Raw genomic sequence first — 115,343 nt, 5'->3', positions numbered from 1 at the left:
TCTTGGGTGCGCACCATGCGTCGTTTGTTTTATTGCGGCGAGTGGTTAGAAAGCCATAGCATGCATATTCATTTTTTAGCACTGCCCGATTTTTTAGGTTTCAAATCAGCGCCCGAAATGGCAAAAGTCCATCCAGAAGAAGTACGCCGAGGTATGCGTCTTCAAGCATTTGGTAATGATTTAATTAAACTATTGGGTGGTCGCTCTGTTCATCCTGTTGGGGCTTGCGTGGGTGGATTTTATAAGGCACCCTCCTTTTCGGAAATAAATTTACTATTAGAAAATGCAAAAGCAAGAATTGAAGACTGTGAAGCATTAATTTGCTGGCTTGCTAAGCTTACCTTGCCAAATAATTCGCACGATTTTACTTATGTTTCATTGTATCATCCTACTGAATACCCTTTTAACGAAGGCAGTTTGGTATCAAATCATGGATTAAATATTAGCATTGATGAGTTCGATGCCTACTTCAAAGAAAGCCAAGTTCCCTACTCCAATGCCTTACATTGTTTATTGCAAAATAAACCTTATTTAGTGGGACCACTAGCACGAGTCAATAATTGTTTTGGTCACTTGCCAATACCCATACATCTATTGTTACAAAATTTAAAAATTAATTTCCCTTCTCATAATATGTACCAAAGTATCATTGCCAGGGCTGTTGAAATTTATTACTGTGTTTTAGAATCCATTCGTATTTTGGAACGGTATGAAATGCCCCAAGACTCTTCCCCTCAGGAAATCAAACCGCGTTCCGGGATAGGCATTGGGTGTACGGAAGCACCACGAGGTATTTTATGGCAGCATTATCAATTTGATAAAAAAGGCCATGTTAAAACAGCCCGCATTGTCCCGCCTACCAGCCAAAACCAAGCGCGCATTGAGGAAGATCTCGCTATTTCCTTAGATCAATTAGGTTTGGATAAAGATGAAAATTCGTTACGCTCTTACAGCGAAATGATTATACGAAATTATGATCCCTGCATTTCTTGTTCCACACATTTTTTAAAAATTAAAGTGAGCCGAGAGTGAATCTGATAAAAGTTTTAGGTATTGGCTCCCCTTTTGGGGATGATCAGGCTGGGTGGAAAGTAATAGAAATCTTAAAGCAGCAAATCGTCTTACCTTCCAAGGTCGCCCCATATGTGATGATAGAAAGTCACGATCGTCCAGGAATTCGTCTGCTTGAATTAATAAATAATGCTCACACGGTCTTTCTCATTGACGCAATAAAATCAAATAATGTAATAGGAACGATACATCGGTTTAATAAGGATGATATTTTGGAGCCAGCGAATCAATTCTCAACTCACGGCATAGGCGTTTGGCAAGCGCTTCAGTTAGCCAGTGCCCTCAATACCTTGCCCAACAATATTATTTTATATGGAATTGAAATAGATGCTATTGTTTTAGACTCTACTCTTTCTCCATGCGTCCAAAGTGCAGTTGAACAACTTGCTGGGCAATTAAAAAAAGAATTAATCAATTGGAGCAATTCGACACAGCAATGAAGTAGCTGAGACTGCCATTCAAAATGGCAGATGTCCTGATAGGTGGTGCGATAATGAAATGAACTCGACATAACGATTTAAGCTTGGTATATCAATCATATAGCTTCTAAATTTTGCTATAATAACCTAGGTGAAACACTGAAAAAGGAAAAGCAGGCCATGGAAAATGCAGAATCAGTCAATCGTTACAAAATTGATGTAATGGATGCAATATATAATCGAAGAGCTGTCCGTAATTTTTTACCTCAAAAAGTCGACTCAGAGATTATTCATCAGCTCCTGGATGCGGCAATACATGCTCCTTCAGCGCTTCATGAAGAATCCAGAGGATTTGTAGTAATTCAGAATAAGTCTTTATTAGATCGTATTTCAGAAAGTGCCAAGCTGTTAACAATAAAGGAGAAAAAGAAAAATATAGACTTACAAGAAGAGCATGTTTTGCAAGTAGTGCAACAAAAAGAATTCAATGTATTTTATAATGCACATACTTTAATTGTTATATATAGTACTTTTAAAGGACAATTTGTCAGTGCTGACTGCTGGTTAGCGGCTGAAAATTTAATGCTTGCTGCGCTTACTTACGGCCTTTCTTCCTGTGTTGTTGGGTTTGCAGTTCCAGCATTAAATTTACCAGAATGGAAAAAAGAGTTGGAGATACCTAAAAAAATGACTGCCGTAGCTCCAATTATTCTGGGTTGGCCATCAGGACATACATTACCCACTACTCACAAGCCCCCTCTAATTCTAAAATGGAGATAAGTTCCCAACAAACCAATTCATATGGCAATTGTATCTATCCTCAAAGCAGATAAGAATAGTTGCCAAACCACAATGATTTCTGTGATTCCCAAAAAAGGATCCATATTATCTGGGTATGGAGAGAGCTATTGATTGACCAAGAGCATAAAAAAGAACCAGTAACAATAGCAAAAATTTTCCTGATTTTTCTTAAATTGGGATGTATCAGTTTTGGTGGTCCTATAGCACATCTTGGTTATTTCCGTGATGAGTTTGTAGGTCGATTAAAATGGCTGAGTGACCATGCTTATGCGGATTTGGTTGCGCTATGCCAATTTCTACCAGGACCCGCGAGTAGCCAGGTTGGTATCGCACTAGGCCTGTCCAAAGGAGGTGTTCGTGGTGCTGTCGCTGCCTGGCTTGGATTTACTTTACCTTCTGCTTTGCTGATGGTGATATTTGGTCTAACTCTTATCAAGATGGGCATTCATGATAATCCACCATGGATACATGGATTAAAGGTAGTTGCTGTAGCTGTAGTTGCTCAAGCACTTTGGGGAATGAGCGTTTCTTTATGTCCGGATAAAATAAGAGTAAGCCTTGCGGCATTGGCTTGTATAGGTTCAAGTATTATCCCTTATGCTAGTGGGCAAATATTGATGATAATCATTGGGGGGCTATTTGGTTTCTTTTTTCTATCATCTGAAAAATCGCTTCCCACCAGTGAATTAACTATTAAACTCAGTAGACGTATAGGGATTATCGTATTACTTACTTTCTTTATCTTACTCACCTTATTACCGCTTTTGTCTTTTTATATCACAAACTATCCCTTACAACTGTTTGATGCCTTTTATCGTGCTGGTTCTTTGGTCTTTGGTGGGGGACATGTGGTTTTACCTCTCTTACAAGCCAAGGTTGTTCCAAATGGATGGGTTAATAATTCTCTTTTTCTTGCGGGCTACGGTGCAGCCCAAGCATTACCTGGTCCTCTTTTTACTTTCGCAGCCTTCCTTGGTGCCATATCAACAAATACCCCAAATGGATGGCTTGGCGCACTCATTGCCTTAGTTGCTATTTTTTTGCCTTCATTTTTACTCATAGTCGGAGCATTGCCTTTATGGGAAAACTTGCGTCGACATCCATCAATGCAAAAAGCCATACTTGGAATCAATGCCTCAGTGGTAGGTTTGTTATTAACGGCCTTTTATCAACCTGTTTGGACAAGTGCGATTTTTTCCTTGAATGATTATTTGTTAGCAATGACCGCTTTCATCCTGCTGCAATTTTGGCGTGTTCCAGCCTGGATTGTTGTCCTTTTTTGCGCGTTAGTTGCCGGGTTAGGCTGGCATTAAATACTTTCCGTGAAAATACCCAGGAAACAAATACCGATAAATTTGAGAAAATATATAAATTTCCATTATAAAAAACGACCGCGCGATTATTGAAATTCTTATAAAAAATATCCCCCTGCAGCGAAGATTAGATACAAAAAAACCAAGACTCCTCCCATCCATCGTGATATCTGCTGTGTTAACATGAAAAGAGAAATTACGATCATGGTGAACAAACAGAAAGGCAGATAGAAAATTAATGTGTGCTGATCGACCTTAATCGGTTTTATCATGGAAATAATGCCTGCATTAAATAAAAAAAACGCAAAAATTGAACCAACCACGTTACCAAAACTAATTTCCACTCTTCCTTTAAGTGCTGCAGGCAATTCTCGAGCGATTTCCTCAATACTCACCAAAAATGCAAGAATAATCATTCCGAAAAAGGTGCCGGAAAGTCCAAAGTAACTAATCATGGTTTTGGATGCCATAACGATGAGCTCACTACCCACAATAATAACTGCAAGGGAGAAGAGAAGTAATCCTAAAGATTTCCACCGTTCTTCTTTTTTGACTGAGTTTATAGTTTCAGAAAGTTCATGGGATGGTTTGATGTCATACCCTTTTTTATTGAACCATAAGAGAACGGCTACAGAGAGAATGAAACTGACGAATAGGATCAACCCGTCAATTCTCGAAAGTTCACCATCCAATGCTAATAACCCCAATAGAACAATAGCTAGATTAGGTAAAATAAGAATACGTTTTGGGGTTTGCTTAAATGTCATCGGTACAATTAATGCAGTGATGCCAAAGGCTAATGCAATCGCTACCATGGTGGCGCCGATGATGGAACCTAAAGCAATACCAGACATTTCATTAAAAGCCCCAGCTGCACCAACGGCCAGATTTTCTGGATCGAAACCAATAAAAACAACACTGATGAAAAAGGTAGACATTCCAAAACTGACAGAAGTCCCCACGGCTCCCTTTACCAATTTCTCAGCAAAATAAATCACCAATACAAGCCCTATTATAAAAAGCCCTATAACTAGCAAAATATTCAATTTGTTTCTCCAGCAATTGATCTAGGCGTAAACTTTGCGAGGTGACAATCTTTAATCTATCAAATGATTATTCATTCAGCTTAATGCCGATGGTCTGCATCCTGCTCGATGAATATCAGTTGACTGTCAGGCCGGGTTCCCTAAGGAAAAAGTCGTGATTATTTATTTTTACCCTCTAAATTAATGTAACTAATTTGAATAATGGAACAGATTGATTAGAGACAATTACATCTTGTATTAGTTTCAATTAAAAACTATCTTATAGCCGATGCTAATTTTCAATGTGTTTTTCATTTTACTAGAAAAATTTTAAAAAACTACGAGGGATTATAATTACCATGTCTTGGAAACAAACAATTTCACTAAATCAACTGCAACAACAGGGACGTCACTGCGAAACCATTGATGGTCATAAAATTTTATTGATCTGGCATAATGACACTGTACATGCAATTGCCTCACAATGCCCCCATTTCAAATTACCTTTGACTAAAGGTGTCATTACGGATGAAAACACTATCGTTTGTCCTTTTCACAAAAGCGCCTTTAATCTTGAGACAGGCCAACCTGAATGCTGGTCCCCCTGGCCACCTGCTGTTGGAACGGTACTTGGCAAGCTTAGCAAACCTAAAAATCTGAAGATATATCCTGTACGTATTGATAACGATAAGATTAGTGTTGATGTTGCCTAAATGATGAAAAAGCCCCAAATTAGTTCATTCTAATAAGGGGTTTTCGATTATGTTCTATGTTCTCAAAATAATCGAGTCTAATCCAATTGATTAAATTTGCAGCGAGAGTACCAAAAATAAAATATACTAACACCCTGACTGGTAGATAGTAACTGGATGAATTATATGCATTATTTGTTAGTTCATGGCTCTTGGCATGGTATGTGGTGTTGGGACAAATTAGTTCCTCATTTATACAAACAAGGTCATTCAGTCAGTCGATTTGATTTGCCTGGAAGTGGCTCTCGATTTTCAGAAATTAACGATATTAATTTTGAAATTTTGAAAGATAGTGTTGAAGCTGAGATCCATAAAATAAATAATCCATTTTGTTTGGTAGTACATTCCTTTGCAGGATTGCTCGCAGCACCCCTTGTAGAAAAATATGTACATAAAATCCATCATGCTTTTTATCTGGCAGCTTGGCTTCCGAGAGAAGGAAAATCTTTAATTGATATGGCTGTTGCATATAATAATTCGGAGCTCCCTTCTATATTCATCCATACAGAAAATCCATTGTGGAGCGCTATTGACCCTGAAGCTTCTAAAAATATTTTTTATCATGACTGCACTCTTGAAGATCAAATATTTGCAAGCCAACGTATTAAACCTAAAAATAAACTACCCGACCTTACTCCTCAACGAGCAGTTGCTAACCGGAAATCTTTAAATAAAAGTACTTATATTTTATGCAATCATGACAAGGTTGTGCATCCTGAATCACAACTTGATATAGCAAAACGCTTTGGGTTTGATAATGAAAGAATCTTAACCTTTCCCGTCTGGACACTCACCATTTCTGGCGAAACCTTATGAATTAGCACGGATATTAAGTCAATCCTGCTAATGAGTCCCAAGTAAAATTAGGCAAATTCCCAAGGTAGCCAATCGTTTCAGGATGAATAAATTTCTTTTATTAATCAACATAAAGCACATTAATGATTAATAAAGTATGATTTTATTAATCAACATTACTTTTAATCCAACATTAAAGAAATTGATTTTAAACTTATAAAAAATAACATTTGGGAACATGTCTTGCTCAAGGTCTACTACCTAGAAATTGAATATTACAAAAATTGACTTATGCTATTAATTTTTTGTTTTTTTAATTCTTCAATATCCAATTGCATTTTATAGTGTGGCACTGGATGCCAAGAGGCTATAAATTCGCCAACAATTTTAAAACCAGCTTTTTTATAGACATACACTGCCCGTTCATTTGATACTTCTGGATCAATAAGGACTATTTTGGCATCAGAAAATTGGCTTAAGAGAAATTCATGAATCATCTGCACTGACAATCCCTTACCGATATAATCCAATCTGCAAATGAATAAATCTAATGTAACCGCACCAAAAAGATATTCTTCTGATTTCCCAATTTCAGAAGTAATTAAATAAGCGAAGGGGATTTCATTATCATAGGCTATCCAATGAGTAGCCCACGGTTTCCCATCATTTAAAAATTGATCAATGTCTTTAATCGTATTATTTAGACCATCCCCATGAAGCCATTCATTAATATGTGGCTGATGAATCCATTCCCTAATAAGTTCATGTTGAGATTTGTTCATTGGTTTGAAACAGAAACGAAATTCATTTGGAAAAGCTTTAATCATCTAAATAATACTCAAATAACGGAAGCGTTTATTTTTAAATTATATCACTTGTCAGTATATCTGGGATCTGGTCTTGCATTTTTTGTCTACTGCCTAGAAATGGTACAAGCAGACTTTGCAACAATCCCCTACTCCGGTAATACACGACCACTTTTGACAGAGTAGGTGAAATACTTAGCACCAAAAACGCAAAATAAATCATTTACTTAAGTAGTAAATCTTTATTCATCCTCCTTGCCCCACACATCTCATGAGATTTTGAGCTATACTTAAAGTAGCGTGTCTAATTTTTGATCAAAATGTTAAATGGAGGTCATCTATATGTTCTTATCTACGGTGAAAGATATCTACGAAGCTCGAGTTAAAATTGGGAATCACATAATATCTAAAATTACGGGAATAAAAGTTGATCCGTTGAAGGTTCATTTGAGCGTACAATGTGATTTAGAATCTTCAGGAGCTAATGGAGAAATCATCGATCTTGTTACTGGTAAAATTATTTACAGATGCCGTAAGCAAACCATTGTAGATAAATAATTAAAAATTGGAATAAGAACAATTTTAAATTAAAAACAATGAGAATAATAAAAATATACAAAAAGTATCAATAAAAGTGGAAAGCTAGATAAACAATTTACAAACTCTATCTCTACTCCAAACTAAGATAAGATTTAATCCTACTCGGAAAGCCCATTGGATTAAATCTTATCCTTTTCTATAATTTTTGCTATTAATTGTGTTTAAAGTCAGTCATTTCGTTGGTTTTTTTGGAGGTACAGCAAGCATATCCACCGTACTAAGATGAAGAATTCGTTTTGCAACACTCCCCATAAATAAGTAATGCAATCTCGATTTACTCTGTGTGCCAAATGCCAACAAATCAGCATTCCATTTTTGGGCTTGTCTAATAATGCAATCAGCATAGTAGCCGCCTATAATTTTTTTCTCAAACTTGCTTTTATCGACCTGACATTGATTTAGAAAATCATCCAGTTTTTCAAAAATACCTTTTGTTTTAGGTTGTTTGGGGTCTACAAATTCTTCACTTATGTCGGTTGGATTGAAGAATTCTTGGTTATGAATATTAATGATGTGTAACAACTGAAAAATAGCCTTGGGAAAGCGGTTAAACGTAAATTGTACTGTTTCTTTGCTTGCTTCTGTAAGGTCTGTTGCTATCACTATCCGATTGTAAGCAAAATCAGGTACTTTTTTTATCAGCAACACAGGAACATGGCTTTGGCTAATGACGGAGCCGGAAGTAGTGCCTAAAACATACTCATTAATATAGTAACGTCCATGGGCACCAACAACAATCAATTCACAATGGTTTTCATCAGCATATCGGACAATCTCATCAGAAGCCCTACCCAATACCACTGCCGTGTTGGTAAAGAGTTTAAGTGTATTACTTTTTAATTTCTTTAAAATCTGCTCTTCGATTTCTTTCTTTTCAGCCAAAAATTTGTGCTGCAATTCCGTATCTGAAGACTGCACAATACGACTTAATGGAGATGTTACAACATGGAGGAAATGAATCTGAGCCTGATTTGTCTTTGCTAAATCAAGAGCACGCTGCAAAGCCCAATCGGCATGTTTTGAGAAATCGCTGGCAATCAATAAATTTTTTAATATCATGGCTATCCCTAAATAAAAAAACAGAGTGATCTTTCTTAGCCTAACTAGTCTCCTAATAGGAGGAATAAGAGTGCGATTATTCGATTAGCTCAGTTTTTATCAATGTATTCTCGGTTTTTTAAATAATTGAGCCGAGTGGGCCATTTTCTTAAAAAATCGCCTATTGACAATAGTTAATCCTATCACATCAAACTTATGAGTCAAATTCAGTACGCTAGGAACATGACAGACAAATTACCCGGCTAAGTAAAGAATGAGAAGGTTTTGGTTTTTATTGAAAACAATGCTAAAGATTATTTTGTTCCCTTAGTGTCCTCCAAAATAGGGGCTTTAAAACGCTTCCCGAAGAGGCAAATGTACTTAAGAAAAATCAACTTAATCAGACTTGATAAAGCAAAATGCTTAAAAGAATGTTGGGGCAAAATGACCTGAGGTATCGTCAGTTTTTTGATGAGAAACCTCCACTAATTTTTTCGCCTACGTACTGCGCTTTATGCGCGGTATCCAGGAGATCTTGCTATAGAAATGCTCAGCGGCATCTTAAAATATCGTTCTGGATACCGCACATAAAGCGGGGTACGTAGAGAAATTTAAAATGAAAAACTGACGACCCATCAGGTCAAAATGACCCAACCTACGCTTGCTGTTCTCCATATTAATCCCCTTAAGAAAATGCCTATCATTTATTTATTATGATGAATAAGAGAATAAAATTCTTCGAACATTTTTTCATGCATTTTATTCATACGGTGAATCGATAATCGAGCCTTCCAGATTTGTTTGATAACGTGAGTGACTCGGCTACGAGTCGCCTTCAAAGCAATCATCCATAAATAGACTATAAAGGCATTACCACGGCTTTTGGAATCAATGTCTAGGAAATAAAGGGCGTCTTTAAATAGTTTTAGCTGTTCTTTTTTTAATACAAAAGCCAAGCGGTGATTTGCTTTTAATAAGTTTTTCCTATTTAAAAGTTTTTTTAGAAAACGATGGAATTGTCCTGAGTCTCTTCGATGCCGACCATATCCCTCATTGATGGATTTATAATATATTTCCAGGGGAGTATTGAGAGAATGACTCTCTATGTCTTCAATAACTTGGTAAACAGTATCTTTTACATCGTATACAATACATTCTTTTGGGTAGATTAAATAATCAAGTTTACTGTCCAAAAGCATGTATTGTATTACTGGGGGATTTCCAGACCCTTTAAGACACCATCTTATGGCAGCACGGTTGGTCATAAGGTTTTTAAATAAAAAAAATCGATAACCTAATCATAGCAAAACTAAATCAATTACTTATTGGAAAAAGGGATCCTATTTCATTATAAAATTCATTTTTGGTCTAAAATTAAACAATCAGCAGTGTTATTCCTAAAGGCCGTTTTCATGTAAAAAAGAAGGAGATACGGATGGCGCGCTCAATTTGGAAAGGTGATATTTCTTTTGGATTAGTCTCTATTCCAATTTCATTGGTTTCTACAGAAGAAAATAATGAAATTCACTTTCATTTGTTAAATTCCAAAACGAATGCACGGGTACGCTATCAGCGAGTAGATGAAGAAACAGGAAAAGAAGTGCCATGGAATGAAATTGTTAAAGGTTATGAATACGATAAAGGCAATTACATTATTGTCAATGAAGAAGAGTTTGAAAAAGCAAGCCCCGAACTCTTTAAGACCATTGATATCGAAGAATTTGTGGATAGTAAAGAAATTGATAGCTTATATTACACGAAGCCCTATTACTTGATTCCTGAAGGAAAAAATAAAAAAGCTTATGTACTTTTACGTGAAGCTTTAAAAAAAACAAATAAAGTAGGTATCGCTAAAACCATATTACGGACTAAAGAATATTTAAGTATTATTCTTCCCCATGACCATACCCTTCTTTTATACCTTATTCATTTTAAAGAAGATTTACGCTCCGAAGAAGAACTAAATGTTCCAAAAGAAAATATAAAAAACTATAAAATTTCGGACAAAGAAGTAAAGATGGCGGTAGATTTAATCAATGATATGAGTACCTCTTGGGAGCCAGAAAAATATCATAATGAATACCGCGAAACGATGCAAAAATGGTTGGATAAACAAATTAAATCATTAAGCCAAAAAGGCAAGAAAGTGACTAAACCCACTCGAAGTCATGATGCGGTAGTGGATTTTGTATCTCTGTTGAAAGAAAGTATGAAAAAGAAAAAATCAGACAAATCCCCTGTACTTAAAAAAAGTGCTAAAAAATAAGAAGGTACGTAATGGGCCTTAATCAATACCATAAAAAAAGAGATTTCACCAAAACTCCAGAACCCAAAGGCAAGGTTACTAAAGACCACTCTCGTCTCTTTGTAATTCAAAAACATGCAGCAAGCCATCTCCATTACGATTTTCGCCTTGAACTGCATGGTGTCTTAAAAAGCTGGGCCATACCTAAAGGCCCAAGTCTTGACCCCAAAACGAAACGTTTAGCCATGCATGTGGAAGACCATCCCATTGAATACGGCTCATTCGAAGGCATTATCCCTAAAGGGCAATATGGTGGTGGTACTGTGATGCTTTGGGATGAAGGAACATGGGAACCTTTGGATGATGATCCCTATAAAGCCTATGAAAAAGGCCACCTGCGTTTTAATCTCCATGCTCAAAAATTAAAAGGACGCTGGGATTTAATTCGTTTTAAAGATGAGAAGCATTGGTTTTTAATTAAATATCAGGATGAGTATGCCAAAGAAGAGAATGACTATGATATTACGCGCGCTTTAACGAAAAGCGTTAAATCAAACCATTCGATAGAGGAAATTGCAGAACATTACACCCATGTCTGGCAAAACTCCGAAGCTAAAGCCGTCAAATCAAAAAAAACAAAACATAGAGCGATAACAAAACCGACCATTGTTTTACCTGAAGGAATAAGCAAAACGAATTTCCCCGAGTTTATTGCGCCACAACTTGCAACTTTAGTTGACAAAACACCTGAAGGAAATCAATGGGCCCATGAAATTAAATTGGATGGCTATCGGATTTTAGCCTTTAAAAATGGATCTGAGGTCACCTTAAAATCACGTAATAATAAAGATTGGACCCAGGATTTACAACCTATTGCCGATGCTGTAGCTCTCCTTCCTTTTAAGCAAATTGTTCTCGATGGAGAAGTAGTCATATTAGATGCTGAAGGACGTTCTGATTTTCAACTGTTACAAAATTCAATTAAGAATAAAGAACAAGCACCCTTCATCTATTTTCTTTTTGATTTACTGTATTTTGAAGGCTATGACTTACGAAAATTAACCTTAATAGAGCGCAAATCCATTTTAAAAAATATTCTAACTGCTAATATTCCTCGCCTTCATTACAGTGACCATATCATTAAAGAAGGAAAAGAGCTTTATGAATATTCATGCAAACATGCTTTAGAAGGCATTATTTCAAAGCGTGTGAAGGGCACCTACCTTTCCAAACGCAGCAAAGACTGGTTAAAAATTAAATGCCTTAAACGACAGGAGTTCGTCATTGGTGGTTATACTCCCCCTAAAGGAGGACGAGCGCATTTTGGCTCACTTTTTCTAGGCATATACAATAAAGAGGGTAAGTTGGACTATGCAGGGAATGTAGGAACAGGATTTAGTAGCAAATCATTAAATGAAATCAACCAACTGCTATTACAAAATAAAGGGCAAACCAACCCATTCACAAGCAAACCTCCTGGTTTCTCTCAAGCACATTGGTTAGAACCTGTTTTAGTGTGTGAAGTAGAATTTACAGAGTGGACTGAAGACGGCCATTTACGTCATCCGAGCTTTAAAGGAATGCGATTGGATAAAAAAGCCATTGAAATAGTTCGTGAATCTGAACTTCCCGTAAAACAGGTTGAAAAAGAAAAAAGCACACATAAAACCACCAAAAAATCGACATTTACCGTGACCAACCCCGATAAAATTCTTTATCCTGAAGATGGGATTAGGAAAAAAGATCTACTTACCTATTATGAAGAAGTAAGCGATTATATTCTCCCTTACTTAACTTTAAGACCTTTAACCTTAGTACGTTGTCCGTCCCATTACAATGAGTGTTTTTACCAACGCCATTATAATAAGGCTACTGAAAAAGCACTTCACCCCATCGATGATCCCAAAGACGAGGAGCATGAACGATACATTTATTTAAATGATCAACAAGGATTATTAAGTCTTGTCCAAATGGGTGTGTTAGAAATACATCCATGGGGCAGCACCATAAAACATTTAGAAGAGCCCGATATCATTATCCTTGATTTAGACCCAGCTCCTGATGTCCCTTGGGCAGATGTAGTTAAAGCAGCACTCGATGTTCGCGACCATTTAAATCAATATAAGCTGAAATCGTTTGTAAAAAGTACTGGTGGAAAAGGACTTCATGTGGTCATTCCCATCTTGCCTGAATACGAGTGGGAAGAAGTCAAGCAGTTTACCCACATATTTGTCCAATTTTTAGAAAAATTAAATCCCAAAAACTACATCAGCAAAATGACAAAATCAAAACGTGGTGGCAAAATTTTTATTGATTATTTACGCAATCAGCGTACGGCTACCGCTATAGGCCCCTATTCTACTCGAGCAAGACTTCATGCGCCTGTTGCAACCCCATTATCCTGGGATGAATTGAGCAATCATAAAGAAGAAAATAGCTTTACCATTAAAACGCTACCCAAACGTTTAAAAAAATTAAAAGAAGATCCTTGGCAGAGTTTTTGGACCCTCAAACAATCATTAAGGCTTGATGAGTTGTAACCGCTACTTTTTTGTTTCTTTCATACTGCTTTTAAGCAGATCGTATTAATGCCACTAAATTAAAATAAGGGTAGTTGAATGCCTTCATAAATCTTCTCTTGCTTCAATTTGATTCCTATACCTAACAATCTTACCGGCATACGTTTTCTTAAAAAACCTTCATGTATGAGTTGGCATAAAATATTTAAATCGAGATGCTCATGCACGCACTCCACTGTGGTTTGCTGAAAATCATTAAATTTTAATTTAACAAAAAGAGTGTGTATTGAAGACAATGCTCCAGCTTGCTGAATTCGTGCTTCAAGTCGAATCATTAATTCAGGTAAAGCAGCGAAGCACGCTTTTACATCCGGTAAATCATGCAAATAAGTTTCTTCAACACTAATGGATTTTCGAATTCGCTCAGGATTAACTGGGCGCTCATCAATTCCCCGTGCTAAATCATATAGCCTCTGCCCCATAACACCAAATTCATTAATTAAATAGTCCATTGAATAATCTTGCAAATGCCCACATGTTTTAATATTCAATGTTTTTAGCCTTTCTTCCATTTTTGGGCCTACGCCAAATAATTTGCGCACGGGTAAATCAATCATAAATGAAGCCACTTCTTCTGGCTTAATCACCTTTTGCCCATTGGGTTTATGCCAATCACTGGCAATTTTCGCCAAGCTCTTGTTTGGCGCAATTCCTGCGCTTGCGGTAAGTTGCCGCTCCTGATAAATTCGCGCACGTAACTCTTGTGCCATCCACGTAGCACTCCCCTTACAATGGGTGGACTCCGTCACATCAAGATAGGCTTCATCCAAAGATAAAGGTTCAATAAGATCGGTATATTCTTCAAATAAAGCTCTAATGTACTGACTTTCGTTTCGATAAACCTCCATGCGTACAGGTCGTAAGATGAGGTGACGACATAATTTCAATGCCTGTGCTGTTGGCATGGCTGAGCGTACACCAAATGCTCGTGCCGCATAATTGCACGTTGCAATAACCCCTCTTCGGTCCGCCGCCCCTCCCACCGCGATTGGCTTATTCACAAGCTCAGGAAAATCACGCATTTCAATTGCAGCATAAAAGCAATCCATATCAATATGAATGATTTTTCTTATCGGATTCATTTTCTTATGCTTTGATTCATTCATAAAACTCTTCAATACATACGAACTTGAGGAACATCAGACCATCGAGTGGTATAAGCAGGTGATTTAAGTTCTGCTCGCGCGTCCCAGGGTTTTGAATAACCTTCAGCGGCTAAATGAATTGTGCTTCTTCCATATTTTTGATTGATTTGATCAAAAATACTCATTAATTGTTCCGTGTGGCGGAGTTGCTCATCATTTGGCTGATGAAATAGATCCCGCTGTCGTGGGTTTGTAGGAATTAAATCCTCAAGACATACACCTGCTTTTTTATAGTAATACCCTGGTTTAAAAATACGTTGCAGACATCGCTTGGCGATTTTGGTAATTAACCGCAAATCATCCGTTGGATTAATAAAACGAAACTCTATGGATTGAACGTGTTGTGCCAAATCCTCTCGAAACCGGTTGGTATGCACAAAAACAAACATACGTTGCGCCACCAAATGTTGTTGACGCATTTTCTCCACTGCGCGTGCACAATGACTACTTACTGATTCCGCAATTGAGCCGAGTTGTGTTTGCATCTGTCCAAAACTTTTAGACGACATGATACTTTGCTTAGGTTCTATACCCTCTAAACCACCACAAGCAATTCCTTGCAACTCCATTGCGGTACGCATTAGAACCACATTAAAACTCTTCTTTAAAAGATGCGTATTGGTTGTTGCCAAATCATAGGCAGTATGAATACCTCTGGCGATTAATTTATTTTCCCATTGCCGCCCTACTCCCCATACGTCCCCTATTGAAATCTGCTTTAATAATTGCTCACGATTCGATGTGATATTAAATACCGGAATCTTAAAGACCTTTTTACATAAATGATTGGCCACTTTTGCTAATGTTTTAGTAGGTCCAATGCCTATGGAAGTGGGTATTCCTATGTGCTTTAAGATTTTCTTCTGTAAATCCTGGCAAAAAGTATTATGATGAGCGACAGGTAAACTTCTTAAATCAAGAAAGGCTTCATCAATCGAGTAAATTTCTACATGTGGCCAGCTTTCTTCAATGGTGCACATCACTCGATGACTGATGTTGCCATAAAGGGTGTAATTCGAAGAAAATGCTTCCACACCATGCTGTGCACACAAATTTTTAATCTTAAAATAAGGCTCACCCATTGCGATGCCCAATGCTTTAGCCTCATTTGAACGCGCAATGCAACATCCATCATTATTGGATAACACCACAATAGGAGCATCCCTTAAGTCCGGGCGAAATAAACGTTCGCAACTGGCGTAAAAATTATTGCAGTCGATTAGAGCAAACATGTTAGGCCAGCTCATGAAGCACTAAAGTGACCACACCCCAAATCACCATCTCACAGTCTTTTGTAATATCAATGGGTTTAAATTTGGGATTGGCAGGAAGTAATTGTACCCTACTCCCTTTTTTTGAAAGACGCTTTACTGTGAGTTCCCCATTGACTGCCGCAATTACAATACGCCCATCAGAGGGATCCAGGCTTCTATCCACTAACAACCAATCCCCTGAAAAAATACCCGCATCCACCATGGAATCCCCTGTAGCTTGTAAAACAAATGTGGAAGATGGATGTTTAATGAATTTGGCATTTAAATCGAGATATCCCTCAATGTAATCATCCGCAGGTGATGGAAATCCTGCTTGAATTTTACTTGCGAATACCGGCAATTGGTAATCAGGATGATTTTTTAATTGCTCTAATTCAGCAATCTGAGCTACCGGAAGACGAACTGCTTTGGTAGGCTCACCCCTGGGACGCCCTGCCCCCGCTCTTTTTCCGCCTCGTGGTGACATAAATGATTTATTTTTTGATTTACGTACAATTATCATAGACGCAAGAAAATAAGCTGTAAATCCCACATCGAGGTATAAACACTGAAATTAACATTAAGTCTTCGAGAATATTAAGAAAAATTATTTTACGTTCTTTATTTAGATAATGACTCCATCGCCAATAAAAATTTTCATTTATAAATTTCGCAAAAGATAAAAACAAATATTTTGCAGTAATGATTAGGGCATGTCATTGAATAGGTTGGGTCATTTTGACCCGACCTACCTCGCTAAAACAAATTGCGATAAAGTACAGCAAGGTAGATTGTGCTAAGAGACACAATCTACCTTGCTGCCAAATATTAGGAGGGTGATATTACTGCTGTTACTTCGCGACTATTTCCGTATGCTTCCTGTTCCTTATTAAATGCTTCCCGAACCTCATCAAATTTAGTTTGCAAATGCTTCGGAGTGGTTGAAGAACCTATAAGAGATTTCTCGGAATTTTTTATCTCTCCAGGGATATGCTCAATGCCCTTACTTTTTTCAGCGCACAAAGTTGCATATGATTGATTAAGTTCTTTTTTTGCCGCCCCAACTGCCTCCTCCAATCTCATTTTTAGAGATTCAATATTTCCCTCAATTAAAATTAACTTCCTGGACACAGAAAAAATGGATGTAAATTTGTAAGGAGACTGATCTTGATCCATTCTATCTTTAAGACCTGAGGGATTAGATGCTCTTACTATTTGTTCATACTTTTCACGATAAGATTTAGGAAAACCTTCTTCTTCCATTACTTTATCTACAGTTTGTAAGTAGATTCCTAAATAAACAAGTGCTTCATAATTGTGTTTGTTTTTTAGCTCAAGTAGGATATCAACCCAGTGGCAAAATACTTTAATTTTATCGTCTCCTTTAGCTTCATTAATCTCCTTTATGAGCTTTTTATGTAAAGATTCTCTAAAATTTAGGTACGCTTTAAGATTTGGGCTAGCCTTATTAAAGCATTCTAATCCCTTAGGGTTTCTAAAATCCTCTAATGAAAGTGCAACATATTTTTTTCGCAATTCATAATCGATAAGTGCGGCATCCAAAGCGGCATTAGGTTGGAAAAGTTGCTGGTACATCTTAAGATACGGCTTAAAAGCTTTATTTTTTGTCAAATCAAGCTCTTTATCAATTGATCTTAAATTATCACGTACTAATAAATATCCCTCAGGATTATCCTGTTTTTTCATTAAAATAAGCGCTGTTTCCATCCATCGATGAAAAGCATTAATTTGAGCACTTTGGGACTCGTGCTTTGTTATATCTTCTCTAATATAAAATCCTAATATTTCCCGAATTTCTAAATGCTCCTCAGCACTTGTATCGTCATTGGCAAGATCTTTCAATTTTTTATCAATTGAAGCTAAGGCTTGACACACTAGAGAATATCCTTCGTAATTTTCTTTTTTCCATAAAAGTACTGCTGCATCCTTCCATCGACGAATCGCTTTAATTTTATCCTCTTGAGAAGAATGTTGGTTTATATCCTCTTTAATCAACTGTTCTAAGCCTATTAGAGATTCTATTTGTTCTTCAACACTTGCTTTTTCTTGGAGCTTAGCCTCAATTTTATCAGCACGTTCCTTTGCTGCGCCTCCTCTTAACTTTGCATCAAATAGTTTAGCGTGTTCATAAGCAAATCGAGACGTAATATATGAAGAGAACACCTTAAAATCAGGATCCTTTTTCATTTCCTTTCTTGTATCTTTATGAGTAACCATATCATCCCACACAGAAGCGGCATAAGGATGGGTTAAAAATTCTTGTTTTTCAATTAGATTTTTGAAATACGATTTTTTAAATAGAGTAATTTTTTGAGTCATATAAAACTTAAATTTAAACTGGAGGTGTGCAATTATAAGACTACTTGCTCATTTTGACAATGGATATTGCATAATAAATTATCCTCATATTTAACTTATGTATCAAGAAAAAACAAAAAGGTGGGGCAGGTGTTTAATGAATAGAACAGCGAGTGCATGAACCTTTTTTGCACTCGTTTTTAATCATCTAAATGATTTACAGGAATACCTTCCAAATTATTACAAACAACTCAGAAGTGGGATGAAATAAACCGGTCACCTTAAAAAAATTATAGCTTGCGTTCATGTAAATTAATACCATACAGCAAGCGTAGGTTGGGCGCATCGCCCAACCTTTTTTCCTTATCATAAGCATATTAAGGATAAGGAGATTGATTGTCGGGCCAAGAGCCCGACCTACGCTTGCTAAATGTTAACTAAAGTCTTTATCCAATTGACATGATTAATGAGCCAATAATCCCCGTATTACGGCTGCGCCTAATACGGGCTTGCTGTAAAACCCCTACATTAGCACCTCGTTTTTAGTAGAATTTTTTGAGGTCAGATCTAATTCAGCTATTTTCCTGCCTGATTTTAGGTTTTCAATGCTTTCAGAAGCTAACTGGGTCCTTTCTGAAGTCATGGCATTATTGAATGTTTCGACAGCTAAATTGATGAATTTCAATACTGGATCGCTACCGTCTAGAGGGGAATTTTTACAATACTCGGTGAAATACATTGCTACAGCAATCATCCTCTCGTGTGGATTTTCATATTTATCAAGGATATTCAACCAGCTTGTCGCGATGGAAGCATATTCCTCACATAAAAACTCTCCATTGTCTTTTCTATATAAATTTTGACATGCTTGCCCTAGAAAAAAGTCCAATCCTGCTTCAAAATCATCAAGTAGTTTCGTCGGATAAGGTGGCTGCCTAAAAAATTGGTTCGAGCGTGAAGGGTTATGTAAGGCAGAAAGTAAAGAAAAATGGCTTTTTTCCTTCTCTGGCTCCAAAGAGGAACGAAATACACTGTTTTTTATTTTTGTACTTAATTGATTAGCGACAATTTGTTGTCTTTCATCAATAAACTCAAGATCTTGGAAATCCAGATTATAATTATTGTTCACCTTTTGGCTTCGTGCAGCAAGAAATTGCAACGCAGAGGACATAAAGAAAGCCAAAGGTTTTTCATGTTGATACTCAGCCAATAATAAAGAAATATTGGCATATCCTGCTTTGGAACCCTGAGCTGCTGCTTTGAGATAATTATTAAATGCTTTTGTAAAATCCCCCTCTTTTTTGTAGAAATGCCCCAGTTCAACATAAGCTTGGGCAAATCCTAACTCTCCCGCCTTCGTTAAATGTTCAATAATAAATCGATTAGAGTCACTTGAGAGGGGTTGTGAAGAGAGTTGGTGGAGGGCAAGCATTCCCTGGCTGAAGTATGTAATAGCCTCATAATAACTATCATGGGAGTCCTCGTCAGCAAAAGAATGTTGTGGTGGTGAGAGTACGTTCTGCACCATTTCTAATTGCAGAGAATTTAACTTGGTTACATTTTGCATTATCATGGGCAAGAACTGTTTTAGTTGAGTAATTTTTCCCATTTGCTCTGACAATATTTGCTCCTCCTCCTTTGTGATTCCTTCATCCATGTAATTCTCAATCAATTCTTTATAATTATCTAATAACTGATTAATTTTTTTAACAGCTGAGTCTTTTGTTTCCTCTCCCTTTTTACAGAGAATTATAATTTTAACCATTTGTTGTGCCAGTACAGTCGCCTGATCCAACGCTTCACCAAGGCGAGGTACTTTTTGCTGATTCAAGAGACGTTCCAGAATATTTAATGATTCTTTGAAAAGCGGATCCTCAGTAAGACCTAATTGTTTTAAAGCCAATAAGCGATACAAGTGATATAGCCGGGGATCAGCAGGACTATGCTTTATTTCAAGGTAATCAATAAATTCCTGTAGATTTCCTGGTATTTTAGAAGGCTGGTCCCTTGAAATCGCTTCATAATAATCTTCCAATAAAAAATTATTGTAAAACTCGGGGGTAAATGTATAGCTGGGCTTGTGCCTTAAAATATCAAATAAAGAATTTAATAATTGCCCACTCTCAATCTCAAGTGCACCCTCACCACTAATCATTTTTTTGGAGGATACTGGCGGCGGGGATAAGTTTTGCGTGTCACTTATCGTCAAAAGTTCATCGGTTATTTCTTCGATCGATTTATTTCTACAATCTAAATGATAGATTCCTTCTTCATCTTTCCAGGATGTTTGCGTAGGTGGGGCTTTATCAAGTAACTCCGTGAGCACTCTGTCTCCATAGCTCATGCTACTAAAGCAATGGACACATAAAACTTCTTGTGTGAGCCGTTGGTTTAGTATAGGAAGTAGCTTTTCCAGGTGAGCTTGCCCCACAATAACGACAGAAATATCTTCATTATTGTGAGCCATATCCACAATATGAGCTGCCATAGTCTCATCTCGCTCGGGATCAGTCATTACGGCTTGAAGGTCTTGTTCAGGCAGTTTCTGCAAAACTTTATCAATAGCATAAAAATTAAACGTGAAATTCTTAAGCTGTCTTAACATCTCAAGCTTGAGTTGCAATTGATACACTTGTTGAATCATAAACTCGACCGTAGATAATTGCTCATTTAACAGCGGGGAGTGTTTGTCCAAACTAACCTTTTGAAGAATGGCAGAATACTCTTCAACAATTTTTTCTAAACTATGTATTGTTTCATCGATTGTTGTTAAATTGTCTGGAAGTTCTAATCCTAATGCAGATATTTTCACATTTGAATGAGACATCAGATGTAAGGTAACAAGCTCAGCAATAGAATCAAGATGAGATTCACCTATTATAATAATCTTGCCCATAGTGAATATAAATAGTACATGGTGATTATTATAGATTAGCTCACCTTTGATTCTTTGTCAGATTTTGAGTATTTAGCTCCGAATCATATTGAACATCAATTAAATCCATATAATGTTAGCAAGCGTAGGTTGGGCGCATCACCCAACATTTTTTCCTTATTTATAAGCATATTAAGGATAAAGATTGATTGTCGGGCCAAGGGCCCGACCTCCGCTTGCTATTCTCAAATGTAAAAACCAAGTATCTAGTTCATTATGGGTTGGGAGCCCTTTAATATAATGCACTAAGCGATAGGGTTTCTTTAGATAGAACTATAACTTCCTCTGGTCCAGGACTTCGAGTTCCCTGCTCCCAATTCCCAATCCTAGCAGCCCCTAATCCCGTCCTTTCAGCTAGGATTTTAATCGTCAACCCATTTGCCTTTCTAGCCTGTGTAATCCTACTGCCAATAATTTTTTTCAAGTTCATTTAGGTTCATTTGCTATCAAACGGAAATACCCCATTGACTCTAAAAAGTACGTATTTACAATGGGTTATCAACAACACGATTCGTATTATTGATTGATACTAATTAAAATCATTTAATAGTGCAAGCGCCAGGATTCTTTTGTGAAGATTCTTAATAAAGCTGGAGGTGCTGGGTTTCAAGTGACCGCTTATGCTCAGACTATCCAGGATATGGAAGTTGCACTTGGCTCCAAAGCTAAGTCAGATGTATCTGAGGGAAATTTTAATACCTTGATTATGCTGTGTGTTAAAAATGAAGAAACAGCCAATTTACTCGTTAAAGTGCTACCTCAAGTTGGCGTTGTTGGACATACTCAAGTTTTTATGGTTAATGATACGCCGCATGGAGAAGATGCGGTTTATTTTAATACAACTAATGAAGACAGAGTACAAACGTTTTTAAAGTGTATGGGTGTTATTAAATCTGCTGATATTATTGGCATCCGGCCAAATTACACGTTCCAGTAAGTTCTATTTTGGAATTCACTGCTAGACACTTAAATTTGGTACACACTGCGTACCAAATCTCAAATCATTCCATTTAAGTCTTATCGAGATTTAAAAAATAACGAGTTGCTTTAAGTTCGCCAGTTCGTTTGAGAATATTTTTTTTAACTAAGTCGTTTAGATCCCTGGTTGTTGTAGCGATCGGTGCGCCTGTTATACTCATATAATTTTTAGCACTTAAACCACCTACGAATCCATCAGGCCCCGCATGAAATAATCTCAATAAAGCCTTTTCTTGCCTTGGATTAATTTTCCCTTCCGCTTCCCTTAAAATAACAGCCTTCTTAATAATAAAATCAATATACAAATAAGTACTTTGTTGCGCTTCTAGAGCGATGTTAGCAAACCATATCAGCCAAGATGTTAGGTCTAAGGTTTTACTTGCCAAACCTAATTGTTGATAATATTCCTTTCTCTTTTTTAATAATATTTTAGCCAATACCGTCATTACTGGTTTTGAAAATCCTTGCGATAAGGCTTTTTCTGCTATAGCTCGCCCTATTCTTCCATTTCCATCTTCAAAAGGATGGATACTCTCAAACCATAAATGAGCTATTCCTGCTCGGGTCAATGTGGGTAAAGGAATTGAACCGGTGAGAGAACTACGTTCAAACCAATCAATAAACTGATCCATTTCGGCTGGAACAGATGATGAGGGAGGCGCTTCAAAATGTATTTTTCGATCATAATCAGGCCCAGAAACAATTTGCATTGCTTCTTCATGCTTACGATATTGCCCAATATGTTCCAAATGATGGCTATTACCCATTAAAAATTGATGCCATTCAAATAAAACCTGATGTGTTAGTGGACTAGGAATCGTTTGATATAAATTAACCATCATTTTAGCGATCCCATGCTCTGCCATGCTCGCTCTAGGAATTTCTGTAGACAACCCTAACTCTTTTTTTATAGAAGATTGTACGCTATCTCTGTTTAAATGCTCCCCTTCAATTTCAGAGCTATCCAAAGCATCAGTACACATTAAATCGATAAATAAATTTTGCTTACCTTCTTGAGAAATATGTTGTGAGGAACCAATAATAATCCCAGCACTCTCAGTAAAAGACTGTTCAAACACAACTAATTTATCTGAGTCCCAAGTAAAATTAGGCCAATTATCAAGCTGCCAATTCCATTTCATGATTAATAACCTCATCTTTTATTAATCATAATATAGCACATCAATGATTAATAAATCATGATTTTATTACTCAACATTAATTTCTTTATAAGTTTAGTGAATTAATTAAATGGTTTTTTGCATTAGTTTGTAATGTGGGAGATTACCATTTTAAATATTAAATTTGATTCCAAAAGTTTAACATTGCAAAGCAATGTATATTGCGCCCTTAGAAAATTATTGAAAATCGAATATGGATTTCAATTCAAAATCTCTATTGGGTCGTACAGGAGAGCTCAGTAGTCAAGTAATCCTTGACCACTAAATAGCAATTTATAAAAAGTTAAATTCTGAACTGCATTAATTTGAAATTTTAATTAAATTAAATGAACATTCCGGAACTTCCGGATACTTCATCTAATATTGGAGATTTATGGGAGACAACCGGATTATTAAATTTGGCACGCAGCGCGTTCCAAATTGCTGAGAAGAGAAATTGTCCCCTTCAAACAAATGACAAAAACATTTGAACAACATATTAATAATTTTGAGTGGTACAAGTGGAACTAAGAGGACAACTTGATTTTACTGAGCTATCAGCGTTCCACGTTCAAAATTTGCAATGGTACTAGTAGAACATTATGTAGAGCATATCTATATTTTTATTAAACTCGTAATAATCTCACTCAGTGATTTCATGGATTCTTCCCAGCTAGCAGGATTTTTATTGTATACTAAAGGACCAATAAAGTTTTGATATCTCACTTTGAACTTCTCCTGTTCTTGAATCCGTTCAAAACCATATAGGAGTTCTTTGTAAGGATCATCTCTAAATTGAGGGTGCTGGTTACCAAACTCTTTAATATCTATTTCAATGACTTCCTTGACTAATTTACTTATTTTGTTCTTATCTGCATTAGATTGATTTATGAGATGGAGATCGTAAATATGTCGAACCAATGTATCATCTTCATTTCTTGAAGGATTTCTTTCATAAGACGCGGTTCTTCTGAGTAAAGCCACTAGTTTTTCACTTGCTGTAAGTTCGATAGATGCGCAATCACATTGAGGAATTTCTGGAGGTAATTTAAGTATCTTCGAATACATTGAAGAAATTGGTGCTTTAATGGTTGTATCAAGAAGGGATGATTCCGTTATTTCTAACTGGTCTCAGGACGAATGGCACTTATGGTAGGATGAAAACGAGGATATTTCACATGGAATTGTAAATATTTGCCCTCATCGCGCTTTCTTTTTTCACTCAACTCAAATATTGTGCGCGCATCTAACAATGCATAAAGTTTCTGATGAAGATAACCACGTAATTTTCGTTGCTGTCCTCTCGTTTCGTTTTGAACATCCGAGGATGGTATTAACTTGATATCCACATCTTCAGACATACGAAATATTTCTATGTGAGCCTTGGATAAGCAAGTCCCACCTGCAAAAACAATTGAATATCCAGGATCATTGATAGAATGAAGCAACTTTAATAATTGAATAGCATAGTAGTCCTTTTCTACGAGAACTGGTTCTTCTATACCAAGAGCATCAGCAACATCTGCAAAAATCGTAGGGTCTATTTCTTCCATTAAGGGCTAACAACCTTTAGGGTAAATTTATCTGTTCCTATTTTACGGTTAAACCTGCTTTTTACGACAAACTCAGCATTTGCGGGTATTTGTGTAGAGTTCGTGAGATAAGATTTCGTTGCATTGGAGTATTGCCACTTTACACCAAGTCGAGTTAATGCTTCTCTAGAGATGGCTGTAAACCCTCCTTCAGCAGCAAGCATAGGTTTGCCAGTAATTCTATTTATTCTAGCTTTTGCATACAAACCATAACCTATTTTGAGCAACTTTCCTTCTCTGGATAATTCTTTTAATGCTCTGCCCACTTGATCATAATCACTTAATTTTTCAAAATCAGAGCGTAAAAAAACCTGCCGTTTAGATCGGCCGATCTTTTTCTCAATTCTACTTCTAAGTGATACGCGTGACATGGCTCTGTTTTCCGATAGTTTCTTATAACATGATTATAGCAAAAATACGACACTTTTCAAAACAAAAATACGACACTTCATCTGATGTTCGTCCCACTCACCGTGAAGGAGTGATCGGTATTGGAGGACTTGGCCATATGGCGTTACAGTTTCTCAATAAATGGGGATGCGAAGTAACGGCGTTTTCCTGATAAAGAAGCCGAAGCCAAGCAGATGGGGGCACACTATGTTGTTAATTCTAAGATAATAAAGCGATAGAAAAGCTACAAAGGTACGCAGAAATATGAAATCCAAAATGCTCTCACCTTTTGAAAAATATTTCCTTGGACAACGCAGCATTGTCGAAACAGTTATTGAACAATTAAAATCAATTTGCCAAATTGAACACACGAGACATCATAAGCCTGATAATTTTGTTATTAACCTCTTATCATGGTTAGCAGCTTATATGCTCAAAACGAGAAAACCTTCCCTAAAAATCCATGCACTTGAGAAAAATTTGGGAATACTTATGTCGAGCTGAGGTTATGTAATTTTACCTGAACATATTCATATGATTTGAGAGTTACCAAAGGATGATTCGAACTATTCACAGCGTTCCTAATTTTGATTACCATCTTAAGCCTATTTTAATTTGCTCCAATGTCACATTAGATGCTGTTCTAAACGTGGTATATGGGTTTAAATTTGAGTCTTTGATCAATGATTGATTAGCAAAATCTTGCAGGGTGTTCCATACCCATTCGATTCGGGCATTGAGTTTGGAGTTCACTGCTATTTCCATTCCCAAACCCAATTGTAGGCCCTGGCAATCTTTATCTGAGGAAAATTTTCCGGAAAAATTACCTAATACTCCAGTTTGGGTGATGCCCCCACTTAGTTGTATATTACTTATCAAATATCCTATACGGCCATATAATAGGGAGTGTTCATTAAAATAAAATCCTGGCCGTGCTGCAATACCGTATTGCCATCTTTGGCGAAATGTTCCATGAAGGGCTCGAGTGTAAAGTGCATTGGAATCAGTGAATTCAATATTCCCCTCATTGGAGCTGGCGTTATAAAAGCCTTCTAAAGCAAGATAAAAATTATTTATAAATCTCTTCCCATACCCCAAAAAAAGTTCACCTCCATAACCTGAACCATGCCAGTCAAAATGATCAAAATCGAGGAAAGGTAGGGCATTGCTGGATTCGATTCGCTCAAAATTATAAGATGCAGTATCTTTAATTACGGATAGTCCAAGATATAATCCAGGAATGTTTATTAAGCCTTTCTTTTCTATACTCCAACTCAAACTGGAGAACGCAAAGAGCAAAACTAAAGTGGCGATTATTCTTAGTATCATTTGTACATCCTTGAAGATTCTGGCAACTATAAATGTCCTCAAGGGTATGAAATTACAAAGAAATTTGCAATATCCAGCAAGGGTACTACATTAAAATGGTCTGACATCGACTTAAAAGCGAAAACATTTACTATTAATAAAACAAAAAACAATGAAGCCCATACCCTTCCCCTTTATGATTTGTTGATCGCTAGAAAGACAAAAGCAATGAACGACTATGTTTTCCCAGGACCAGGAGCCGCAGGCCATATTATTGAACCACGCAAACAAATGGCACATGTGACAAAAAATTCGGGTGTTCATTTCACAATACATGATTTGAGACGAACATTCATTACCATTGCAGAAAGTCTGGATATCCCTGCTTATGCTTTAAAGCGTTTAATGAACCATAAGATGAGTAATGATGTGACCGCAGGATACATTATTGTTGATGTTGAACGATTAAGAAAACCCATGCAGCTTGTTACTGATTATGTTTTGAAGTGTATGGGAGTCTCTAAATCTGCTGATGTTATTGATATTCAGCCTACAAAAATAGCATAACCTTTCATTATGTCTCCAATTTGGACCGCAGGGAGAACCAAATTGGATATTGAATTATATTATTCATCAAATGGAAATTAGTTTATTTTTTATTATACAGTTAAACTAAAAGTTTATGTAGGCAATAAAATATAAACCTATCTATTATCTCTTAATCCAGTTATTTAGGCTCTATTATCATGCTTCAAGAAGAAAAAATCTATATCGGTATTGATGCCTCCAAAACAACTTTAGATATATTTATCCTTCCAAACAAAAAGTATATGCAATTTACAAATGATATGTGCGGCATTCAGAAGTTACTTAGTAAAATACAACAACTATTTTCGGATGCATTGATTGTTATAGAATCGACGGGTGGATATGAGCCCCTCTAAGCCAGGAGCTGAGCAAAGCCAATCTAAAGATCTGTGTTGTAAATCCACGACAAATAAGGGATTTCGCTAAAGCTTCAGGAAGATTAGCTAAGACAGATAAAATAGAGCCAAAACCTAACGTTGTTTATAATGAGCAGCAACAGAAAATGGTCGCCAATAATATTGGGGACATTAACACCAAAGCAAATTGCTGCTTTAGCCGGTTTAGCGCCATTTAATCGAGACAGCGGGACTTTAAAAGGTAAACGAACCATCTGAGGTGGTGGAGCTTCTATAAGAACGGCGCTTTATATGCCTACTCTAGTCGCTATAAAACATACCCATCAAATAAAGACTTTCTATAATAGATTATGTCTTGCTGGAAACTCCAAAATGACAGCTTTGATTGCTTGTATGAGAAAATTACTCATTATAATGAATACCATGATTAGGAAAAAACAATGTTGGATTTTCGAATAAATGCAACTGTCTTGATTTTTAATTCAAGACAGTTGCTACTTGTTTTAGTTGATTTTTTTCGCCTTGGTTAGAAACTATTCCCTAGCTCACTGGAAGACGCTATAACTTGCGGGTTAATAAAATATTTATTGCATGCATTCTGTGATTTAAATCATTAAAATAACTTGGTGAGAAAGGACAAATAACACCAAGGATTAGATCATAATGATTTTTAAAAAACTTTTTTCTATCTCTCTACCTCTACAAGTAATCATAGCGGTTATTGTTGGTGTTCTGACAGGATTGCTGATCGGAGATAAGGCAGTCATTTTTGAACCCATAGGTAGAATTTATACAATGTTAATGGAAACCGTTGTGTTCCCTTATATTATGTCCACACTGTTAGTCAGCCTTGGAGATTTATCGCCCTCGCTTTCAATCAAGCTATTAAAAAAGATATGGGTCTATTTTTTATTATTGTTACTTACCTATGGCACATTGATTATATTAGCCCAAGCAATACCATTAGGGACCACATTATCAACCTACGAACAAACAAACGTTCCTCAACAATCGGGAATTTTAGATTTTCTACTGCCAGAAAATCTATTTTATGATTTAACAAATAACTATATTCCGGCTGTTGTAATTTTTTGTATCTTATTTGGATTCATACTTCAGCTCATACCAAATAAATCAACCCTGTTTAGTGTATTGGAAACAATAAGCGACACCTGCCTATTATTTTGGAATCGGCTGGTTAAGTTCGCTCCTATTGCTACCTTTGCCTTATTGGCTTATATTTCTGGAACAATAAAATTCAACCAATTATATGATCTCAGCATATTTTTGATTTTATTTCTTATTGGTATTTTATTGCTTATTTTCTGGATCATCCCCATCACGATTTCTTCTTTTACTAATATTCGATATAAAGAAATCCTGCCTGAACTTCGAGATGCACTTATTATATCTGCCATCACGACATTATCTGTCGTTGCATTACCCTATATACAAAAAACTACAGAAAAGTTTATTGCTCATAAAAAATATGAGGTCGATACGAAAGAAAACAAAGATATCATTAAAACAATCTTACTGATCAATTATCCTCTCGCACAATTAGGCAATTTCTTTGTATATCTTTTCATCTTGTTTGCCTCACTCTATTTCAATTCGCCAATTAATAACTTGCAATATATCTTTCTGCCTGTTGTTTCATATCTCTCATCAATTGGATCACCATCGAGTTCTATTAACTCTGTTGCTTTTCTTGCTAATTGGGTGAGCTTGCCTATCGATACAGTTAATCTTTATATGAGCTTATTGCCACTTATTCGCTATGGACAAGTGTTATTGTCTGTCATGGGTTTTGCCTTTATTTCTATCATTGGTACTTTCGTGTTCTTTGGATATGCAAGAATAAACTATAAAAAAATAGCTGGTCATTTCATCGTCGCTTATGCGTTACTCTTCATGCTTACCTTTGCTTTAAAAAGCGTATTTCCCAACCCGGGAGAAAAAAATTATACGCGATTGAATTCATTTTCATTAAGCAGAACACTTGTTGCTAATACTCAGGCAACCATCATGCCATCTTTTGATGAAAAAAATATCTCATCGAAAGAAAGTATAGAAGACGCTTTATTTCGTATACAAAGAACCGGCGTATTACGAGTGGGATTTAATGCGGATATGCGTCCTTTTGCTTTTTACAACAAACAAAATCAATTAGTCGGCTATGATATCGCCTATGCTTATGCACTTGCCAAGGCATTGAACTCTCGCCTCGAATTTATCCCTTTTACTTGGCAATATTTAGTTCGCGACCTGACAGCCAATAAGTTTGATATTGCCATGTCGGCCATTTACGCAACTGAACAACGATTGACAAGCAGCATGTTCACACGACCGTATTTTCATAGTCCAGTTTCTTTAATTGTACCTAAAGATAAGCAAAATCAATTTCAAACTGCAGATCAGATAAAAAATATGGAAAAATTAAGGATCGGTGTATTTAATGATCCCGTTTTAATTCCATTAATTCAAAAAAACTTTCCTAACGCGCGTATTGTGATCTTGCCAAATATAAGCGGTAACGCGCCTGCACAAGCCTTCGAGCAGAATCTGATTGATGCCATTTTGTGGAGCCAAGCTCAAACTCAAGTGTGGGTCTTGGCACATCCTGATTATGTTTCTGTTGTGCCTTCAGGCGTTCCTGCACCATTTCTCATTGCGTATATGGTACAGCGTAACTCACCTCAATTATTAAATTTTTTAAATTATTGGCTTACACTCAAGAAAAATGATGGATTCCAGAAAAAAATGTACAATCAATGGATATTAATTCGGCCCAGTACTGATCATCAACCACGATGGAGCATTTGGAGAAGTATATCAAATCGGCATGGTTCAAATCAGTGAACACTTCACATCAAGTAGCAACTGTCTTGAAAAAAATTTTCAAGACAGTTGCGTCTGTTCAAAAGTCCAATATTGTTTTTTCTTAATCAGAACATTCATAATGATGAGTAATTTACGCATACAAGCGATTAAAGCGGTCATTTAAGCTTTTCCTGCCTCACATAATCGTTGATAGAAAACTCTTAGCAGAATGGTTTTCCTCATAAAAAATAAGAGTAAACACTCCAGGGTTGTTATGGAAAAGATCACTACGAAGTTTGAAGGATTACCTAAAAAAATGCTGAAAACAATTACGTTTGATCAGAGCTCTGAGTTTGCTGAGCACCAATATCTTGAAGAGCATATGAAGTGTGAGGTTTATTATTGCGAAGCACATTCACCATGGCAGAAAGGAAGTAATGAAAATATGAATGGTCGATTAAGAAAATACTTACCAAAAAATGCTAAAATTAACCTAATAACACAAGAGGAACTTGATGTAATAGCAGCCAAAATGAACCGGTGCCCTAGGAAGGGTATCGGCTATAAAACGCCCAATGAACTGTTTATACAGCAATTTAAAAATGATTGTCGCATTTGGAGTTAAAACTCGCCCTCAAAAGACATTCTTAACTTATTGATTTTACAATGCCGCTGCGCAGAATCGAACTGCGGACCTTCTGATTACGAATTAGTGAATTATGTGTTTTAGCCAATTAGACACTTTTTTAAATTCTTTTAATTTCCTTTTATTTACTTGATGTTACAGCACTATTACGTTATAAGTTCTATTAATTAATTTTAAACAATTGTGCGACACAGTTGCGACACAGAAAAAACAGAACATAAGAATCGACTATGAAAATAAACAAAACAAACATAGAAAACCTCCCTCTTCCTCAAGCAACGGAAGCAGGAAAAACAGCGCAAAAAAGATATTACGATGACAACCTAAAGGGATTTGGCATACGTGTGACTTCGGGAGGAGCAAAAGCATTTTTTGTTGAAAAGTTCATCAATAAAAAACGCTGCCGAATTACTTTAGGGCATTACCCAGAGCTAACCGCTGAAATGGCAAAGAACAAAGCCCTGCATCTTTTAGGGCAAATCGCTATGGGTATTGATCCGGTTGCTGAGAAAAGGGCAGCAGAAATTCAAGATATAACCCTTAATCAAGTTTTTAAAGACTACATTAAAACCAGAAAGAACTTAAAACCCAAAACGCTAGATAACTACAAACATATATTAGATAAAGCCTTCACCAGCTGGAAAAGCAAACCGATGTTATCCATTACCCGAGATCGCATTGCCAAATATCATGAAAAACTAGGCCAAGAACGCGGTGAAGCCTATGCCAATTTGGCCATGAGAATACTCCGTGCCTTATTCAATTTTGCTGCTGGACAATACGAAGATAATAGTGGTCATTCTCTTTTCTTAGATAACCCAGTAAAACGCCTATCCCAAACACGAGCCTGGTATCGTATTGAACGACGAAAAACTTATATAAAATCTCATGAGCTCGCCGCATGGTATACAGGATTACAACAAATCCAAAATGAAACATTACGTGATTATTTGCTGCTCATCTTACTGACAGGACTACGCCGACAAGAAGCAGCTACATTAAAATGGTCTGACATCGACTTAAAAGCGGAAACATTTACTATTAGTAAAACCAAAAACAATGAATCCCATACCCTTCCCCTTTCTGATTTTCTTTATGATTTGCTGATCGCTAGAAAGGCAAAAACAATTAACGACTATGTTTTCCCGGGGCCAGGAGCAGCAGGCCACATCATTGAACCACGCAAGCAAATGGCACATGTGACAAAAAATTCGGGGGTTCATTTCACAGTACATGATTTGAGACGAACATTCATTACCATTGCAGAAAGTCTGGATATTCCTGCTTATGCTTTAAAGCGTTTAATGAACCATAAGATGAGTAATGATGTGACTGCTGGATATATTATTGTTGATGTTGAGCGATTAAGAAAACCTATGCAGCTTATTAATGATTATATTTTAAAATGCATGAATGTAATAAAATCATCAAAAATACCTGATCCACAAGATTCGGAAAACACAATTTATAATGGAGTATTATGAGTAATCCAATCCTAATCTATCAAACTGAAAATGGTGCTCCAAGAACGGAGGTAGTTTTACAAAATGAATCAGTATGGTTGACCCAAAATCAACTTAGTGAGCTATTTGGTACACAAAGACCCGCCATCACGAAGCATCTTAAAAATATTTTTGATAACCATGAACTAGATGAAAGTTCAGTATGTTCCATTTTGGAACGTACTGCAGAGGATGGTAAGCGATATAAAACAAAGTTTTATAATCTTGATGCAATAATAGCTGTTGGTTATAGGGTTAATTCAAAACAGGCTACTCAATTTAGAATATGGGCAACCAATGTTCTCAAAGAATATTTAATTCAAGGTTATACCCTTGATCGAAACCGTTTACAGAAACAAACACAGCAAATAAAAAAATTAGAAAAAACATTGAGATTATTCCAACAAGTTCAAACGGAATCGTTAAAGGAATCTGAGGCTAGTGGCCTTTTATCTGTTTTAACGAATTACACCCATTCTTTTGTTTTATTGAACCAATACGATACAGGTAATTTTCCTAAAGGCGAATTAAATACCCATGTAACTTATGTCATTGAATATCAAATAGCAATAAAAGCCATAGAAAATTTGAAGAAGAAGCTAATAGTAGAACAACAAGCTACTGAGTTATTTGGACGCCCCAAAGATAACAGCTTTGAAGGAATTTTAGGTAATATCATTCAAAGTTTTGGTGGTGAGTACTTATATCCCAGTATTGAAGAACAAGCCGCGCATTTGTTGTATTTTATTATTAAAAACCATCCATTCTCAGACGGAAATAAACGGATTGGGGCATTTATGTTTATATGGTTTTTGCAGCTTAATCATCACCATCTGAAACATAATGGTGATGTTAAAATCAATGATAATGCCTTGGTTGCTATTGCTTTGTTGGTTGCGCAGAGCGATCCATCTCAAAAGGATATTATGATTCAGTTAATTATCAATTTAATTCGGGATGCAGATTAACCTAGACTTATTTCAATTTGGAACGCAGTGCTTTCCAAATTGAGTTGATTCATTATTGCATTTTAGTACGTATTGAAAATCAAACTCCGCCTGATTGGATTCTACAAGAAAATATTAAGCAAAACGTGATCCCTCGAGTCATAGAAGAAAAGCTTCCTCTCCTTAATAAATAGAACTGTTAACTTAATATTTACAATTTATACAGTTCTGGTATTGTCCCAAAGACCAAAGCCTAAATTAAAGGCATTTAGTCATTTTCTGAGTCAGAACACTCGCCAGGAGAACCTTGTTGGAAAACATGAACAAAATATATTCATTTATCAATGAGTGTAAAAAAAGTACGCCTTACCAAAGCAGTGTTACTTTCTTAAATAAATATTACCCCTCAATCTATAAATGGCTCAAATATAAAAAATGGCATTGGATTTGTCTTCTACCATTCATTTTTTATCTTTCATACTGTACATATTTAAAAAGTACACCTTCAGGAGCAACTATTTTAGGTATCATTGGCGCAATTTTCAGTTTACTCAAATTAAAACTAGATCAAACAAATTATCAAAAAAGTTTGTTTGAAGAAAGATTTGCCATATTCAAGGAGTGTGATGAAATATTATATTGTTGTTTTCATGATGAAAGCAAAGATGGCGAAAAAGTAAATTGGAGACTTTTAAGCCAAAAATTAGACTCTTTTTATAGAAAAAGTTACTTTCTTTTCGGTAAGGAAACCTATGCTTTCCTAACTGAGTTTAGAAAAGCGGTATTAGAACATGCCTTCGGACGCGATTCAGATAAGGAGATGAAAATAAAAGCTGAAGAGTTTCTTGCTAATTTATTGAATAAACAAACATTATCCGATCATTTTAAAGAGCTTAAAATTGCTCATTACATTTAATCACTTAACCAAAATTCAACGAGCGTACCCCGCTGTTAGCAGCCGGAAAATTTAATCGATTCCCCCTATTTCAATGTAGCAGTTTGCACTTATAAAAAATTCAGGAGGACAAAAGGGACTGGGGGAACTCCCTCTGTCGGCATTGGGTTAAAGTTGTCCCCATTTTGATGCTCAATGTGGGGCAGCAGGACAATTTCTGATTTGATATTAATGTTCTTATCCGTTAACAGTTATTTTGATGAAGCTGTAATTTGCTTATCAGTTTTCTCAGCAGGGTAATCTCTCATTCGTTGCCGTTCCTTAATAAGAGTTCCAAGATCATCACCCTTTTGCAGCATATAGTTTGACGCTATTCATCAATAAGTTTTTTTAAAAAACCTAATTTTCCAAAATCTGTGGATTTATTTAATCTCAACTTAACATATTCAATTACATCTTTTTCCTTTTCTACATAATATTTAGGGTTTTCATATCTCATCAGAGGTGGGTAATAATCCTCATTAGACTTATTTTTTAATGAGTATGCATAGATAAATCGTTTAGGTCCTATACCATGATAAAAATCAAATGGTATTAACTCCGTTCTATTTTTAGGATTAATGTCTAATGAATTTGGATACAGCTCCTGATTTTTACTTTTAGGATAAGCTTCAAGATATACCACTCTACTTATCCCTGAATTAATAATTTCTTTAGCACATAGATGACAGGGGAATGTAGTAGAATAAAGGACGGAACCTTTGACAGATACCCCAATTTTAGCTGCATCAATGATTGCCGCTATTTCTGCATGTGTACAAGGATGGAAATCGAGTGTATCTTCTAAAAACTTAATTATATCCTTATACTCATTATTGGTAGCTTCTTTTAGTTGCTTAGTCCAATTTTCTATTTTCTTTTTATATATATTATATCCATCAGTAACTTTTAGTTGATCGCTCAAATTTGTATTTGAGGACTTACTTGGAGCTCTAATTGAAGCGACTGATAATACTTCTCCTTGGGTAGAAATAATTGCAGCACCAACATGGCGATCACCAGGAAAGTTTGATCTTACACTTACCTGGTAGGCAAGGTTCATTCCAAACTCATCTTGCGAAGGATATTCATCATATTCACCTAGTATTTGCTTTATAAACTTTTTTAACTCCAATTTAATATTTACTTTAGGCAAATCGAGATTAAAGTAATAGTGAGACTTATGAAATAATTTCGCTATTTGCTGCCCAGATTTTTTATTCGATTCATTTGTTAAATAAAAATCTTCAAAATCTTTTCTCATAAGATTATGAGTTACATCAGGTAAAACCTCTAAGTTGTAGTTATCTATGATTTCTTCCGTTAGCTTGTTAATTATTTTTTTAAAATTCGCGGTAAATATTTCAGAGTATTTATTTTGTGGATCAATATTTATAGGGGGGAGTTCTGTAATTCGATATATATCTTTTGAGAACTTTATCTTTAATTCCCTATCTCTTTCAATTTCATTCGAAAATAAAGATACTTGTATATAATTCAAACCATAAACATGACTTAATATTTCATACTCGGTCACGTTTTTAATCTGATCAATAATATATACCCTTTTTATTTGTTCCTTTTTGAATAATTTACGATATTTTGAGATATATAAGCACGCCAAGAAAGCAAAAAATCCTTTCGTTACTTGGCTTCTTATATTATTACATAGCTGCATTTTAAGATAATATTTAAATGATTCCGAATTCTTGCAATCGATTTCAAAAGTATCTTTTGTCAAGGATATTTTTTTAACACAGTATCCTTTTCTTTTAAATTCTCTCTCTAACTCTTCAATGAAGTTTTCCCTATTTGTTCCTAACGGGGAGGCGATTCCTACAACGATTTCCATTTCTGACAATTCAAAGACTTCCATTTTGTAACCCTTAATAAAACGCTTCTCGTTTTAAAATTAATTATAGGTAAATTTTTAAAACAAAAACTAATTAGACAACAATGCATGCAATAATATAAAAAGTTACTCCATAAATTTATCAATAATATTAGCCCCATATTTTTGATAATCTCTCCTTCAGATTTAAAAAGCTATAATCCCAAACAATTTCTTACAGAAGTTACATTTGTTGTATGAAATTTCAACATTGCAAAGCAATGTATATTGCGCCCTTAGAAAATTCTTTTCTTCGGGATAATCAATTCATTGAGTTAAATGAACCAAAAAATAAGGAAAAAACTTCATGTGCTATAATTTCATTTAATCAGGGATGGTAAATCATGAAGAGTATCAATTGGCACACATTCAGGTTTGAACTGGAAACAGAAAAAAACTTAGATCACAGAACTCCATTTGAAAAAGATAAATGTAAAGTTGTTCATTCTTATTCTTTTCGCCGGCTTCAAGGTAAAATTCAAATTGTTAGCGGCAAAGATTCTGACTTTCATAGAAATAGATTAACTCATTCCATAGAAGTCGCCTCTATAGCAAAAAGCATTTTTAATAATCTATTATATCGATTACAACAAGATAAGAAAAAAAATCTTGAAGATAAGCTTATTTTCTTAAATTCTCAGAAAAATGAAGATATAGACACTTTACTCGATACAATTGGATTACTTCATGACATTGGACACCCACCATATGGTCATGGAGGAGAGCAAGCACTAAATTATAAAATGAGAAACTATGGAGGATTTGAGGGAAACGCTCAAACTTTAAGACTAATTAATAAAGTAGATTCTTTAAATCTTACTTATAGAACTTTATTGGGAGTATTAAAGTATCCTGCAACCTACAGTGCATTGGTTAATGTAAAAACATATCCTAATCTAGATCGAAGAAGCTCCGATCAAAAAGAGATTACGGAATATCTAATAGATAACTCAAGATGGAATCCTCCAAAGTGTTATTATGATAGTGACAACCCAACAGTCCTGAATCTATTAAGTTATATTACTGACACTGAAAGAATAGAGTTTCAAAGATCTTTTCCAGCCCCAAAACCAGATCATAAAAAAACAAAATATAAAACATTTGATTGCAGTGTTATGAATATTGCTGATGATATTTCTTACAGTATTCATGATTTAGAAGATGCTATTTTCTTTCGACAAATTAGTATGGATGAATTAGTTAATTTCTTTGAAAATCAAAACTTCATTCAAAATTGGAGTAATTATCCAACACTTCTTCTTTCAGATGATTTAAAAGCCAGAAAAAAAGTTATAGGGACATTAATTCACGAAGCAATAATTCATACTTGTATTGAAGAAAATAGTAATTTCAGTGAACCGATATTTAGATATTTTGTAAAGTTTGAAAATGAGACTGTCGAAGCATTTATAAAAAATCTAAAACTACTTGTAAGCAATAATTTAATTAAAACTCAACACGTAAAGTCAATTATTCATGGAGGAAAGGTACTAATTATGCAGCTATTTGATGCAATTGATGTTAATCCTGAAATGTTATTACCGACAGAAGTATTTCAAAAATATAGCAAGCAGACCCAGGAAGCTGACCAAAAAAGGGTTATCGCTGATTATATCAGTGGCATGACGGACAATTATCTCTATAAAATGCATCAAAGAATTTTTGGTGGAAACACTCAAAGTACATTTGACACTATCTAATTGACCGACCAAAATCTACTTGAGTTGAACGAACTATCTTAAGCATCATCTTCCAAATCTTCAATCATTGATTTAAAAGATGAATATTTCTTTCCCCCACACTTTCCAGCTCCTCTATAGCTTCAATGGTTAGATCATTGGGTTTCTCACTATCCTGAGGATTAGGATTAATTTCTGATGATGTTTCATATCAAAATTATACTCCATTTACCCTATAATGAGAGCAACATTAATGATTTTTAGTGGTACAAGTGGAACTAAAAGGGATGCCTTGATATTACTGAGCTATAAGCGTACCACCCTCAAAATCTCCCATGGTACACGTGGGACAAATAACTCATATTTGTTAACTCTAGTTACACTTTCTTTGAATTTGTTTTCAATTGTTGACTTTAATTTTCAAAACACGTAATAATCCATTCGTTGTTTTAAATAGCTTTATGAAAATGGCTATAAAGCTATATGGATTTTTGGATAGAAAGTACCAGTTTACTGGAATTTCAAATTGGATTTATGGAAAAAGCCTCTTTGGCGGCATTTTTATTGCCGATTGAAAATTCTTTTAATGACGAGGTATTACTATGTCTAGAAAAAATGTATCACGCTTACAACTCATCAATGAATTCGAATCAGCTCCCGACTCTACCCTATTTAATCAAAATACCCTTGCTGCAGTTCTAGATTGCTCCGCACAATTACTCGAACGAAACCGTTGGGCTGGCCAGGGTGTGCCTTATATTAAAATTGGTCGGACCGTTCGCTATCGTAAATTAGATATTCTCAATTATCTCCAACATCAATGCACTCATAACTTCCTTCAAAACGCAGTTTAGAGCTTTGGCTTAAGTCTTATTTGAATGAGGGAAGGTGCTGGAACACCTTCCTCTGAATGTTGCTGGAGATAAAAAATGAATACGGATCAAATATATCACGTTGACTTTAGACAGTCTAAACGCATTAAATCCTTTCACTACGCAGGTGGACTATTTCAATTAACCTTCGATGGGGTGATTTTCATCGGTAAAGATAAAGACAATAATGAGCTGCCTCCTCGATGGATTTGCTCTTCTTTGTATGTAGTTGCTAAAACTCGTGATGCTCATAGTGGTGAATGGGGTCGATTGCTAGAATGGGTCGATGATGATGGAGTGAAACATCAATGGGCTATGCCTTTGGCTTTATTACAAGGGGATTCCAGTGATGTAAGGCGAGAGTTGGCACGATTGGGATTGACTATTTCACCCAGTAAAACAGCTCGTGATTTGTTAGCATCTTATATACAAGTATCTCCTGTTGAGGAACGTGCTCGTTGTGTTGATAAACTGGGCTGGTATCAAGATGTATTTGTTACAGCTAATGAAACCATCGGGCAGTCGAGTGACCAAATTGTTTTTCAAAATGCGAATAGTCTCGAACCCGCCCTATCTGATTCGGGTACTGTTGAGGATTGGCAAAATTCCATTGGACAATTAGCTGAAGGTAATTCTCGCTTAATATTTGCTATTTCCACAGCATTTGCCCCAAGCCTAGCTAATCTTGTTGGTGAAGACTCTGGTGGCTTTCATTTCAGAGGAGCCTCTTCTTCTGGCAAAACAACGGCTTTAAAAGTAGCTGCATCTGTTTGGGGTAAGCCAGAGAGTTATATTCGTTTGTGGCGAAGTACCGCGAACGGTTTAGAGGGATTAGCAGCACTTCATAATGATGGTTTATTAATTCTAGATGAGTTGAGCCAGATGGATCCTAAAGAAGCTGGTGAATGTGCCTATCTGCTTGCCAATGGCCAAGGTAAAACACGAGCCTCTCGTTGTGGTACAGCAAGACAATCCATGCGTTGGTCTTTACTCTTTTTATCTGCTGGCGAGGAATCGTTAACATCCTTAATGGCAAAAGCCGGACAACGATGTAATGCGGGTCAGGAAATTCGTTTGGCTGATATTGAAGCGGATGCAGGTGCAGAAATGGGTTTATTTGAGCAGTTACATAACCATATAAACCCAGCCTCCATGTCACTCGCATTAAAAGAAGCTGCCAGTCAATATTATGGGGCTGTTGGTATAGCATGGCTCCATAAAGTTGTGAATCATCGCGCTGAACTGATCCCCCTACTCACCAACAAAATCCAGCAATTTGTAAATAAGGTCACTAAACCCGAACATTCGGGTCAAATTCAACGAGTGGCCAGACGCTTTGCTTTAGTTGCCATGGCTGGTGAATTAGCGACTCATTATGAGCTGACTGGATGGAAACAAGGTACAGCATGTCAAGCAGCAGAAAAGTGCTTTAACACCTGGCTAGAAGACTTTGGAGAGCATGGTAATCGAGAAGATAGAGCCATATTATCGCAAGTTCGTGCGTTCTTTGAAAAAGAAGGAGCAAGTCGTTTTGAAAGCGAAAATCATCCCAACAGTGAGCGCCTTTATAACCGAGCCGGATTTTTTCAAACGGATAAGCAGGGTTATCGTATCTTTATGGTTTTATCAGAAGTCTACAGAAAGGAGATTTGCCAAGGATTTGAGCCTAAAATGGTGAATAAAGTGCTTATTAATGCAGGCTGGATAGTTCCTGGTAATGACGGTAAAGCATCTCAAAAACGAAGAATTAAAGGGGTTGGCATTCCTAGATGTTATGTTTTTACTGAGAAAGTCTGGTCTGACGAGTTTTAATTGTCCCACCCGTTCCACTATCGATTTTGATAGTGGAACGCTTTTACACCAGTATTAATAAGGCTTTCCCACTTGTCCCATTTGTACCACGTAGATAATATCTACCAAAGCGTTTTCATCACTCCCCATTCAGGAATTTTTAAAAATATGACCTTTATTACTTCCACCTTATCAATGAAAATTTCTGAATATATACAACTGTATTAACTTAATTCTTTATATTAATTTGCTGTACATGCTATCTGTAATACCCAAAACCTAGCTTGTCTCCGCAGGACATATCTTTAATAAAAAAATTAAGTTATCTCAACTTCTTAATTAAATGGTCAGTTTGGTCTGGAGAGGGATTTTTTGATATTACCTTGCCAATAACAGCTTGCGTTTCCACTTCTATAAGTTCATCACTCATGTTCCTATGTAGTTCTAAAACACAGTTAGAAAATTTAGTTTTTACAAAATATGTATCAGATTTTCTTATAAAATCTTTATGAGTTAAAATAATTTTATTTTTATTTTCATCCACGGGATCGGTGATTTCAATAGTCTCATCATTCATAATGGAATCTCTTATTGGTGTGATAGGAATATTCAAATGTTTTGCAGATATAGATGTTGAAAGATTTTCAACCAAGCTGGTGGGACATAAAATATTACTTATATTAGATTCATTAACTTTAACACGTCTACGTACCAGTATCTCATATCTAGTATGTTTTTTTTCAAGTGCATCCATTAAAATGCTTAAATCACATGATTTTTCTATATCAGGTTTAATATGAAAGAATCTTCCAGTATTAAATCCATACACAAAAAACTCCCTCGTTGGTAATATTTTCTCTGGCCTTAAAACGAACCCAACTTCCCCATAAAATGATTTCCCGTCAGTTTCAGACCAATCTGTATTGCCAAGAAATACGCAATCTAAAAACCCATTTTTAGCTTCCGATTTTACATCATGAGGCTTAAGAGAATTAACTAAGCTTATATTACTGTGAAAGTGTAATCCAAAAAGCATCGCTTTAGAAAGCAAGTATCCATCGTTTATAATGCTTTGCGCACGCTTCAGAGAACACCAATGATACAAATGATACTTATCTTTGCCAATTAACTTCTTTAAATTTCTACGTAGATAGTAATTAGGAATTGTCATAGCTGACCTTGTGGAGTAATGAGCTCAGATTAGTGCATAGCTTAATGATAGTCTAAAAACTGGAAATCAATTTATTTTACCAATACACACTTAAAAAGAAAAAATGTCAGATATAATTGCGACACATCTGCGACACAAAAACCAAATACATCATAAAATTTTCATAACTCATTGATTTTACTATGCCGCTGCGCAGAATCGAACTGCGGACCTTCTGATTACGAATCAACTGCTCTACCGACTGAGCTACAGCGGCGTATTGAAAAGTATACTTAAGTTAAATGATGATGCAACTGCTTGTGGTTATTAATCAATCTCAGAAGAAAAATAGATAATTAATTTTTTTCACAGAAAAACCAATGATTATAATCTTTTTTATTGATTTAATCTCTCAATAAGCCTCAAACTGAGGTTTTCCCTGTAATAATTTTCATTAATCTAGCAAAAAAAAGTTCAATTAGATAAAAAATGATTTATAATGTCCTGCTGGTTAATTTTTTATATCAGTTTTTTAAAAAAATTAGTATAAATAGGAAAAATTTAGTTTTAAATTATTAAAGATGAATATAACATAGCGTCACCCAAAATTATGGCAACCTGTGAGAAACAAACAGCCCGTGAAAAAGAGTAAGATGGAAACAGATAAACCTGTAAAAGACAGTGGTTATAGTCGAAGATTAAAGGACCGCCATGTGCAACTTATTGCCTTGGGGGGAATTATCGGCTCAGGTTATTTTTTAGGCACAGGTGAAGTAATCAACCTGGTTGGCCCTGCTGTTTTTCTAGCCTATATACTAGGTGGGTTGATCATTTTCCTAACCATGCTTTGCATGGGCGAGCTTGCTGTCGCTATCCCCATTTCGGGCTCTTTTGTAACGTATACCGCTGATTTTATATCTCCATCTGTTGCCTGTGGCGTAGGATGGTCTTATTGGATTAGTTGGGTAGCGTATATCCCCGCGGAATGCGTTGCGGGCGGGATAATCATGGAAATGTTTACGGGAGTAAATGGTTATATATGGGCTGTTTGCTTTGGTTTACTTATTACCTACATTAACCTAGCTAAAGTAGATACATTTGGTGAAATCGAATTTTGGCTGGCTTTGATTAAGATTTTGGCTTTATTAGGCTTTGTAATTTTAGCTATTTTAATTTTCTTTGGTCTAATCCATGGCCCAGAATCCAGTGGAATTATTGGCTCCAGATACATTTTAGACGATGGAGGACTTCTTCCTAATGGAGTAATGTCCCTGTTAACAGCGATGGTTCTTTTGCTGGTAAACTATCAGGGATCTGAAATCATTGGTCTTGCTGCTGGAGAATCTGAAAACCCCGCGCGAATGATTCCCCACGCAATTCGAAATGTAACTTTAAGAATTCTTTTTATCTACATCATTCCCGTATTTTGCCTGGTACTAATTTTCCCATGGCAAAAAGCCGGTTTATCCAATTCTGTATTTGCCGATGCCTTAAACTATTACAATCTTAAATGGGCAGGCGCGGTAACCAGTTTCGTGACCCTAAGCGCTACTTTATCTTGTGCTAACTCAGGATTTTATGGAACGGTTCGTGCACTTAATGCATTAGCACGCGATGGTATGGCGCCACACACTTTTTCCAAATTCAATAGCAACTCGGTACCTCAAAATGCAATCATTGCAACCTTGATTACCATCTGGATTCTTTTAGGGGTGGGTTACTTTTTCGGACAAACCCAACTTTATATCGCCCTGCTTCTAGTATCTGGATTTACTGGAACCCTGGCTTGGATATCCTTATGTACATCACAAATTCGTTTTAGAAGCAGATTATATCAAGCTGGATATACAACAGCCAATCTTCGCTATGTTACGCCTTATTCTCCTTATACAGGAATCCTTGCAATCGTACTTATGTGTTTTGCCTTGTTTTTCCTGGTGCTGAATAAAGATCCTACCTATAAACTTGCTTTTTATATAGGGATGGTTAGCTTTATTGTGCCTATAATTGTCTATAAGCTTTTTGATTTATCGAAGAAAAGGAAAAAAGCATTACATCTGAAATCTCGAGTTAAGTTTCAGGACCTTTTCCCCCCAGTTTAATATGTGAAGTTTATGTAGCTTAGTGAACGCTGCAGCGAAACACAGGATTCCCGCTACGTGCCGAACACAGTACTGGATCCCGCGGACAAGCCGCAGGACGTAGTATGACTATGACCTTTGGTATTGTAGCTTAGGCAACGAGCAGAATTCGATTTCTTTTAAAATCCGGCTACTCTGCACCCAGGCTACGCGTTACAGTCTATTTAATGCAATTTTTGTCCATTAGGGACTTTAGGATCGGTAGTTATTAGACTTATGGCTCCATTCTCATCAGAGAATCCAACCAGCAAAAATTGAGAAGTAAAACCCGCGATATTTTTTTCACCCAAATTGACACATCCTACTACGGAACGTCCTATTAAACTTTCAGGAGTATAATGCACAGTAATTTGAGCAGAGGTTTGTAAGATGCCTAAATCATTACCAAAATCCACCCAAACTTTATATGCAGGTTTCTTAGTGCGAGGAAATTCTTCAACCTTAACAACAGTGCCCGAACGTAATTCAACTTTAGCAAAATCATCGTAAGAAATAATCATTTTAAAACCTCTTTTCAATAAAACACAGCAACAGTAGATTAGACTACTGGTATCACGCTGGTCGTATTTAATTCAGGCACCAAACTCTTCAATAGAATAAATAACTCATCAGCCTGATTTTCTTCACATGCTGTATTTAATAAACGCATTGTTTGGATTAATTCGTCCCAGTTAAGCTCACGGACTTTTGCCTTGAATAATTTTTCATGCTCTGTTGAAGCCAATTGCTCCGACTCATGGAACAACTCTTCAAATAATTTCTCTCCTGGGCGTAATCCGGTGTATTCAATCATTATATCTTTCCCGGGTTCTTTCCCAGCCAGACGAATCATTTGTTCAGCCAAATAGCTGATTTTAACAGGTTCACCCATATCCAAAACAAAAATTTCTCCGCCTTTTCCATTAACCATGGCTTGCAAAATTAACTGGGATGCTTCAGGTATCGTCATAAAATACCGTTGCATATCAGGATGAGTCACCTTGATTGGGCCCCCGCTTTGTAATTGTTTTTGAAATAACGGAACAACGCTTCCTGCCGAACCTAAAACATTTCCAAAACGAACCGTAATGAATTGTGTTCTAGATCTTCCATTCAAATTCTGACAATAAATCTCAGCAACCCGTTTGGTAGTTCCCATTATATTGGTCGGATTTACGGCTTTATCAGTAGAAATTAAAATAAATTTTTCAACATTAACCGCGACACTAGCCTTTGCAACAATCTGAGTGCCCAGTACGTTGTTCATCACAGCAACACGTATTTGATTTTGCAAAAGAGGGACATGCTTATACGCTGCAGCATGAAATACTATTTCAGGTAAGAAATTCGTAAATAAATGATTAATTGCTACTTCATCAGTAACACTGATCAACTTAAGCTCTAAAGGAATATTTGGAAAATTTTGCTTCAGTTCGAGCTCTATTTGATACAAATTAAATTCACTGTTTTCAACTATAGCCAAACTCTTGGGTTTAAGGGCTAAAATTTGACGGCATAGCTCAGATCCGATTGAGCCTCCCCCACCCGTAACCAATACTCTTTTGCCTGCAAGACCTGCCGATAGTCGGTCCCATTGTAAATTAACCTGATCTCGGCCTAACAAATCTTCTATATTGACAGGTCTTAATGCATTTACCTCGACTCTTCCTGAAGCTAAAGCATTAAGGCTAGGAAGTGTGCTGAAAGGCGTTTGGCTTTCCTCACAACAGGTTACAATTCGTCGCATTACTGAAGAACTTGCTGAAGGAATCGCGATAAAAATCAAATCAATCTTATACTTATGAACACGTTCAGTAATTTGGCTGGAGGTTCCGAGAACTGGGATCCCATGAACTTCTAAGCCACGTTTTGCTAAATTATCATCAATAAAACCTACAGGCTTATATCGATTGGAACGTTTTAAATCACGAGCAAGTCCCTCGCCAGCCATACCTGCACCAATAATAAGCACACGTTTAATTTCAGTTGATTTATTGCCTCTGGATCGCTTATCCCAATAAATCCTCCTCAACAACCTGAAGCTGCAAAGAATAGTAGTTAAGATCATGCAATATAATGGAAATACAGAACGAGGAAGTTCATGCAGCATTGAAGTGACATATAAAACGGAAATTCCCAACACTGTAGTAGTCAGGGTGGCTTTTACAATTCGAACTACATCGTTTAATGAAAAAAAGCGCCACAATCCACGGTATGTCTTGAAATAAAAATAGCAAAATACTTGAATCACTGTTAGCAAACCCAATGCCATAATGGAATGCGACGAAATCAATATTTTAGGAAAGGGTTGCATGTTATAACGCAACCAATGCGCTGTATACCACGCAGCAGGAATAGCAAAAATGTCACACAGAAAAACGGGGGTTTTTTTATGTATTTTTTGCAACAACACTGACATTTTATGTCTCATACAAAGCTCATCCTTTACTCATTTTTATTATCTTATTATCGTGAGATAGTACACTATGTTGAATAGTATCTCACCAAAAAATCACTACAACCATGGTAAACCCTAATCTAAATTTATCTCTTCTGGTGAAGAAATAGAGGAGCTTTCATATATTTCATAGCGATAAATCGCGTCAGGGCTAATACTTACATAAGTTTTACTTAATTTGTAATTAAAATATTTGCTCAACTCAGTTTTTAAACAAACATCACTCGGTGTATATATTACTTCGTCTTGTTTAATAAGCGAAGTTAAAATGATAATTGCTGGCTTTTTGCGCAAAACTTCCTTACAAAATTGCTCATACCGGTGTTTTGCAGGATAATGGGCCATCGCCAAATTATTTAAACAGTATGAATCAATATAGTTCAGGTTGCTAGCATAAGGAATTAACCCGCTGTCCGCTAAAACAACCCAATCTCCAGCCGAAGCATGACGGTTTAACCAATCGACTACCTTGCCGCGCAATTGTTCGCCTTTAACCGGATTTTGACTAAAATAATGATAATCTGTCAAACGCATTGCTGGAATAAAAAGAAACAAAATTACAAAGAAACTTGAATAAAACAACACTGCAAAAATAAAGTCTATTTTTTTCCTAAAAAAGTGCACTATCACACGAGTACTTTGTACGAGCAGCGGAAGAAATAAAGCAAAAGCAGGCAAAAAAAGTCGATTATCAAAAGCTACAACGGGATCTGAATCGATTAACATGATTAGGTAGATAAGACTGGGTAACCATAAAAAATAATGTCGTTTATCTTTGGACTTAACACAGGCAGGTACAGCTAAAAATGCTAAAGGCCAAATTAATTTAAGGTAATGGGCATCCAAAGAAAAAGTAAGCTCCCCAGATATTCCTTTGCAATAAACCGAATTAGGAAAAAAATACCCAAAATAGATGAGACGCCAAAAAAAATAAGGCCCATAGAACAGCACTAAGGAACACAAAAAAAGAATAACTCCATGCCAATAGCGTTGTATTTCTTTTATAGGCCTATCCCAACAAATCAAAATAAAAAAGAGAATCATTAACGCAGGAGCTTCTGGTCTTGTCATTCCCGCTAAAGCAAGAAAAATCCCAGCACCTACGAAATAAGAATTCACAGCTCCTTGACGTGAATCAGGAAAAAGATTGTACCCCATGCCTCTAAAGCAACAATATACAGCGCCACATACAAGTGATTCGTATACAGTGGTTTCCAAGCCACTAGTTGCCCATATAATTTGTCCTTTATAAAATAATAATGCGAGACAAGGAAGAAGTGATTCGCGTCTGGTAAACCAAAATCGGCTAATTAAATAAACGAAGTAACATGTAAAAAACAGCCCTACTAATCCAGCCATTTTTAAGACAATGACTGGGTTACCTTTTAATAGAATGGTTAAAGCAGCCAGTGCGACAAAGCTAAAATTGGAATATCCTTCCACAGGAGGAGCATGCACATTCCAAACGATACCCATTCCAGCCGCCCAATGTTTCGCATATCGCAAGGAGATGTACATATCATCGATAGTAAATGGCCAAATCGCTTGTATCTGAAGAACAAATAAATAAAAAAACAATAAAATCAGGATGCTGTCATACCAACGCACCCCAACTTTCATTGAGCTAAAGCCATAAAGGTCAAAATCACAAAACACCAAAGATTAATTCGTGACAATTGATCACTCAAAAAAACAATAACCGGATCATCGTTTTCAATATTTTGCCGTGCTAGCCAGGCAAAACGCCACAATGCAATTGCTGCGAAAGGTACAGTTAATATAAAATAAAACGATTCATCTCGAACATAAACAATGTAAAAAAGGTAAGTAATGAAACTGGCAAGACCTATGGATACAATCAGCCAATGAAGTAGCAAAGGATTATATTTCTTCAATACCTTACGTGTCGCATGCTTTAAGCCTAATTGCATTTCCATTTGTCGTTTGTTCAAAGCGATAAAAAGACTCAGCAAAGTTACTGCAATAATTAACCAGGCGGAAATGGGTAAGCCAATTCCCAAAGTACCCGCTAACACACGCAGCATAAATCCTGCAGCGATACAAAGTACATCGATGATGGGAATCAGTTTGAAAAGATGGTTATAAGCAATATTAATTACTAAATAAATACAGAGAATAATCGCCAGTTTCTTAGAGATCAACCATCCCAAAGTAAGCCCCGTAAGCAGCAATAAAAACAACATAAAAATCGCTTCGGCTAGAGAAACTTTTCCACTCGCCAGCGGCCTATGTCGTTTGTGAGGATGCAAACTGTCTTCAATTCGGTCTTCAATATCGTTATAAATATAAACCGCGCTTGAAATAAGGCAAAAAGCCAAAGATGCAAGTAAAGCAGGTATAAAATATCCAGGAATGGGTGTGTAACAAAAACCCAGCATCACAAAGACTGCTTTGGCCCAGTGGGACACACGAAGAAGCAGAAATAAATGTTTCAGCCTTTCCATGAAACTCACTTTTTTCATATCATTTATCAATTCAATCACCTTCTCTGTTCCTGTAAAAATACAGTCTGGGAGAAGTAAGCAGGACTCCGAATATATCCTTCATCTGCTCGTTGCTTGGATTATGCTTCGCATCGCCCAAGTACCCTACTTGCACCCACAACGTACAATAAACCTCTTTGAAACTCTATTACAGAGAAACAATTGCTTCGTCGATGCGGTGCTCGTATCCTCATGTACTGGCGTGCACACTCTGGCTCTGCGCTCCGCGTCTCCCCGCACTTCTCTCATTATAGTGAGTTTCCTAATAACTCTTTGTCATTAAGCTAAAAGTATCATAATCCTGAAAAAATGCATCATTTCAACATGTTAATTACTAAATAAAATAAAAACGTTCAATATATTGAAGCAATTTAGTAAAAAATAATCAAATAACATTGCATTTATACAATTACGAAGTAAGATAAAATATGCAAAAGGAATTACACGTGTATCACACAAAAAAATATGCCAATGGAAGGGGGATATCATGCACTTTATTCTTGCGCCAGGATGTATCGCAAAATTTGACAATTTACGTAAAGATTATGAAGCAGAAAAGAAAATTGATTTGAGCGAAAAACCGTCAATGATAGGTACACCGATTTTTTTTGGAGGAACTGATGTAGCCAGTAGGGAAAAGCAAATTTCATTCCTTGAAAAAGTAAGGGCAATACTTAAAGTACATTTGGTTAACGAAGAAGACATCAAAACTCCAGCTCAACGTCAAGCCAAGATGATCGCATCTCGATTTATGCTCGCTGCATGCTTGTACGTGCAATCACAAATTAGAAGTTCAAAACGAAACTCCACACTTTATCGCTTAACAGAAGACTATTTTGGAATTACTGTTATTAATTATCTGGATGATGAAGATAAAGAAGCCTGTTACTTGACGGCAGATCGACTCGTTAAAACACCACATGCTCTTGAACATGCTAATATAGTCCTGGAAAAAGATGGGCTCAAGCCTTTTACAGAGAAAGAATGGAAAGAATTCACAGATTTTTTAAAAGAAATGACTCGTGCCAAAGAACCACCTAAAGATCAATACACAAATTTCCCTGTAATTTCAATCACCCAACCCTTCTTCGGCACCGCTTTGGCATATGCAGGAGCTACTGTAGGTGTCGTAGTGGCGGAGGGAATAACCAATTCGACCACCGCAATCTCTCCCCGCGTTCAATTAACAGCACTGGTTGGAAGTACTTTATTAGTTTTTAGTCCCGCCGGACCAACCGGAGTTGCTCTCTTGGCACCAGTGATTGCGACAAAACTTCTCACTTCTTTTTGTACTATCAGCTTAGCCCATATTATGAGCACAGCGGGAGGATATCTGGGACAAGGCATCGGGATAGGGGTAGGCCTTCCCTTTGACGCCGCATATAATTTACTTTGGTCTATTTGTTCTCTAATAAGTCGTTATTACAGTAAACCATCACAACTTGCCGCAATTGATGGGATACGAATTGTTGATGGAGCTACAATAGTTTCGGGTATCCCCATTCAGTTAGTCCCGGAGAATGCATTACCCCAAGGGTATACCAAAAAAATTCTTGAAATAACTGAATCAGGTGAAATTCGTATTGAAGGAGAAGAAATAAAAGATTCTGAAAAACCGGTACAGATTCCCCCTGAAGTGATTGAGGAATTAAAGAAACAATTAGCTGCTCGTGCTAAAACACAGGATTCAACCGAAATACAACAAGAGCCAGAGAAAAAAGAAGAAACTCAGAAAAATGATGATGAAGTAGCCTCGGAATCATCATTTTCACTGGTATAAGTAAAAGCTGGGCTGCCTACTCAGGATTACACTCTGACTCAAAATTGAATGCATGCATTTATTGGTAATTGCCACGAGTAGTTTGGGTACTGCCCAGTCGTTTGATCACTCCCGTCCTACGCCCCGCGGACAAGCCAGGGACGTTGAAGTAGAGATGCCGCATCCAGATTACAGAGCAGGCTACTTATTAAGGACGACTATCAACTTCTTTGCGCTGGCTAGGCATAAAGTCTTTTTTATCAAGTCCCATTGCTACAGCTAAAGCCCCAGCAACATAAATTGAAGAATAAGTACCGATTACAATACCAATGATCAACGCCAGAGAAAATCCGCGTATGGCTTCGCCTCCATAGATAAAAAGCGCAACTACTACAAAAAGTGTGAGCACAGAAGTCATGATGGTACGTGATAATGTTTGGTTAATCGAAATATTCATAATTTCGATAGGACTCGAACGACGAACCTTAATAAAATTCTCGCGTACCCTATCAAATACCACGATGGTATCATTTAGAGAATAACCAATAACTGCCAACAAACCTGCAAGTGCTTTCAAATCAAATTCAATGCCGAAAAAAGCAAAAATGCCCAATATCAATACAGGGTCATGGATCAGGGCGACAGCAGAACTCACTGCAAGCCGGTACTCAAAACGCATGGCAATATAAATCATTGTCGCTAACAAAGAAACGAGAACAGCCAAGGCTCCTTTGGTTGCTAATTCTTGCCCTACTTGCGGCCCAACAAAATCAACTCTTTGCTTAACAGCCCCTGGTAGAGCACTCATAACTTGATCAACCAGACGAGCTTGCTCTTTATCTTCTCTGGGAGCGATACTAATTAATACATCCTTAGAAGTACCGTAACTCACAACCTGAGCTTCTTTAAACCCTGCCTTATTCAGACTTTCCCTTATCGAAGGTAAATCTGCAGCAGAAACATAAGAAACTTCAATTTGAGTTCCACCAGTAAAATCAAGCCCCCACTTCAAGCCATGAATCATTAAAGCGCCTATAGAAAGCACAAAAATTAATATGGAGAACGTCGCCGTCCAGCGGCGAGCCCCCATAAAGTCCACATTTGAATTTGGATTAAAAAATTCCATCTGAGCCTCGCCTTAAATACCAATAGACAGTTTCTTAACAACCCTGCCACCATAATACCAATTTACAATTCCTCGGGTGTAAGTGATACCTGTGAGCATAGAGGTTAATAACCCCAAAGAAAGCGTTACTGCAAATCCACGTACTGGTCCTGTACCCACAGCAAACAAAATAATTGCTACAATTAACGTAGTCACATTCGCATCAAGAATTGTAGAAAATGCACGATCATATCCTGCACTAATTGCCGCTTGAGGTGATAATCCATTCCGCAATTCCTCTCGAATTCGCTCATAAATCAGTACGTTAGCATCTACAGCCATACCTACCGTCAATACAATTCCGGCGATACCCGGAAGAGTCAGCGTTGCATCTATCATAGACAATAAAGCACCGAGCAAAAGGAGGTTAAGCAACAGAGCAATATTAGCGATGAGTCCAAAAAACCGGTAATAAACCAACATCAGGACTAGAATCATGCCCATACCAACTTGCAAAGAAATAAGACCTCTACGGATATTTTCTTTACCTAAAGTTGGACCTACTGTGCGCTCTTCTATTGGATAAATCGCAGCAGGCAAAGCTCCGGCTCTAAGCAACAAAGCCAAATTACTCGCTTCTTTACTGTCAGTGAGACCAGTAATCTGAAAATTATTTCCCAAAGCATTTTGGATAACTGGCGCACTAATAACACGCTCCTCTCTATGAGTGACTCTTTTTTCTTCTCCGTTTACAGTTTGTAGGGTGTTTTTTGTTTCAACATAAACAATGGCCATACGTTTACCGATATTCTCACGCGTAACTTTAGTAAACAGACTTTCACCGCCCCCACCAAGTTGTATTTGCACCGCGGGAGTAGCTGTTTGCTGATCATAACTAGAAACTGCTGAGGTAATTGAATCCCCACTCAACACGACTTGTCTCTTTAACAGAATAGGACGGCCATCCATCATGAGTAATTTATCATTGACAGGAATAGCGCCTGTTTGTTTCGCGATTTGCGGATCATTATCCTGATCTACGAGATAGAATTGTAAAGTCGCAGTTCCGCCAAGAATTTGCTTGGCACGTGCCGCATCTTGAATGCCAGGTAAATCAACCGCAACGCGGGTTGCCCCCTGTTGTTGCACAACTGCTTCACCAACACCCAACTCATTAACCCTGTTACGTAAAATACTCATTGTTTGCTCAATCGTATTTTGGCGTGTCTTGTTTAACTCGACAGGTGAAATCGATGCTAGAATTTCATTGCCTGTTTTGTTTTTTACCAAAATGAGATCAGGAATTTTTTCCTTTAAGCCCAAATAAGCATTTTCCATGGACTCACTATCACGGAAGCGTAAATTAACACCTTTGTCTGCTATATACCGAATACCTGTATAACGAATACCAAGCTCACGTAACTCTTGGCTAATATTCTTCATTATCCCTTCATAACGACGGCTAATGACGCTGTCTACATCAACTTCTAACAGAAAATGCACTCCGCCTCGTAAGTCCAGACCTTGTTTCATTGGAGCAGCATGAATTGCATCCAACCAACGTGGTGTAGATGGAGCTAAATTCAGAGCCACAGTATATTGAGAACCCAAAGCATTTTTGATGGTATCGCGAGCTAATAACTGAGAGTCAGTTGATGAAAAAACAACCTCAACCCCTTCATTTTGAGCGATGAGCGATTTAAAAGGCAGGTTATCTTTTTTTAAGATACTTTCTACCTGATTTTTTAATTCATCATAATCCACAGGGGTCTCAGATGAAATCTGTACTACAGGGTTTTCTGTATATAAATTAGGTATAGCGTAAATAAACCCAACAACCGCAATAATAATCAGCATTAGGTTTTTCCACAGAGGATATTTATTTTGCATTTCCGTGTCCCTATGCTCTCTTAAAGCGATTTTATAGTGCCTTTGGGCAATACAGTACTTACTGCACTTTTTTGTAAATTAATTTCTACGCCTTCTGCAAGACTGACCTTAATATATTGATCGTCCAGACTCACTACTTTAGCTAACATACCGCCTGAGGTAATAATCTCATCGCCCTTCTTTAAACGGTTTATTAATTCGCGGTGTTCTTTTGCTCTTTTGTTTTGAGGTCTAATCAGCATAAAGTAGAACAACACAAAAATAGCGGCGATCATAATGAGCGAAAAAGATCCATCTGCTTGAGGCGCTGCTGTCCCCGCTCCAGCCAGAGCATCGCTAATAAAAAAACTCATACTGTCTCCTTTAATCTACGATTGATAATCGCGTGACATCATATAGTGAATTGCTCTTAAGGTAAATGAATCAAAGCGGAAATTAAAACAGTTTTTCATAATATTAGTTCCTATTTTGCACTACAATTTTTAAGAACAGTTCAAAAAAGAGATTTATTGGACAATTTTAAGCTCGCGTTTGTTCTTTTATTTACGATACCTATCTGAGCACTGGATATTCATCAACAGAAAAAACGCTCAGGAATTAGACTTATCTCAAAAACCGCAATATAGACTATTAAACCCAATACGAAGGTAAATAGAATTTTAAATGGTTCAGAAAAGATTCTATTGAGGGCTCAAGAATATTTTTGCTTTTCATTCTTTTGCGATTAGATAAAACCACCTATACTGTACGTGCTTTCTTCCCGACTTTCATTTCCAAGCCTGGCAAGTAGCGTGTCGATTTGACCGGCCAACTGTTTATCTGTCTTTGAAGGGGTTTTTAACAGCGTAATTCTATTTTGAACTGAGGACAGGACTGACCTGAGCTTATCAACCACAACTGGATTGTTTTGAACACCAATAGAAAAATGGTCCTGTAATGGATGTTGCTCTAAAACAGTGATTACTCCACTGACATCTTTAGAATTAAAGTGTGGACGCTCTAATAAGGTTTCAATAGCAAAGCTTAATGCTGTCGTTGAATAGGAATAGCAATTGGAGCGATACATATTGCACATTTGATTTTGATTGATAAGTCTATCCGCTGAATCAAGAAATTTATTGATTTCCACCTGACTAAAAGTTACCCCAGTGGGATAACCAATAAAATTATATCCTTTGCTCAAGTATTTCTTTTCATTATCTTTTTGCGTATGAAAAGTTACTCCATCTCGCAACCATTTTGAAAAATCCCAGGGACTTTGACGTCCGTATACGGAAAAAGAACCATCCTTCCAATTCTTTAAAGCAATAGCAGAATGGCTGATGGGGAGATGAGGGATTGGAAGTCCTGGCTTGGTTGCAAACATTAATTCATATTGATCTTCTTTGGATGAATCCTCCAACGGGCGCATTTTTTCGGGATCTATGGGCTCTGGCTCGAGTGAAACTGATTTTTCCACATCAATTGTTCTTTGTAGATTGCTTCCAATCAACAATCCGTTAGGCTGATTTCTGGTCGCAAATATAGCGAATCTACTCAGTGAGGGTCTCGCCGAATTGGATGAAAAATGACTCCTCAGTAATTTTGTAAACATCTTGCAACTCCCTTGTATGTCAATTCAAAACAGACTGTATTTTATTTAATTATATTTACACAGGAGTAAGTTATCGTCAACGAATATATAATGATCTAATTAAATACATTTTAGTCTATAATAAACCCATGTGCTTACAATTGGGACCTAGGAGCTAATAATGTTTTTACGAGGTGCTAAATATCTTGGTGCAGCCACAATGGGGGCTGGTGCTTTATATCTTACTCAACAGACAGTAGAGTACCAAAGTCTTCAGCAAAAAATGAAGAAAATGCAAACGGTACCAGAAATCACCCCTGCAATTATTGATGCCCAGGAAAAGAACTGGCTCATTTTTGGTAGGCAAAGTCCTGGTTATGTGCGAGATACTGAAAAAACACCTAAAGGACATTTACATGACAAAATAAATGCTACCTCTTTGTGGATTAAAGGCATGGGAACTCAGTTAGATAATGAAAAACATTATGACTTATTTGAACGCAGTGATTTTAAAGTAGAGCTGTTTTCAAAAGAAGAAGGGGCAGCTTGTGTACGTGTTCCACCAGAGAAGATGTTAAGTGATGACTTAAGTACGATCAAAGACGACGATTTATTTGAAGTGGGCTTTGCGCGTAAACAAGGCTTTGCGGATATTACACAAAAATCACCCTTTTATCATTCCTCAATTGGATTAAGAAAAATTAGTGAGAAGGACTTACCCGATTCGAAATTTGTAGTACTCACTGGTCAGGAAATAAAAGAAGTAATCGAAAGAACGAACAAGACTATTTGTGATCCACAACATTGTGATCTTTATTCATCCAATTGCTATTCAGCTTCCACTTATGCAACCGCAGAAATTATTAAAATACTCCACGAAAGAGGAGGAGCTGTAGATAAAGAAGACCTGCAAGCGGTTGCTGAGGTACTTGCAAAACGTGCTCTCGATAATTTTGGCCGAGGTGTTAGCAATAATTCGGTGGTATCCGTGCAATTGACTTCGAGTATACCTCAGATCTTACAAGAGCATGGTTTAGGAGAGGCTCTAAAATCAGAAAGGGCAAATACAATCAAGTTAGGTAATTCAACAGAGTAAAATCACACCTATATTGGAGATAGAATAATGAAATCAGCACGTACTTTTACAGTAGATGAAAATATTTTGAAAGCTCTTGGAGCAGACACATTGAAAACAATTAGGGTGAAAGGAATTCAAATGGAAGCAGAAATTGCTGCAAAACTGGAAGAATTAGAATCATTGGTTGTTCAAGGAATTTCCAGTGGAGGATATGCTAAAGCAGAAGTAGATGGAAAGCATCAGATTTTGGGACTTTCCTTTGATCCTGGCTATTCTGAGATGGACAACAGAACTAAAACGTGTTTGCTTATGACTGAAGCGATTAATGATGCAATATATAAAGTTAATTTAACCATAGAGAAAGAAATATCTACAATAAAATACAAATATACAGGGGAAGTGATCAAAAATTTTAATCTGAATAATGAATAAAAAGGAAAAAAAGTGAGTGAATCGCAGCGATTGAGAAAATTTTAATTGTATCATTTTGCAAGTATCTTTTCGGTCGCGTTCACTTACAATGATCCATACTTTGCTCTTAGCTCCTCTTTTTATCTCAACTATTTATCGAATAAAGACTGAACTCCATTTTCCAAATGATACAAAACAGAAAACCCCGCTTGCTGTAAAATTCTGAAAGCCTGTTTGCTTCTTTGACCTGACTGACAATAAATCAAGATAGGTTGTGAAGGGTCCAGTTCATTTATACGGGTGGGTAATTCAACCAGTGGAATTAATTTCCCACCTAAATTTTTCATATTATGCTCCGCAACTGTTCTAACATCCAACAATAATACTCCAGGATTTTCTTGCAGGAATCTGGGCAAAGTTAGTGATGATACGGTAGAAAATTGTATCTCTGTGGGCAATGCACATGGAGCAAACTCTTTTTCCACAATGGTTTTACCGTAAACGCAAAATTGACATTCTTCATTTTTAACCAAATGAATATTTTTCATTTCCATGGTTAGAAAATCGATACAAAGTAAACGATTCAACAAGGAAACCCCACTATGAGTAATCCATTTGATAATTTCGGTTGCCTGAAGAATGCCTAACAATCCAGGAAGAGTTCCTAAAACACCACCATTCTGACAATTTACAATCGTATTAGGAATCGCTGGGAACAAGCATTGTAAACAGGGATTTTGTTTACCATAAAATAATGAACAATGCCCTTTAAATTGATAAGCACTGGCATAAATATAAGGTTTTTCCAGGTTAAAACACACTTCGTGAGTCAGATAGCGGGTATAAAAATTATCTGAGCAATCAGCAACAAGATCATATTTGGCAATAATTTCCTCAGCATTCTCAGCGTTTAATCGAAACTCATAAGACTGTACGTTAATTTTTGAATTCAAAGCCTGTAATCTTAACTTTGCAATAGCTGCTTTTGATTGGTGGATTTCCTTTTCTTGATAAAGTATTTGTCGGTGCAAATTACTTTCTTCAATAAGATCGTCATCTATAATGCCGATAGTTCCTACTCCAGCACCTGCAAGATAAGGAAGCAAAGCTGCACCAATTCCTCCCGCGCCCACACACAATACACGCGCTTTTTGCAATTTTTCTTGTCCATGAATACCGATTTCCTCTAATATGGTTTGCTGTGCGTAACGTTTTAATTCGGATGAACCAGACATATTTAGGCACTCATTCTACTGTTAAACTCAAAAGCTTTAGGGTTGCCTGGTTTGGATCTGTGGCTTTTGTAATTGCCGAAATAAGGGCTATACCGTGAACCCCTGTAGCAACCACATCAGGCATGCGCTCAATATTAATTCCACCTATTGCAACCAAAGGATAATTTAAAGTTCGTTTCCAGCGTTGTAGGGACGCAATACCTTGCGCTGTAAAAGGCATTTCTTTGCTCGTAGTCGGAAAAATAGGACCAATGGCAATATATGAGGGACAAAGAGCATGTGCTCGTGCGACTTCGTAGTAACAATGGGTACTCACTCCCAGTAGAAGTCCTTGTTTTCTAATTGCCTCAATATCCGCCGTATCCAAATCAGATTGACCTAAATGTACTGCTTCTGCATTCAACTCTAAAGCCATTTCCCAGTAATCATTAATAAATAAAGTGGCATGATGCTTTTTCGCCAAGGCAATACTTCGCCGCATCTCCTCTTCAAGTGTCTTTGTTTTTTCTTTAATACGCAATTGAATGGTTTTAACTCCAAGATTCAACAGCATTTCAACCCAGCTGAAACGATCAACCACGGGATAAAGGCCTAATCGATGGCATGGCTTAAATGAAGTGGGTATTTCGTACACTGGTTTGGAGGAAAGGTAAGGTAAATCCAGTTCCTCTTCCGGAAAACCACCATAATACACGCCGGCGTTTGCTCGACGAACTGCTCGATGTACGTACATTTTTGCGATGATGAGTGCATCTTCAAGCAAATGACCAAGAGCCAATGACGCGGTAATTGCTGCTGAGAGAATGGAGCGGAGTTCTGTGTATTCTGTATCAGAAAAACGATTTTGAGTCAGCCAAAATGAAGCGGCACCATTTGTCCAATAATCATGCCCCCATGAAGAATCCCGTAAATGTTCTCCCAAGATAAAAACACTTTGCGCGCCAAGGGTTAATAATTCATGAGCACCTTCTTGCATGGATTGATGCGTCCTAATCTTTCGTTTTAAAATAAATTCCGCCTCAAGCGTATTCAGTACCAAAACATCTGCAAAAGAAAACCCTGCCTCGCTTAAACTCTTTTCGACACTATGCTGGGCTAAAGATAAAGTAACATCGAAAACCACTGGACCGGAATAATGATTGAGAAGCTGAAAATCCTCAGAAGAAATTTCCCCATTAATTTTAATAGCACCTGGTTGAACATCTTCATCAAATTGCTGTGATTGAAGTTCAAGGCCCAACCCTCGGACAGTTCGTCTAAACGCTTCATTGTCACTATTGGTCCAGACAGTGCTCATAATGCAGACTCTTGATGCCAAAATGGTGTATCGATCAGGGGGGTACACGATTGTGCTGTAATTCGCTCAGGCATAAGGCCTGCTTCAAAAGCACCTCGTCCTGCCATGACTGCATGTGAAAAGGCTTCAGCCATAATTATAGGATGAGTTGCTGCAGCAACTGCGCTATTCAACAGTACTGCATCAAAACCTAACTCTAAAATACGTGTCGCATGAGATGGCTTGCCAATCCCGGCATCGACAATCAATGTGACATCTGGTAATCGTTTGCGTAAAGTTTCCAAAGCAAAGGGATTGAGCACTCCTTTTCCCGAACCTATAGGAGCTGCCCAAGGCATCAAAATCCGACAACCACAATCAATTAAACGCTGGCATAAAACCAAATCATCCGTACAGTATGGGAAAACTTCAAATCCTCGTTTTACCAATTCGGTTGCCGCGTGCAACAATTCAAAGGGATCAGGCTGCAAGCTGTAATCATCACCAATTACTTCTAATTTAATCCATGAGGTCTGAAAAAGTTCACGTGCCATTTCAGCTGTAGTAATTGCTGTTTGTGCATCGCGGCAACCCGCAGTATTGGGAAGTAAATAACAATCTAAAGATTGAATGGTTTGCCAAAACAAATCTGTGCCAGATTCACCAGGCATTTGTCTTTTTAATGACACAGTAATCACGTTGGCTTTAGAAGCCCGAACGGCATGTGTCATTACCTCAAGTGATGGATAACCTGCTGTTCCCAAGAGCAAACGACTTGATAGGGGTTTACCTGCTAAATACCACATAGCTATCCTCCCTGCATCGGTACAATTAGATCGATACGATCTCCTTCACACAAGATGATGCTAGAAAACATAGATTTGGGAACAAATTGATTATTAATTGCGATTGCTACATGCGCCGCAATCTCTTCTCTCTGCGCAAGCATTTCCTGAAGTGTACAGGACGTATCAAGTGTTAATGGTTGATCATTTACATAAATAATCATAAATAAGCCTCCCAAAGCTCAGGATAACAAATGTCTTTTTGATTGCTGTTTAATCCACGTAGAATTTCCTCTACTAATGCCGGAGCAATCAAATATCCATGACGATAAAGCCCGTTAACAGCAATAAATTGCTTCGCATATTTTATGCGAGGCTGATGATGCACTAAAGTCGGCCGACAATGCGTCACTGTCTTAACTATTCGTGCTTCGGCAAAACCCCGATGCACATAGTATGCAGCAGTTAATAATTCAAGCGATGTACGTACCGAAATTGGACTGGAATCTTCTGTTTCCAACTCACTCGCACCGATAAGATAATGAGAATCAGGACGCGGTGCAATATAAATAATGAACCTAGGGTGTAAGAGGCGAACAGGTCTTTGTAACCGAACTTCAGGTGCATGCAACCAAACAAGCTCCCCACGAAGTCCCCGCAGATGCGGAAAAGAGGTTTTTGCCCCCAAACCTCGGCAATCAAAAACAAAATCAAATTGATGTGATTCCTTACTTGCCTCTACTCTCCCTGGAGAGACAGCAGAAACAAAAGTATGATCTCGGCAAATAACCCCCTGCTCGCAAAGATGATTTTTAAGTACTGGCAACAGAGTCTGATTATCGAGCTGTGCTTCTCTAGGAAAATAATAGGCTCGTTGGAATTGACTGAGTTCTGGCTCAAACTGTCTTAGTACCTCTTCATTGAGCAATTGGTAGCACGAATTACTTAATTTACTGACAATTCTGGCGCTAAACTGCTGCCATTCTGCTCTATCTTGTGGATGATGTACTACAAGACTTCCTTTTTGACGAAAATATATGGGTTCTGGCAATTGATTGAGAATGGGTGTCCATAATGTTTCGACCGACTCCATCCCCAAATTGAAAATAACTTGTTCCGCCTTATCAAGCTCCGACATGGGTGCCAAAAGACCTGCTGCTGCATTGCTGCAATTATTGAAAGAAGTTTCTGCTTCAAATAATGTTACTATCCAGCCTTCCTTTTGTAAGCGCAAAGCCAGCAAACACCCCATTATTCCAGCACCCACAACAGCAGCATTTTTCATCGCAGTTTCCCCCCTACTCCCGCGGATAATCCGCGGGACGTAGACAAAACTTTTTATTCACTCACGCAACACGCGATAGGCTCCAAATCAGAATGAGGCATCTTAGGTAATAACTCATTCGTATAACAAGCATTTACCGCAAAAGACTCATCAATCACTCCCAAATGTTTGCCAAATCGCCCTACTTTATTCCAATCACGTTCCACATTTAAAAGCGTGCGTGAGAAAAAGGGTAGGCTACGAATGAATATTGTATGATACATCGGGGTTCGCAATTGGGGTTTAATACGACATAAAAGCTCATAAGCTTCATCCGGATTTTCGGTGGTAAAGGCAGCTCCACGCTGTGTGGCGTTGAGAAATCCTTTAAGGATTTCAGGATTCGTTAACATGCGTTCTGGCACAATAAATTGAATGGAACAAAAACAGCAGCACCCTAAGCCTGCAAGCTGATCAAGGCGCAGAAATACAGTTTCACCGCGTAAATGCTCTAATTCAACTTTCTGAAAATTAATAAAACCAATACCCGTGTCAATGATATCGCGGCAAATCGCATCAGTAACATTCATGCCAATACGCACTGTCTCATAACTTGAGGGATCAATGCCGGCTAGCTTTGCCAAATTATCTATAATGATTTTGCCAAACTCGCCAATATACCCTACTCGTTTGCCGACAATATCCTGAAAGGAGCTAATACCACTGGATTTAAGCGCGATAAGACCTGTTGGAGGCTCATCCAGCAATGTTCCAATTGAAGTAACAGGATAACCTTTTGCACGTGCAGCCAAGGTATGGATCATCGCCTTTACCCCAAAATCAACATGCCCCATCCCCACAATTTCGGTTACATCGCTAGGATCGCTAGGTTCCAAAATTGCTAATTTTATGCCTTCTTGCTGATAATACCCTAATGAATGGGCAACAAAAATTGGGGTGTGGTAAGGATTTGCATACCAATTGAGTAATAGAGTTGTTCTTGTTGATAATGCACTCATGCCATGGGCTCCTTGTATTAATTAATAAAATAAAGGATGGCAAAAGATATCGATTGAAAGCCTAATTGAAGCAATTAACCTGTATTCAGAGAACCCATAAAATTAAGAGAGGACTCTTTAAGAGAGCAATCACTTTAAAATGAATACAGATTTAAGGCGTTCTTACGCTGGTACGAACCAGATCAAGTTCAACGGGTATTTCTCAGACGTGTATCACGACACCCCGCGCCATCAAATTGTTGGTAATGCTATCTTGTATGGAAAAAACTGTCAAACATTATAAAAAATTCCTCATCCACCTGACGGAACATGGGAAGAGGGCTAGGGGGATGGGTAAAATCCATCACGAAACATCATAATTTTGCACATAAAATACATTATGCTGAATTAAAAATCGCTGACATAATAAGGGAGTATGTTGCAATAGATGATGCAAATAAGCTCGGGTAAATTGTTGAGAGCATGTAGGACAACAGCACTCTGCATCAATCGTTTCAAATTGCATCTGCATTTTTGAATCAGTTAAATCCACGGTTCCTGTCTGGCTGTAAACTTTTCCTTGAGTCGCTGCTTGTGATGGCTCATCTGTCTCAATAAACTCGATTCCCTTATCACGTAAACGTTTGATTAACTCAGGATTAAAACGTCCTATAATATAACGTGCTAAATGAGACCATTGATCTAATCGCTCCCAATTCAGCTCATCCACAACATTAAAATAAACCCCATGTGGCTTCACTATCTCATGTTTTTCTAATTCTTTAACATCAATAAATGGAACAATTGCCTCATCCCAATTATCCCAAATTTGTGGAAAATCGCGCAGGATATTTTGAGGTAAAATAACTGCATTAGGTTTTAAATGATGGATAAGTTCAATTAACTTCTCCAAGGAAACTTTGACTCTAGACCCATCATAAGGTGACTTGAGCACATAAACTTTTTCCTTATTGGCTATAAGCGACATTGCATTAATAACCACTGTTCCAGGACAAGCCAAGTAACGGGCTAAATCAGATATTTTTTCGAGTACATCCTGGCCCGGCTTATACAACAAATGCTCCAAAGAATAAGATGCCGCTGTAATTTTTACTTCGTGCCAATTTGCCATTGTAAGACATAAACCTGCATCTGAAGTTAAAACAGGTATAAAATTCTGTATTGCAGCCAACATTCCTGATCTCCTGATTTACAGCAATAAACTGGTGTCACCATAACTAAAAAATCTGTATCTTTTTTCGATTGCTTCTTGATAAAGCATCATTGCTTGTTTGTGGCCGATAAAAGCTGAAACCAGCATGAGCAAGGTAGACTCAGGCAAATGAAAGTTAGTCATTAGCCCATCGCAAATCTTAAACTCATATCCTGGGTAAATAAAGATATCCGTATCTCTGCTGCATGCAGTTAATACTCCATTTTGTGCTGCACTCTCAAGACTACGCAAAGCAGTCGTACCGACTGCAATTACTCGATTTCCAGCTGCTTTTGTAGCGTGTACTGCGGCACATAATTCCGGGCTAATTGTGAATTGCTCACTATGCATTTTATGGTCTTTGATATGGTCACAACGAACGGGTCTAAATGTTCCTGCCCCTACATGCAAAGTGAGATAAGCTACAGCAACTCCCCTTGCTTGTAAGCTGGATAATACAGATTCATCAAAATGTAAGCCCGCAGTAGGTGCTGCAACAGAACCCTCATATTTTGCATAGACTGTTTGATAACGATCCTGATCCAAAATTTCATCATTTCGCGTAATGTAGGGGGGTAATGGAATATGACCTATTCCATTCAATAATTGCAAAACGTCCCTATTTGCTTTACATATAAATAAATCATCCTTTCTTTCAAGGACTTCGATTTCTCTATTTTGCTCTAATTTAATAATTGATCCAGGCTTTAATGCTTTACTGGCTTTAATATGAGCAAGAAAAGTAAATTCACCCGTAATACGTTCCACTAATAACTCAACTTTTCCGCCAGTAGTTTTATGACCGTAAAGTCGAGCAGGGATCACCTTGGAATCATTCATAACCAGTAAATCGCCAGGATTTAAAAAATCAGCTATTTCGCGAAACTGATAATGACCATATTCACCTTTTTGACGATTATAAGTTAAAAGACGCGAATCACTGCGCTTAGCTAAAGGATACTGTGCAATTAATTCCGGAGGTAAATCAAAGTAAAAATCCTGTTTATTCATAGGGCAACCTGAAAATAAATTGCCATCATTATACACGGAATGTAAACATTCATCATCTCTACTGCATAAAATATTGCCTGGAAATTAAAGCTGAATTTACAAATTGCTGCAAAGCCTGCCTTACTCTACTATGCGACGTCCCGCGGAAAAGCCACGCAACGTAGGCGGGAGTGTAAAGACAAAAAAATTAAAGAAGAGTGTATCCATAAACATATTACTTAATCGTTTTATTCGGATCCACTTCAGGCTTAGCTAACGATGTATCTGTTATTATTCGTTTGGCGCTGTATAGCCATTGAAGCCGTTGCTGCGGCTCCATAACCCTCTCTGGTGTGACTTGTTCGATTAATTCATCAAGCTTTCCTTTGCTCTCAGATGATATTGATAAATTTTTGACAACACCTCGAGCTTTTTCGATATCCTCTTTTTGGGGCGCTTTTAATACCAAAGATTCAAATTTTTCTATCATTTGTGTATAGCTTGGATGAGGATCAGATTTTGGAGTAACTCTTTGCGACAAACGAGGAGTATTGCCTAATAATGTTGCTTTTTTAGTTTGAGCAAAGCTTAAAGTTTCTCCCATTTTTTCTCTGGCACGATGCATTTCTGATCTTTGGGCTTGTAATACTTCTCTTAGAGTTAAGTGTTGTTCTTTGCGTTGAATTTGTTTTTGCAAATTTTCTTGTATCTTTTCCATAAAATTAAAGCGGGGAGTTTGAATGCGCTCTTTTTCTTGATCAAAATTTAGCTTAGCTTGCTCCCATTGATCCTGAGTCAATTTTTTAGGATCCATATCCTTAGGGATTAGAGCATATGAGCCATCATCTTTTTGAATCAGGCATTTTGCTTCCTCATGTTTGACAATAAAACGGGCTTGAGAAAAATCAAAAACTTGTTCCAATTTATCGTTAAGGAGTATTTTCTTATTTCTCATAACCTTTAACGCGGAAACCAATCCTTGTTCACGTAATTGTAAACCTTCTATTTCAGCGCCCAACGGTCCTGAAGTAGATTGCGATTTAAGTTCTTGTATTTTAGATCGTGTTTGTTCTAGAGCTAAACGAAATAATTCCTCATAGTTTATGGCTGTTTGGCTTAGGTGAGCTTGATGAAAATGGAGTTCATGCTCAATTGTTCTGATGTGTCGGCTAATACGGTTTCGTGCCATTTCCTGAGTATTAGGATCTTCAGATAGTGTATTTCTATGTAATGCCTCTTGTTCTCTATATCTTTCAAGATCTTGCATCAAAAGAGTACGTCTTCGTTCCATAAAAGCAGCAGGAGGTTCTTGAGGATGACTCAAAATAGGCAGTTCCAGATACTTATCCAGTATATCGATATGTGTATGAAGCTCGTCATGATAAGCTTCGATCTGCTCTTCTTCCTCTTCAATAGCAATCAATTCTTTTTCAACCTGATTTAATTGCTCTTCCAATTTATTCAGTTCTACATCTAAAGCGTGAATAGTCATAAGGTAGTTGGAGATCATAGCGTCTATAATTTCTATTTGAGAATGGCCAGAAATTGTTTCTTTATGTTCAGTATGTTTATCCTTTGTAAGGTGCCTTTCTATTTCCAGTCTAAATAGTTGATCCACATTTTTAGCTAAAGCTTCCCGCTCTGCAATTAATCCCATAAGAAGAAAAACTATATGTTGTCGCTTTCGTAGTACCTCTTCATTTTGTTCTCTGATCAATTGAATTTGATCCTCTTTTTTCATCAGTTCTCTAGCTATCATAGTAACTGCTTCTTTCCCCCCGGCAGTTTTAAGAAAATAAAACACCTCTGAGGCATTCTTTAGTCCAAAACGCGAAAGAAATTGAGTTGCTAAAGATGGAGTTGTTCCAGTATTGTTGGGGTCATTGTTCTTTTCAATATCTGCAAACCATTGCTGCAGTCGCCCCATCATAAGTGTTTGTTCTGCTTCATTTAGCTCTTGCCACATTGAAGCAACAGTTTCTGTTGTTCGCTTAGGAGTTTCCGATCGATTAGAAGCCATATAAGCCCCCCAGAAAAGCATCTTGATTAAATTATAGGCTATTTTGGCGGGAAAAACGGACGCACCACTAGGGGAACGCCCTATTTACTTAGTATTGTACACAGTTCAAAGAGGTTTAAAATTCAAGGTTCTTAATTTTTTTAGAAGATTTATTTGGTTTTTCGGGTTCGTTATTACAGAACCCAAAAAACTATACAAACCCACTTTGATTGAAAAATCTGCACGCAGCAGCTAATACACTACTAATTAGTACTAGAAAAGTTAAGAGTAGGATAAACAGGAAAACCAACCTGAGAGTCTAATAGATGATGCTCTTTTTCGGTTCTTTCTGGAGTTCCAGTAAATACTTGAGAATAAACCGGTGGCTCCTCTTTTTGCTTGGAACTACTCTTAGATTTATGTTGTGCACCCAACTCATTGGTCGACATCCAAGTATAGGACTCTGTCATTTGGGTGTGTTCCACTTTAGGCGGCACCGAACGACTTGAAACACAAGCATTCATTGCCCCTTTAACTGCCATACCCGACAAACCACCAATGAGTAAAAATGGAGACCACAATACAGAGCCTATAGATTTCATAACTCCTTTAAAACCCACTCCATCTTCATTTACAACATGCGCTTTAATCATATCAAACACGTTTTTGTCGCTGCTATAGCATTCTTTAGCACTTGAATATAAATAAGCTAAACCCAGAGCACCATAGAGTATCAGTGCACCGATCCCAAAAGTCGAAGCACTAAAAGCAATTGCACCTGCAGCACCCGCTCCAGCAGCAGTTAGAGAAGCCGTAGTTAAACTCATTGCACCAAGAGTCGAGCTCAGTATTGCCGCAACAACCACAATGGGCAAAAGAATAAAAAATCCAATAAATAAGATACGTCCACCACGACCAGTAGAAGAATAACTGTGATGATGATTATGATGCGTTTGTTGATATCTATTGTATGAGCGACCAGTAGAACGGACCTCTACATGAGGTTTTTGTGAGGTCGTTACTTCAACATAGGGATTGTAGGGTGTTACCTTAGGATAGAGGGGTTGAGGTTCACGACCATGCTGATAAGAATCAAGAGTCACTCGATCATGATGATGTTGTTTGCTGGTGAATGCCACATTAGTCTCCTTTTTGATTTTTATTAAATTCCAAACTTTGACGCAAGAAGTATAAAAAAGAAAACTTAAGGTTTTATTAACAAAATTAATAAATCTTTACATAAAAATTACATTTCTTTACAGACTAACTATATGATGATTAACAAGAAAACAGATAGAATCCAGATTACCCCACTTGTTACATAAGGATACTGATACCCTTTGAATCTTTTTCTTCGTGAAAGAATATCAAGAATAAGAACTGGAACTACTGAAAGAAAAGTCAACATGAATATCAGTACCGCGGAGACCGCTCCCTGCTGAAAAGGCATGATACGCACTAGAAAATTCAGTATTTCATGCAACATTTCACGCAGATAAAAAATTGCCCACAAACACCAAAACGTAAACGTATAAATTAGCCAGGAAGCAGCAAACATGGGGATTAACAATTTAGCTCCTTTTATGGCAAAGAGCTTGTTAAAGGCTTTAATAAATTCCTCTGAAAAGAAAACCAGAATTGAACTTAAAAGAACAACCAAAGCCAGTGTTAATAACATTTATGTGTTCCTTTTCTCAACATCTTCTAATACTTCCCATCGCGTATAAAGTCGTGTTAGTAAATCCTCATCTTCGGCCAGACCTTGATTAATTTTTGTAATCAGCTGGGCATCTTGTTGGTAAAATTTGGGCTCAGCCATCTGTAAATGTAATTCGGCTATTTTTGCTTCTAGCTGTTCAATTTTTTTTGGTAATTGCGCCAGCTCACGTTGCTCATTAAAGCTTAATTTGTTTGTTACAGGATTTCTTTTCGCAACCGGTGTTTTTACTGTCTGCTCTCGCTGTTGTTGTTTTTTATGCATTTTATATTCATCATACCCCCCAACAAACTCATTAAATTGCCCAGCTTCTTCATAAACCAGAACACTGGTAACGACTTGATTAATAAATGCCCTATCATGGCTAATTAATATTAAAGTTCCAGGATAGTCAACTAACATACTTTCAAGGAGCTCTAAAGTTTCTATATCCAAATCATTGGTAGGTTCGTCCATTACTAACAAATTTACTGGTTTGGCAAGCAGTTTGGCTAATAATAATCTGTTTCTTTCTCCCCCAGAAAGTACTGAAACCGGTTGATTAAAACGTTCGGGTGAAAATAAAAAATCACGCAGATAACTGGCAACATGCTTTTGTTTGCCATTAATTGTTACATAATCCGCGCCATCACCCACATTAAACATAACGGTTTGATCTTCGTGCAATTGACGACGTAATTGATCAAAATAAGCCACGCTCAAAGAAGTACCCAGTTTTATTTGCCCAGAATCTGGTTCTAATTCCCCAAGCAATAGACGGACTAGAGTCGTTTTACCACATCCATTAGGTCCAATTATTCCAAGCTTATCCCCCCGAGTCAGTAGTAAGGAAAAATCACGTAAAATTGTTTTATCACCCAAATTATAGTTCACTTGGTTTGCTTCGATAACCACTGCACCCGAGCGAGTTACATCGAGAGAGAATGATTTGACCTTGCCCAATTGATTACGACGTGCCTTATATTCCTCGCGCAGTGCCTTTAATGCGCGAACTCGCCCCTCATTTCGGGTTCGTCGTGCTTTGATTCCTGTACGGATCCATGTCTCTTCTTCCGCCAGCTTTTTATCAAATAAATTATTTTGCTTTTGCTCGCTAAGACGAATGGATTCCCTTCGGTCCAGATAAGTTTCATAGTTACAATCATGCTGGTACAGTTTTCCCCTATCAATTTCTACTATCCGGTTGGATACTTGACTTAAAAATTCCCTATCATGAGTAACTAAGAGTACAGCTCCTTTGAAACTTTTTAAGTAAGCTTCTAACCATTCTATTGCCTCAATATCCAAATGGTTGGTAGGCTCATCCAATAGTAATAAATCTGGAGTTGCAATAAGTGCCGCGCCCAGAAGCACACGCCGTTTCATACCACCTGACAAGTTATTCATGCGCTCGTTAGTGGATATGCCTAAACGACTGGCCATGGTTTCAATTTGTGGTAATTTATCCCAAGCATGTAAATTATCCATTTGTTGCTGGCACGAAACTAATTTATCCACATCACCCAACTGAGATAATTCATTAAAACGCGATAAAACCTCCCCTACTTCACCTAGGCTTTTCACTAGAAAATGATAGACTGATTCTTCTTCAGTAATTGGAACTTCCTGAGTCAATCCAGCGACTCGTAATCCAGAAAGCTGATTGATTTGACCGCCATCAGGAACTAAATCTCCTAATAAAAGTTTAAGCAAGGTGGACTTACCTGCTCCATTTCGTCCAACTAATGCAATACGATCCTGAGGTTGGATCTGCCAATCAGCATTATCCAATAACTGATTACCCGCAATATTGAGGGAGACACTATGAAGGGAAATAATACTCATAAATAAACTCTGATTATAAACGTGTAGCCTGAGTGCAGCGAGGTGAAACCCTGAAGATTGCAAACCAAATAAACCCGGGTTACAACTTTTTTATGCACCCCGGCTACCTTTCAATAAATTATTTCGAAGATAAAACCATTATACCATCCATCTCAACTTGAACACCACGTGGCAATGCAGAGACTCCTATCGCCGCTCTTGCTGGATATGGTGATGAAAAATAACGACTCATTGCTTCATTAATTAAAGGAAAATGACGCAAATCCGTAAGATAAACATTTAATTTCACTATATGTGCCAAGCTACCGCCTGCAGCCTCACAAACTGCGGACAAGTTTTCCAAAACCTGAGTAATTTGCAATTTAATATCTTCACTGCATAATTCCATAGTTACCGGATCAAGTGGTATTTGTCCTGAAAGATAAACTGTATCCCCACACTTAATGGCTTGTGAATAAGTTCCAATAGCTTCTGGAGCCAATTTTGTATTTACCGGTTGCATTAATTATCCCCTTGTTTTTTTCTATAAAGACGCATCACCACTTTATTTGCCCGTAACCTGCGCATTACCCGAGCCAAATGCGTTCTATCGATAACACTAATTGAAAATGTAACGGCATTATGTCGTCCATCTCGTGGATCCACATTGATATTACCTATATTGGATCCTGCTTCAGCAATTGCAGTTGCCAGAGCTGCCAAGACACCACGCTCGTTGACTACATCAACTGTAATATCAACCCAGTACTCACCTTCAACCTTCTCATCCCAACGTAAAGCAACAAATTGCTCTGGATTAGTTCGTGAATTTTTTAAAGTGGCGCAATCACTGCTGTGAACAATAATTCCTCGACCCTGTTGGAATTTCCCAACAATATTATCACCAGGAATAGGCTGACAACACTCACCAAAATGAACCACCATTCCCTCTGTTCCTTTAATTGCCAAGGGATGTGTTTTAATTCCTTTATCCAGTTCATTAGTGTCTTGAGTTATTACCAATCTTTTGGCAATTACCATAGCCATTTGATTGCCTACGCCAATCGCATAGAGCAAATCATCCATCGCTTTATAATGTAAGTCACTTAATAGTGCTTGTAAGGATTCTGGCGGAATTTTTGCATAATCACTGGATAATTCGTTTAATGACTGCTCAAGAAGACGTTTTCCTAAACTAATTGATTCCGTATTTTGTTGACTCTTCAGAAAATGACGGATATTAGATCGCGCCTTTCCAGTAACTACAAAATTTAACCAAGTCGGGTTGGGATGAGCACCTTGTGCCGTAATGATCTCAACCGTTTGCCCATTAGATAAAGGAATACTTAATGGCACCAATTTTCTATTTACTTTCGCCGCAACACAACTATTACCCACTCCCGAGTGGACCGAATAGGCAAAATCAACCGGCGTCGCTCCTTTGGGTAACTCCATAATATGGCCTTTAGGAGTAAAAACATATACTTCATCTGGAAATAAATCGATTTTCACGTTTTCAATAAACTCTAACGAACTTCCAGTGCTGCGTTGCATTTCCAATAGACTTTGCACCCACTCTCTTGCACGCAGTTGCGCTTCGTTTACTTCAAGGCCAGACGATTTATAAATCCAATGTGCAGCTACTCCATTATCAGCGACCTTATCCATGTCACGCGTACGAATCTGTACTTCGAGAGGAACCCCAAAAGGCCCAAACAAAGTGGTATGCAGGGATTGATATCCATTGGCCTTAGGAATGCCAATATAGTCTTTAAAGCGTTGCGGGACAGGTTTATAAGTACAATGTAAGGCGCCTAAAATACGGTAACAGGAATCAATATCTTCAGTAATCACGCGAAAAGCAAAAACATCGGTAATCTCGGTAAATGAGGCTTTTTTCTGGCGCATTTTTTTATAAATACTGTATAAGTGTTTTTGTCTGCCGAATACTTGTTCATAAGGAATGTTTAATTGCGCTAAAGCCAGTTGCAAATCACGCTCAATTGTCTGGGTCAATTCACGTCGATTACCACGAGACTTTTCAACTGCTGATTTAATAGCTCTGTAACGCATAGGATATAAAGCCTGAAATCCTAAATCCTCAAGTCCTACATAAATCGAATGCATCCCCAAACGGTTCGCAATTGGGGCATAAATTTCCAGAGTTTCTATGGCTATACGTCTACGTTTTGCATAAGGCATTGCACCTAGCGTCTTCATATTATGCAAACGGTCGGCTAACTTAACTATAATGACACGGATATCTTTAACCATGGCCAAGACCATTTTACGGAAATTTTCCGCCTGGGCCTCTGCCTTTGATTCAAATTTGATTTTGGTCAGTTTGGTAACACCATCCACAAGGGAGGTAATTTCTTCACCGAATTGGCGTGTTAAATCATCTTTGCTCACTGAGGTATCTTCAACCACATCATGAAGCAAAGTCGCCATAATTGTTTGATAATCAAGACGCATTCGGGCGAGAATCAGAGCTGCGGCAACAGGATGAGTAATATAGGGTTCGCCAGAACGCCGCATCTGCCCTTGATGCGCTTTTTCAGCAACCAGATAGGCTTGGTAACATTTCTCTATTTGCGACTGCTCAAGATAGCATTTCAGCTCTTCATCGAGCTCCTTAAAGTAGCTCACGCAGTACTCCCTAGTATCTAACATGACCATACCCCTATACCCATAATTCACCTTATTTAAGGTGTCCCGTATAAATCACAATCCTTTATGATTCGTAGCTTGGGTGAAGTGAAACGAATCTGGGAAATTTTAGTCACTTAAAACTTGGGGCCATTTCACTTCACCCAAGCGACATCAATCTTTTTTCTTAGGCCCTCTGTTTACAATTCTAGTCTTTGGCTCAAAGCCTTGCTAATCTAACAAATTGTGAACAGGGGCCATCCTCCAAATTATTCTTTATCCAAAATTTCTGGCGTAATTAAGCCTTCTGCTATTTCACGCAAAGCCACTACTGTAGGTTTATCATTTTCCCATTCAACCATAGGTTGATCTCCTCGAACTGCAATCTGACGCGCACGTTTAGTGGCCACCATAACCAGTTCAAATCGATTTGCAACGTTTTTTAAACAATCTTCAACTGTAACTCGCGCCATAATTCATTCTCCAGTAGCAAAACCTTGCATTTTACTGCGATGATAACAGGAAAGAAAGCAATTTTGATTGTTTATTTATCTGCCGCCCAATACGTAGACGGTTTGCAATCACAATTGCACCTAATTCCATCGCTGCTTTTTCAAAATTATCATTAACGATTAAATAATCAAACTCAGAATAATGACTCAACTCATCCTGCGCTTTTTTCATCCTGTCACTAATCACTTTGTCCTTATCTTGCCGTCTATTCAATAATCGTTGTTTTAAGGCATCCAATGACGGCGGGACAATAAAAATACTTACCGCATTCGGAAAGGAACGTCTAATCTGCTCTGCTCCTTGCCAGTCTATATCCAGAACCACATCAATGCCATTTTGCAAACGGTTAGTAATTTGCTCCATCGATGTTCCATATAAATGATTAAAGACTTGGGCATGCTCTAAAAAAGCACCATCATTAATCATATGTATAAATTGTTCTTCATCAATAAAAAAGTAATCCACTCCATGCTGTTCTCCAGGTCGCATCATTCGTGTTGTATGCGAAATGGATACTTCAATATCATCAAGAGTTTCAATTAACTTTTTTACTAAACTTGTTTTACCTCCCCCAGAAGGTGCTGCAACAATAAATAAATTACCCGAATAATCACCCACAATAATACTCACTCAATGTTTTGAATTTGCTCACGCATTTGCTCAATTAACACTTTCATTTCCACTGCACTCTGAGTCAATTCCACAGAGTCAGACTTTGAGCTTAGCGTATTCGCCTCCCTATTTAATTCTTGCATCAAAAAATCAAGACGCCTGCCTGCTATTTTATCGCAATTTAGTATCCGATTCACTTCATCAAGATGAGTCTGTAATCTATCTAATTCCTCGCTAACATCAATACGAGTCAAAATCAAAGCAATTTCCTGCTCTACACGCGCTTCCTGAACTTCAAGTTTCACTGAGTGCAATCGGGTCAATAGCTTGTCTTTCACTTGTTCTGTTTGCATTAATACTATCGATCGAGCCCTCTTAATCTCTTGACCTAATTCACTTAATCGTCCTTCCACATGTGCTTTTAATGCGCTCCCCTCTGTGGCGCGCATTTGCCTTAGCTGCTCGACTGCCTCATTAAACAAGGAAAGTGCATATTCTCCTAACACCTCCACATCGGGCAAACTTGCTTGAATCACGCCAGGCCAGGACAGGACACGACTAACACCTAAATCATTCGGCAAATGGTGCGACTCAGCAAGCTTCCCACTTAAATTCACTAATGCATTTACCATGCCTATATTTATAAGCATAGACTGATTATTAGCACTTGTGTCTTGATATTTCAGCTGACACTCCAATTTTCCGCGATTGATCTTATCGCGCAGCAAATGGCGCAATTGTGGCTCTATAAATCGGAACGATTCAGGCAAACGAAATGAAACATCTAAATATCGATGATTAACAGACTTAATTTCCCAACAAAAATGACCTTCTTCGATTTGCTTTTGCACCCGCGAGAAAGCCGTCATACTTTGAAGCATATAGATACCAATAAAAAAATCCTACCTTGCGCGAATATACTCCAATTTAAAGCAATTGGACAGAGACAATCTGCCTGGAGGTGATATCAGCTCATAAATTCAAGTGATCAATATTACACCAATTTGATAATTAATTAAATATAAAGATAAAATATTCTCATGAAAATTAAATATAAATCAGCTAATTGTCCCGAGTTATTTCTTCAATCTGGGACTAAATAATTTACTTATTTTGGCGAAGAGATTGATTTTCTTTGCTGATTTTGGGACAAAAGTTCGTCCATCTTCTCATTCATCCAACTCATGAGTGTTATCCCTCGATACAATACTTGTGGATTTAACCTAAAAGACCCCCTTTTTGCATCAGTGTTTTTATCGATCACAAAGGATGGTCAACAAACACTTCAAAAGCTCCAGTAATACTTCCTGAGACAATGCTAGGGATTAACGATTATGCATTTTTATCACATCACACATACTTTAGGATGCATCGTGAGAAGTTAAGCGTTATAATTCTTAATTTTATCGAGGATTATCTAATGCGCCCAAGTAATCGAGAAGCCAATCAATTACGTTCTGTTAAATTAACCAGAAACTATACAAACCATGCTGAGGGCTCAGTTCTTGTTGAATTTGGACAGACCAAAGTATTGTGTAATGCATCGGTAACTGACGGAGTTCCCCGTTTTATTAAAGGAAAAAATCAAGGTTGGGTTACCGCTGAATACGGTATGCTCCCGCGCGCAACGCACAGTCGCACGGAACGAGAAGCAAGCAAAGGCAAACAAGGCGGCAGAACCATGGAAATCCAGCGTCTCATTGGTCGCTCGCTAAGAGCTTGTGTCGATTTAAAATTCCTGGGCGAAAATACGATAACTTTAGACTGCGATGTAATTCAGGCTGATGGGGGTACAAGAACAGCGGCTATTACAGGCGCCTGTGTCGCGATGAGAGATGCAATAAACTGGATGGTAGAGCGAGAAAAAATACGTAAAATGCCGGCATTTAATTTTATCGCTGCAGTTTCTGTGGGACTCTATCGCGGCCAGGCTGTAATTGACTTGGATTATGCTGAAGACGTACTTGCCGAAACCGACATGAATATCGTCATGAATGAAGCAGGACATTTCATAGAAATTCAAGGTACTGCCGAAGACAAACATTTTAATCGTGATGAATTAAACAATATGCTTGCACTTGCTGAAATGGGTATTCCTCAATTAATTGAATTACAAAAAAATGCGTAAACGCACCTAACTAACTTAAGGAATATATTCTGGCACCAAAATGTAGGCGGGGCTTTTACAGCCCAGCCTATATGCCTGGATTTCCTTAAGTCAGTACCATTGCTTAAATCTACCTTCAAGCAAATATTAAAGGGACCTAGAACAAAAATAAGTAAAACATTTAAGCACTCTCCAGACTACGGGAGGGAACTCTTTAAAATAAAGCCTTATCAATTGCCATATCACGTGCGGTATGAGTAGAAATTATATTTTTTTTCACCAGTTCAGTTAAATGCTGATCTAAAGTTTGCATGCCTTTTGCCTGACCTGTTTGGATAGAAGAATACATTTGCGCCACTTTATCTTCACGAATTAAATTTCGTATCGCACCGGTACAAATCATAATTTCCAAAGCAGCAACTCGCCCACCACCATTTTTTTTCAATAAGGATTGCGCGACTACAGCCTGCAGTGATTCAGATAACATCGAACGCACCATGGATTTTTCCTCAGCGGGGAACACATCAATGATCCTATTGATGGTTTTGGTTGCAGAATTAGTATGTAAGGTGCCAAAAACTAAATGCCCGGTTTCCGCGGCGGTCATTGCTAAACGAATCGTTTCCAGATCGCGTAACTCGCCCACCAAAATCACATCAGGATCCTCACGTAATGCAGAACGTAAAGCAGCATTAAAGCTCAGTGTATCTCGATGAACCTCGCGTTGATTTAACAAACATTTTTTGCTTTGATGTACAAACTCTATAGGATCCTCCACAGTTAAAATGTGATCATAACGATTTGAGTTGATGTAATCGATGATGGCAGCCAGAGTCGTGCTTTTTCCTGATCCTGTTGGACCAGTAATAAGTACCAATCCTTTAGGATAACTGGCCATTTCTTCAAAAATAGCCGGTAATCCTAAATCATTCATACTTAAAATTTCAGAAGGAATAGTACGAAAAACAGCTGCTGCCCCACGCAGTTGATTAAATACGTTCACCCTAAAACGGGCTAGATTAGTTATTTCAAAAGAAAAATCAGTTTCCAAAAATTCTTCAAATTCTTTCCTTTGCCGGTCATTCATCACATCATAGATGATTTTTATTACCTCTTTATGTTCCAAGGCTGGTAAATTGATTTTGCGCAAATCGCCATCCACACGAATCATTGGAGGTAATCCTGCAGAAAGATGCAAATCTGATGATTTATTTTTTACTGAAAACGCCAATAGTTCTGCTATATCCATTGCTTAATTCGTCCTGATTATTAATCAATAATAGGTTGAACCCTTAGTACCGTCCAACCACAAAATTATGATGCTATTAGATTAACTCACGAAGTGATACTCGGCAAATAGTGTTTCTTTTGCTATTGTTAAGGTTTGTACATATACCTAAATAATCATGAGTCTTCAGCAAAATCTATATCAAATAAAACAATTAATTAGGCAATCTGAACAGGACTTTGGCAGAGAACCCGGGGGCGTTCTATTACTTGCTGTCAGCAAACAACAAAGTATCGAGGCGATTAGCCAATTATTTCATCTTGGAGTTATCCATTTTGGAGAAAGCTATTTCCAGGAAGCACAACAAAAAATAAATGCATTAAAAAACATGCCTATATGCTGGCATTTCATTGGCCCCATTCAAAGCAATAAAACCAAAGGGATTGCCACTTCATTTAGTTGGGTTCACAGTGTTAGCCGCTTGAAAATCGCCCAGTATCTCAATGAGTATCGTCCAACTCATTTAGATCCACTCAACATCTGTTTACAAATTAGTTTAGTAGATGAAAAAACAAAATCAGGAATTCCTCCTGAAGATGCTGCTGAGCTGGCTTTGGCAATCAGTCAACTTCCTCACCTCAAGTTAAGAGGTTTGATGACTATCCCGCCCCCCCAACTAGATACACAAACACAATATGACTTATTTATTCAACTCAATCAACTCATGCATGCACTAAATCAGGAGCTCGGACTCAATATGGATACATTATCCATGGGAATGAGCGATGATTTAGTCCCTGCGATTAAAGCAGGAACTACTATAGTACGTGTTGGCCGGGCATTATTTGGTGAGCGACAAAAATAAAGCGACGCGATATAATCCAAATAAGTCAGTTGTAATAAATGCAGGATAGGGGAAAATATGTCTGGTCTTATTGCCGTAACACTATTTATTGTTTCTTTATTTTTTTCACTAGTTATTTTCAGTTTATGGCTTCGCATCGCGCTTCGTTATTTACGTGTCAGCGCACTTCATCCCGTAAGCCAACTTATTTATAAAGTAACTAACCCTATAGTCAACCCAATTCAACTGATATCAAAACAGCCTTATAAACCCGGACAAAAATATGATATCCCAGCCATTATCACCTTGGTTTTAGTTGAACTACTAAAAATTATCTGCATTAGCCTCCTTGCCTTAAATGGAATAATCCCGATTGTATTCATATTCATTTATATAATTGCTGACTTAATCATTCAACCTTGCGATATTTTATTTTATGCCATACTTATCCGGGTCATCATGAGCTTTATCAATCCAGAATGGCAAGGTCCAATTGCTGACTTCTTACGTTTGTTAACAGAACCTTTGCTAAGACTCGGTAGAAAGATTATCCCGGATATTTCTGGTTTTGATTTTTCTCCTTTTATCATCCTGGTTTTATTGAAAATTATTACCTTATTCATTAACGCAAATCTGCCCTGGAGATTATTATAAAAGCGGCTATACTTAATTTTAAGCAGAGGATTATCAGGATTGAATTATGAAATTGACGTTCCTCAGTAGCACTGGCTTAGGATTAATCCTTTTACCTTTTAGTTTATTTGCTGATACTCAATCTTATTATTGCCCACAAAACCACGGGTACATTAATTTAGGAATGACACCTGATGAAGTAATAGCAGCATGTGGCCAACCAGTGAGCCAACAAGAGTCAAATCAACCTCTTATACAAAAAATTCCCATGCAACAGCTCATTTATAATAATATGGGAACTCAAACCGCCTTTTACGGAGTATGGAACGTCCCCACCGGCAGCGGCGGCGCAACATTGGAAGTCGATGTTGTAAATCAAAAAGTACGTTCTATTAAATTAAATGGCTCAGATAGTAATGCGGTATCTATTTGTCAGGGAGCAAACATTCAGGCAGGGGATCCAGTACAAAAAGTGTATTATTCCTGTGGTTCTCCTTCTATGGTAAATAATACGTTTATCAATGAAGTTGTCCCAACAGCGGAAAAACCTCAAGTTTGGCTCTATCAGCCTGGGGAGTACCAACCTGCCGTTACCATGACTTTTGTTAATGGTAAATTGCAATCCATTCAATAGTCCGCAAAATGTGATCGGATGTATCATTACTTAATTCATTCTGTTCTCTATTTTTTCGCAAATCACAGTTCAACACTATGGCAAGTTAAAAAAATAAGATAAACTCTCAAAATTTTAGGGCAGAACTCTATTTAAATTGATGAGGCCACTGCTTTTTTTGGACTACTTATTGAGGTACGTTTTGAAATGACTGCAAGCATAGATGAAATCACTGTTGCATTTAGTGAAAATGGGACAGACACCGTTAAAGAGCTGGATAAGAAGGTATTGAGTAAAGGCGCCTGGACTACGATTATGTTTAAGTATCAGGATTGGGATAACGCCCAAAATGATTATGGACCCGTTAAATTTTCAATTCGACGTTATCAAAAACGGAATAATCAATATTGGCAAAAATCCAAATTTAATATATCCAGCGAGGATCAAGCACAGAAAATTATTGATATTCTCAGCGATTGGTTAAAATAATTGTTACATTGAAGCAATTTTGTTATTAAATTTTTTAAAATAAATATACTCTATCTCCCAGATTAAAATTTTATTTCTGCACCTACAGATGTATCTCGATATAAGTGTCTATAAATAAAAGACTTTTTTTCATCGCCAGCCTCAATAAAGCAAGCAAAATTCTGGGAGTTTTTGCTCAATTTGGGCACCCTTGTGCCCATAAAATAATCCTCACGATTTTTTTTTGTTCTAATTATTCATTTTTCTTAAGGTTCAGTTAATTTTTGCTCCTTATAATACAAATCCTATTTAACAATTGACTTAAAGTATTATCATGCAGACTAAAAAAGAAACTCAAACTCCTAAAACAGGACAAAAAACTACGACACCTATATGGTCTTTACCCATAGTACCCATTCCAGGATTAACAATGCCCCTGGACGTAGTAAAACAAAAACTACAAGCTTCAAAAACTGGGCAAAAACCTGGTGCTTCACCGGTATGGAATTTTCCAAACCTAACCCCTGCTCCATGGTTTCCTGATCTAAGCAAGATGCCATGGTTCAGCACACCGTTCGATATAGTAAAGCAAAGAATGCAAACTCCAAAAGTGAAACAACAATCTGGAACTACGCCAGTATGGAGTATGCCCAATTTCTTTCCTACTTCATGGTTCATCACTCCACTTGATGTGGTAAAACATAATTTACAAAGCCAAAAATCCGGGAAAAAAACTACGCCTTCACCGGTATGGGATTTACCTAGCTACGCTTGGTCATTCGTACCATCAAAGGAAACAGTGCACCAACAACTTTGGAATGGAACAAACTTTGCAACCGTTGCATTAGCAACAAGCTTAAGCATCGTAGCTGTTCAAAGTCCGGTAAAAACGATGTTAGTTAATTTATCCAAGAGCGGTACAATGATACCTCCTTATACAGGAGGAATATGGAGTGTCGCAAAACTATTGTATGCTGGAACTGGAGCTTCAATTTCAGGATCATTAGTTCGAACTGGTTACGTTACCGGCGCTAAAGGTGGAAGCAAACCATTAGAAGAAGGGGCACATGAGATCGGTAAAGAAGAGGGTAAAAAATACGCTATTAGTTACAGTTATGTTATGGCAATGGCTTTAGGCGATATCCTGGTAACCCAGATACCTGAATCATTGTCTACCTTGAAAAAAGTTCCAGGTCTACTCCCTACTGATTTTGTATGGAAAACTCCTAATAACGCATGGAAACTAATGATGGGCGGATTTATACCCAGATATGGTTCTGGAATGGTTAATTTTGCTGCTTTATGTGTGCTTGAAGAAAGAATAGCAAAAAGCTTGCCGATTCAAGATAAAAACGTAGCTCATTTCACTTCTGGAATGTTCAGTGGTATGGCTGCTGCCTTTTTCTCTTATCCGTTTACATCATTTAAAGATTATGCACTGGTACAATCTACAGTTAAAGATGGACATCTGCACAATGCAAGCACAATTAAATTAACCAAAGAGTTATTTTACTGCTTCATCAGCAATCCAGAAGCTTCATTAAAAACTTTTGGATCAATGGCTCTTAAACAAGTTCCCATGCGAATGGGCTTAACAGGGGTTATCTTTGCTCTGGTTGCTGGTGTTGGTGAAACTCTGGGTTCGGAACCACTGGCAAAAGTTGTTTCAGAAAAATATCAACCCACTTCACCAGGGAAATCCAAGCACAGTATGTTTGGGGGCAAACAAACAACTCCTCGTATTGAAGAGGTTCAAGAAACTAATGAAAAGGAAAAAGACACTGGTAGCAAACCACAATAGTGTTTAGGAAAAATTGCATAGAGCAAACTTATTAAATTTTATAAAATAGTTTGCTCTATGCAAAAATAGTGTATTATAGAGAGCTGCAATGCATAATTTTAAGCCATATATTGCAGCTTTTAACACTATTAAAAAGGATGATAAAATGATGTCACGTCTTGGGATGTTCTTCAAACCAGTTCTTGAAACCACAGCTTATTCTATTGGCGCAGCTACAGTAGGTAGTAGTATTTATCACGCCGGAACTTATATTAACAAAAAAGCAAAAAAACAAGAGCAAGGACAAGAGCAAAGTAAAAATGATATAAATGTTTCTCTTGAAAATGATAGTGAACTGCATGCATCCGGACCAGGGATGAAAATTGGATTTTAATCCCATCATTTATCGTTATGAATGATCTCAAAGATCGGTGTAGTTAAATTAGATTTATCAACACCGATCCAAATTTGTCTTACAAAAAACCAAAAGAAATTATACCCATTCCAAACCTGGATGAGAACGTTCGAAGTATTTCTGAACCATTTCCTCTGAAACTAAATCCAAACGCGCTGGATGCCATTGAGGATTTTTATCCTTATCAATCAATAACGCCCTGACTCCTTCATAAAAATCATAATCATGCATAAAATGACTTACGATGTCATAGTCGGTTTGCAGGCATTGTGCTAAAGAAAGCCCCTTTGCCTTTTGTAATTGAGCTAACGTAACTTTAAGGCTCAGGGGAGATTTTTGGGCTAGAGTATTATCAACTGCTTCAGCCCATACTGTGTTGGCGCTTTGTAGGGAGGCGCGAATCATTTCAATTGTTGGGTGCGCAAAACAAACATCAATCAATGGCTTAATTTGACTGACCTCCTCAGTAGCAGGTACAACAGAAAAGCGCTGCAAACATTGATTGACACGTTCAAAAGCATCTATTGATAAATCTTCATTCATTAATGCATCATACAAAGCAGGCATTTGTTCCGAAGACACTATTTTTTTAACCAATCCAGCTTTCACCGCATCGTGTGCACCAAGACGATTCCCGGTCAAGCCTAAGTAAGTACCCAAATATCCCGGACACCGTGTTAGTAAATAGCTTGCACCAATATCAGGAAAAAAACCGATACCTGTTTCAGGCATAGCGAATACGAAACGTTCGCTGGCTATAGGATGACTTCCATGCATGGAAATCCCTACCCCTCCTCCCATAACAATGCCATCAATTAGAGAAATGTAAGGTTTACTAAAATGGTGAATAAAATGATTTAATCGGTATTCGTGCCAAAAAAATTGCATTTGCTCTGCATCATTTACTTGTCCGGAAAAATAAAGCGAACGTATATCTCCTCCAGCACAAAATGCATTTCCTGAGGCAGCACGCACGACTATCGCATGAATCGTATCGTCGTCTTTCCAAAGACTTAACTGTCTTTGTATATTGAGAATCATATTTAAAGTCAGTGCATTTAGCGCGCTGGGTCTATTTAATGTAATAACGCCCAATGAACCTTCTTGATTAAAAAGTACTTCATCAGTCATGATTATCTTCCTTCGAACTCAGCTGCTCGTTTATCCAAAAATGCAGTTACCCCTTCTTGTTTATCTTCAGAAGCACATACTTTAGCAAAGTGAATTGCTTCCAGATGCAAGGCCTCGGTTAAAGGCAAATCATAACCATGATCAATAACCTCGATAACACTTGCAACCGCAAGAGGGGCCATACTCAAAATTCCACGCAATAATGTTTTTCCATGCTCCAACAAAGCCTCAGGTTCTACAATATCACTCACCAATCCCCAATGTAATGCCATTTCTGCATTAATAAATCGTCCGGTCAAACATAAATCTAAAGCACGTCCTTTACCGATTAAACGGGCCAATCGTTGTGTGCCGCCATAGCCAGGAATAACCCCCAATTTTACTTCTGGTTGACCGAATTGAGCTTTAGTTGAAGCGATTCTTAATGTTGCAGAAATTGCTAATTCACACCCGCCACCAAAGGCAAATCCATTTACTGCAGCTAATGAAGGCTTACCTAAAGTTTCTAAAAGACGGAAGACCTCTTGTCCACGACAAGCAAATTCATATCCTGTTTGTGCAGTACATTCAGCCAATCGGTTAATATCTGCGCCGGCACAAAAGGCTTTACCCTGGCCAGTAATTATTAATGCCTTAACTTTTGGATTTATTTTTGCATAATGGAATAATTCTTCTAAAGCATCTAATACTTCGGAGTTTAAAGCATTTAACTTTTCGGGTCTGTTCAAAGTTAAAGTCAAAATTCCCTGGCTATCTAAATCTTGTTCAATTAAATTCATTTCATTACTCCTTTTCTGTAAGAACATACCGTAGCCTGGGTGCAGCGAAGCGGAACCCGGGATAGTATGCAGCGCTAAAACCCGGGTCCCGCTTCGCTGCACCCAGGCTACAAACTCCAAGCACATCAATCAACACAAAAAGTGCTCCTCATCCAAAGTTGCCTTCGCTACAATTTCTCGCATGATTTCATTAGTGCCTTCAAGAATTTGATGCACTCGCAAGTCCCTGAATATTCGCTCAATTTGATAATCACGTAAATAACCATATCCCCCATGGATTTGCATTGCTTTGTCACAAATACGGAAGGCAACGTCCGTAGCCAAACGTTTCGCCATGGCGCAATATAGAGGGACTTGAGAATCATTTTTATCCATCGCATTTGCTGCTCGATAAACCATTAAACGCGCTGCTTCGTAATCGGTAAGCATATCGGCAAAATAAAAACGTAATGCTTGCATCTCGGTGAGCGGTTTACCAAATTGTTTACGCTCATGCATATAGTTTTGAGTTAAGCGTAAGCAAGCAAGGGCACCTCCTAATGAGCATGAGGCAATATTTATCCGCCCTCCATTTAAAGCATTCAATGCAATTTTAAATCCCATGCCTTCATCACCCACACGATTGGCAATGGGTACGCGGCAATTTTCAAAATACACCATACAGGTAGGTTGACTATGCCATCCCAATTTTTTCTCTAATTTCCCAAAACTTAATCCCGGCGTATTTTTTTCAATTAACAAGCAACTTATCCCATGATGCGACTCATCACCAGTACGAACCATACATAAATATACATCACTTACTGAACCACCCGAAATAAAGGCTTTGGAGCCATTAAGAACATAATAGTCTCCATCTATCACAGCCTTGGTTTTTAAAGAGGCAGCATCAGAACCGGATTCAGGTTCTGTCAAACAATAACTCCCGAACACCTCCATGGAGGTTAATTTAGGTCCCCACTTCATTCGTAACTCAGCATCAGCATATCGATCAATTAAAGAAGTAACCATATTATGAATGGAAAGATAAGCACTTGTACTGATACAACCTGTTGCTAATTGTTCAAACAATAATGCGGAGTCTAACCGTGTTAATTGTGCCCCACCAATATCCTCACGCGCCATCATCCCAGCCATTCCTAATGCGGCGGCCTCACGTAACACCTCCATGGGAAAATAATGATGCTCATCCCAATTATCAGCCATAGGAGCCAATTTCTCGCGCGCAAAATCAGCTGCCATCTCACGAAAGGCCAAATGTTCTGCTGTGAATTCAAAATCCATAAACTGTCCTTAGAAAATTTATTCAAATGTATTATTATTGCGAATTTTTATCCTCCATGAAAGAGATATGCTTCGAAAATTACCTAGAACATTTTATGAACGTGATACAATTAGTGTTGCCAAAGAGCTTTTAGGGAAATACCTTGTCCATAACCAATCCGGACTTGAATATATAGGAAGAATTGTTGAAGTAGAAGCGTATCTAGGACAACATGATCTCGCCTCCCATTCCTCTAAAGGCCTTACCCCAAGAACGAAAGTCATGTTTGGTCCAGCTGGATATGCCTATATCTATTTAATTTATGGGATGTATTATTGTACCAATGTCGTTACAGAAACTGAGGGTACAGGTTCTGCAATCTTGTTACGAGGTGTTGAACCCATCAAAAACATTCAAGGAAGAACGCAAGGGCCCGGATTGCTCTCCAAAGCAATGCATATAGATAAACAATTGAACCAATGTGATTTAACCGGTGATATTTTTTACATTGCAGAAGCAGAAAACCAAAGTCCGTTTACCATTGTTGAAAAACCAAGAATTGGGGTTCATTATGCAAAAGATTGGGCAGAAAAATTACTGCGTTTTTATATAAAAGATAATGCTTTTATTTCCAAACCCTAATCCTTAAAAAAACAGTAGATCTCGTAGTGGGAATGACTGGTGTGTCTGAATTTTAAAGAGTTTTTTAAATTTTTTTGACGAAGGCATAGCTACTGCTATTGGAAAAAAACTCTTTAAAATTCAGTGCAATAGGCATTCGTGCTAGAGATCTACTGCTTTTTTAAGGATAATGATATGATTGCAAATTTCCTGGTCGTGAAAAGAATAAGAATAAACACATGGAAACTCTTGCAGCACCTGTAATTCGTAATAACTCACTTGCCGTACTCAAAGAATATTTTGGTTTTGACTCGTTTAGAACACCCCAGGAAGACATCATTCATGATGTTATTGCAGGATATGACGTTCTCGTTTTAATGCCAACAGGAGGTGGAAAGTCCCTATGCTATCAAATACCTGCCATAGTAAGACCAGGAATAGGTATTGTTGTTTCTCCATTGATTGCATTAATGGAAGACCAAGTGGCTGCACTCAGATTACAGGGGATTCGTGCTGCATATTATAACTCCTCTTTAACCAGTGAAGAGGCAAAAAACGTATTAATGCAATTACATCAGGATGAATTGGATTTGCTGTATATCGCTCCTGAGCGGCTAATTAGTACGTCATTCCTGGAGCGCTTACAAGAATGTCATATAGCACTTTTTGCCATTGATGAAGCCCATTGTATCTCTCAATGGGGGCACGATTTTCGCCCCGAATATTCTGCTTTAGGTATTTTAAAAAAACATTTTCCTGATATTCCAATTATTGCTTTAACTGCAACTGCTGATAAACAAACACGCCAGGATATCGTTGATAAATTAAACTATTCACCCAAAAAATACATTGCTTCATTTAATAGACCCAATATCCATTATAAAGTAGTCCCTAAAACCAATGCTGTGAAGCAATTAAATCAATTTTTGCAAACAGTAGAACAACAATCAGGAATTATTTATTGTGGGACCCGCACAAGCGTAGAGAATCTTGCCAAAAAATTACAAGAAATTGGTTTCAAAGCTCGTGCCTATCATGCAGGACTTCCCCATAAAGAACGCCGAGAAGTCCAAACTTTATTCAGGCATGATCGTATTGATATTGTTGTTGCCACGATCGCTTTTGGGATGGGAATTGATAAACCGAATGTTCGTTTCGTTATCCATCATGATTTACCTAAAAATATTGAAGGTTACTACCAAGAAACGGGACGTGCCGGACGCGATGGATTACCAGCCCAAGCACTGTTACTTTATGACCCAGCGGATAGCGCAAGATTACGCTCCTGGATTATTAATAACCCACTCGATGAACAAAGACGAGTTGAAACCAATAAGCTCAACCACATGCTTGCTTTCGCTGAAGCGTCCTATTGTCGTCGCCAAATTTTATTACGCTATTTTGATGAACCTTGTGACACGGAATGCCAATATTGTGATGTCTGTGAAAATCCGCCAATAACCGCTGATGCAACAGAAGATGCGCAAAAATTCTTATCCTGTATTTATCGATTACGGCAAAATTATGGTTTAACGCATACCATAGACGTATTGCGCGGCAGTTCTTCAGATAAAATAAAACAATACGGTCATGAACAAATAAGTACCTTTGGCATTGGTAAAGACAAATCTGCCCACTACTGGAAGCACCTGGCCTGGCAACTCATTCATAAAGACTATTGTATACAGGACATGAATCATTTTAATGTTCTTAAATTAACACCCAAAGCCATTCCTTTACTTAAAGGCGAAGAAAAAATCTCGCTTACGTTACCTAGTACTGATCTTAAACGGGGTAAAAAGAAAACCAAAGAACGACACCCAATTGAAACGATAAACACGCCGTTATTCGACTTGCTTCGTGCATTAAGACGCCGGTTAGCAGATGAAGAAAATAAACCGCCATTTATGATTTTCAGCGATGCAACCTTACATGCTATGACTGAAGTAAAACCTCAAAATTTGGAACAGTTGCTTACAGTGCCCGGTGTAGGTCAACATAAATTGGCTCATTATGGACATCAATTCCTTAACGTATTAAGCGGATACAGTGAATTGGCAGCAAATTAGATGCGCAATATCGTGAGCTATACTATAAATACAAAGGATTGTACCTGAGGTTTTAAATGACCTTACCCCATAAAGAGGAAATCGTATTTCTTTTTGAAGGCTCACTTCGATCCCTACCATTTAATATAGTTTTAGCAATATTATTAGCTTTAGAGCTTCTGTATGTGAACGTTCCTTTGCAACAAGTTATATGGATATCACCTGTTATCCTGGCCAGCGCAGCTAAATGTTTTTTTTGTCATTACTTTCTCAAAAAAGGGCTAGGACACTACGAAAATTCCCATATTTTAATCTATTTTATTTTACTCACATTCATTATGGGAATTACATGGGGAGTCTTTTACTGCCTTATGTTTTCTTACATATCAGTTGTACAAGAATTTATTATTATTTTAGCACTAGGTGGATTAAGTGCTGGTGCAATAGCGTCATTGACTGTTTATCTTCCTGCTTATTATGCCTACGTCATTCCTATCTTTATTCAACTAATCGCCTACAACTATTGGATAGATAAAGGAGAGCGAATTACTCTTGCAATTATGCTTTTATTTTTTTTAATAATGTTGATCGTTTCTGCAAGAATGAATCACTCTTCATTAAATAAAATATTCCTATTATCCAGAGAAAAAGAAAGCTTAATTGATGATTTACAAACGCTCTCGATAACAGATGCGTTAACCGGTTTATACAATAGGCGTTATTTTCAATCTATTTTACAGAAAGAATGGGATAAAGCGCAGCGTAATCATTATTCAATAATTTTAGTATCCATTGATATAGATAACTTTAAACTGATTAATGACAATTTGGGGCATACTTCCGGGGATAATTTTTTAATTTATTTTGCTAAACTATTAAAAAAAGGATTTCGTCGTGCCAATGATATAATTTTTCGTGTTGGTGGTGATGAATTTTTCATCATTCTGGTCAACCAAACTATTCAAGAAGGCCTCAGCGTATGTCATTCATTCAATGATCAATTTAATAATAAGAAATCTAAAAAAAAATCCATAATGAAACACATCACTTTGAGTATGGGTATAGTCTCTACTCAAGGTAATTATAAATTGCAAATTGATACTTTAATTGCCTTAGCAGATAAAGCACTTTATCAAGCCAAAAATGAAGGTAAAAACAGAATGGTTATAAAAGAATTAACTTGACCGCCACAGCCTCCGGACTGTTAAGGTAATATCAATTCTCCTTGAGCGTTAAAACGATATCGATTTTGATCCCAGCCCTGACCAAAAAGTCTCAGTACGGAGCTGTAATAACTGTCAGCAGTCAGTTCTTCTGCGTCCATACGCTGTCTTTGCACTGCAAGCTCTGAAGGATTATTTGCTAATAATGGTAACAGTGCAGCGGCAAAACCAATAGAGCCTTTGCCTTCTGTTTTACCCGTCAGAATATTAATTTTCTCTGGTGGAGCCCCCAATTGTTGCGTCAGTCCAATAATAGGCGAAAAGTGTTTTGTCAATTTTGCTGCTTGAGGTGCCTCATGAGCTAACATCCCTACCCAAAGATAAACACGAATCGCATTGTAACTACCTAAATTAGGAGACTTTAGATCAGGCTGCCAGCCATGATTCTTTTTCCAAATAACCCAATCGGGCGCAAATCCTTTGGGGGAAGTTTCTAACAATAACCGCCTGCTATTACGCTCAAGGATATTCCATTTGCTATTGAGTTGAGCAAATCGAGCAAATAACTGAGGAGGTAAATAACTGGGATTAAGGCGCCAGTAGTTTTTAAAATTAAACCCAAATCTACCTGGAAGTAGCATGAGTCCAAATCCTGGAATTTGAACTACTTCTTCTTTCTGGATACGTTGGAGAAGCTTTTTACCAAGAGAATTATATCGCTTATTGTTCCATAAGCGCCCTGCTTCCAGTAAATCATAAGCAATCCATAAGTCGGAATCTGCCGCTGAATTACGGTCTAAAACAGTCCATTTTTTCTGAGTATTTTTTCCCCATTCCCATGCAGGTAGATGCTTTCCCAAATCACCTGCAGCAAGATTGCTTTCCGTCCAGTGTAATAATTTATCAAACATAGGCTGATCATGAGCAACTAAAGCAAAGAATAATGCATAACTTTGCCCCTCAGAAGTAGTCTTTCTTTCCGAAAGTTGTGGATCAATGACTCGTCCATCCGTACTGATGTAGTACTGCTTAAATTTCTCCCAAATTGGCCATTGGGTACTTGCCATGGCATTACAAATACCCAACATAAATAAAATAATAATTAATAAGCATTTCTTAATTTTTAATTTAAAAATCACGTTTTATCCTTTTGAGTGCCTTTCAAACGATGTCTGATGAGCACTAACAAACCATTCCAGAGCAAGAATGTGATAATCACAGCTGCCAAAAGAGATAAAAGTGCTAGACTAACCGGATGTTTTTGCAACGAGTCCCAAATGCGATCCAAAAACGGTAGATATCCCAGATAGTACTGATTACCTACCCGTAAGCTATTAATTCCAGAGTCACGGATTACAGCCACTGAACCAAAGATTTTGTCCACATTTTTATTATTAGTTAAGGCCCTATTCAGTAAATCAAAACCTTGCTGACTTTCAGCTAATAAAGCAATAATACTGCGTTTTTTATAATATGGGGATTGGATACCGACAATAGCTGCCACAGAACCCATTGCAGTGACAGTAGTTTTACTTTCAGCTGCACTGAAAGGAGTCAGTCGATGTATGTCTGGCATTGCATTTCTATTTAAAGGCTTTTTAATCCAATCTTGGGTTTTATTAATCAGCAGATTAAGGTCATCATTATCTCGAAGGTCTTTAGGCAAGGTGCCAATAATTAAAAGATCAGCATCTTTATTTTTAACTCGCGACCAGTTATCTGTCAAAGTCATCGCTAGGATAGGATAACCGGTTGCTGCCCCAATGTTACCCGCAACATTCAGTAAAGAAGTCACTGCTTCAGGTTTTGATTGGGGATCAATATAAACTACCGTTTGTGACAGATCAGCCCAAATACTAAAAGGAAAACCTGAACTCATGAACGCATTTAGATTAGGCATTGCAAAATAATGATAATAATTGGAAAGATCTAAAGTTGAAGCATCATCAATAACTCCTAGATTATTAATTACCTGATAAGTGATGCATTGTTCATTTTGCATTCCTCCAGCCACTTGCGTTCCATATGCAAAATTAAAGGTAAATTGGTTATTTGCACCCAATTTTGCTGGAATATAGAGTTCTTTACGTGTTACTGCCATATTTCCTGAAAAGGCCCTCTCTCCCTTCGGCTCCAGCACATAACTTTTTATAAAAGAATTATTCAGGCTAATATCCAGCTGTGACCTGCTTGCGGCCGGTGGCAATGAATAACGGTACTTTAAGAGTAGGTGTATACCTCTGGTATGATGCAAAAATAAATCAGGCGGTACATTAAATCTAAGGGAGACAGGATAAGGAGTAAACCCTTTTGTTTGGAGTTGCTCGTCAAACTCTTTTAATTTTGCAAAAGTTACTGGCTTATTGGTAGGCATCCAGTTTGGCGCATCATAAGGCTTTCGAGGTTCTAACATTTTTACGTTATCGATAATAACGCTTGGTCCTCGAAAAAGGACATTACCCTGCGCTATGCCCTGAACAGCAGTGACTAAATCCTTATCATCACGCCCCGAAATCAACAGTAATTTGATATAGGGATTATTGGGATGGCTTATCATTTCGACTGTAGGAGCTTGCACTGTTTTATAATTTTTCAAGAAATTAGGTCTTTGTGTATTCGTTGCAAATACTATGGAGTTTCTTGTAGGCACCTGGTTAAACGAAACAGGGAAAATCGATCCACGCCATAAAGCCTTACTTCCAAACCATGACGCCAGAATTGCTGCAGCATGCTGTTGCGCCAAATTAGGTTGTCCAGAAAATATAATGGGCAGATTTAACTGATTATTATCTAGTGAATCAAAAAAAGGCGCTGGAAAATGTGAGAGATCATTTTTCAAAAGTAAGCTTTGAAAATTCAACTCAAGATAGCTGTTCTTGTCAATATCTATCCATATGGAGCTGTGTGCTGGATTTTCACAAATCGCTTTATAATGACCGATAAACTCAAGGCGGAGACGGTTAAAATCATTGATAAAACGAGAATCGATGGGTATATCTATGGAATTCAATTTACCTAATTGCTCAGTACTAATTGGGATCACGTCGACCAATTCGTCATTTAGATAAATTTTAAGTTGTGAAAGTAAAGGAATAAGTGCGGGTGAAGGGATAAATTGCAAATGTAAAGCTGCTTGAAATATCAATTCATCTTTACGCATGGTAAACTCGATATTTCTTCCTGTAGTAAAGTTACCTAAAGTAAAATTGCCTTGCTGCTGATTTAAATTATTAAAATATAACTTAACTTTTCGTGTTGGGACATTGGCCGGAACAGATAATATAGGTTTTGCAATCTGACCAGGATTTGTTGTATCAGCAGGAGCAGCGTGTAAGTGAAATCCAAAAACCAGTAATGTAATCCAAATTATTTTTCTTATCATTATCTCATCCATTAGTTTTAAATTTTATTCCAATTTCAATCGATGCCTAGAGGTTGCTCTTTGGTATAGGCCTAGGGCGTCGTGGAAAAAATGTCCCCAACCAAATAATTGCCTGGGTAAAGTCTATAAGTAGCTTACGAACTCTACTGGGTGTAAATTCTATGATATCGTAATAACCACGCAAATCCAGTGCAAATACATCACGCATACTTTTCAGGGGCTTATCCTGACTAAATTCTTCTTGCCATAATGACCAAACATCAGCGCGCGCAAAAGTACATTGAATAAAATCGATATTTTGCCTGAGAGATAGCTCATGTAACTTGATACCCGCATTGCGATAAAATGTAAAGGCAATAGTTCCAGGGAAAGCAAATTCGTCTTTTCCTCGTTTGAGGAGAAGAGTTATCTCTTCTCCTGTATGAAACAAGTCTTGCTCCTCCATTTGTATACCTACTCCTCTATCAGAATAATTCTTAAGGATGCATTGATATACATGTCCATCCGATCGCATGATTGCTGCTGGCATAATAAATGTCACGCGAGGCGCTCTACGTCGTTGTCTTGCCTCAATACTTACTCCCAGCGCACCCCCAAGAATAGCTATATTATATAAAGACCAGGCTGAAGTAATAAGAACAGCTAAAATTGTAGCAGCTGGGTCCACAGTCAATCGAAAAGCGGCCGTGATTAAACCTGCAATATTAATAAACAATAAGACGATATACGGTCGTGCTGTCAGCCAATCTACATGCTCTTCTGAAATAATATCCCCTTTAGGCGTCACGTTAAATTTTCCCTTATATGGATTGATTAAAGCCATAGTTGTAGGAACCGCAATATACCAAGCCATTACTGTTTCATAGATTTCATTCCATAAAAAATGACGAAACCGACCTTGAATTTGATTATTAGTCAATACTGCATGAACAATATGAGGTACAGCATAAAGTAGTATCATAACCCCAGATGCATAGACTACATACGCATTTAAAATCAAAAACGCCGCTGGCGTGATGAAAAAAATTAACCGAGGAATGCCAGAAAGAAAATGCAACATGGCATTAAAATAACAAAGGCGTTGTCCAAAGGCTAACCCTTTACCGAACAAGGGATTATCCATACGTAAAATCTGTACCATACCGCGTGCCCAACGAATACGCTGGCTTACGTGACCTGCAAGACTTTCGGTTGCCAAGCCTGCTGACAATGGAATACGAATATAAGCAGAATTATAACCAAGACGCTGAAGTCGCAAGGAGGTGTGTGCGTCCTCGGTAACGCTTTCTACTGCCAGGCCACCAATTTTTTCCAATGCAGAGCGGCGCATGATGCCGCTCGATCCACAAAAGTAAGTTGCGTTCCATGTATCATTCCCATCTTGTACCACACCATAAAACAAAGCACTTTCATTGGGTGTTTTTCGAAACGATTTCAAATTGCGTTCAAAAGGGTCAGGTGAAAAAAAGTGATGCGGGGTTTGTAAAATCGCAAGATTGTGATCTTTTAAAAACCAGCCCACAGTCAATTGTAAAAAAGGATGGGTAATTATGAAGTCGCAATCAAAAATTGCTACCAATTCACCATGTGTTTGTTTTAGAGCATAGTTAATATTGCCTGCTTTTGCATGTTCATGAGAGGGACGTGCTATATAATGTACTCCTGCTTCCTCGGCAAATGCTTTAAATTCAGGACGGTTTCCATCATCCAGAATATAGATATTCAGTTTTTCTTTAGGCCAATCCAAGCCCAGAGCCGAGTAAACGCCAGGTTTTAATATACTTAATTCTTCATTGTAAGTAGTGATCATGATATCTACAGTGGGCCACATAGACTGATCAGCAGGTAGTGGTACCGGCTTACGATGTAGTGGCCAAATACTTTGAAAGTATCCTAATATCATAACCAGCCAAATGTAGGTTTCAGCAAAGATAAGCAAGATTCCAAAAACAGCACTTTCTGTATCATCCCATACTAAAGTATAGGCATACCTCCACCATAAATAGCGACATGAAACAATCACAGAGAGGACAACCAGCATAATAGTTCCTACTTGACCAGGAGCTTTACGAATACTCATTGCCATTCCCCATAGAAGTATCACAAAAATTAATTGTGCCAGTGGTTGAAACGGCTGGGTAATGCAAATCAATAATAATAGGACTGAAAAAATGCCTAATATAATAAACAACACACGGCGTACAATACTTTTTGTTTGGTTAAAACGCTTCGCAGTGTGTTCTGCTACTTTGTTCTCTTCGATCTTATCCGGCAGTCCTTCTATCCAAGAGTAATAATAATTAATACCTCTTTGCAAAAAATTGTGACTTGTTCTTCTTTTTTGTTCTGTATAAAACACAATAAGCCATAGGCTTTGAATGAAATAACGAAATATGTCTCCTGGACGAGGATGTTTTCGGGAAATATGTGGAAACCAAGCGTAATGATTCCTTCGCACCCATTGCCAACGGGGTGATTCCAATCGTAAAAAAGTCCATGCGGTTATTTGGAGTAAAATAATACAAATCGTAGTAAAAAATGAAGTGTGATGATGAAAAAAACCTTGGTAAATCCTTTCAACTTTTTTATATGCAGGGTGTGACAAAAGCAAATGCAGGATCTTGCTCATTTTGTAGTTCCAAAATCATTGCTCATGCACCATTTAGCTAAGGCATTTATATCTTGAGCTATTAAACTATGTGCGTGACATTCTCCTACAGGTTTTTTAGATGCGAGCGCTTCTGCAAGTGCCTCGTCACTATGAAGTACTATTGGTAAAAAATGTGTTAACAGCCTTTGCCATAACTCATATAAATCTTTTTGCAATAACTTGGCTGCAGAATAATGATTCATTAAAAAATAACACTGCTCTGGATTTTTTTGCTGATGCAAACGAATGTGACAGTTGATGTCTGGGTTTAACAATAAGAATACGATATCTGCTCTGTCCAATACCTGTTGAGTGAGTAAGGTAGTATCAGAGGCCAGGTCAAGTAAAATCCAGCGGTAATCATTTCTTGTGACTAAATTATCTATATTATTTTTCCAAAAATCAGGATCTTTCTGGAGTTCATTTTCCAAGTTAATACGCTCAGTTTGGGTTATTTTCCCAAAAGGCAAATAACTCAGGCGTTTGTTATAAGAGTGAATACTTTCACTCCAATCACCGTGGTCATGATAAGTGCGCGCCCAGCCCTCTGCCTGTTCAAACGGCATATTAAAATGCAAGCGCAATAAGTTATCCGTTGTAAAATCAATTACCAATACTGACTCCTTCAATTGCGCTAAAGCCCAACCCAGGCCCGCAGCAATGGAGGTTACACCTATCCCTCCACGGATTCCTTGTAACGCAATTACTGGCATGCTCTTGTCCTATTTATCTTTTTGAGCCAATTTCACTAAACTCTTTCAATATTTTCCAGCGTTCGATTATTTCTTTGATAATTTCTTGTTTTGAAATATCTACGTACATTAACTGAGTTAAAGAATATATCTTACTCAGTATGAGCAAATCATCCTGAAGCCCAAAAGATCTCAGTCCATGTGGATCTGATATCTGATTGTTCATAGTACACCCTTATAAGCTGTGTATAAATCGGACTTCCCCATTTAAACATAGCTTGCTTTGATAAAAAGATCAATTTTATCTATCAGGTTATGCTATTTTAGAACTCGCCTTCATAGGGTTTGTTTACAATTTGCTATCTTAAGGCAGATGCTGCGGTTTTGCACTGAAATGGAAGATTTTGACCAAGAAACTAGAATTGTAAATAGACCCTAAGTATGGAGGTTTTGTGTTGCAGACGATATAAGTGTCTCATGTCTTTTATCAATAAGTTCCTGTGCTTTAACAATAATTGGATTTTCTTGTAGGTTTTCATCTGGGTGTGCTAGTCGACGGAGTTCTTTATATCGATCTAACTCCTGTTCGCGCATATAAAGTTCAAATTCCTTATAAAAGGATTTGCCATTCTCTGGTCCAAGAATCTCAATAAATTGTTCATACAAACCTGTTTTGGGATTACTGTAAAAACAAATATCCATGAATTTTTTCTGGTAAATGGAAGAAAACTGATAGGGCTCACCCACAATCTCCGGTATTTGGTTAAAGAGGATATTCACTCCTTTTGCCTGAGATTCATTTTTTGCTTGATATAAAAGCTGAATCACTTCCTCACGTTTTTCCTTTGGCACAATAATTGATCGGACCGCCGCAAATTTCTTGTTTTCATCATTTAAAAAGGGAGCTCCCCCTACGCGAGCACCTCGTTCAGCAAGCGAGAGCTTCATCCTTCCATCTGGCAAATCTTTTAAAGTGGCAAGAACGCCATGCCCCTTAAAACCAGTTGCCTGAAAAGCCATACTGTCCCTACTGAGGCGATTTAATATATTCCCAACTGTTGCATCAGATTGGAGTTTATCTAACACACCTAATAAGTGTTCGAACTGTAGAGAATATTCTGGATGTTTCTCATGAATAAACGCCTTTAAATAGACATTAAGAACCTGAACCCCTTCATCAAATAAACCAGAACCAAATTGAACATCCGCATTAGGAAACTTAAGAACCTCATTCAACTTTTCTCCACCAAAGATAAAATAAAGTCTGCGTCGACCATTATATTCCCTATAATCAATCTGATGCGCTTCAAAAAAAAATTTGAGGGTTTCCTGTGGAAACGTATTTAATGGAGCGATGGTGATGACCGATTGAGCTTTATCGTTTTTGGCCAAAACATCAGCTCCCCCTGCCAAAAGTAATGGGATTGCCTCAAAATTTTGGCACGCTACAGCTGACAGCAAAGGGGTATTTCCCTGCTCATCTTTTGCTTCAATGAACTCCTTTTTTATCTTAGGTTCTAAAGCAACTAAACCAAGCATTTTCTCTATTTCATAAGTTCGCTTATGGATTATTGCTGTGTGTAAGGGTGATTCTCCTTTATGATTTTTTTTCAGTATCAAAGCAGGACTATGAGTATGAATATAACTCATGGCATCACCCAAATATCCTTTGGCCAATAACAAATGAAAAGCGGTATTTCCCTCATTATCTTGAGCCTCCAATGAACCACCTTCTTTATGGAGGAACTCGACCAATACATCGGAATTAACTTCAGCTGCTGCTAACAAAGGGGTTTTTCCTTTGGCATTTCTTTCTTCCAGTGGAAAAAGACCACGAGCGACTATATGTTCAACTAGAAAATCCTGACGACTTTTTATTGCTACGAATAAAGCGTTATCACCCTCACTATCCTCATCATGAACGGGTGAAGGATCCAGACTAAGAAAATAATCGACTAATTTTATATTACCTAAATGTGCCGCTAATAGCATAGGAGTCATTTGGGATTTATCTGTAGCAGATAAAGAAGCACCGTGTTCCACTAACCATTGTACTGATACTAAATCTCCTCTTCTTACGGCATCAATTAAAGCTTGATCTTTTTCATTTGCAGTGCTTTGTGCCACAAGTAAACCAGCGATCTCAAGTTGAGATGACTCAAGCGCAAGTTGAAAAGCTGTTTTACCTTGATTGTTTTTCAAATCTGCAAGTAAACCACGTTCCAACAGATAAGATACACATGCCAAATGTCCATTTTTTGCAGCTAAGAACAAGGCATTTTCACCCCTATCATTCACTACTGCGAGGTCAGCACCCACTTTTTCCAAAAATTTAAGTGCATCTAATTGTCCGTTTTCAGCCGCAAACGTGACTGCACTTTCCCCAAGCTTATTTTTTTGGTGTGGGTCACAACCGCTTTGAAGTAAATATTCAACAACTTCTAAATTTCCTCTCCCAACAGCAACCATAAGAGGATTATTCCCCTGATTGTCCGTCACTTTTACAACGAATTCTTCAGGAAATAATTTAAGTACATCTACTCGATTGTTATATGCAGCGAAATGCACACAAGACCAGCCATCTTTTGTTTGGTGGCGAAGTAAACTTTCTTTATCTCGTGTTATGCCCAAAAGAATCTGTAATGCCATTACATCGCCTAATGCACTCGCAACGATGGCAATTTTACCAAGTCCCTCCCTACGGAAACCGCCTGGGGGTAATCCCTTCATCTTATCGTACTGCTGTAAGACAACCAGCTTAGATGAATTGCTAAATTGGGGATTAGATTGTAATAATGGCATTGTCTTCATTGATGAATGTAAATAACAACACTCTATAGGAGTGAATCCATTATCATTGAACGTTTTTAATATTGAACTATTGAACTCCTCTGACTTTGCCATAAGCATTTTCAGCATTTCAGGCTGATCGTATATTGCTGCAAGATGCGCCAGTGTATTACCGTTTTCATCAGTCATTAGAAAATACTCTTCATCAACACTGGACAAAAGTCTTTCAAATTGGATTAAATTTCCCTGCTTGATCGCAGTTTTGAATAGTTCTTCATTACCCATTGAACAAATCCTTTCTCCTGCACTATAAAAGAAAGTATAGTTGTTTTAGAAAAGACTGTAGAAAGGAGAAATAGAAACAAATAGTGCTGCGAGAATCAAATCAACAAAAATTACCTCTAAATATAGCGTTTATCCATTTTGATAAAGCGTCAACTCCCGTAATACCGCAGTGGCGTAAGACCCCGCAGGCAGGCTAAACGATAATTCCGCCAGATCATTCTTAATAACACAGGCAAATTGTTCTGCATGTAAGATATTAGCCCGCCAATCTTCCTCTAAGCCATAATGTTCCAAGCCTGCCAACCATGGCTGCCAATCAATATAAATTTCATTAACCAATTGCAATGCTTCATCTTTAATTTTGTTTTTACTTTTTCCAGGCAAAGGACTCGCGGGAGAAATATCTTTATCTTTAATCCTTTGAAGTAATTCATTATCAATATGATCAATAGCAAAAATACTGTTAGATCCTTTAAGCTGCATCACATCACCAGGCAGAGGTGTATTCCAGCATTGTTCCATAACACGACGAGACAAAATCAGATTGTAAATCCATGAGCGTGCCGCAGAACAATAAATACCACGAAGAAATCGGTCTTTAACTCTATGTCCTTGAACGAGCATTTTTTCGGCTTTCAGTAAATTATCAGCATTGCGACCAAATCGTTGCTCTCCAAAATAATTAGGAACACCATTCTGTTTAATTCGTTCGAAGCGCTCTAGCAAATCTTCTTTATGGGAGATTTCGCGCAAACGTACAATAAATTGATTTCCAGTTAAAAATCCTGGCCTCAATTTTTTATGATGTCGCGTCCATTCCAAAATACGCCAACCCGGTGCCATAAGTTGGGCAATCTCCGGAATATGCTCACCAGGAGCATGGATACTTAGCCATTGGGTAGCACGTGCCTGCTTATCTTTTAATCCAGCATAACCAATTGATTTTACTGGCTTACGCACCAATTTTGCTAAAGATTTAACCACTTCTTCTGTAGTAACCCCAGTTTTTTCTATTCTAAGAACAATGTGTTCCCCCTCTCCAGAAAATGGGCTAGCAAAAAATTCATTCACCTGAAAATCTTCTGGGCTGCATTTAAAACGAGCAATGGACTTTGGCAGCCCATTAACGTATGACCAGTTTAAAGAATACATAATAACCTTATTGAAACTTACCTAACCTTTTCAAAAATTTGATAAAAACTATATAAATCAAAAATTTTTAAGTGCATACTTACAGAACCGTACAATCTACATTAATTGTTACGAAATGGATAGATTAACAATGAATGCATCATTTCCACCGATACGTAAGGCAGTATTTCCTGTTGCCGGCCTTGGGACGCGGTTCTTGCCTGCAACAAAAGCAGCCCCTAAAGAAATGTTACCTGTAGTAAACAAACCTTTAATTCAATATGCAGTGGAAGAAGCCTATGCTGCCGGCATACGCCAAATGATCTTTGTGACTTGCCATAATAAACGTGCCATTGAAGATCATTTTGATCTTGCATACCAACTCGAGGATGAACTTAGCATTCATGATAAAAATGAACTTTTATCTATAGTTCAATCAGTAACCCCTGCTGATATGGAATGTTTTTATGTTCGTCAGGCCAAACCTCTTGGTCTGGGGCATGCAGTTTTATGTGTGGAACAAATCATTTGCAATGAACCATTTGCTGTAATTCTTGCCGATGATTTAATGACGAGTACAACACCAGTTATCCAACAATTAATCCAAATGTATGAGCAATACGGTCATAGCATTGTTGCAGTAGAAAATATTCCTCAAGAACTCTCAGAGTGTTATGGAATTATTCAAGGCGCACCTTGGGATAAAAGTCTTTTGAGCATACATCATCTGGTGGAGAAACCTAAGCCGCATCTTGCTGCTTCAAATATTGCAATTGTAGGACGCTACATCCTGACCCCTAGTATTTTTGCGCAAATCAGGAAGCTACCCCATGAAAAACATAAAGAAATCCAATTAACTGATGCAATTAATGGATTAGTAAAAGAAGAAACTGTTTTAGCACTTCCCTATGAGGGAAAACGCTATGATTGCGGAAGTATTCTTGGTTTTCTTAAAGCTAATGTAGATTTGGGAAAGGAGCATCCAACTGAAGGGAAAAATTTTACCAAATGGCTTTTAGATTAGATTATTTATTAATTGGGGATGTATATGGAACAACTTACGAAAATGAACTCATGGAAAAAACTCGAAAAGTATGCAAAAACATACATTAATCAAAGTTCTGAAACCAAAAATTATTGTGTATCCAGCGAGAACATTACTCTGGATTACAGTGAACAACATATTAACCCCCCGATTCTAGACTCACTTTTTGAGCTTGCCCATGAGTGTGATCTGCTGGAACATATTCATGCCATGATGGCTGGAAAACCTGTTAACAATACAGAAAACAGACCTGCTTTACACACAGCACTTCGTGCTCCAGAAAATAAAGTCATATTGGTTAATGAACGTAATATTATTCCTGAAATAGTTCATGTGCGAAATACAATGAAACTAATTTCCACAAAAATCAGAAATGGGGAGTGGCATGGTTATTCCGGAAAACCCATTACTGATGTAGTGAATATAGGAATTGGCGGCTCTATGCTTGGCCCTTTTTTTTGTATTAATGCATTAAGTGATTTAGTAACAGACCAATTAGGATTTCATTTTATTTCCGACATTGATCCCAATGCGTTCTCACGTACTGTTGCGAAACTAAACCCAGAAACAACATTATTTATTATTTCCTCGAAGTCATTTACTACTCCAGAAACTTTGTCTCATTATCAAAAAGCGGTATCTTGGCTAAATCAGGAGCAGCACTTTAATCAACATTTTATCGCCGTCACCGCACAAGTTGAAAAAGCCCAAAAAATGGGTTTTAAAACCATACTTCCTATATGGGAATGGGTTGGAGGGCGCTATTCCTTCTGCTCAGCCATTAATTTGATTTCCTGTATTGCAATTGGTTTCGAACATTTTTCAGAAATCCTTGCTGGGGCCTATGAAATGGATATGCATTTCTGCACTGAGCCTTTTGCAAAAAACTTACCCGTCCTTATGGCATTATTAGGTATATGGAACATTAATTTTTTAAACATTAATAACTTGCTGGTCATGACTTATTCTCAAGACTTACAGTATTTTGTTCCCTATCTTCAGCAACTCGATATGGAAAGTAATGGTAAATCGATAAACAGACAAGGCCGTACCGTTGATTATGCGACCGGCCCCATTATCTGGGGTGGCCTAGGTAATCATGCACAACATAGTTACTACCAGCTTTTGTGTCAAGGAACACATAAAATAGCAGCTGATTTAATTAACGATCAAACGTTTGACGGTAAGGTAATTAACAAAATATGTCATGCCCATAAAGAAGTATTAACCAAAGGTGGAAATCACGGAGAAAATCCTCACAGCTACATTGCCGGCGAAATGCCTGTCAATCTTCTCTCTTTGAGCGAATGCTCACCAAAAACTCTTGGTTCGCTGATTTCTTTATACGAACATAAAATTTTTGTTCAAGGGGTAATTTGGAATATAAATTCATTTGATCAACCCGGAGTCGAAAGCTCCAAGGAAATAGTTCGACAGAATAATTGGATTAGTTAATGTTCATAGCCAGATTCAGTTTATTATTGTTTAGCTTAATGGCTTTAAAAGTTTATGCCATTGATATCAATCCAAAACAGATTTTATTGGATCAGGTGATTTGGGGGGAGACGTATTACAGGGATGATTTTGTAAAAAGCTCTCTAGATCGTTTGCAATTGATCGCCCCCAATGATCCTGAAGTTCTTTCAGCACGCATCAGACTTGCAATACGTCAAAAGAACCTGATTTTAGCAGAAGAACTACTTGAGGAATTAAAACAAAAAGCCCCTGATTCTGTTGAATACAAAAAAGCCAAAATGAGTTTATTCCTTACACGGCCTGGGGCAAAATTAAAATTGCAACAAGCAAGAATAATGGCAATGTCTGGGCATCTCGATTTGGCTAAAGCTCAATATGATGCTCTTTTTCACGGAGTTTTTCCCACACTCGAATTAAGTACTGAATATTGGCGCATCGTCTCAAGAATACCCGCTCAGCGTCAAAATGCATTTAACCATTTGCAAGAACTGTATAATTTTCTAAATGCACATAAAGTGTATTCGAATAATTACAATCAGGATAATTGGTCTTATGCTCTCAAAGACAGGCTTGCAGAATTATGGGTTTTGAGTGGCGAAACTGCATTTCAGGCAGGTAATATTGATTTGGCGCAAAAACACTATCGGCAAGCCCTCCTTTTAGATGATAGGAATTATGATGCTTGGGTTGGGATAGGTGAAGTAGCATTTGCCCGCAAAAATTTCGTCAATGCAGAACAAGCATTTAAACGAGCTTTGGTCATTAGCCCTGGAAAGGGCAGCGCAGTCTTCGGGCTTATTGGCATTTACAGGCGTCAATCATTACAAAAGGCCTTGAATTACCTTAATAGTTTGCCTGAAGATCTAAAAAGCAAATTTACAGACGCCCAACGTAGTTTGGAAAGCGCTTTATTACAAGAGCAAGCAGAACGTCTTGAAAAAGCGAACCAATGGAAACAAGCAATAGAAAAGTATTGGCAAGCACTAAAAATTGACCCGGATAATGTTTGGTTAACATATCATCTCGCCTTGGCATTGAATCAGGTTGGCGAAACCAAAAAAGCACATGCTTTATTTCAGCGGTTGATAGCAAAACAAAGAAAAAATCCGATTCAAGTATATGCTTATGCGCTTTATTTATCGAGTATAGACCAGTTGCAGCAAGCGCTGAACCATCTTCATACTATTCCACAAAAGCAATGGAATGAAGGCATGCGTCAATTGGCACAACGGCTAACCACGGAATTGATTTTACAACATGCCCAACAATTACGCGAAAGTGGCGATAAGCAAGGTGCAGTAGCTTATTTAATGCGTCAAACACAGACCACGCCTATCAAACTCACTATAGCAGATTGGGCCTTGCTTGATGGTGAATTTGCAAAAGCATTGAATTATTATCAAGAGGTGAAAACTCATGAACCTCTCAATCCCGATGCGAATCTTGGGGTAATAGAATCACTTATCGCTTTGGGAAATAAAAATGAAGCGTATCAGTTGCTGGAGCAGCAGCAAAAGCTCAAATTGGATTTTAATCTTAACATGCAAAGAAGGTTAGCGAATGCCTGGAGTGCTGTAGGAAATTCTCGAAAAGCATTAACTATTTTCAACCAGCTCAAACAAGAAAGTATTCATGCAGCACCCAGTCAGGATAGTGCGCTTATATTTCGCGATGCTGCCCGTTTGGAAACAGAACTTCGTATGCCTAAATTAGCTCAGGAAGATTATAAAAAGGCGATGGTTCAAAGTAGTATTACTTCAGTATGGCCTGCCAGCAACGATTACTATACTTGGTTAACCCGTAATCATGTCGAAGATGATTGGCTTAAACGTAGTATTCGATCCGAGTCAGCTTTACTTTATCGGCAACAAGAAACGCGTATCACAGTACATGAAGATTATTGGCGTTTGCCGGGTTCAGCCGGAGTTTCTGATTTACGTGCCGAAGATACCATTGCACAGGCAGATTGGGCATACTCAAACGGTCGTGCATTTTTTAGAGCTGATAGAATCAATTTAGGTGCGGGAAGCTTTTCTCCAATTGATGGGGTCTATGATGATGATTTTGGGACTTGTGCTATCAATGGATGCACAACAGATATTAAACAGGCGACTAAAGGTATTGGCTGGGATGGAGGATGGCAAAATCCCATCTGGGGATTTGATATTGGACAAACACCTATAGGATTTCCGGTAAAAAATTGGATTGGTGGCATCAATTACAACGGTAAAATACGCCATATAGGCTGGACAATCACCGCATCCCAGCGCCCTATGACAAACTCTCTGCTTTCTTTTTCGGGCACTGTCGATCCAAACACCGGAATCATATGGGGAGGAGTAGTTGCTACTGGACTTACTTTATCACTAAGTTACGATCGCGGCGAAGCACATGGTCTCTGGGCTAATATCATTGGCAGTAGACTCACCGGAAAAAACGTTGTTCCTAATACACGTATCCTTTTATTAGATGGTTATTATTACAAAATCATTAATGAAGAAAACCGTCGTCTTTCCATTGGAATCACAAACATGGTCTGGCACTATGAAAAAAATCTCTTTGGATACAATCTTGGACAAGGTGGGTACTTTAGCCCTGATTTTTATGTATCATTTACACTTCCAATAAATTATCGCCGACGCACTGCAAACTGGACTTATGAATTAGGCGGCTCTATAACGTGGTCACGAGCGCACAACCAAGATATTATTGCCTATCCATTACCTAATCTAATTCCAAATTTTGACCCTTCACAAAATTCATTCGAAACTGGAGGTCCTAGTACTGGTTACGGTTATTCTGTACTTGCATTGGTAGAACGTCGACTCGGTTCTCATTTTGTTATCGGTGGATGGTTAGATCTTCAACAATCAACAGACTACACACCAAGCCATGCCGCTCTTTTCATTCGTTACTCAGTTGAAGGCTGGCAAGGTGATATGAACATGCCTATCGTTCCCTTAATACCTTATTCTAATTTTAGATAAAGGTGTTTTAGCCCCCGCGGCTTGTTCCCGGTTACCTGCAACCAAGAGTGCTCATTATAGAGCTCATCTTCAAGTGTCTTTGGATGTGCAGCGGATCTCCCCCAAGAACCACAAAGAAATAAATTTTTTACATCAATTCCAGCAGAGCAGCAGATGCTATTCCAACTATGAGGGCGATTATCATCGCTGATATCGAAAGGTGGAAGAAGTTGAATCACTTGCAACACGTTGCCCCTAATTCTGGAAAACAATTTAATGTCACATGATATAAATTGGCATAAATTATATGCTATTCCAGAGGATGGGGTAGCAGATAAATTACAGAAAGCATATCAAAGTAAATTTATTGATAACTTTCTCTCCTTGATTGAATATGCAGAACAAGTGCTTGATGCGGATTATGCAGATTCTAAGCAGCAGTTTTTTTGCTTAAGATAGATCCTCCCAAATTTATATCACCAAACTCTATATGACCTATTTTAAATTGCGTCAATCAATGGAAAATGATGATGTAAATGCAGTTAAAATGATTATTTCTTCATTAAATGAGATAAACACCCGAATTTCCACATGCACAATTGAGGCAGGCCTTACTAATCAATTGGAAATTGAACGATTTAATGAAGAAGTTCTTGTGTCTTTTGGTCTCGATAAGTTTCATGCTTCATCACCAAATGAGTTAGCTCTAAATACGTTTAAAGACAGTATCTAAGTCTCTTCACCCAAGATAAGTAGATTAAGGATAAGGAACCCAGTTATTGTCACCTTTTAATAAAATATAAAACTTATCTTGATATTTCATCACAGTAACACCCTCATTGGATGAAATAAAGGGAGTTTTGGGTAAATTTTTGGTTAGTGTATCTAAATTTACCTTTTCCTGATTAAATATCTTTCCATCAACTAAACGCGCAATTAATTCTGAAATAGCCAAATAACTACTTGGCGCATTTATTTGTATCTGAGCAGGTTTTGCTTTCAAACCAATAAATTTAATTCCAACAGGAACATGAGTAATAGCTGGACTAGGGATGTCGCGTAAACCTGGCATTTGTAATTTATCACCAACAAGATTAGCCCCATGTTCTGGGATAAAAACTACAACTACTTTACGGCCTGAGTTTTCCAATGCGGTAAAGAAATTCATCGTTTGATCTAAAAGTTTCTTTGCCCGTGCCTCATAAGGTGCAGGAGTATTTTCACCAATAAATGTATTCCCATCATGAAGCGAAATTTCATTAAAATAGGTAGCATTGTGTTTCTTACCTGAATCCTTCTGTTGCTTAATCCATTTATCCAGTAATTGACTGTCATCTGAAAGCAATTTTCCATCAAATGAAACAAGATCAGGACGAATGCCCGCTCGTGACATTAAAGGCACGTCATCTAAACCACCATACTCTTTTATCTCTTTGAGAAAATTACCAAATTCACCTTCGTGGTCAAGCATCATCTCAGTAGAAAAACCAAGTTTGGCTAAGTTATCCAAAATATAACAATCTTGGGCTACAGGCTTATAAAGGCCAGCATGGGATGTTTCACCACAGCTTGCACGTAATAAACGTATTGCAGCAGGTCCACTATATGAAGCGGCTGAATTGAACTGATTAAAGAGAATATCAAATTTGCTCCATATAGGATGATCCCTTAAATGCACCGCATCTATATCTGCCCACGCAAGAGAGCACACTTGAATAAATATGATATCAAAAGGCAGTGCATCGGCGGGAAGAGAACTTGGAAAGATGGTATGTAATCCTTGTTGCTGCTCATAAAATTGATTCAGGTATGTATTGAGATTTTCATTGGTAGGCGGCAATTTACTGTTAAGCTCTGCTGTCTCGCTTAGGGTGGTCTCGGCTCCAACTTGTACCTTCGTCGTAGCAGTCTTACTTTCTATCGGCAAAAGATTAATAGCTGGTCCTCTCAGGGTGAGAATATTTAACCAAACTAACGCGATTACTGTAAACGTAGTAATACGAATCCATTGAGAAAGAAAAAGGTAAGCAACTAAGAGAATAAAAGCCATACCTATCAGTTGCCAATTAATAAAACGATTTAATAACTCAAGAAGATAATTAGAACTGAAAGCAAAAAGATTTGTACCCTGACTCATAATTGAACTTAAACCCGGCAACCATGTATCGTGATAAAAGAGTACGATGCCTATTGGAATAGCTATCCAATTACGGCAGCGGTGAAGAAATATTGATGGTAAAGGAAATAATAAAAAAGCCAAAAATACTAGATTGACAAAAGGATGAAAATTTAAATATCCACCCCATAAAAGAGCGAACTTCAATAAGAAATAATAGTTCCAACCATTAATATCACGCCATTTTACAGGAATTTTTTCTCGCACCTGAACTGTTTCTATCATTACTATTCTTTGTCCATATAAAATAATTGATAAATTGATATGCCCAACTTACTTTATCAAAATCCTTTCGTACAAAGCAGGCATGACAGATATAGGATTAAATCCTTTTTTTAATTTTTTAGTGTATCAGGATATATAAGATATTCAATGTAAAATAGTTATTTTACATATACTTTGTCTCCCTCCATTCTTGACATAAGCCCATGCATCTTGGTATTTTTAAGGAAAATTTAAAATATAAGACAATATGTTTAAAAATAAAACCATTTCAATTATCGGTGCAGGTCATTTGGGAAGTGCTGTAGCGCGTGGTCTCATTAAAAGTGGACATCCTGCAAGCTCCATAATATTTAGCAATCGTGATCCCAGTAAATCAGAACGTTTGGCTCAAGAACTAGGGGTGCTGTCAGCAAAAAACAATGCCCACGCAGTCATAAACGCCGATATACTTATTCTTGCTGTAAAACCTCAATTTATGCAGAATGTATGTCAAGAAATTAGCTCATCCATACAGCTAAAACAACCTATTTTTATTTCTTTAGTTGGTGTAACAGATATTGATAACATAACTCATTGGCTCAACAAGAAAGACTTGGGAGTTATTCGTGTCATGACCAATACCCCAACTGAATTTTGCAAAGGAACATCTGCTTTATTTGCTAATTCTTTTACAACATCGGAACAAAAATTATTAATTGAAACTCTTTTTAATCAAGTAGGTTACACATTTTGGGTTGAGAAGGAATCCACGCTTGATACGCTTACAGCCCCTATCGGTTGTGCTCCAGCGTATGTTTTTCTATTTCTTGAGGCATTGCAAAAAGCAGCAGTGAGTAGAGGCATTCCCGAAGAGCTCTCCAAACGAATTGCCTTGGAATCTGTGCTGGGTGCTGCAGAATTAGCTAAAAAATCTGGACGCTCCTTTGCCCAATTAAGAGCTGGCGTTAGTACCCCTCATGGAGTGACGGCGCATTCTTTGGAACAACTTTCTTTTCCTGATTTTTTTGATCTTTTTAAGCAAGTCTATGCAGCTGCTGAAGAACGTATTGAGCAAATAACTGAGTCATTAAACAAGCACACTTAAGCTTGTAGGAATAGAACGTAGCCTGGGTGCAGCGCAGCGAAACCCGGGATCCGCTGCACCCAGGCTACGCTCTTATGATTAGCTAAGATTGGATACTGGTCTAACCCAAGGATGTAATTTAGCTAAAGTTGCTGGTAACTTAGTTATATTACGCTGTGCCTCAGCCCTACTTGCAAACTCCCCTACAGTCAGGATATACCAAATACCTTTTGCATTAGTGAAATGTCTTATTTTGGCATTTTGAGCGAGTAATTTATTATTCTGTTGAAAACGCTCTATATCCTTTTTATTATGACTGGCAGCAACCTGTATGGTATAAAGAGGGGTGCTTGTATTTGAACTGGAAGACCGATCTTCTTTATTTTGCTTTGCTGTTGGAATCTCGACTGTTTTTGATTCCCGTGTAAGATCAGATTCCGGACTTTCCCGTTTAAACTCAGATTCAGGAATTCTAGGCTCTTGCTCCGCTAAATTTTTCATTTGTAATTTAGGAATCACAACGACCTTATCAATAATAGCAACAGTATCAACAGACATCTCATCATTGAGATCATCCAAACTTTGTTTTTTGGGCAACGCAGCATAGACCAATTGTCGCGTTGAAGAATCCTCCCAAGAAGGGATTTGGCTCACTAATACTTCTTGGGGAGGCACTTGCTGCTTCGCTAGCAAAGCTTCTGTGCCTTTATCTTGTACTGGACGAGTCACAAAATGATAAAAAGATGAAAAATCATGGTTTCCAGAAAAATAAAAACCCATAAGTCCTGTAATCACAGCAAGGCTGGCTGCAATACTTACTTTTTTTATCAGTTTCCGTGGTTCTTTTTTCTTTTGGGCAGTACACTTAAATATAAATGATTCCAAATTACTATTAATTTTTGCTACATTTCCTTTGGTAAGTTGATAAAACTGCTTAAACTGTGCATCAGTTAAAGGTTTACTAATCAAATGTGCAGCCATGGCACGTTGTAACACATATGTCCTTGTTTCATTTTCATTTAATGATCCCAATTCTATGCTATGAACTAAATTTTCAAAAAACGAAGCGACTAAATTATTAAGCGTTGCGACAATCGAGTAGTCCGATATGAGGCAAAGATGGAAGAAACTGAAATCCTCTTGATTTTTTATTGCTAACATTGCTTCTTTAATTAGAGACTCAGGCAAATGTTGTGCATCATCAATCAAGAGCAATACATGTGCCTTACGCTCATTAATTTGTGCAACTAAAGAGCTAATATCTGTATTTTCATCGTGATTAAGATGTAGTTGGCTTGCAATTTCCTGAATAATGTCTTCTCTATTGCAAGGAGGTTTCACTGTCATAGAAACAGATTTGATTTGTTGATCTAAATTACTTTGTAGCAAAGTACTAAAGGAAGTTTTGCCCCCCTCTTTCTCTGATAAAATCGTAATAAGCACATTGTTGAAAAGAATTAAATGATTAATGAAATCAATCTTAGCGAGCCAAGATCCCGGTTTAAACAATACTCTTGGTTGAATCACAGCCGCTACCTCAGACTGAATTACTCCCTCATTCATTTTTATTCTCCTCTACAGCCGCATCAAGTGCATTATATAAACAATCCTCTGTTACACTGGCGTCAAGATAACAATCACCAAGTTTTTTTATCAGCACAAAGCGTAAACAGTTATTTTTAATTTTTTTATCCGATTGCATTAAATCTTTGAGTTTTTTCAAATTAACAGTTCTTGGAATTTTATGTGGCAAACCCGCTTGGTGCAGAATGTGTTCTATTTGTTCCACCAATTGCTTATCAATTAAATGCATTTTATACGATAAAACTGCGGCACAGTATAAGCCAATCGCTACTGCTTCACCATGTAACCATTGTTGGTAATGAGTATACGTTTCCAGCGCATGAGCAAAAGTATGCCCAAGATTCAATAAGGCTCGCCGTCCAGCTTCCTTTTCATCGGTTTCAACAAACTGGGCTTTAATACGGCAACATTCAGCAATTAATTGGGGTAGCTGCAAACTGTTGGCGGTTAATCCCTGCTGGATAGCATCACTGAGCAATTTGAAAAACTCACCTCCGGCAAGTAACCCATATTTTATCATTTCCGCCAAACCGGCACGAAACTCTCTTTCCGGAAGAGTGTTTAATGTATTCAAATCAATAATTACTGCTTGAGGTTGATAAAAACTGCCGATCATATTTTTACCTAAAGCATGATTAATTGCCGTCTTTCCACCTATAGAAGCATCAATTTGCGCTAATAAAGTTGTGGGAATTTGAACGAGTTTTACTCCCCGTTGATAGGTTGATGCTGCAAATCCAGTCATATCACCAATCACACCGCCACCTAAAGCGACAAGTGTCGTATCTCTATGGTGTTTGTTTTGGATTAATGCATCATAAATAGCAAATAAGCTTTTTTGGTTTTTATAATGCTCACCGTCTTCTAAAATCAAAACATCACTTTGAATTTCAGCGAAAGCAGCTTGAATATACTTTAAATAAAGCGGAGCTATGGTCTGGTTGGTAACAATTAGAATCTGCGAAGATTTTACGATAGTGTGCAAAAAATCCGGGCTTTGCAAACCATTGCGACAAATAATAATGGGATATTGATGTTCAGTTAAAGAAACATCAACTTGCTCATAAACCTCAAAGTTCGCCATAAATATATTTTATTATATTATTTGCAACCGCTTTGACCGTTAATTTATCTGTTTCAAAACTAACATCAGCTAACTCATTGTAGAATGGCTCGCGCTCATCCCTCAATAATTCCAATCTTCCTTCAAGATCATTTGTCTGCAGTAATGGACGCTTGGTATCCCGCTTAGTTCGTTCAAATTGTTGCTGTAATGAGGTTTTAAGATAAATTACAGTTCCACGCCCTGCTAATGCATTTCTGTTTTCGGGAGTGATTACGACTCCACCACCTGTTGCCAAAACAATGTTGGTCTTTTGAGTTAACTCTTCAATAACTTTTTGTTCACGGCGTCTGAAACCCTCTTCACCCTCAATATCAAAAATCCAAGATATATCGGCACCAGCACGCTCTTCAATCACTTCATCCGAATCAAAAAATTCTAACTTGAGCTCCTTTGCCAAAGCACGACCTATAGTGCTTTTACCTGCACCCATGGGTCCGATGAGAAAAATATTTCGTACTTTAACTATGCTCATTTTTTATTACATACCTCTTTAACTGAAATGTCATTAATTAAAGATCGAGTCCAAAATAACTTCCCATTTTAGCATTAATCTAAAGTATGGTAATTTGCCAAAGTGGGGGTATTTGGGGCTCAATCCTAACTGTATTTTTCGCAGTTAGAAATTCCCGCCCATCATTCTACAACAAATGAGCATATTTTATAACTATTTACTCTTAATCATTTATATTATATCACTTCATTAAAAAATAAGTCTGTAGAATCATGCTATAGCGCTAAAAATTTGTAGTTTTGGTGCGGCAAAACACCTAAGTTGAGATGAGATTCCTTGATCAGGAGGCAATGCGCCTAATTATTAAACATAAAACCGCACCTTTTGGCCTACTTGCGATGCTTTATGCATAACATCTGTTTAATCGCATAAATACCGAAGCTGGATTCTGCGCGCATAGAGTACGGAATCCAGGCCTTTATCCTAGTGGATCATAGGGAGTCTCTACCTTTAAACTGAATGCCTCAGTTCATCTCAACTCCTGATAAACCTTATTTTTCATCAAAACGAATTGGTTTTCTACCTTCAATTGTTGTAATCGATAATGAGTTTGTGATTATTTTTGGTGTTATAAATATAAGCAGCTCATCATTTCTAAGGGCAATTTGTGTATTTTTAAATAAATTCCCAACTACCGGCAACTGACCAAAAAAAGGTACTCTGTTAATAGTTTTGCTCTTATCTTGCTGATAAATACCGCCAAGTACTATAGTTTGTCCATTGCTGACAAGCACATTCGTCTGAATTTCTTTAGTTGCAATTACAGGTACTCCATTAAATGTTAGGTTAGGTAATGCATTATCCTGATTAATTTTCAGCTCCATAAGTACCTTACTATCAGGAGTAATTTGCGGGGTTACCTTTAAACTTAATACCGCTTTTTTGAATGCTACTGCTGTCGCCCCACTTGAAGTAGCTTCCTGATAGGGAATCTCCTGCCCTGATTCAATTACCGCAGGCTGTTGATTTGCAGTAATAAGCCTCGGACTAGATATCAATTCGGCAAGGCCCTCGCTTTCTAAGGCCGAAAGTTCGAGATCAAGTAAAATATTATCGCCAAGCTTAGCTAATGCAATACCTACAGAAGCCGGAGGCACGCCCGTTATTGGAGCAGCAACTAAATCCAGGTTTAATCTGTCTGTAAATGGTACGACATTTGCCGGAGCAACTCCTTGCGCCAACTGATTAGCACCAGCCAATGTACCACTTAAATGAGTCGGCCTGGAAACTCCCCATCGAATACCAAGATCTTGAGCAAAATCTTTAGTCACTTCGACGATACGTGCCTCTATAAGTACTTGTTTGACGGGCACATCCAACTGTGTAATCAACTCCCTGACTTCATTTATCCGAGTTCCACTGTCTTGAACCCAGAGGGTATTTGTTCGCGTATCAACACTTACGCGACCTTTGTCCGATAAAAGGGAATTTTGTTTGTCTTTAATCAAAATCGCAAGATCGGTGGCTTTGGCGTAATTGATCTGAATCAGCTCTGAACGTACCGGCTCTAGCTTCTGAATAGCACGTTGGGTCTTAAGCTCTTCTGCCTCCATTTTATCAAAAGAAGCTTTATAATCGATCAATATCACATTCCCTGTCTGACGCTTCGCTAAACCTTGTGTCGTCAAAATAATATCCAAAGCCTGATCCCAGGGAATATTATTTAACCTAAGGGTAATATTACCCTCAACTTTATCACTCACTACAATATTGATTCCAGTAAAATCTGCCAGCAACTGTAATACAGCACGTATGCTGATGTTTTGGAAATTTAAAGAAATTTTTCTTCCAGAAAAAACTTTCTTTTTTAATTTAGCCTGTTGTGCCTCTTCTGGAGTCAAAGGAACTACATCAACCATGAATTGCTCATTAACCTGAGAAACATAATGGCCAAAAGCGCCTGTACCCGCCAATAGCATATGTGCATTTTTACCTTTTTGTTGAAAAGTAACGATTTGTACCGGGCTGCGGAAATCGGAAACATCAAAACGTTTCCTTAAGTTCTGAGGAACTTTCGTATTTAAAAATTTAACTAAAATATCCTTACCATGCTCTTCTACTTCAATCGGGACGCTGGTACTGGAAACATCTACTATCGCCCGACCGCCTTGCCGCTCAATTCCTCGAAAATCAAAATGATTGATTTCATAACTTGTTCTGACTGGACGATTGGTGATTAGAAGTTCTTTAGGAGGTTGGATTGACTCCTCTCTTTTGCCATTCAAAATAAGAGTATATACATTTCCAGAAATTGAGCCTAAATAAGGCACTGGATAATTTAAATCCAATATAGCCCGGACACGGGGGCCCACAGCAACAATAGTATATTTATCGAGAGAACCTAATTTAATTTCTTTTGTTTTCTGTTTGGAAGGTAACTCCAGATTAGAGTCAATAAAATCAAGGACTATACGTGCCGGATTTGGGGTCACAAAGCTTGCAGGCTCTCGCTTTATAGGTTGCGCAAACTCGAAATCAATACGCAACTTCCCCAGTGGTAAAGGAATTACCTTGACTGATATCAAAGGATTATTCTGGGCAAAAGCCATCCCAAAGCTCATAGTCATTAAAATAAATAAAGCAACAATTCTCCGCACTTTTGCTCCTACTTCCCAGTATATAATTCAAGCGTGATGTTATGTTTCTCCCACTTTCCTGATGTTTGTGTTGTTTCTATTAATTGAATTGAATTATTCTTAATTGATACAACACGGCCATAATTCTGGCCCATATAATTACCAATTCCTACATGAGTAATGTCTGAGTTAGGTAGTTTGATCAATGCCCACATTTCATTTCCTTGCATTAAAGTGCCTACAAATTTTAAAGCATCTAAAGGATAAGCTTCCAAAGGCTCTTTCGGCCTATTTTTATCCGGCGCATTAACATCAACCTCCTCCTCCTTTTTTTGAACTATAGGCTTAAATGGATTACGCCTGTTATCACTATCAGGAAATTTAAACGTAGGCAAGGGCGCAAAGGAAGGGATTGGTTCAATCTGTCGTGTTTTTCTGTGTTTTACCTCATTAATGTAACGCACTAGATCATCATTATTTCCGGCACAAGCAACCAGTAATAAAGACAATGAACAGATACAACCAATTTTTTGTTTTCGGTTTATCATTGTGTGCGATATCGATATATTTTAGCTGTGATGTTCATCACCAATTCATCCTCCGAAACTACTTTTTTATCTTTGGAGGACACCCCTTCAATACTGAAGTCATGCAAGGTTACAATACGATCCATCTCAGCGACCCGACTTATAAACATTGCCAATTGAAAATAAGTTCCTACTACTGAAATTTTTATTGGTCGCTCAATATAAAAATCATGTACTACCTCAGGTTGTGGCGCAAATAATTCAAACTTCAAGCCGGATGCCACTCCTGTTTTAGAAATATCTTCCAATAAACCAGGCATCTGATTTTTTTCAGGAAGTTGTTTGAGCATTAATGCAAAACGCTCCATCATAAGTTGCAACTGCATGCG

97 protein-coding genes, 1 tRNA gene, 6 pseudogenes and 1 riboswitch (2 of these 105 running past the window's edge) are annotated in these 115,343 nt (G+C 37.6%); of the genes and pseudogenes, 41 read left to right on the top strand and 63 right to left on the bottom strand.

The features are described 5' to 3' along the window. From LXO92_RS08245 to chrA, 4 genes are all read left to right on the top strand, one after another. A protein-coding gene (locus tag LXO92_RS08245; protein WP_182352180.1) for a Ni/Fe hydrogenase subunit alpha crosses the window boundary here: on the top strand, nt 1-1,032 show its 3' portion. The gene continues 264 nt to the left of window position 1, outside the view; the window shows 1,032 of its 1,296 coding nt (coding positions 265-1,296); the start codon falls outside the window, past its left edge; the stop codon is at nt 1,030-1,032. Continuing rightward, nucleotides 1,029-1,511, top strand: coding sequence for a hydrogenase maturation protease (locus tag LXO92_RS08240; protein WP_182352179.1), 483 nt, complete (start codon nt 1,029-1,031; stop codon nt 1,509-1,511). The genes LXO92_RS08245 and LXO92_RS08240 overlap by 4 nt, the downstream gene beginning before the upstream one ends. A 159-nt stretch (nt 1,512-1,670) precedes the next feature. After that, nucleotides 1,671-2,270: a nitroreductase family protein gene (locus tag LXO92_RS08235; protein ID WP_232890761.1), complete on the top strand. Its 600-nt coding sequence runs from the start codon at nt 1,671-1,673 to the stop codon at nt 2,268-2,270. 128 nt (nt 2,271-2,398) lie between these two features. After that, complete coding sequence (chrA, locus tag LXO92_RS08230) at nt 2,399-3,604, top strand: chromate efflux transporter (protein WP_182352177.1); 1,206 nt, start codon at nt 2,399-2,401, stop codon at nt 3,602-3,604. A 98-nt stretch (nt 3,605-3,702) separates the two neighbouring features. On the opposite strand, the gene LXO92_RS08225 is transcribed toward chrA, so the two are convergent. After that, nucleotides 3,703-4,650, bottom strand: coding sequence for a sodium:calcium antiporter (locus tag LXO92_RS08225; protein WP_182352176.1), 948 nt, complete (start codon nt 4,648-4,650; stop codon nt 3,703-3,705). Nucleotides 4,651-4,988: 338 nt separating this feature from the next. Between LXO92_RS08225 and LXO92_RS08220 the strand changes: the two genes are divergently transcribed. After that, entirely contained in the window at nt 4,989-5,342 is a 354-nt protein-coding gene (locus LXO92_RS08220; RefSeq protein WP_232890760.1) for a Rieske (2Fe-2S) protein, read from the top strand. 165 nt (nt 5,343-5,507) lie between these two features. Next, nucleotides 5,508-6,197, top strand: coding sequence for an alpha/beta fold hydrolase (locus tag LXO92_RS08215; RefSeq protein ID WP_232890759.1), 690 nt, complete (start codon nt 5,508-5,510; stop codon nt 6,195-6,197). A gap of 254 nt (nt 6,198-6,451) precedes the next feature. On the opposite strand, the gene LXO92_RS08210 is transcribed toward LXO92_RS08215, so the two are convergent. Continuing rightward, nucleotides 6,452-7,003 carry a GNAT family N-acetyltransferase gene (locus LXO92_RS08210; protein WP_232890758.1) on the bottom strand — a complete coding sequence of 184 codons (552 nt, stop codon included), beginning with the start codon at nt 7,001-7,003 and terminating at the stop codon, nt 6,452-6,454. A gap of 321 nt (nt 7,004-7,324) precedes the next feature. Here LXO92_RS08210 and LXO92_RS08205 point away from each other — a divergent pair, with 321 nt between their 5' ends. Then, nucleotides 7,325-7,540: a hypothetical protein gene (locus tag LXO92_RS08205; RefSeq protein WP_182352173.1), complete on the top strand. Its 216-nt coding sequence runs from the start codon at nt 7,325-7,327 to the stop codon at nt 7,538-7,540. Nucleotides 7,541-7,753: 213 nt separating this feature from the next. On the opposite strand, the gene LXO92_RS08200 is transcribed toward LXO92_RS08205, so the two are convergent. Both LXO92_RS08200 and LXO92_RS08195 read right to left on the bottom strand, forming a co-directional pair. Continuing rightward, complete coding sequence (locus tag LXO92_RS08200) at nt 7,754-8,641, bottom strand: universal stress protein (RefSeq protein WP_182352172.1); 888 nt, start codon at nt 8,639-8,641, stop codon at nt 7,754-7,756. Between the two features lie 683 nt (nt 8,642-9,324). Next, nucleotides 9,325-9,885, bottom strand: coding sequence for a hypothetical protein (locus LXO92_RS08195; protein WP_232890757.1), 561 nt, complete (start codon nt 9,883-9,885; stop codon nt 9,325-9,327). Nucleotides 9,886-10,055: 170 nt separating this feature from the next. Here LXO92_RS08195 and ku point away from each other — a divergent pair, with 170 nt between their 5' ends. After that, nucleotides 10,056-10,886, top strand: coding sequence for a non-homologous end joining protein Ku (ku, locus tag LXO92_RS08190; RefSeq protein ID WP_182352171.1), 831 nt, complete (start codon nt 10,056-10,058; stop codon nt 10,884-10,886). A gap of 11 nt (nt 10,887-10,897) precedes the next feature. Beyond that, a complete protein-coding gene (gene ligD, locus LXO92_RS08185) occupies nt 10,898-13,405 on the top strand; it encodes a DNA ligase D (protein ID WP_182352170.1) in 2,508 nt (835 codons plus the stop codon). Nucleotides 13,406-13,464: 59 nt separating this feature from the next. On the opposite strand, the gene dinB is transcribed toward ligD, so the two are convergent. The 6 genes from dinB to LXO92_RS08155 all read right to left on the bottom strand — a co-directional run bounded on the left by dinB (nt 13,465) and on the right by LXO92_RS08155 (nt 21,526). Further along, the gene (dinB, locus tag LXO92_RS08180) at nt 13,465-14,526 is read right to left on the bottom strand and encodes a DNA polymerase IV (RefSeq protein ID WP_232890914.1); all 1,062 of its coding nucleotides are present in this window, start codon (nt 14,524-14,526) and stop codon (nt 13,465-13,467) included. A gap of 32 nt (nt 14,527-14,558) precedes the next feature. Further along, nucleotides 14,559-15,836, bottom strand: coding sequence for a Y-family DNA polymerase (locus LXO92_RS08175; protein WP_182352168.1), 1,278 nt, complete (start codon nt 15,834-15,836; stop codon nt 14,559-14,561). Then, complete coding sequence (locus LXO92_RS08170) at nt 15,823-16,329, bottom strand: LexA family protein (RefSeq protein ID WP_182352167.1); 507 nt, start codon at nt 16,327-16,329, stop codon at nt 15,823-15,825. Before LXO92_RS08170 ends, LXO92_RS08175 begins: the two co-directional genes overlap by 14 nt. Before the next feature lie 341 nt (nt 16,330-16,670). Beyond that, nucleotides 16,671-18,182, bottom strand: a complete 1,512-nt coding sequence (locus LXO92_RS08165; protein WP_182352166.1) for a hypothetical protein — start codon at nt 18,180-18,182, stop codon at nt 16,671-16,673. A gap of 502 nt (nt 18,183-18,684) precedes the next feature. Then, nucleotides 18,685-21,057, bottom strand: coding sequence for an SEL1-like repeat protein (locus LXO92_RS08160; RefSeq protein ID WP_232890756.1), 2,373 nt, complete (start codon nt 21,055-21,057; stop codon nt 18,685-18,687). 271 nt (nt 21,058-21,328) lie between these two features. Further along, on the bottom strand, nt 21,329-21,526 hold the full coding sequence (locus LXO92_RS08155; RefSeq protein ID WP_182352164.1) for a helix-turn-helix domain-containing protein: 198 nt from the start codon (nt 21,524-21,526) through the stop codon (nt 21,329-21,331). A 129-nt stretch (nt 21,527-21,655) separates the two neighbouring features. Between LXO92_RS08155 and LXO92_RS08150 the strand changes: the two are divergent. Next, nucleotides 21,656-22,033: pseudogene (locus LXO92_RS08150) on the top strand (TraM recognition domain-containing protein); the annotation flags it as partial. A gap of 73 nt (nt 22,034-22,106) precedes the next feature. Here LXO92_RS08150 and LXO92_RS08145 read toward each other — a convergent pair. The 4 genes from LXO92_RS08145 to LXO92_RS08135 all read right to left on the bottom strand — a co-directional run bounded on the left by LXO92_RS08145 (nt 22,107) and on the right by LXO92_RS08135 (nt 25,197). Further along, nucleotides 22,107-23,216 carry a Fic family protein gene (locus LXO92_RS08145; protein ID WP_182352163.1) on the bottom strand — a complete coding sequence of 370 codons (1,110 nt, stop codon included), beginning with the start codon at nt 23,214-23,216 and terminating at the stop codon, nt 22,107-22,109. 633 nt (nt 23,217-23,849) lie between these two features. Further along, entirely contained in the window at nt 23,850-24,302 is a 453-nt protein-coding gene (locus LXO92_RS17145) for a nucleotidyl transferase AbiEii/AbiGii toxin family protein (RefSeq protein WP_255666627.1), read from the bottom strand. Nucleotides 24,303-24,355: 53 nt separating this feature from the next. Beyond that, nucleotides 24,356-24,787, bottom strand: a complete 432-nt coding sequence (locus LXO92_RS17140) for a nucleotidyl transferase AbiEii/AbiGii toxin family protein (RefSeq protein ID WP_182352162.1) — start codon at nt 24,785-24,787, stop codon at nt 24,356-24,358. After that, on the bottom strand, nt 24,787-25,197 hold the full coding sequence (locus tag LXO92_RS08135) for a DUF6088 family protein (protein WP_182352161.1): 411 nt from the start codon (nt 25,195-25,197) through the stop codon (nt 24,787-24,789). Before LXO92_RS08135 ends, LXO92_RS17140 begins: the two co-directional genes overlap by 1 nt. A gap of 265 nt (nt 25,198-25,462) precedes the next feature. Here LXO92_RS08135 and LXO92_RS08125 point away from each other — a divergent pair. Next, nucleotides 25,463-25,720: pseudogene (locus LXO92_RS08125) on the top strand (transposase); the annotation flags it as partial. Nucleotides 25,721-25,807: 87 nt separating this feature from the next. Here the strand turns inward: LXO92_RS08125 and LXO92_RS08120 are convergent. Beyond that, entirely contained in the window at nt 25,808-26,545 is a 738-nt protein-coding gene (locus tag LXO92_RS08120; RefSeq protein WP_232890754.1) for an outer membrane protein, read from the bottom strand. A 78-nt stretch (nt 26,546-26,623) separates the two neighbouring features. Between LXO92_RS08120 and LXO92_RS08115 the strand changes: the two are divergent. The 3 genes and pseudogenes from LXO92_RS08115 to LXO92_RS08105 all read left to right on the top strand — a co-directional run. Then, nucleotides 26,624-27,091: pseudogene (locus tag LXO92_RS08115) on the top strand (tyrosine-type recombinase/integrase); the annotation flags it as partial. Between the two features lie 179 nt (nt 27,092-27,270). Further along, nucleotides 27,271-27,927: pseudogene (locus tag LXO92_RS17280) on the top strand (IS110 family transposase). A gap of 204 nt (nt 27,928-28,131) precedes the next feature. Then, nucleotides 28,132-30,330: a cation:dicarboxylate symporter family transporter gene (locus tag LXO92_RS08105; protein ID WP_232890752.1), complete on the top strand. Its 2,199-nt coding sequence runs from the start codon at nt 28,132-28,134 to the stop codon at nt 30,328-30,330. 39 nt (nt 30,331-30,369) lie between these two features. Here LXO92_RS08105 and LXO92_RS17275 read toward each other — a convergent pair. Next, nucleotides 30,370-30,516, bottom strand: a pseudogene (locus LXO92_RS17275) (IS110 family transposase); the annotation flags it as partial. Between LXO92_RS17275 and LXO92_RS08100 the strand changes: the two are divergent. From LXO92_RS08100 to LXO92_RS08085, 4 genes and pseudogenes are all read left to right on the top strand, one after another. Then, nucleotides 30,515-30,916 (top strand): annotated as a pseudogene (locus tag LXO92_RS08100) (IS30 family transposase); the annotation flags it as partial. The pseudogenes LXO92_RS17275 and LXO92_RS08100 overlap by 2 nt on opposite strands. 251 nt (nt 30,917-31,167) lie before the next feature. Next, nucleotides 31,168-32,421, top strand: a complete 1,254-nt coding sequence (locus tag LXO92_RS08095; protein ID WP_232890750.1) for a tyrosine-type recombinase/integrase — start codon at nt 31,168-31,170, stop codon at nt 32,419-32,421. Further along, nucleotides 32,418-33,407 carry a virulence RhuM family protein/type II toxin-antitoxin system death-on-curing family toxin gene (locus LXO92_RS08090; protein ID WP_232890749.1) on the top strand — a complete coding sequence of 330 codons (990 nt, stop codon included), beginning with the start codon at nt 32,418-32,420 and terminating at the stop codon, nt 33,405-33,407. The genes LXO92_RS08095 and LXO92_RS08090 overlap by 4 nt, the downstream gene beginning before the upstream one ends. Nucleotides 33,408-33,705: 298 nt before the next feature. Beyond that, on the top strand, nt 33,706-34,302 hold the full coding sequence (locus tag LXO92_RS08085) for a hypothetical protein (RefSeq protein ID WP_233291526.1): 597 nt from the start codon (nt 33,706-33,708) through the stop codon (nt 34,300-34,302). A gap of 349 nt (nt 34,303-34,651) precedes the next feature. On the opposite strand, the gene LXO92_RS08080 is transcribed toward LXO92_RS08085, so the two are convergent. Next, complete coding sequence (locus LXO92_RS08080) at nt 34,652-36,196, bottom strand: deaminase (RefSeq protein WP_232890747.1); 1,545 nt, start codon at nt 36,194-36,196, stop codon at nt 34,652-34,654. A 359-nt stretch (nt 36,197-36,555) separates the two neighbouring features. On the opposite strand from LXO92_RS08080, the gene LXO92_RS08075 reads away from it, so the two are divergent. The 3 genes from LXO92_RS08075 (at nt 36,556) to LXO92_RS08065 (ending at nt 40,574) form a co-directional block, all read left to right on the top strand. Then, a complete protein-coding gene (locus tag LXO92_RS08075) occupies nt 36,556-37,911 on the top strand; it encodes an anti-phage deoxyguanosine triphosphatase (RefSeq protein WP_232890746.1) in 1,356 nt (451 codons plus the stop codon). Nucleotides 37,912-38,492: 581 nt separating this feature from the next. Continuing rightward, nucleotides 38,493-38,744, top strand: coding sequence for a DNA-binding protein (locus LXO92_RS08070; protein ID WP_232890745.1), 252 nt, complete (start codon nt 38,493-38,495; stop codon nt 38,742-38,744). Nucleotides 38,745-38,819: 75 nt separating this feature from the next. Then, the gene (locus tag LXO92_RS08065) at nt 38,820-40,574 is read left to right on the top strand and encodes a DUF927 domain-containing protein (RefSeq protein WP_232890744.1); all 1,755 of its coding nucleotides are present in this window, start codon (nt 38,820-38,822) and stop codon (nt 40,572-40,574) included. Nucleotides 40,575-40,875: 301 nt separating this feature from the next. Here LXO92_RS08065 and LXO92_RS08060 read toward each other — a convergent pair whose 3' ends face one another. Further along, entirely contained in the window at nt 40,876-41,724 is an 849-nt protein-coding gene (locus tag LXO92_RS08060; RefSeq protein ID WP_232890743.1) for a hypothetical protein, read from the bottom strand. Between the two features lie 183 nt (nt 41,725-41,907). Next, nucleotides 41,908-41,980 (bottom strand) — tRNA-Thr (locus LXO92_RS08055). Between the two features lie 376 nt (nt 41,981-42,356). On the opposite strand from LXO92_RS08055, the gene LXO92_RS08050 reads away from it, so the two are divergent. Continuing rightward, nucleotides 42,357-43,805, top strand: coding sequence for an amino acid permease (locus tag LXO92_RS08050; RefSeq protein WP_182352147.1), 1,449 nt, complete (start codon nt 42,357-42,359; stop codon nt 43,803-43,805). Between the two features lie 203 nt (nt 43,806-44,008). On the opposite strand, the gene LXO92_RS08045 is transcribed toward LXO92_RS08050, so the two are convergent. The 4 genes from LXO92_RS08045 to LXO92_RS08030 form a co-directional block, all read right to left on the bottom strand. Further along, a complete protein-coding gene (locus LXO92_RS08045; protein ID WP_182352146.1) occupies nt 44,009-44,344 on the bottom strand; it encodes a tRNA-binding protein in 336 nt (111 codons plus the stop codon). Nucleotides 44,345-44,382: 38 nt separating this feature from the next. Then, complete coding sequence (locus LXO92_RS08040) at nt 44,383-46,254, bottom strand: polysaccharide biosynthesis protein (RefSeq protein ID WP_182352145.1); 1,872 nt, start codon at nt 46,252-46,254, stop codon at nt 44,383-44,385. A 102-nt stretch (nt 46,255-46,356) separates the two neighbouring features. After that, complete coding sequence (locus LXO92_RS08035) at nt 46,357-47,901, bottom strand: ArnT family glycosyltransferase (protein WP_182352144.1); 1,545 nt, start codon at nt 47,899-47,901, stop codon at nt 46,357-46,359. Then, nucleotides 47,898-48,785: a decaprenyl-phosphate phosphoribosyltransferase gene (locus LXO92_RS08030; protein ID WP_182352143.1), complete on the bottom strand. Its 888-nt coding sequence runs from the start codon at nt 48,783-48,785 to the stop codon at nt 47,898-47,900. Before LXO92_RS08030 ends, LXO92_RS08035 begins: the two co-directional genes overlap by 4 nt. Nucleotides 48,786-49,272: 487 nt before the next feature. Between LXO92_RS08030 and LXO92_RS08025 the strand changes: the two genes are divergently transcribed. Continuing rightward, nucleotides 49,273-50,565, top strand: coding sequence for a hypothetical protein (locus LXO92_RS08025; RefSeq protein WP_182352142.1), 1,293 nt, complete (start codon nt 49,273-49,275; stop codon nt 50,563-50,565). 187 nt (nt 50,566-50,752) lie between these two features. Here LXO92_RS08025 and secF read toward each other — a convergent pair whose 3' ends face one another. The 4 genes from secF to LXO92_RS08005 form a co-directional block, all read right to left on the bottom strand. Continuing rightward, on the bottom strand, nt 50,753-51,670 hold the full coding sequence (gene secF / locus LXO92_RS08020) for a protein translocase subunit SecF (RefSeq protein ID WP_182352141.1): 918 nt from the start codon (nt 51,668-51,670) through the stop codon (nt 50,753-50,755). Between the two features lie 12 nt (nt 51,671-51,682). Further along, entirely contained in the window at nt 51,683-53,539 is a 1,857-nt protein-coding gene (gene secD, locus LXO92_RS08015; protein ID WP_182352140.1) for a protein translocase subunit SecD, read from the bottom strand. A gap of 20 nt (nt 53,540-53,559) precedes the next feature. After that, complete coding sequence (gene yajC / locus LXO92_RS08010) at nt 53,560-53,892, bottom strand: preprotein translocase subunit YajC (protein ID WP_182352139.1); 333 nt, start codon at nt 53,890-53,892, stop codon at nt 53,560-53,562. 371 nt (nt 53,893-54,263) lie between these two features. Continuing rightward, nucleotides 54,264-55,133 carry a hypothetical protein gene (locus LXO92_RS08005; protein WP_232890742.1) on the bottom strand — a complete coding sequence of 290 codons (870 nt, stop codon included), beginning with the start codon at nt 55,131-55,133 and terminating at the stop codon, nt 54,264-54,266. A gap of 160 nt (nt 55,134-55,293) precedes the next feature. Between LXO92_RS08005 and LXO92_RS08000 the strand changes: the two genes are divergently transcribed. Continuing rightward, nucleotides 55,294-56,208, top strand: a complete 915-nt coding sequence (locus tag LXO92_RS08000) for a hypothetical protein (RefSeq protein WP_232890741.1) — start codon at nt 55,294-55,296, stop codon at nt 56,206-56,208. A gap of 27 nt (nt 56,209-56,235) precedes the next feature. Then, a complete protein-coding gene (locus LXO92_RS07995; RefSeq protein WP_182352137.1) occupies nt 56,236-56,622 on the top strand; it encodes a YbaB/EbfC family nucleoid-associated protein in 387 nt (128 codons plus the stop codon). Nucleotides 56,623-56,750: 128 nt separating this feature from the next. On the opposite strand, the gene LXO92_RS07990 is transcribed toward LXO92_RS07995, so the two are convergent. The 17 genes from LXO92_RS07990 to LXO92_RS07910 all read right to left on the bottom strand — a co-directional run bounded on the left by LXO92_RS07990 (nt 56,751) and on the right by LXO92_RS07910 (nt 74,536). Continuing rightward, nucleotides 56,751-57,836 (bottom strand): HesA/MoeB/ThiF family protein, encoded by a 1,086-nt coding sequence (locus tag LXO92_RS07990; RefSeq protein ID WP_232890740.1) that lies wholly within the window; start codon nt 57,834-57,836, stop codon nt 56,751-56,753. A gap of 10 nt (nt 57,837-57,846) precedes the next feature. Then, the gene (gene thiE, locus LXO92_RS07985) at nt 57,847-59,133 is read right to left on the bottom strand and encodes a thiamine phosphate synthase (protein WP_182352135.1); all 1,287 of its coding nucleotides are present in this window, start codon (nt 59,131-59,133) and stop codon (nt 57,847-57,849) included. Then, nucleotides 59,130-59,918: a thiazole synthase gene (locus tag LXO92_RS07980; RefSeq protein WP_182352134.1), complete on the bottom strand. Its 789-nt coding sequence runs from the start codon at nt 59,916-59,918 to the stop codon at nt 59,130-59,132. The genes thiE and LXO92_RS07980 overlap by 4 nt, the downstream gene beginning before the upstream one ends. Before the next feature lie 2 nt (nt 59,919-59,920). Further along, on the bottom strand, nt 59,921-60,121 hold the full coding sequence (thiS, locus tag LXO92_RS07975) for a sulfur carrier protein ThiS (protein WP_182352133.1): 201 nt from the start codon (nt 60,119-60,121) through the stop codon (nt 59,921-59,923). Further along, complete coding sequence (locus LXO92_RS07970; protein WP_232890739.1) at nt 60,118-61,182, bottom strand: FAD-dependent oxidoreductase; 1,065 nt, start codon at nt 61,180-61,182, stop codon at nt 60,118-60,120. The genes thiS and LXO92_RS07970 overlap by 4 nt, the downstream gene beginning before the upstream one ends. 53 nt (nt 61,183-61,235) lie before the next feature. Then, entirely contained in the window at nt 61,236-62,180 is a 945-nt protein-coding gene (locus LXO92_RS07965; RefSeq protein ID WP_182352131.1) for an ABC transporter substrate-binding protein, read from the bottom strand. A 142-nt stretch (nt 62,181-62,322) separates the two neighbouring features. Next, nucleotides 62,323-62,416: riboswitch (TPP riboswitch) on the bottom strand. A 107-nt stretch (nt 62,417-62,523) separates the two neighbouring features. Then, nucleotides 62,524-63,354 carry a tRNA-guanine transglycosylase gene (locus tag LXO92_RS07960; RefSeq protein ID WP_182352130.1) on the bottom strand — a complete coding sequence of 277 codons (831 nt, stop codon included), beginning with the start codon at nt 63,352-63,354 and terminating at the stop codon, nt 62,524-62,526. Between the two features lie 15 nt (nt 63,355-63,369). Beyond that, complete coding sequence (gene queA, locus LXO92_RS07955) at nt 63,370-64,383, bottom strand: tRNA preQ1(34) S-adenosylmethionine ribosyltransferase-isomerase QueA (RefSeq protein ID WP_182352129.1); 1,014 nt, start codon at nt 64,381-64,383, stop codon at nt 63,370-63,372. Nucleotides 64,384-64,597: 214 nt separating this feature from the next. Continuing rightward, nucleotides 64,598-66,382 carry a hypothetical protein gene (locus LXO92_RS07950; RefSeq protein ID WP_182352128.1) on the bottom strand — a complete coding sequence of 595 codons (1,785 nt, stop codon included), beginning with the start codon at nt 66,380-66,382 and terminating at the stop codon, nt 64,598-64,600. 242 nt (nt 66,383-66,624) lie between these two features. Further along, nucleotides 66,625-67,500 carry a hypothetical protein gene (locus LXO92_RS07945; protein WP_232890738.1) on the bottom strand — a complete coding sequence of 292 codons (876 nt, stop codon included), beginning with the start codon at nt 67,498-67,500 and terminating at the stop codon, nt 66,625-66,627. 128 nt (nt 67,501-67,628) lie between these two features. Continuing rightward, entirely contained in the window at nt 67,629-68,039 is a 411-nt protein-coding gene (locus LXO92_RS07940) for a hypothetical protein (RefSeq protein WP_182352126.1), read from the bottom strand. Then, a complete protein-coding gene (locus tag LXO92_RS07935; protein ID WP_182352125.1) occupies nt 68,040-69,902 on the bottom strand; it encodes an ATP-binding cassette domain-containing protein in 1,863 nt (620 codons plus the stop codon). Between the two features lie 118 nt (nt 69,903-70,020). Next, nucleotides 70,021-70,404, bottom strand: a complete 384-nt coding sequence (locus LXO92_RS07930) for a RidA family protein (RefSeq protein ID WP_182352124.1) — start codon at nt 70,402-70,404, stop codon at nt 70,021-70,023. Further along, entirely contained in the window at nt 70,404-72,530 is a 2,127-nt protein-coding gene (gene spoT / locus LXO92_RS07925) for a bifunctional GTP diphosphokinase/guanosine-3',5'-bis pyrophosphate 3'-pyrophosphohydrolase (RefSeq protein WP_232890737.1), read from the bottom strand. Before spoT ends, LXO92_RS07930 begins: the two co-directional genes overlap by 1 nt. 269 nt (nt 72,531-72,799) lie before the next feature. Next, nucleotides 72,800-73,003, bottom strand: a complete 204-nt coding sequence (rpoZ, locus tag LXO92_RS07920; RefSeq protein ID WP_010653170.1) for a DNA-directed RNA polymerase subunit omega — start codon at nt 73,001-73,003, stop codon at nt 72,800-72,802. A gap of 31 nt (nt 73,004-73,034) precedes the next feature. Beyond that, nucleotides 73,035-73,664, bottom strand: a complete 630-nt coding sequence (gene gmk / locus LXO92_RS07915; protein ID WP_182352775.1) for a guanylate kinase — start codon at nt 73,662-73,664, stop codon at nt 73,035-73,037. A gap of 5 nt (nt 73,665-73,669) precedes the next feature. Then, nucleotides 73,670-74,536, bottom strand: a complete 867-nt coding sequence (locus tag LXO92_RS07910; protein WP_232890736.1) for a YicC/YloC family endoribonuclease — start codon at nt 74,534-74,536, stop codon at nt 73,670-73,672. 539 nt (nt 74,537-75,075) lie between these two features. Here LXO92_RS07910 and rph point away from each other — a divergent pair. After that, nucleotides 75,076-75,783, top strand: a complete 708-nt coding sequence (gene rph, locus LXO92_RS07905) for a ribonuclease PH (protein ID WP_182352121.1) — start codon at nt 75,076-75,078, stop codon at nt 75,781-75,783. Between the two features lie 193 nt (nt 75,784-75,976). Here rph and LXO92_RS07900 read toward each other — a convergent pair whose 3' ends face one another. Then, the gene (locus LXO92_RS07900) at nt 75,977-77,011 is read right to left on the bottom strand and encodes a type IV pilus twitching motility protein PilT (protein WP_182352120.1); all 1,035 of its coding nucleotides are present in this window, start codon (nt 77,009-77,011) and stop codon (nt 75,977-75,979) included. A gap of 157 nt (nt 77,012-77,168) precedes the next feature. Between LXO92_RS07900 and LXO92_RS07895 the strand changes: the two genes are divergently transcribed. The 6 genes from LXO92_RS07895 to LXO92_RS07870 all read left to right on the top strand — a co-directional run bounded on the left by LXO92_RS07895 (nt 77,169) and on the right by LXO92_RS07870 (nt 81,722). Beyond that, nucleotides 77,169-77,855 carry a YggS family pyridoxal phosphate-dependent enzyme gene (locus LXO92_RS07895; RefSeq protein ID WP_182352119.1) on the top strand — a complete coding sequence of 229 codons (687 nt, stop codon included), beginning with the start codon at nt 77,169-77,171 and terminating at the stop codon, nt 77,853-77,855. 57 nt (nt 77,856-77,912) lie between these two features. After that, nucleotides 77,913-78,488 (top strand): YggT family protein, encoded by a 576-nt coding sequence (locus LXO92_RS07890; protein ID WP_182352118.1) that lies wholly within the window; start codon nt 77,913-77,915, stop codon nt 78,486-78,488. Nucleotides 78,489-78,534: 46 nt separating this feature from the next. Next, nucleotides 78,535-79,101 carry a DUF2845 domain-containing protein gene (locus tag LXO92_RS07885; protein ID WP_182352117.1) on the top strand — a complete coding sequence of 189 codons (567 nt, stop codon included), beginning with the start codon at nt 78,535-78,537 and terminating at the stop codon, nt 79,099-79,101. 186 nt (nt 79,102-79,287) lie between these two features. Next, entirely contained in the window at nt 79,288-79,569 is a 282-nt protein-coding gene (locus tag LXO92_RS07880; protein WP_182352116.1) for a hypothetical protein, read from the top strand. Nucleotides 79,570-79,882: 313 nt separating this feature from the next. Beyond that, a complete protein-coding gene (locus LXO92_RS07875; RefSeq protein WP_232890735.1) occupies nt 79,883-81,349 on the top strand; it encodes a hypothetical protein in 1,467 nt (488 codons plus the stop codon). Between the two features lie 88 nt (nt 81,350-81,437). After that, nucleotides 81,438-81,722, top strand: coding sequence for a hypothetical protein (locus tag LXO92_RS07870; RefSeq protein WP_182352114.1), 285 nt, complete (start codon nt 81,438-81,440; stop codon nt 81,720-81,722). 99 nt (nt 81,723-81,821) lie between these two features. Here LXO92_RS07870 and LXO92_RS07865 read toward each other — a convergent pair whose 3' ends face one another. From LXO92_RS07865 to LXO92_RS07855, 3 genes are all read right to left on the bottom strand, one after another. Continuing rightward, nucleotides 81,822-82,874, bottom strand: a complete 1,053-nt coding sequence (locus LXO92_RS07865; RefSeq protein ID WP_182352113.1) for an enoyl-CoA hydratase/isomerase family protein — start codon at nt 82,872-82,874, stop codon at nt 81,822-81,824. A gap of 2 nt (nt 82,875-82,876) precedes the next feature. Beyond that, nucleotides 82,877-83,653 (bottom strand): enoyl-CoA hydratase/isomerase family protein, encoded by a 777-nt coding sequence (locus LXO92_RS07860; RefSeq protein ID WP_182352112.1) that lies wholly within the window; start codon nt 83,651-83,653, stop codon nt 82,877-82,879. A gap of 129 nt (nt 83,654-83,782) precedes the next feature. After that, on the bottom strand, nt 83,783-84,937 hold the full coding sequence (locus LXO92_RS07855; protein ID WP_182352111.1) for an acyl-CoA dehydrogenase family protein: 1,155 nt from the start codon (nt 84,935-84,937) through the stop codon (nt 83,783-83,785). Nucleotides 84,938-85,004: 67 nt separating this feature from the next. Between LXO92_RS07855 and LXO92_RS07850 the strand changes: the two genes are divergently transcribed. From LXO92_RS07850 to LXO92_RS07840, 3 genes are all read left to right on the top strand, one after another. Next, nucleotides 85,005-85,559: a DNA-3-methyladenine glycosylase gene (locus LXO92_RS07850; RefSeq protein ID WP_182352110.1), complete on the top strand. Its 555-nt coding sequence runs from the start codon at nt 85,005-85,007 to the stop codon at nt 85,557-85,559. Between the two features lie 218 nt (nt 85,560-85,777). Then, the gene (gene recQ / locus LXO92_RS07845) at nt 85,778-87,607 is read left to right on the top strand and encodes a DNA helicase RecQ (RefSeq protein WP_182352109.1); all 1,830 of its coding nucleotides are present in this window, start codon (nt 85,778-85,780) and stop codon (nt 87,605-87,607) included. A gap of 350 nt (nt 87,608-87,957) precedes the next feature. Further along, the gene (locus tag LXO92_RS07840; protein WP_232890734.1) at nt 87,958-88,770 is read left to right on the top strand and encodes a GGDEF domain-containing protein; all 813 of its coding nucleotides are present in this window, start codon (nt 87,958-87,960) and stop codon (nt 88,768-88,770) included. 20 nt (nt 88,771-88,790) lie between these two features. Here the strand turns inward: LXO92_RS07840 and bcsZ are convergent, their stop codons facing one another. From bcsZ to truD, 7 genes are all read right to left on the bottom strand, one after another. Further along, the gene (bcsZ, locus tag LXO92_RS07835) at nt 88,791-89,888 is read right to left on the bottom strand and encodes a cellulose synthase complex periplasmic endoglucanase BcsZ (protein ID WP_232890733.1); all 1,098 of its coding nucleotides are present in this window, start codon (nt 89,886-89,888) and stop codon (nt 88,791-88,793) included. Beyond that, nucleotides 89,885-92,131 (bottom strand): cellulose biosynthesis cyclic di-GMP-binding regulatory protein BcsB, encoded by a 2,247-nt coding sequence (gene bcsB, locus LXO92_RS07830; protein ID WP_182352107.1) that lies wholly within the window; start codon nt 92,129-92,131, stop codon nt 89,885-89,887. Before bcsB ends, bcsZ begins: the two co-directional genes overlap by 4 nt. A gap of 46 nt (nt 92,132-92,177) precedes the next feature. Further along, complete coding sequence (gene bcsA / locus LXO92_RS07825; protein ID WP_232890732.1) at nt 92,178-94,760, bottom strand: UDP-forming cellulose synthase catalytic subunit; 2,583 nt, start codon at nt 94,758-94,760, stop codon at nt 92,178-92,180. Further along, nucleotides 94,757-95,494 (bottom strand): cellulose biosynthesis protein BcsQ, encoded by a 738-nt coding sequence (gene bcsQ, locus LXO92_RS07820; RefSeq protein WP_182352105.1) that lies wholly within the window; start codon nt 95,492-95,494, stop codon nt 94,757-94,759. Before bcsQ ends, bcsA begins: the two co-directional genes overlap by 4 nt. A 13-nt stretch (nt 95,495-95,507) precedes the next feature. Next, complete coding sequence (bcsR, locus tag LXO92_RS07815; protein WP_182352104.1) at nt 95,508-95,699, bottom strand: cellulose biosynthesis protein BcsR; 192 nt, start codon at nt 95,697-95,699, stop codon at nt 95,508-95,510. Between the two features lie 209 nt (nt 95,700-95,908). Beyond that, nucleotides 95,909-98,548, bottom strand: a complete 2,640-nt coding sequence (locus LXO92_RS07810; RefSeq protein WP_232890731.1) for an ankyrin repeat domain-containing protein — start codon at nt 98,546-98,548, stop codon at nt 95,909-95,911. Nucleotides 98,549-98,677: 129 nt separating this feature from the next. Next, on the bottom strand, nt 98,678-99,700 hold the full coding sequence (truD, locus tag LXO92_RS07805) for a tRNA pseudouridine(13) synthase TruD (protein WP_232890730.1): 1,023 nt from the start codon (nt 99,698-99,700) through the stop codon (nt 98,678-98,680). A 130-nt stretch (nt 99,701-99,830) separates the two neighbouring features. Here truD and galU point away from each other — a divergent pair, with 130 nt between their 5' ends. Genes galU through bcsC form a run of 3 tightly spaced genes read left to right on the top strand, consistent with a single transcriptional unit; the run spans nt 99,831 to nt 105,187 of the window. Next, nucleotides 99,831-100,703 (top strand): UTP--glucose-1-phosphate uridylyltransferase GalU, encoded by an 873-nt coding sequence (gene galU / locus LXO92_RS07800; RefSeq protein ID WP_182352101.1) that lies wholly within the window; start codon nt 99,831-99,833, stop codon nt 100,701-100,703. A gap of 24 nt (nt 100,704-100,727) precedes the next feature. Continuing rightward, nucleotides 100,728-102,179: a glucose-6-phosphate isomerase gene (gene pgi / locus LXO92_RS07795; RefSeq protein ID WP_182352100.1), complete on the top strand. Its 1,452-nt coding sequence runs from the start codon at nt 100,728-100,730 to the stop codon at nt 102,177-102,179. Further along, nucleotides 102,179-105,187, top strand: a complete 3,009-nt coding sequence (bcsC, locus tag LXO92_RS07790) for a cellulose synthase complex outer membrane protein BcsC (RefSeq protein WP_232890729.1) — start codon at nt 102,179-102,181, stop codon at nt 105,185-105,187. Before pgi ends, bcsC begins: the two co-directional genes overlap by 1 nt. Here bcsC and LXO92_RS07785 read toward each other — a convergent pair. Next, a complete protein-coding gene (locus LXO92_RS07785; protein ID WP_233291525.1) occupies nt 105,169-105,414 on the bottom strand; it encodes a hypothetical protein in 246 nt (81 codons plus the stop codon). The two genes, bcsC and LXO92_RS07785, sit on opposite strands and share 19 nt — an antisense overlap. A gap of 28 nt (nt 105,415-105,442) precedes the next feature. Between LXO92_RS07785 and LXO92_RS07780 the strand changes: the two genes are divergently transcribed. Together LXO92_RS07780 and LXO92_RS07775 are read left to right on the top strand one after the other, a co-directional pair. Beyond that, a complete protein-coding gene (locus LXO92_RS07780; protein ID WP_182352097.1) occupies nt 105,443-105,625 on the top strand; it encodes a hypothetical protein in 183 nt (60 codons plus the stop codon). A 31-nt stretch (nt 105,626-105,656) separates the two neighbouring features. Then, nucleotides 105,657-105,899, top strand: coding sequence for a hypothetical protein (locus tag LXO92_RS07775; protein WP_233291524.1), 243 nt, complete (start codon nt 105,657-105,659; stop codon nt 105,897-105,899). A gap of 24 nt (nt 105,900-105,923) precedes the next feature. Here the strand turns inward: LXO92_RS07775 and bcsG are convergent, their stop codons facing one another. Beyond that, nucleotides 105,924-107,567 carry a cellulose biosynthesis protein BcsG gene (gene bcsG, locus LXO92_RS07770; RefSeq protein ID WP_182352095.1) on the bottom strand — a complete coding sequence of 548 codons (1,644 nt, stop codon included), beginning with the start codon at nt 107,565-107,567 and terminating at the stop codon, nt 105,924-105,926. A gap of 247 nt (nt 107,568-107,814) precedes the next feature. Here bcsG and proC point away from each other — a divergent pair, with 247 nt between their 5' ends. Continuing rightward, a complete protein-coding gene (gene proC / locus LXO92_RS07765) occupies nt 107,815-108,651 on the top strand; it encodes a pyrroline-5-carboxylate reductase (RefSeq protein WP_182352094.1) in 837 nt (278 codons plus the stop codon). A 78-nt stretch (nt 108,652-108,729) separates the two neighbouring features. Here proC and LXO92_RS07760 read toward each other — a convergent pair whose 3' ends face one another. From LXO92_RS07760 to LXO92_RS07735, 6 genes are all read right to left on the bottom strand, one after another. After that, nucleotides 108,730-110,193: an SPOR domain-containing protein gene (locus LXO92_RS07760; RefSeq protein ID WP_182352093.1), complete on the bottom strand. Its 1,464-nt coding sequence runs from the start codon at nt 110,191-110,193 to the stop codon at nt 108,730-108,732. Next, nucleotides 110,186-111,298 carry a 3-dehydroquinate synthase gene (aroB, locus tag LXO92_RS07755; protein ID WP_182352092.1) on the bottom strand — a complete coding sequence of 371 codons (1,113 nt, stop codon included), beginning with the start codon at nt 111,296-111,298 and terminating at the stop codon, nt 110,186-110,188. Before aroB ends, LXO92_RS07760 begins: the two co-directional genes overlap by 8 nt. Next, nucleotides 111,285-111,812, bottom strand: a complete 528-nt coding sequence (aroK, locus tag LXO92_RS07750) for a shikimate kinase AroK (protein ID WP_010653139.1) — start codon at nt 111,810-111,812, stop codon at nt 111,285-111,287. Before aroK ends, aroB begins: the two co-directional genes overlap by 14 nt. 530 nt (nt 111,813-112,342) lie before the next feature. Continuing rightward, nucleotides 112,343-114,448, bottom strand: coding sequence for a type IV pilus secretin PilQ (locus tag LXO92_RS07745; RefSeq protein ID WP_232890727.1), 2,106 nt, complete (start codon nt 114,446-114,448; stop codon nt 112,343-112,345). A gap of 8 nt (nt 114,449-114,456) precedes the next feature. Then, nucleotides 114,457-114,975 (bottom strand): pilus assembly protein PilP, encoded by a 519-nt coding sequence (locus LXO92_RS07740; RefSeq protein WP_182352090.1) that lies wholly within the window; start codon nt 114,973-114,975, stop codon nt 114,457-114,459. Further along, a protein-coding gene (locus LXO92_RS07735) for a type IV pilus inner membrane component PilO (RefSeq protein WP_182352089.1) crosses the window boundary here: on the bottom strand, nt 114,972-115,343 show its 3' portion. It continues 228 nt past the right edge of the window; the window shows 372 of its 600 coding nt (coding positions 229-600); its start codon lies beyond the right edge, outside the window — the gene reads right to left on this strand; it ends in the stop codon at nt 114,972-114,974. The genes LXO92_RS07740 and LXO92_RS07735 overlap by 4 nt, the downstream gene beginning before the upstream one ends.

It is taken from the genome of Legionella resiliens, assembly GCF_021344005.1.
Taxonomy (GTDB): Bacteria; Pseudomonadota; Gammaproteobacteria; order Legionellales; family Legionellaceae; genus Legionella; species Legionella resiliens.
The sequence above is the reverse complement of the archived record's forward strand: the minus strand, read 5'-3'. Positions and strand labels throughout refer to the sequence as shown.

Coding starts and splice junctions, on each gene's coding strand:
- LXO92_RS08235 (WP_232890761.1), top strand. CDS start 1,671: ATGGAAAATGCAGAATCAGTCAATCGTTACAAAATTGATGTAATGGAT.
- LXO92_RS08220 (WP_232890760.1), top strand. CDS start 4,989: ATGTCTTGGAAACAAACAATTTCACTAAATCAACTGCAACAACAGGGA.
- LXO92_RS08215 (WP_232890759.1), top strand. CDS start 5,508: ATGCATTATTTGTTAGTTCATGGCTCTTGGCATGGTATGTGGTGTTGG.
- LXO92_RS08210 (WP_232890758.1), bottom strand. CDS start 7,003: ATGATTAAAGCTTTTCCAAATGAATTTCGTTTCTGTTTCAAACCAATG.
- LXO92_RS08205 (WP_182352173.1), top strand. CDS start 7,325: ATGTTCTTATCTACGGTGAAAGATATCTACGAAGCTCGAGTTAAAATT.
- LXO92_RS08200 (WP_182352172.1), bottom strand. CDS start 8,641: ATGATATTAAAAAATTTATTGATTGCCAGCGATTTCTCAAAACATGCC.
- LXO92_RS08195 (WP_232890757.1), bottom strand. CDS start 9,885: ATGACCAACCGTGCTGCCATAAGATGGTGTCTTAAAGGGTCTGGAAAT.
- ku (WP_182352171.1), top strand. CDS start 10,056: ATGGCGCGCTCAATTTGGAAAGGTGATATTTCTTTTGGATTAGTCTCT.
- ligD (WP_182352170.1), top strand. CDS start 10,898: ATGGGCCTTAATCAATACCATAAAAAAAGAGATTTCACCAAAACTCCA.
- dinB (WP_232890914.1), bottom strand. CDS start 14,526: ATGAATCCGATAAGAAAAATCATTCATATTGATATGGATTGCTTTTAT.
- LXO92_RS08175 (WP_182352168.1), bottom strand. CDS start 15,836: ATGAGCTGGCCTAACATGTTTGCTCTAATCGACTGCAATAATTTTTAC.
- LXO92_RS08170 (WP_182352167.1), bottom strand. CDS start 16,329: ATGTCACCACGAGGCGGAAAAAGAGCGGGGGCAGGGCGTCCCAGGGGT.
- LXO92_RS08165 (WP_182352166.1), bottom strand. CDS start 18,182: ATGACTCAAAAAATTACTCTATTTAAAAAATCGTATTTCAAAAATCTA.
- LXO92_RS08160 (WP_232890756.1), bottom strand. CDS start 21,057: ATGGGCAAGATTATTATAATAGGTGAATCTCATCTTGATTCTATTGCT.
- LXO92_RS08155 (WP_182352164.1), bottom strand. CDS start 21,526: ATGAACTTGAAAAAAATTATTGGCAGTAGGATTACACAGGCTAGAAAG.
- LXO92_RS08145 (WP_182352163.1), bottom strand. CDS start 23,216: ATGAAATGGAATTGGCAGCTTGATAATTGGCCTAATTTTACTTGGGAC.
- LXO92_RS17145 (WP_255666627.1), bottom strand. CDS start 24,302: ATGTATTCGAAGATACTTAAATTACCTCCAGAAATTCCTCAATGTGAT.
- LXO92_RS17140 (WP_182352162.1), bottom strand. CDS start 24,787: ATGGAAGAAATAGACCCTACGATTTTTGCAGATGTTGCTGATGCTCTT.
- LXO92_RS08135 (WP_182352161.1), bottom strand. CDS start 25,197: ATGTCACGCGTATCACTTAGAAGTAGAATTGAGAAAAAGATCGGCCGA.
- LXO92_RS08120 (WP_232890754.1), bottom strand. CDS start 26,545: ATGATACTAAGAATAATCGCCACTTTAGTTTTGCTCTTTGCGTTCTCC.
- LXO92_RS08105 (WP_232890752.1), top strand. CDS start 28,132: ATGATTTTTAAAAAACTTTTTTCTATCTCTCTACCTCTACAAGTAATC.
- LXO92_RS08095 (WP_232890750.1), top strand. CDS start 31,168: ATGAAAATAAACAAAACAAACATAGAAAACCTCCCTCTTCCTCAAGCA.
- LXO92_RS08090 (WP_232890749.1), top strand. CDS start 32,418: ATGAGTAATCCAATCCTAATCTATCAAACTGAAAATGGTGCTCCAAGA.
- LXO92_RS08085 (WP_233291526.1), top strand. CDS start 33,706: ATGAACAAAATATATTCATTTATCAATGAGTGTAAAAAAAGTACGCCT.
- LXO92_RS08080 (WP_232890747.1), bottom strand. CDS start 36,196: ATGGAAGTCTTTGAATTGTCAGAAATGGAAATCGTTGTAGGAATCGCC.
- LXO92_RS08075 (WP_232890746.1), top strand. CDS start 36,556: ATGAAGAGTATCAATTGGCACACATTCAGGTTTGAACTGGAAACAGAA.
- LXO92_RS08070 (WP_232890745.1), top strand. CDS start 38,493: ATGTCTAGAAAAAATGTATCACGCTTACAACTCATCAATGAATTCGAA.
- LXO92_RS08065 (WP_232890744.1), top strand. CDS start 38,820: ATGAATACGGATCAAATATATCACGTTGACTTTAGACAGTCTAAACGC.
- LXO92_RS08060 (WP_232890743.1), bottom strand. CDS start 41,724: ATGACAATTCCTAATTACTATCTACGTAGAAATTTAAAGAAGTTAATT.
- LXO92_RS08050 (WP_182352147.1), top strand. CDS start 42,357: ATGGAAACAGATAAACCTGTAAAAGACAGTGGTTATAGTCGAAGATTA.
- LXO92_RS08045 (WP_182352146.1), bottom strand. CDS start 44,344: ATGATTATTTCTTACGATGATTTTGCTAAAGTTGAATTACGTTCGGGC.
- LXO92_RS08040 (WP_182352145.1), bottom strand. CDS start 46,254: ATGAGACATAAAATGTCAGTGTTGTTGCAAAAAATACATAAAAAAACC.
- LXO92_RS08035 (WP_182352144.1), bottom strand. CDS start 47,901: ATGAAAGTTGGGGTGCGTTGGTATGACAGCATCCTGATTTTATTGTTT.
- LXO92_RS08025 (WP_182352142.1), top strand. CDS start 49,273: ATGCACTTTATTCTTGCGCCAGGATGTATCGCAAAATTTGACAATTTA.
- secF (WP_182352141.1), bottom strand. CDS start 51,670: ATGGAATTTTTTAATCCAAATTCAAATGTGGACTTTATGGGGGCTCGC.
- secD (WP_182352140.1), bottom strand. CDS start 53,539: ATGCAAAATAAATATCCTCTGTGGAAAAACCTAATGCTGATTATTATT.
- yajC (WP_182352139.1), bottom strand. CDS start 53,892: ATGAGTTTTTTTATTAGCGATGCTCTGGCTGGAGCGGGGACAGCAGCG.
- LXO92_RS08005 (WP_232890742.1), bottom strand. CDS start 55,133: ATGTTTACAAAATTACTGAGGAGTCATTTTTCATCCAATTCGGCGAGA.
- LXO92_RS08000 (WP_232890741.1), top strand. CDS start 55,294: ATGTTTTTACGAGGTGCTAAATATCTTGGTGCAGCCACAATGGGGGCT.
- LXO92_RS07995 (WP_182352137.1), top strand. CDS start 56,236: ATGAAATCAGCACGTACTTTTACAGTAGATGAAAATATTTTGAAAGCT.
- LXO92_RS07990 (WP_232890740.1), bottom strand. CDS start 57,836: ATGTCTGGTTCATCCGAATTAAAACGTTACGCACAGCAAACCATATTA.
- thiE (WP_182352135.1), bottom strand. CDS start 59,133: ATGAGCACTGTCTGGACCAATAGTGACAATGAAGCGTTTAGACGAACT.
- LXO92_RS07980 (WP_182352134.1), bottom strand. CDS start 59,918: ATGTGGTATTTAGCAGGTAAACCCCTATCAAGTCGTTTGCTCTTGGGA.
- thiS (WP_182352133.1), bottom strand. CDS start 60,121: ATGATTATTTATGTAAATGATCAACCATTAACACTTGATACGTCCTGT.
- LXO92_RS07970 (WP_232890739.1), bottom strand. CDS start 61,182: ATGAAAAATGCTGCTGTTGTGGGTGCTGGAATAATGGGGTGTTTGCTG.
- LXO92_RS07965 (WP_182352131.1), bottom strand. CDS start 62,180: ATGAGTGCATTATCAACAAGAACAACTCTATTACTCAATTGGTATGCA.
- LXO92_RS07960 (WP_182352130.1), bottom strand. CDS start 63,354: ATGTTGGCTGCAATACAGAATTTTATACCTGTTTTAACTTCAGATGCA.
- queA (WP_182352129.1), bottom strand. CDS start 64,383: ATGAATAAACAGGATTTTTACTTTGATTTACCTCCGGAATTAATTGCA.
- LXO92_RS07950 (WP_182352128.1), bottom strand. CDS start 66,382: ATGGCTTCTAATCGATCGGAAACTCCTAAGCGAACAACAGAAACTGTT.
- LXO92_RS07940 (WP_182352126.1), bottom strand. CDS start 68,039: ATGTTATTAACACTGGCTTTGGTTGTTCTTTTAAGTTCAATTCTGGTT.
- LXO92_RS07935 (WP_182352125.1), bottom strand. CDS start 69,902: ATGAGTATTATTTCCCTTCATAGTGTCTCCCTCAATATTGCGGGTAAT.
- LXO92_RS07930 (WP_182352124.1), bottom strand. CDS start 70,404: ATGCAACCGGTAAATACAAAATTGGCTCCAGAAGCTATTGGAACTTAT.
- rpoZ (WP_010653170.1), bottom strand. CDS start 73,003: ATGGCGCGAGTTACAGTTGAAGATTGTTTAAAAAACGTTGCAAATCGA.
- LXO92_RS07910 (WP_232890736.1), bottom strand. CDS start 74,536: ATGCTTCAAAGTATGACGGCTTTCTCGCGGGTGCAAAAGCAAATCGAA.
- rph (WP_182352121.1), top strand. CDS start 75,076: ATGCGCCCAAGTAATCGAGAAGCCAATCAATTACGTTCTGTTAAATTA.
- LXO92_RS07900 (WP_182352120.1), bottom strand. CDS start 77,011: ATGGATATAGCAGAACTATTGGCGTTTTCAGTAAAAAATAAATCATCA.
- LXO92_RS07895 (WP_182352119.1), top strand. CDS start 77,169: ATGAGTCTTCAGCAAAATCTATATCAAATAAAACAATTAATTAGGCAA.
- LXO92_RS07890 (WP_182352118.1), top strand. CDS start 77,913: ATGTCTGGTCTTATTGCCGTAACACTATTTATTGTTTCTTTATTTTTT.
- LXO92_RS07885 (WP_182352117.1), top strand. CDS start 78,535: ATGAAATTGACGTTCCTCAGTAGCACTGGCTTAGGATTAATCCTTTTA.
- LXO92_RS07880 (WP_182352116.1), top strand. CDS start 79,288: ATGACTGCAAGCATAGATGAAATCACTGTTGCATTTAGTGAAAATGGG.
- LXO92_RS07875 (WP_232890735.1), top strand. CDS start 79,883: ATGCAGACTAAAAAAGAAACTCAAACTCCTAAAACAGGACAAAAAACT.
- LXO92_RS07870 (WP_182352114.1), top strand. CDS start 81,438: ATGCATAATTTTAAGCCATATATTGCAGCTTTTAACACTATTAAAAAG.
- LXO92_RS07865 (WP_182352113.1), bottom strand. CDS start 82,874: ATGACTGATGAAGTACTTTTTAATCAAGAAGGTTCATTGGGCGTTATT.
- LXO92_RS07860 (WP_182352112.1), bottom strand. CDS start 83,653: ATGAATTTAATTGAACAAGATTTAGATAGCCAGGGAATTTTGACTTTA.
- LXO92_RS07855 (WP_182352111.1), bottom strand. CDS start 84,937: ATGGATTTTGAATTCACAGCAGAACATTTGGCCTTTCGTGAGATGGCA.
- LXO92_RS07850 (WP_182352110.1), top strand. CDS start 85,005: ATGCTTCGAAAATTACCTAGAACATTTTATGAACGTGATACAATTAGT.
- recQ (WP_182352109.1), top strand. CDS start 85,778: ATGGAAACTCTTGCAGCACCTGTAATTCGTAATAACTCACTTGCCGTA.
- LXO92_RS07840 (WP_232890734.1), top strand. CDS start 87,958: ATGTTTTCTTACATATCAGTTGTACAAGAATTTATTATTATTTTAGCA.
- bcsB (WP_182352107.1), bottom strand. CDS start 92,131: ATGATAAGAAAAATAATTTGGATTACATTACTGGTTTTTGGATTTCAC.
- bcsA (WP_232890732.1), bottom strand. CDS start 94,760: ATGAGCAAGATCCTGCATTTGCTTTTGTCACACCCTGCATATAAAAAA.
- bcsQ (WP_182352105.1), bottom strand. CDS start 95,494: ATGCCAGTAATTGCGTTACAAGGAATCCGTGGAGGGATAGGTGTAACC.
- bcsR (WP_182352104.1), bottom strand. CDS start 95,699: ATGAACAATCAGATATCAGATCCACATGGACTGAGATCTTTTGGGCTT.
- LXO92_RS07810 (WP_232890731.1), bottom strand. CDS start 98,548: ATGGGTAATGAAGAACTATTCAAAACTGCGATCAAGCAGGGAAATTTA.
- truD (WP_232890730.1), bottom strand. CDS start 99,700: ATGTATTCTTTAAACTGGTCATACGTTAATGGGCTGCCAAAGTCCATT.
- galU (WP_182352101.1), top strand. CDS start 99,831: ATGAATGCATCATTTCCACCGATACGTAAGGCAGTATTTCCTGTTGCC.
- pgi (WP_182352100.1), top strand. CDS start 100,728: ATGGAACAACTTACGAAAATGAACTCATGGAAAAAACTCGAAAAGTAT.
- bcsC (WP_232890729.1), top strand. CDS start 102,179: ATGTTCATAGCCAGATTCAGTTTATTATTGTTTAGCTTAATGGCTTTA.
- LXO92_RS07780 (WP_182352097.1), top strand. CDS start 105,443: ATGTCACATGATATAAATTGGCATAAATTATATGCTATTCCAGAGGAT.
- LXO92_RS07775 (WP_233291524.1), top strand. CDS start 105,657: ATGACCTATTTTAAATTGCGTCAATCAATGGAAAATGATGATGTAAAT.
- bcsG (WP_182352095.1), bottom strand. CDS start 107,567: ATGATAGAAACAGTTCAGGTGCGAGAAAAAATTCCTGTAAAATGGCGT.
- proC (WP_182352094.1), top strand. CDS start 107,815: ATGTTTAAAAATAAAACCATTTCAATTATCGGTGCAGGTCATTTGGGA.
- LXO92_RS07760 (WP_182352093.1), bottom strand. CDS start 110,193: ATGAATGAGGGAGTAATTCAGTCTGAGGTAGCGGCTGTGATTCAACCA.
- aroB (WP_182352092.1), bottom strand. CDS start 111,298: ATGGCGAACTTTGAGGTTTATGAGCAAGTTGATGTTTCTTTAACTGAA.
- aroK (WP_010653139.1), bottom strand. CDS start 111,812: ATGAGCATAGTTAAAGTACGAAATATTTTTCTCATCGGACCCATGGGT.
- LXO92_RS07740 (WP_182352090.1), bottom strand. CDS start 114,975: ATGATAAACCGAAAACAAAAAATTGGTTGTATCTGTTCATTGTCTTTA.